This is a genomic window from Sideroxydans sp. (assembly GCF_054604835.1).
The window spans coordinates 57,467-169,057 of record NZ_JBTSFG010000005.1 but is presented as its reverse complement, the minus strand read 5'-3'; the positions used below and the strand labels follow the sequence as shown (position 1 = coordinate 169,057).

At 58.7% G+C, this 111,591-nt stretch carries 120 protein-coding genes (2 of these 120 only partly in view); 32 read left to right on the top strand and 88 right to left on the bottom strand.

Going from position 1 to position 111,591, the window contains the following annotated elements; genetic code table 11:
* On the bottom strand, positions 1–114 hold the beginning of the coding sequence (locus tag ACYCZ5_RS09850) for an HAD-IA family hydrolase (protein WP_461544634.1). The gene continues 543 nt to the left of window position 1, outside the view; only the first 114 of its 657 coding nucleotides appear in the window; it begins with the start codon at positions 112–114; its stop codon lies beyond the left edge, outside the window.
* A gap of 87 nt (positions 115–201) precedes the next feature.
* Here ACYCZ5_RS09850 and ACYCZ5_RS09845 point away from each other — a divergent pair, with 87 nt between their 5' ends.
* Positions 202–813: a trimeric intracellular cation channel family protein gene (locus tag ACYCZ5_RS09845; protein WP_461544633.1), complete on the top strand. Its 612-nt coding sequence runs from the start codon at positions 202–204 to the stop codon at positions 811–813.
* Complete coding sequence (gene rlmM, locus ACYCZ5_RS09840) at positions 810–1,838, top strand: 23S rRNA (cytidine(2498)-2'-O)-methyltransferase RlmM (RefSeq protein ID WP_461544632.1); 1,029 nt, start codon at positions 810–812, stop codon at positions 1,836–1,838. The genes ACYCZ5_RS09845 and rlmM overlap by 4 nt, the downstream gene beginning before the upstream one ends.
* Positions 1,839–1,888: 50 nt before the next feature.
* Here the strand turns inward: rlmM and ACYCZ5_RS09835 are convergent, their stop codons facing one another.
* The 3 genes from ACYCZ5_RS09835 to ACYCZ5_RS09825 all read right to left on the bottom strand — a co-directional run bounded on the left by ACYCZ5_RS09835 (position 1,889) and on the right by ACYCZ5_RS09825 (position 4,412).
* Entirely contained in the window at positions 1,889–2,188 is a 300-nt protein-coding gene (locus ACYCZ5_RS09835; RefSeq protein ID WP_461544631.1) for a hypothetical protein, read from the bottom strand.
* A gap of 62 nt (positions 2,189–2,250) precedes the next feature.
* Positions 2,251–3,480: an MFS transporter gene (locus ACYCZ5_RS09830; protein ID WP_461544630.1), complete on the bottom strand. Its 1,230-nt coding sequence runs from the start codon at positions 3,478–3,480 to the stop codon at positions 2,251–2,253.
* Positions 3,477–4,412: an RluA family pseudouridine synthase gene (locus ACYCZ5_RS09825; RefSeq protein WP_461544629.1), complete on the bottom strand. Its 936-nt coding sequence runs from the start codon at positions 4,410–4,412 to the stop codon at positions 3,477–3,479. The genes ACYCZ5_RS09830 and ACYCZ5_RS09825 overlap by 4 nt, the downstream gene beginning before the upstream one ends.
* A gap of 351 nt (positions 4,413–4,763) precedes the next feature.
* On the opposite strand from ACYCZ5_RS09825, the gene ACYCZ5_RS09820 reads away from it, so the two are divergent.
* Positions 4,764–7,280 carry an Rne/Rng family ribonuclease gene (locus ACYCZ5_RS09820; RefSeq protein WP_461544628.1) on the top strand — a complete coding sequence of 839 codons (2,517 nt, stop codon included), beginning with the start codon at positions 4,764–4,766 and terminating at the stop codon, positions 7,278–7,280.
* Between the two features lie 75 nt (positions 7,281–7,355).
* Here the strand turns inward: ACYCZ5_RS09820 and ACYCZ5_RS09815 are convergent, their stop codons facing one another.
* From ACYCZ5_RS09815 to rpsB, 19 genes are all read right to left on the bottom strand, one after another.
* On the bottom strand, positions 7,356–7,838 hold the full coding sequence (locus tag ACYCZ5_RS09815; RefSeq protein ID WP_461544627.1) for a low molecular weight protein-tyrosine-phosphatase: 483 nt from the start codon (positions 7,836–7,838) through the stop codon (positions 7,356–7,358).
* A gap of 8 nt (positions 7,839–7,846) precedes the next feature.
* Positions 7,847–9,871, bottom strand: coding sequence for an excinuclease ABC subunit UvrB (gene uvrB, locus ACYCZ5_RS09810; protein ID WP_461544626.1), 2,025 nt, complete (start codon positions 9,869–9,871; stop codon positions 7,847–7,849).
* A 32-nt stretch (positions 9,872–9,903) separates the two neighbouring features.
* Entirely contained in the window at positions 9,904–10,146 is a 243-nt protein-coding gene (locus ACYCZ5_RS09805) for a hypothetical protein (protein ID WP_461544625.1), read from the bottom strand.
* 10 nt (positions 10,147–10,156) lie between these two features.
* Positions 10,157–10,615 carry a CopD family protein gene (locus ACYCZ5_RS09800; protein ID WP_461544624.1) on the bottom strand — a complete coding sequence of 153 codons (459 nt, stop codon included), beginning with the start codon at positions 10,613–10,615 and terminating at the stop codon, positions 10,157–10,159.
* A complete protein-coding gene (gene rnhB / locus ACYCZ5_RS09795) occupies positions 10,609–11,205 on the bottom strand; it encodes a ribonuclease HII (RefSeq protein WP_461544623.1) in 597 nt (198 codons plus the stop codon). Before rnhB ends, ACYCZ5_RS09800 begins: the two co-directional genes overlap by 7 nt.
* Positions 11,195–12,358: a lipid-A-disaccharide synthase gene (lpxB, locus tag ACYCZ5_RS09790; RefSeq protein ID WP_461544622.1), complete on the bottom strand. Its 1,164-nt coding sequence runs from the start codon at positions 12,356–12,358 to the stop codon at positions 11,195–11,197. The genes rnhB and lpxB overlap by 11 nt, the downstream gene beginning before the upstream one ends.
* A 2-nt stretch (positions 12,359–12,360) precedes the next feature.
* On the bottom strand, positions 12,361–13,140 hold the full coding sequence (lpxA, locus tag ACYCZ5_RS09785) for an acyl-ACP--UDP-N-acetylglucosamine O-acyltransferase (protein ID WP_461544621.1): 780 nt from the start codon (positions 13,138–13,140) through the stop codon (positions 12,361–12,363).
* A complete protein-coding gene (gene fabZ / locus ACYCZ5_RS09780; RefSeq protein ID WP_459723022.1) occupies positions 13,140–13,586 on the bottom strand; it encodes a 3-hydroxyacyl-ACP dehydratase FabZ in 447 nt (148 codons plus the stop codon). The genes lpxA and fabZ overlap by 1 nt, the downstream gene beginning before the upstream one ends.
* Positions 13,583–14,623, bottom strand: a complete 1,041-nt coding sequence (gene lpxD, locus ACYCZ5_RS09775) for a UDP-3-O-(3-hydroxymyristoyl)glucosamine N-acyltransferase (protein ID WP_461544620.1) — start codon at positions 14,621–14,623, stop codon at positions 13,583–13,585. The genes fabZ and lpxD overlap by 4 nt, the downstream gene beginning before the upstream one ends.
* Positions 14,624–14,644: 21 nt before the next feature.
* Complete coding sequence (locus tag ACYCZ5_RS09770; RefSeq protein WP_461544619.1) at positions 14,645–15,160, bottom strand: OmpH/Skp family outer membrane protein; 516 nt, start codon at positions 15,158–15,160, stop codon at positions 14,645–14,647.
* A 43-nt stretch (positions 15,161–15,203) separates the two neighbouring features.
* The gene (gene bamA, locus ACYCZ5_RS09765; protein WP_461544618.1) at positions 15,204–17,486 is read right to left on the bottom strand and encodes an outer membrane protein assembly factor BamA; all 2,283 of its coding nucleotides are present in this window, start codon (positions 17,484–17,486) and stop codon (positions 15,204–15,206) included.
* Positions 17,487–17,492: 6 nt separating this feature from the next.
* Positions 17,493–18,848, bottom strand: a complete 1,356-nt coding sequence (gene rseP, locus ACYCZ5_RS09760) for an RIP metalloprotease RseP (protein ID WP_461544617.1) — start codon at positions 18,846–18,848, stop codon at positions 17,493–17,495.
* Positions 18,849–18,885: 37 nt separating this feature from the next.
* The gene (ispC, locus tag ACYCZ5_RS09755) at positions 18,886–20,067 is read right to left on the bottom strand and encodes a 1-deoxy-D-xylulose-5-phosphate reductoisomerase (RefSeq protein WP_461544616.1); all 1,182 of its coding nucleotides are present in this window, start codon (positions 20,065–20,067) and stop codon (positions 18,886–18,888) included.
* Entirely contained in the window at positions 20,067–20,897 is an 831-nt protein-coding gene (locus tag ACYCZ5_RS09750; protein WP_461544615.1) for a phosphatidate cytidylyltransferase, read from the bottom strand. The genes ispC and ACYCZ5_RS09750 overlap by 1 nt, the downstream gene beginning before the upstream one ends.
* Complete coding sequence (locus tag ACYCZ5_RS09745) at positions 20,890–21,651, bottom strand: isoprenyl transferase (protein ID WP_461544614.1); 762 nt, start codon at positions 21,649–21,651, stop codon at positions 20,890–20,892. Before ACYCZ5_RS09745 ends, ACYCZ5_RS09750 begins: the two co-directional genes overlap by 8 nt.
* A 90-nt stretch (positions 21,652–21,741) precedes the next feature.
* Positions 21,742–22,299 (bottom strand): ribosome recycling factor, encoded by a 558-nt coding sequence (frr, locus tag ACYCZ5_RS09740; protein ID WP_461544613.1) that lies wholly within the window; start codon positions 22,297–22,299, stop codon positions 21,742–21,744.
* 9 nt (positions 22,300–22,308) lie between these two features.
* Positions 22,309–23,028, bottom strand: a complete 720-nt coding sequence (gene pyrH, locus ACYCZ5_RS09735) for a UMP kinase (protein WP_461544612.1) — start codon at positions 23,026–23,028, stop codon at positions 22,309–22,311.
* Positions 23,029–23,031: 3 nt separating this feature from the next.
* Positions 23,032–23,931: a translation elongation factor Ts gene (tsf, locus tag ACYCZ5_RS09730; protein WP_461544611.1), complete on the bottom strand. Its 900-nt coding sequence runs from the start codon at positions 23,929–23,931 to the stop codon at positions 23,032–23,034.
* A 76-nt stretch (positions 23,932–24,007) separates the two neighbouring features.
* Positions 24,008–24,736, bottom strand: a complete 729-nt coding sequence (rpsB, locus tag ACYCZ5_RS09725; RefSeq protein ID WP_461544610.1) for a 30S ribosomal protein S2 — start codon at positions 24,734–24,736, stop codon at positions 24,008–24,010.
* A gap of 284 nt (positions 24,737–25,020) precedes the next feature.
* Here rpsB and ACYCZ5_RS09720 point away from each other — a divergent pair, with 284 nt between their 5' ends.
* Positions 25,021–26,505: an EAL domain-containing protein gene (locus ACYCZ5_RS09720; RefSeq protein ID WP_461544609.1), complete on the top strand. Its 1,485-nt coding sequence runs from the start codon at positions 25,021–25,023 to the stop codon at positions 26,503–26,505.
* 3 nt (positions 26,506–26,508) lie between these two features.
* Here the strand turns inward: ACYCZ5_RS09720 and ACYCZ5_RS09715 are convergent, their stop codons facing one another.
* The 5 genes from ACYCZ5_RS09715 to apbC are packed head-to-tail and all read right to left on the bottom strand — an operon-like array spanning position 26,509 to position 30,725.
* Positions 26,509–27,348: a radical SAM protein gene (locus ACYCZ5_RS09715; RefSeq protein WP_461544608.1), complete on the bottom strand. Its 840-nt coding sequence runs from the start codon at positions 27,346–27,348 to the stop codon at positions 26,509–26,511.
* The gene (locus ACYCZ5_RS09710) at positions 27,345–28,235 is read right to left on the bottom strand and encodes a peptidoglycan DD-metalloendopeptidase family protein (protein ID WP_461544607.1); all 891 of its coding nucleotides are present in this window, start codon (positions 28,233–28,235) and stop codon (positions 27,345–27,347) included. Before ACYCZ5_RS09710 ends, ACYCZ5_RS09715 begins: the two co-directional genes overlap by 4 nt.
* Entirely contained in the window at positions 28,232–28,888 is a 657-nt protein-coding gene (locus ACYCZ5_RS09705; RefSeq protein ID WP_461544606.1) for a protein-L-isoaspartate(D-aspartate) O-methyltransferase, read from the bottom strand. The genes ACYCZ5_RS09710 and ACYCZ5_RS09705 overlap by 4 nt, the downstream gene beginning before the upstream one ends.
* Positions 28,885–29,634, bottom strand: a complete 750-nt coding sequence (gene surE, locus ACYCZ5_RS09700) for a 5'/3'-nucleotidase SurE (protein WP_461544605.1) — start codon at positions 29,632–29,634, stop codon at positions 28,885–28,887. Before surE ends, ACYCZ5_RS09705 begins: the two co-directional genes overlap by 4 nt.
* On the bottom strand, positions 29,634–30,725 hold the full coding sequence (apbC, locus tag ACYCZ5_RS09695) for an iron-sulfur cluster carrier protein ApbC (RefSeq protein WP_461544604.1): 1,092 nt from the start codon (positions 30,723–30,725) through the stop codon (positions 29,634–29,636). Before apbC ends, surE begins: the two co-directional genes overlap by 1 nt.
* 218 nt (positions 30,726–30,943) lie before the next feature.
* Between apbC and ACYCZ5_RS09690 the strand changes: the two genes are divergently transcribed.
* Complete coding sequence (locus ACYCZ5_RS09690) at positions 30,944–31,312, top strand: C40 family peptidase (RefSeq protein ID WP_461544603.1); 369 nt, start codon at positions 30,944–30,946, stop codon at positions 31,310–31,312.
* Here ACYCZ5_RS09690 and mltB read toward each other — a convergent pair whose 3' ends face one another.
* Positions 31,313–32,266 carry a lytic murein transglycosylase B gene (gene mltB, locus ACYCZ5_RS09685; RefSeq protein WP_461544602.1) on the bottom strand — a complete coding sequence of 318 codons (954 nt, stop codon included), beginning with the start codon at positions 32,264–32,266 and terminating at the stop codon, positions 31,313–31,315.
* Between the two features lie 83 nt (positions 32,267–32,349).
* Between mltB and trxB the strand changes: the two genes are divergently transcribed.
* Both trxB and ACYCZ5_RS09675 read left to right on the top strand, forming a co-directional pair.
* Positions 32,350–33,306, top strand: a complete 957-nt coding sequence (gene trxB, locus ACYCZ5_RS09680; protein ID WP_461544601.1) for a thioredoxin-disulfide reductase — start codon at positions 32,350–32,352, stop codon at positions 33,304–33,306.
* On the top strand, positions 33,306–33,860 hold the full coding sequence (locus tag ACYCZ5_RS09675) for a Smr/MutS family protein (protein ID WP_461544600.1): 555 nt from the start codon (positions 33,306–33,308) through the stop codon (positions 33,858–33,860). Before trxB ends, ACYCZ5_RS09675 begins: the two co-directional genes overlap by 1 nt.
* Here the strand turns inward: ACYCZ5_RS09675 and ACYCZ5_RS09670 are convergent.
* The 3 genes from ACYCZ5_RS09670 to fur all read right to left on the bottom strand — a co-directional run bounded on the left by ACYCZ5_RS09670 (position 33,811) and on the right by fur (position 36,389).
* Complete coding sequence (locus ACYCZ5_RS09670; protein WP_461544599.1) at positions 33,811–35,511, bottom strand: diguanylate cyclase domain-containing protein; 1,701 nt, start codon at positions 35,509–35,511, stop codon at positions 33,811–33,813. The two genes, ACYCZ5_RS09675 and ACYCZ5_RS09670, sit on opposite strands and share 50 nt — an antisense overlap.
* A gap of 33 nt (positions 35,512–35,544) precedes the next feature.
* Positions 35,545–35,883 carry a P-II family nitrogen regulator gene (locus ACYCZ5_RS09665; protein WP_461544598.1) on the bottom strand — a complete coding sequence of 113 codons (339 nt, stop codon included), beginning with the start codon at positions 35,881–35,883 and terminating at the stop codon, positions 35,545–35,547.
* A gap of 80 nt (positions 35,884–35,963) precedes the next feature.
* Entirely contained in the window at positions 35,964–36,389 is a 426-nt protein-coding gene (gene fur / locus ACYCZ5_RS09660; protein ID WP_461544597.1) for a ferric iron uptake transcriptional regulator, read from the bottom strand.
* 152 nt (positions 36,390–36,541) lie between these two features.
* Here fur and ACYCZ5_RS09655 point away from each other — a divergent pair, with 152 nt between their 5' ends.
* From ACYCZ5_RS09655 to ACYCZ5_RS09645, 3 genes are read left to right on the top strand one after another with little or no spacing between them, the layout of a single operon-like run.
* Positions 36,542–37,672, top strand: a complete 1,131-nt coding sequence (locus ACYCZ5_RS09655) for a porin (protein WP_461544596.1) — start codon at positions 36,542–36,544, stop codon at positions 37,670–37,672.
* Position 37,673: 1 nt separating this feature from the next.
* Complete coding sequence (locus ACYCZ5_RS09650) at positions 37,674–38,183, top strand: FMN-binding protein (protein ID WP_461544595.1); 510 nt, start codon at positions 37,674–37,676, stop codon at positions 38,181–38,183.
* Complete coding sequence (locus ACYCZ5_RS09645; RefSeq protein ID WP_461544594.1) at positions 38,180–38,644, top strand: cytochrome b/b6 domain-containing protein; 465 nt, start codon at positions 38,180–38,182, stop codon at positions 38,642–38,644. Before ACYCZ5_RS09650 ends, ACYCZ5_RS09645 begins: the two co-directional genes overlap by 4 nt.
* On the opposite strand, the gene ACYCZ5_RS09640 is transcribed toward ACYCZ5_RS09645, so the two are convergent.
* From ACYCZ5_RS09640 to ACYCZ5_RS09560, 17 genes are all read right to left on the bottom strand, one after another.
* Complete coding sequence (locus tag ACYCZ5_RS09640) at positions 38,616–40,220, bottom strand: NAD+ synthase (protein ID WP_461544593.1); 1,605 nt, start codon at positions 40,218–40,220, stop codon at positions 38,616–38,618. The genes ACYCZ5_RS09645 and ACYCZ5_RS09640 overlap by 29 nt on opposite strands.
* A gap of 13 nt (positions 40,221–40,233) precedes the next feature.
* A complete protein-coding gene (locus ACYCZ5_RS09635; RefSeq protein ID WP_461544592.1) occupies positions 40,234–42,342 on the bottom strand; it encodes a hypothetical protein in 2,109 nt (702 codons plus the stop codon).
* A 124-nt stretch (positions 42,343–42,466) separates the two neighbouring features.
* Complete coding sequence (locus ACYCZ5_RS09630) at positions 42,467–43,501, bottom strand: OmpA family protein (RefSeq protein ID WP_461544591.1); 1,035 nt, start codon at positions 43,499–43,501, stop codon at positions 42,467–42,469.
* A 115-nt stretch (positions 43,502–43,616) separates the two neighbouring features.
* Complete coding sequence (locus ACYCZ5_RS09625; RefSeq protein WP_461544590.1) at positions 43,617–44,861, bottom strand: DNA recombination protein RmuC; 1,245 nt, start codon at positions 44,859–44,861, stop codon at positions 43,617–43,619.
* Positions 44,862–45,038: 177 nt separating this feature from the next.
* The gene (gene typA, locus ACYCZ5_RS09620) at positions 45,039–46,871 is read right to left on the bottom strand and encodes a translational GTPase TypA (RefSeq protein WP_461544589.1); all 1,833 of its coding nucleotides are present in this window, start codon (positions 46,869–46,871) and stop codon (positions 45,039–45,041) included.
* Between the two features lie 123 nt (positions 46,872–46,994).
* Positions 46,995–48,221: an OmpP1/FadL family transporter gene (locus ACYCZ5_RS09615; RefSeq protein ID WP_461544588.1), complete on the bottom strand. Its 1,227-nt coding sequence runs from the start codon at positions 48,219–48,221 to the stop codon at positions 46,995–46,997.
* Positions 48,222–48,303: 82 nt separating this feature from the next.
* Positions 48,304–48,771: a sulfur carrier protein DsrE2 gene (gene dsrE2, locus ACYCZ5_RS09610; protein ID WP_461544587.1), complete on the bottom strand. Its 468-nt coding sequence runs from the start codon at positions 48,769–48,771 to the stop codon at positions 48,304–48,306.
* Between the two features lie 34 nt (positions 48,772–48,805).
* A complete protein-coding gene (locus ACYCZ5_RS09605; protein WP_461544586.1) occupies positions 48,806–49,033 on the bottom strand; it encodes a sulfurtransferase TusA family protein in 228 nt (75 codons plus the stop codon).
* Between the two features lie 214 nt (positions 49,034–49,247).
* Positions 49,248–50,525 (bottom strand): FCSD flavin-binding domain-containing protein, encoded by a 1,278-nt coding sequence (locus ACYCZ5_RS09600; RefSeq protein WP_461544585.1) that lies wholly within the window; start codon positions 50,523–50,525, stop codon positions 49,248–49,250.
* A gap of 36 nt (positions 50,526–50,561) precedes the next feature.
* Positions 50,562–50,870: a c-type cytochrome gene (locus ACYCZ5_RS09595; RefSeq protein ID WP_461544584.1), complete on the bottom strand. Its 309-nt coding sequence runs from the start codon at positions 50,868–50,870 to the stop codon at positions 50,562–50,564.
* Positions 50,871–50,942: 72 nt separating this feature from the next.
* Positions 50,943–51,257 carry a thiosulfate oxidation carrier complex protein SoxZ gene (gene soxZ / locus ACYCZ5_RS09590; protein ID WP_461544583.1) on the bottom strand — a complete coding sequence of 105 codons (315 nt, stop codon included), beginning with the start codon at positions 51,255–51,257 and terminating at the stop codon, positions 50,943–50,945.
* Complete coding sequence (gene soxY, locus ACYCZ5_RS09585; protein WP_461544582.1) at positions 51,257–51,724, bottom strand: thiosulfate oxidation carrier protein SoxY; 468 nt, start codon at positions 51,722–51,724, stop codon at positions 51,257–51,259. Before soxY ends, soxZ begins: the two co-directional genes overlap by 1 nt.
* A 133-nt stretch (positions 51,725–51,857) precedes the next feature.
* Complete coding sequence (locus tag ACYCZ5_RS09580; RefSeq protein ID WP_461544581.1) at positions 51,858–53,801, bottom strand: SLC13 family permease; 1,944 nt, start codon at positions 53,799–53,801, stop codon at positions 51,858–51,860.
* Positions 53,802–53,825: 24 nt separating this feature from the next.
* Positions 53,826–55,622, bottom strand: coding sequence for a SulP family inorganic anion transporter (locus ACYCZ5_RS09575; protein WP_461544580.1), 1,797 nt, complete (start codon positions 55,620–55,622; stop codon positions 53,826–53,828).
* 10 nt (positions 55,623–55,632) lie between these two features.
* Complete coding sequence (locus ACYCZ5_RS09570) at positions 55,633–56,604, bottom strand: dimethyl sulfoxide reductase anchor subunit family protein (protein ID WP_461544579.1); 972 nt, start codon at positions 56,602–56,604, stop codon at positions 55,633–55,635.
* 20 nt (positions 56,605–56,624) lie between these two features.
* Positions 56,625–57,356, bottom strand: a complete 732-nt coding sequence (locus ACYCZ5_RS09565; RefSeq protein ID WP_461544578.1) for a 4Fe-4S dicluster domain-containing protein — start codon at positions 57,354–57,356, stop codon at positions 56,625–56,627.
* On the bottom strand, positions 57,353–60,268 hold the full coding sequence (locus ACYCZ5_RS09560; protein WP_461544577.1) for a molybdopterin oxidoreductase family protein: 2,916 nt from the start codon (positions 60,266–60,268) through the stop codon (positions 57,353–57,355). The genes ACYCZ5_RS09565 and ACYCZ5_RS09560 overlap by 4 nt, the downstream gene beginning before the upstream one ends.
* A 277-nt stretch (positions 60,269–60,545) precedes the next feature.
* On the opposite strand from ACYCZ5_RS09560, the gene sat reads away from it, so the two are divergent.
* The 7 genes from sat to ACYCZ5_RS09525 all read left to right on the top strand — a co-directional run bounded on the left by sat (position 60,546) and on the right by ACYCZ5_RS09525 (position 67,027).
* Positions 60,546–61,718, top strand: coding sequence for a sulfate adenylyltransferase (gene sat, locus ACYCZ5_RS09555; protein ID WP_461544576.1), 1,173 nt, complete (start codon positions 60,546–60,548; stop codon positions 61,716–61,718).
* Between the two features lie 46 nt (positions 61,719–61,764).
* On the top strand, positions 61,765–62,589 hold the full coding sequence (locus ACYCZ5_RS09550; protein ID WP_461544575.1) for an adenylyl-sulfate reductase: 825 nt from the start codon (positions 61,765–61,767) through the stop codon (positions 62,587–62,589).
* A 33-nt stretch (positions 62,590–62,622) separates the two neighbouring features.
* Positions 62,623–63,105 (top strand): adenylyl-sulfate reductase subunit beta, encoded by a 483-nt coding sequence (gene aprB / locus ACYCZ5_RS09545; RefSeq protein ID WP_461544574.1) that lies wholly within the window; start codon positions 62,623–62,625, stop codon positions 63,103–63,105.
* Complete coding sequence (gene aprA / locus ACYCZ5_RS09540) at positions 63,105–64,994, top strand: adenylyl-sulfate reductase subunit alpha (protein ID WP_461544573.1); 1,890 nt, start codon at positions 63,105–63,107, stop codon at positions 64,992–64,994. The genes aprB and aprA overlap by 1 nt, the downstream gene beginning before the upstream one ends.
* Positions 64,995–65,137: 143 nt before the next feature.
* The gene (locus ACYCZ5_RS09535; RefSeq protein WP_461544572.1) at positions 65,138–65,488 is read left to right on the top strand and encodes a hypothetical protein; all 351 of its coding nucleotides are present in this window, start codon (positions 65,138–65,140) and stop codon (positions 65,486–65,488) included.
* Positions 65,489–65,513: 25 nt separating this feature from the next.
* Positions 65,514–66,023, top strand: a complete 510-nt coding sequence (locus tag ACYCZ5_RS09530) for an FKBP-type peptidyl-prolyl cis-trans isomerase (protein ID WP_461544571.1) — start codon at positions 65,514–65,516, stop codon at positions 66,021–66,023.
* On the top strand, positions 66,020–67,027 hold the full coding sequence (locus tag ACYCZ5_RS09525) for a tetratricopeptide repeat protein (protein WP_461544570.1): 1,008 nt from the start codon (positions 66,020–66,022) through the stop codon (positions 67,025–67,027). The genes ACYCZ5_RS09530 and ACYCZ5_RS09525 overlap by 4 nt, the downstream gene beginning before the upstream one ends.
* A gap of 19 nt (positions 67,028–67,046) precedes the next feature.
* On the opposite strand, the gene ACYCZ5_RS09520 is transcribed toward ACYCZ5_RS09525, so the two are convergent.
* A complete protein-coding gene (locus tag ACYCZ5_RS09520; RefSeq protein WP_461544569.1) occupies positions 67,047–67,463 on the bottom strand; it encodes a DUF4279 domain-containing protein in 417 nt (138 codons plus the stop codon).
* A 61-nt stretch (positions 67,464–67,524) separates the two neighbouring features.
* On the opposite strand from ACYCZ5_RS09520, the gene ACYCZ5_RS09515 reads away from it, so the two are divergent.
* The 4 genes from ACYCZ5_RS09515 (at position 67,525) to ACYCZ5_RS09500 (ending at position 69,222) form a co-directional block, all read left to right on the top strand.
* On the top strand, positions 67,525–67,938 hold the full coding sequence (locus ACYCZ5_RS09515) for an HIT family protein (protein ID WP_461544568.1): 414 nt from the start codon (positions 67,525–67,527) through the stop codon (positions 67,936–67,938).
* A 99-nt stretch (positions 67,939–68,037) separates the two neighbouring features.
* Positions 68,038–68,208 carry a hypothetical protein gene (locus ACYCZ5_RS09510; RefSeq protein WP_461544567.1) on the top strand — a complete coding sequence of 57 codons (171 nt, stop codon included), beginning with the start codon at positions 68,038–68,040 and terminating at the stop codon, positions 68,206–68,208.
* Positions 68,209–68,341: 133 nt separating this feature from the next.
* Positions 68,342–68,725: a hypothetical protein gene (locus ACYCZ5_RS09505; protein WP_461544566.1), complete on the top strand. Its 384-nt coding sequence runs from the start codon at positions 68,342–68,344 to the stop codon at positions 68,723–68,725.
* 131 nt (positions 68,726–68,856) lie between these two features.
* On the top strand, positions 68,857–69,222 hold the full coding sequence (locus ACYCZ5_RS09500; RefSeq protein ID WP_461544565.1) for a TusE/DsrC/DsvC family sulfur relay protein: 366 nt from the start codon (positions 68,857–68,859) through the stop codon (positions 69,220–69,222).
* A 4-nt stretch (positions 69,223–69,226) separates the two neighbouring features.
* Here ACYCZ5_RS09500 and hypE read toward each other — a convergent pair whose 3' ends face one another.
* From hypE to ACYCZ5_RS09470, 6 genes are all read right to left on the bottom strand, one after another.
* Positions 69,227–70,231: a hydrogenase expression/formation protein HypE gene (hypE, locus tag ACYCZ5_RS09495; RefSeq protein WP_461544564.1), complete on the bottom strand. Its 1,005-nt coding sequence runs from the start codon at positions 70,229–70,231 to the stop codon at positions 69,227–69,229.
* A complete protein-coding gene (hypF, locus tag ACYCZ5_RS09490) occupies positions 70,224–72,452 on the bottom strand; it encodes a carbamoyltransferase HypF (RefSeq protein WP_461544563.1) in 2,229 nt (742 codons plus the stop codon). The genes hypE and hypF overlap by 8 nt, the downstream gene beginning before the upstream one ends.
* Positions 72,445–73,542: a hydrogenase formation protein HypD gene (gene hypD, locus ACYCZ5_RS09485; protein ID WP_461544562.1), complete on the bottom strand. Its 1,098-nt coding sequence runs from the start codon at positions 73,540–73,542 to the stop codon at positions 72,445–72,447. Before hypD ends, hypF begins: the two co-directional genes overlap by 8 nt.
* A 55-nt stretch (positions 73,543–73,597) precedes the next feature.
* Positions 73,598–73,897, bottom strand: coding sequence for a type II toxin-antitoxin system RelE/ParE family toxin (locus ACYCZ5_RS09480; protein WP_461544561.1), 300 nt, complete (start codon positions 73,895–73,897; stop codon positions 73,598–73,600).
* Positions 73,897–74,103 (bottom strand): addiction module protein, encoded by a 207-nt coding sequence (locus ACYCZ5_RS09475; RefSeq protein WP_461544560.1) that lies wholly within the window; start codon positions 74,101–74,103, stop codon positions 73,897–73,899. Before ACYCZ5_RS09475 ends, ACYCZ5_RS09480 begins: the two co-directional genes overlap by 1 nt.
* Before the next feature lie 72 nt (positions 74,104–74,175).
* Positions 74,176–74,430 carry a HypC/HybG/HupF family hydrogenase formation chaperone gene (locus tag ACYCZ5_RS09470; RefSeq protein WP_461544559.1) on the bottom strand — a complete coding sequence of 85 codons (255 nt, stop codon included), beginning with the start codon at positions 74,428–74,430 and terminating at the stop codon, positions 74,176–74,178.
* An 82-nt stretch (positions 74,431–74,512) separates the two neighbouring features.
* On the opposite strand from ACYCZ5_RS09470, the gene ACYCZ5_RS09465 reads away from it, so the two are divergent.
* The 7 genes from ACYCZ5_RS09465 to ACYCZ5_RS09435 are packed head-to-tail and all read left to right on the top strand — an operon-like array spanning position 74,513 to position 80,761.
* Positions 74,513–74,989 (top strand): HyaD/HybD family hydrogenase maturation endopeptidase, encoded by a 477-nt coding sequence (locus tag ACYCZ5_RS09465; protein ID WP_461544558.1) that lies wholly within the window; start codon positions 74,513–74,515, stop codon positions 74,987–74,989.
* Positions 74,986–75,393 carry a hydrogenase expression/formation C-terminal domain-containing protein gene (locus ACYCZ5_RS09460; RefSeq protein WP_461544557.1) on the top strand — a complete coding sequence of 136 codons (408 nt, stop codon included), beginning with the start codon at positions 74,986–74,988 and terminating at the stop codon, positions 75,391–75,393. The genes ACYCZ5_RS09465 and ACYCZ5_RS09460 overlap by 4 nt, the downstream gene beginning before the upstream one ends.
* 9 nt (positions 75,394–75,402) lie before the next feature.
* A complete protein-coding gene (locus ACYCZ5_RS09455; protein WP_461544556.1) occupies positions 75,403–76,494 on the top strand; it encodes a hydrogenase small subunit in 1,092 nt (363 codons plus the stop codon).
* Positions 76,495–76,496: 2 nt separating this feature from the next.
* A complete protein-coding gene (locus tag ACYCZ5_RS09450; RefSeq protein WP_461544555.1) occupies positions 76,497–77,153 on the top strand; it encodes a hypothetical protein in 657 nt (218 codons plus the stop codon).
* Positions 77,154–77,165: 12 nt separating this feature from the next.
* The gene (locus ACYCZ5_RS09445; protein ID WP_461544554.1) at positions 77,166–78,443 is read left to right on the top strand and encodes a (Fe-S)-binding protein; all 1,278 of its coding nucleotides are present in this window, start codon (positions 77,166–77,168) and stop codon (positions 78,441–78,443) included.
* Positions 78,440–80,176 carry a nickel-dependent hydrogenase large subunit gene (locus tag ACYCZ5_RS09440; protein ID WP_461544553.1) on the top strand — a complete coding sequence of 579 codons (1,737 nt, stop codon included), beginning with the start codon at positions 78,440–78,442 and terminating at the stop codon, positions 80,174–80,176. The genes ACYCZ5_RS09445 and ACYCZ5_RS09440 overlap by 4 nt, the downstream gene beginning before the upstream one ends.
* 15 nt (positions 80,177–80,191) lie before the next feature.
* The gene (locus ACYCZ5_RS09435) at positions 80,192–80,761 is read left to right on the top strand and encodes a HupE/UreJ family protein (protein WP_461544552.1); all 570 of its coding nucleotides are present in this window, start codon (positions 80,192–80,194) and stop codon (positions 80,759–80,761) included.
* 63 nt (positions 80,762–80,824) lie between these two features.
* Here ACYCZ5_RS09435 and ACYCZ5_RS09430 read toward each other — a convergent pair whose 3' ends face one another.
* Both ACYCZ5_RS09430 and ACYCZ5_RS09425 read right to left on the bottom strand, forming a co-directional pair.
* Positions 80,825–81,661 (bottom strand): MinD/ParA family protein, encoded by an 837-nt coding sequence (locus ACYCZ5_RS09430; protein WP_461544551.1) that lies wholly within the window; start codon positions 81,659–81,661, stop codon positions 80,825–80,827.
* Between the two features lies 1 nt (position 81,662).
* On the bottom strand, positions 81,663–82,433 hold the full coding sequence (locus ACYCZ5_RS09425) for a GGDEF domain-containing protein (RefSeq protein ID WP_461544550.1): 771 nt from the start codon (positions 82,431–82,433) through the stop codon (positions 81,663–81,665).
* Between the two features lie 207 nt (positions 82,434–82,640).
* Here ACYCZ5_RS09425 and ACYCZ5_RS09420 point away from each other — a divergent pair, with 207 nt between their 5' ends.
* The gene (locus ACYCZ5_RS09420; protein ID WP_461544549.1) at positions 82,641–83,480 is read left to right on the top strand and encodes a DMT family transporter; all 840 of its coding nucleotides are present in this window, start codon (positions 82,641–82,643) and stop codon (positions 83,478–83,480) included.
* A gap of 1 nt (position 83,481) precedes the next feature.
* Here ACYCZ5_RS09420 and ACYCZ5_RS09415 read toward each other — a convergent pair whose 3' ends face one another.
* The 4 genes from ACYCZ5_RS09415 to ACYCZ5_RS09400 all read right to left on the bottom strand — a co-directional run bounded on the left by ACYCZ5_RS09415 (position 83,482) and on the right by ACYCZ5_RS09400 (position 86,932).
* Positions 83,482–84,645 (bottom strand): MalY/PatB family protein, encoded by a 1,164-nt coding sequence (locus ACYCZ5_RS09415; protein ID WP_461544548.1) that lies wholly within the window; start codon positions 84,643–84,645, stop codon positions 83,482–83,484.
* Between the two features lie 36 nt (positions 84,646–84,681).
* Positions 84,682–85,848, bottom strand: coding sequence for a hypothetical protein (locus ACYCZ5_RS09410; RefSeq protein WP_461544547.1), 1,167 nt, complete (start codon positions 85,846–85,848; stop codon positions 84,682–84,684).
* A 41-nt stretch (positions 85,849–85,889) separates the two neighbouring features.
* Positions 85,890–86,276 (bottom strand): rhodanese-like domain-containing protein, encoded by a 387-nt coding sequence (locus tag ACYCZ5_RS09405; protein ID WP_461544546.1) that lies wholly within the window; start codon positions 86,274–86,276, stop codon positions 85,890–85,892.
* A gap of 125 nt (positions 86,277–86,401) precedes the next feature.
* Entirely contained in the window at positions 86,402–86,932 is a 531-nt protein-coding gene (locus ACYCZ5_RS09400) for a YfcE family phosphodiesterase (RefSeq protein ID WP_461544545.1), read from the bottom strand.
* Positions 86,933–87,163: 231 nt separating this feature from the next.
* Between ACYCZ5_RS09400 and ACYCZ5_RS09395 the strand changes: the two genes are divergently transcribed.
* From ACYCZ5_RS09395 to ACYCZ5_RS09385, 3 genes are all read left to right on the top strand, one after another.
* Positions 87,164–88,384: a GAF domain-containing sensor histidine kinase gene (locus ACYCZ5_RS09395; RefSeq protein ID WP_461544544.1), complete on the top strand. Its 1,221-nt coding sequence runs from the start codon at positions 87,164–87,166 to the stop codon at positions 88,382–88,384.
* Positions 88,377–89,039 (top strand): response regulator, encoded by a 663-nt coding sequence (locus ACYCZ5_RS09390; protein WP_461544543.1) that lies wholly within the window; start codon positions 88,377–88,379, stop codon positions 89,037–89,039. The genes ACYCZ5_RS09395 and ACYCZ5_RS09390 overlap by 8 nt, the downstream gene beginning before the upstream one ends.
* 152 nt (positions 89,040–89,191) lie before the next feature.
* Positions 89,192–90,463 carry an NAD(P)/FAD-dependent oxidoreductase gene (locus ACYCZ5_RS09385; protein WP_461544542.1) on the top strand — a complete coding sequence of 424 codons (1,272 nt, stop codon included), beginning with the start codon at positions 89,192–89,194 and terminating at the stop codon, positions 90,461–90,463.
* Positions 90,464–90,525: 62 nt separating this feature from the next.
* Here ACYCZ5_RS09385 and mog read toward each other — a convergent pair whose 3' ends face one another.
* From mog to ACYCZ5_RS09255, 26 genes are all read right to left on the bottom strand, one after another.
* Positions 90,526–91,071, bottom strand: coding sequence for a molybdopterin adenylyltransferase (mog, locus tag ACYCZ5_RS09380; RefSeq protein WP_461544541.1), 546 nt, complete (start codon positions 91,069–91,071; stop codon positions 90,526–90,528).
* A gap of 1 nt (position 91,072) precedes the next feature.
* Positions 91,073–92,305: a molybdopterin molybdotransferase MoeA gene (locus ACYCZ5_RS09375; protein WP_461544540.1), complete on the bottom strand. Its 1,233-nt coding sequence runs from the start codon at positions 92,303–92,305 to the stop codon at positions 91,073–91,075.
* Positions 92,302–92,883, bottom strand: a complete 582-nt coding sequence (mobA, locus tag ACYCZ5_RS09370) for a molybdenum cofactor guanylyltransferase (RefSeq protein WP_461544539.1) — start codon at positions 92,881–92,883, stop codon at positions 92,302–92,304. Before mobA ends, ACYCZ5_RS09375 begins: the two co-directional genes overlap by 4 nt.
* Positions 92,880–93,371, bottom strand: a complete 492-nt coding sequence (gene mobB, locus ACYCZ5_RS09365) for a molybdopterin-guanine dinucleotide biosynthesis protein B (RefSeq protein WP_461544538.1) — start codon at positions 93,369–93,371, stop codon at positions 92,880–92,882. The genes mobA and mobB overlap by 4 nt, the downstream gene beginning before the upstream one ends.
* A complete protein-coding gene (locus tag ACYCZ5_RS09360; protein WP_461544537.1) occupies positions 93,368–93,763 on the bottom strand; it encodes a GNAT family N-acetyltransferase in 396 nt (131 codons plus the stop codon). Before ACYCZ5_RS09360 ends, mobB begins: the two co-directional genes overlap by 4 nt.
* A 313-nt stretch (positions 93,764–94,076) precedes the next feature.
* Positions 94,077–95,243, bottom strand: coding sequence for a diguanylate cyclase (locus ACYCZ5_RS09355; RefSeq protein WP_461544536.1), 1,167 nt, complete (start codon positions 95,241–95,243; stop codon positions 94,077–94,079).
* A gap of 11 nt (positions 95,244–95,254) precedes the next feature.
* Positions 95,255–95,944, bottom strand: coding sequence for a hypothetical protein (locus ACYCZ5_RS09350; RefSeq protein WP_461544535.1), 690 nt, complete (start codon positions 95,942–95,944; stop codon positions 95,255–95,257).
* Between the two features lie 2 nt (positions 95,945–95,946).
* Positions 95,947–97,110: a TMAO reductase system protein TorT gene (locus ACYCZ5_RS09345; protein WP_461544534.1), complete on the bottom strand. Its 1,164-nt coding sequence runs from the start codon at positions 97,108–97,110 to the stop codon at positions 95,947–95,949.
* Between the two features lie 173 nt (positions 97,111–97,283).
* Positions 97,284–97,709, bottom strand: coding sequence for a molybdenum cofactor biosynthesis protein MoaE (locus ACYCZ5_RS09340; protein WP_461544533.1), 426 nt, complete (start codon positions 97,707–97,709; stop codon positions 97,284–97,286).
* 1 nt (position 97,710) lies between these two features.
* Entirely contained in the window at positions 97,711–97,950 is a 240-nt protein-coding gene (locus ACYCZ5_RS09335; RefSeq protein ID WP_461544532.1) for a MoaD/ThiS family protein, read from the bottom strand.
* A complete protein-coding gene (gene moaC, locus ACYCZ5_RS09330; protein ID WP_461544531.1) occupies positions 97,947–98,444 on the bottom strand; it encodes a cyclic pyranopterin monophosphate synthase MoaC in 498 nt (165 codons plus the stop codon). The genes ACYCZ5_RS09335 and moaC overlap by 4 nt, the downstream gene beginning before the upstream one ends.
* 1 nt (position 98,445) lies before the next feature.
* Positions 98,446–99,432 carry a GTP 3',8-cyclase MoaA gene (gene moaA / locus ACYCZ5_RS09325; RefSeq protein WP_461544530.1) on the bottom strand — a complete coding sequence of 329 codons (987 nt, stop codon included), beginning with the start codon at positions 99,430–99,432 and terminating at the stop codon, positions 98,446–98,448.
* Positions 99,433–99,539: 107 nt separating this feature from the next.
* Positions 99,540–99,974, bottom strand: a complete 435-nt coding sequence (locus tag ACYCZ5_RS09320; RefSeq protein ID WP_461544529.1) for a hypothetical protein — start codon at positions 99,972–99,974, stop codon at positions 99,540–99,542.
* Positions 99,975–99,978: 4 nt separating this feature from the next.
* Entirely contained in the window at positions 99,979–100,206 is a 228-nt protein-coding gene (locus ACYCZ5_RS09315; RefSeq protein WP_461544528.1) for a hypothetical protein, read from the bottom strand.
* A gap of 11 nt (positions 100,207–100,217) precedes the next feature.
* A complete protein-coding gene (locus ACYCZ5_RS09310) occupies positions 100,218–100,685 on the bottom strand; it encodes an ankyrin repeat domain-containing protein (protein ID WP_461544527.1) in 468 nt (155 codons plus the stop codon).
* A gap of 14 nt (positions 100,686–100,699) precedes the next feature.
* Positions 100,700–101,593, bottom strand: a complete 894-nt coding sequence (locus ACYCZ5_RS09305) for a hypothetical protein (RefSeq protein WP_461544526.1) — start codon at positions 101,591–101,593, stop codon at positions 100,700–100,702.
* Positions 101,594–101,633: 40 nt separating this feature from the next.
* Entirely contained in the window at positions 101,634–103,013 is a 1,380-nt protein-coding gene (cysG, locus tag ACYCZ5_RS09300; protein ID WP_461544525.1) for a siroheme synthase CysG, read from the bottom strand.
* Entirely contained in the window at positions 103,014–103,613 is a 600-nt protein-coding gene (locus ACYCZ5_RS09295; RefSeq protein ID WP_461544524.1) for a DUF4202 domain-containing protein, read from the bottom strand. It lies immediately after the preceding gene.
* On the bottom strand, positions 103,610–105,016 hold the full coding sequence (locus tag ACYCZ5_RS09290; protein WP_461544523.1) for a cobyrinate a,c-diamide synthase: 1,407 nt from the start codon (positions 105,014–105,016) through the stop codon (positions 103,610–103,612). Before ACYCZ5_RS09290 ends, ACYCZ5_RS09295 begins: the two co-directional genes overlap by 4 nt.
* Before the next feature lie 19 nt (positions 105,017–105,035).
* Positions 105,036–106,226 (bottom strand): NrfD/PsrC family molybdoenzyme membrane anchor subunit, encoded by a 1,191-nt coding sequence (gene nrfD / locus ACYCZ5_RS09285; RefSeq protein ID WP_461544522.1) that lies wholly within the window; start codon positions 106,224–106,226, stop codon positions 105,036–105,038.
* Positions 106,227–106,228: 2 nt separating this feature from the next.
* Positions 106,229–106,945, bottom strand: a complete 717-nt coding sequence (dsrO, locus tag ACYCZ5_RS09280; RefSeq protein WP_461544521.1) for a sulfate reduction electron transfer complex DsrMKJOP subunit DsrO — start codon at positions 106,943–106,945, stop codon at positions 106,229–106,231.
* The gene (locus ACYCZ5_RS09275; protein ID WP_461544520.1) at positions 106,942–107,313 is read right to left on the bottom strand and encodes a hypothetical protein; all 372 of its coding nucleotides are present in this window, start codon (positions 107,311–107,313) and stop codon (positions 106,942–106,944) included. The genes dsrO and ACYCZ5_RS09275 overlap by 4 nt, the downstream gene beginning before the upstream one ends.
* A complete protein-coding gene (locus tag ACYCZ5_RS09270) occupies positions 107,313–109,283 on the bottom strand; it encodes an NAD(P)-binding protein (protein WP_461544519.1) in 1,971 nt (656 codons plus the stop codon). Before ACYCZ5_RS09270 ends, ACYCZ5_RS09275 begins: the two co-directional genes overlap by 1 nt.
* Before the next feature lie 21 nt (positions 109,284–109,304).
* Positions 109,305–110,834 carry a sulfate reduction electron transfer complex DsrMKJOP subunit DsrK gene (gene dsrK, locus ACYCZ5_RS09265; protein WP_461544518.1) on the bottom strand — a complete coding sequence of 510 codons (1,530 nt, stop codon included), beginning with the start codon at positions 110,832–110,834 and terminating at the stop codon, positions 109,305–109,307.
* Position 110,835: 1 nt separating this feature from the next.
* The gene (locus ACYCZ5_RS09260) at positions 110,836–111,561 is read right to left on the bottom strand and encodes a respiratory nitrate reductase subunit gamma (RefSeq protein ID WP_461544517.1); all 726 of its coding nucleotides are present in this window, start codon (positions 111,559–111,561) and stop codon (positions 110,836–110,838) included.
* A gap of 26 nt (positions 111,562–111,587) precedes the next feature.
* Positions 111,588–111,591: the final stretch of a TusE/DsrC/DsvC family sulfur relay protein gene (locus ACYCZ5_RS09255; RefSeq protein ID WP_461544516.1), read on the bottom strand. The gene runs 332 nt beyond the window's last position; 4 of the gene's 336 nt are visible here — the last part of the coding sequence; the start codon falls outside the window, past its right edge — the gene reads right to left on this strand; it ends in the stop codon at positions 111,588–111,590.

Sequence of the window (111,591 nt, the reverse complement as noted above, 5' to 3'; positions counted from 1 at the left end):
CACCGGCAGATCCAGATCACGGCAAGCCGACTGGATAGATGTGGCGATCACCGCCGTGGAGTCCATCACCGTGCCGTCCCAATCGAAAACGATCAATTCATAACGCTTTGCCATTATGCACCACCAAAAAATGAGGCGCGGATTCTATCACTTAGCCATGCCGCACCTCGTATAATGCGCCCCCGCCTGCCCGTTAACATCATGAGCCTGATACACACCCTCGATCTGTGCGCTGTCGCCGTCTGCGCCATCACCGCCACGCTGGAAGCGCACCGACGCGACCTCGACCTGTTCGGTGTGGCGGTGATCGCCGTCATCGCAGGCATCGGCGGCGGCACGGTGCGCGATGTCCTGCTCGGCCGTCTGCCGGTGTACTGGGTGCATGACCCGATCTACGTGATGGTCGGCATCGCCGCTGCCGTGGCAACCTTCTTCTTCGGCCGAAAGTTTCCCATTCCGAAGAACTTCTTCCTGCTGCCGGACGCACTCGGCCTGGCGCTATTCACCGTCATCGGCACCACAGTCGCCCTGAACCTGCAGGTGCACTGGTTCATCGCGGCCCTGATGGGTGTCATCACCGGTGTGTTCGGCGGCGTCATCCGCGACATCCTGTGTAACGAAGTACCGCTAATCTTCCGCACCGACATCTACGCCACCGCCTCGCTGGTCGGCGCGCTGCTGTTGATCCTGCTTGATACGCTGGGACTGGAACGCCTGCCGTCCATCCTTTTCGCCATGCTGGTAACGGTATCGCTGCGACTCGCGGCGATCCGCTGGCACATCCACTTACCGCGCTTGCGCCCCCACTCATGATCGATCCTACCTTACCCGCCTGGCTGGTCTATTGCCGTCCCGGCTTCGAACGCGACTGCATCGAAGAGACGCAAGCAAAACCCGTTGAAGCACTGGAGAACAGCGGCTATCTGGTCCTGCAAGGCAAAGCGCGCCTCGCCTACAAACAGCTCACTTTCGCGCGGCAACTGCTGACCTTGCACGGCGAAGTGCGCGAACTGCCGGAGCGCGACCGCCTCACTCCCTTGTTGGAAGCCATCCCGCAATCGCCGGAACGATACGGCGCGCTGTATCTGGAAGTGCCCGATACCAACGACGGCAAGACCCTGTCCGGCTTCACCAAACGCTTCCAGCCTTTGATTGAGCAGGCACTGCGCGACAACGAACGTCTGGTGGATGACCCCCTCCTGCCGCGCCTGCACATCTTCTTCCCCTCGGAAGACCGTGCCCTGATCGCCAGCAGCGACCCGCGCAACAGCAACGATGCGCTCAACGGCATCCACCGCGTCAGCATGTCTGCCGACGCACCCAGCCGTTCCTATCTGAAGTTGGCCGAGGCATTCGAAGTGTTTCTGGATAAGCAGGAACAGGCACTATGGCTGAAGCCGAAGATGACTGCAGTCGACCTGGGTGCCGCCCCGGGCGGCTGGACCTGGCAGCTGGTGCAACGCGGCTTGAAAGTCACCGCCGTGGACAACGGCCCGCTCAAAGGCGCAGCAGCCGGCCATCCCGACATCAAGCACCTGCGCCAGGACGGATTCAAGTTCCGTCCGCAACGCCCGGTGGACTGGCTGGTATGCGACATGGTGGAACAACCGCAACGTGTCGCCGCACTGATAACCGAATGGATAGTCGGAGGCTTGAGTATGAATGCCATATTCAATCTGAAGCTGCCAATGAAGAAACGCGTGGAAGCGCTACGCATCGCGCTCGATTCCATCCGTAGCGCACTCAACAAGAAAGGTCTGCGCTACCGGCTGGAAGCCAAGCAGCTCTATCACGACCGCGAGGAAGTCACGGTGTTCCTGCACCGGGAACGGCGCTAAGCGCTCATCCCGACCAGCATGGCCGTCTGCGCCGGCGTGCAATCAAACCATCAGGCTTCTTCGTCGATATGGTCCGCCGTCCCGCCTTCCATCAAGTTATGGCGGCGGCGATCCAGTCCCGAACGCAACTCGATCAACACCTTCTGGTTATGGATGCGGCGGCAGGCTATGCGTCTATCCACGAGCGGTATGTTCGGATGCTCATCCTGCACTTCAGGATGAGGTTCGACAGACAGAGACTCGGGATCGCGCGCATGCACCGGCTTCACCGCATGGATATCGGTCAAACCTTTCACTGCACGCGTCGTCGGCGTCGCCGTCGTGGGGAGGATGGTGGGTGTGAAGCGCATCGCTGCTCCTTTCACAACTTGATTACCCAAGTTATCGGCAATCTACAGCAAAAGATTACAGTTTATTTGGGGACCACGTCCGGCAAATTCGGATGCGCGTCGTGCATGACGATGCGCGAGACGTACCACATGGCCAGCAGATTGGCAGCGAGGGCGACGTAACCGACGGTCTCATAACCGACGATACGCCCGCTCGCATCCTGAGTGATGATGAAGCCGCTGAGTGTGGCGGCGAGACCCATCGCCAGTGATTGCACGGTGGCATTGAGCGACATGAAGGTGCCGCGCAGCTTAGGTTGGGCTGCCGAGGTGATGATGGCCATGGCGGGAATGAATCGCCCGGAAACCAGCACGAAGAACAGAGTGGTGAACACCAGCCATAGAGCGAGCGACGCATGCGCGACCTGCGTCAGCAACAGGATGGGCAGCATCGCGCAGAACGCGACGATGCGGAAAACCTGCACCTTGCCTGCCGCATCCGCCCAGTGACCGATCGCGCGCGCGGTGAACAAGGTGGCCGCGCCGCCCGCCAGGTAGATGTAGGCGATGTCGTGCTGGCTGATGCCGATATTGTTCACCGCATACACCGTGATGTACGGAATCACGCTAAAACCGGCGAAGATGATCATCCCGGACAGCGCCATGGCGCGCCAATGGTTGCCGTCGCGCATCACAGCGAACAGATCGATGAAGGGATGGGCGCGTCTTTCCTGAGTCAGGTGATGGCGCAGTTCGGGCAATACGCGCTGGGCGATGAACAGGAAGATCACCACCAGCAGAACGATGAACACGAACGGCGCGCGCCAGTGGAACAAGCTGGCTAGCCACAGGGAAAGCGGCACCCCCGCCACGGTGGAGAGCGAGAATGCCGCCGCCACGGTGCCGCTGGCTTTGGCGCGACGGGCGAACGGAATGGTGTCGCCGACGATGGTCTGCACCAGCGCACCCAGCACGCCGCCGAACGCCCCGGCCAAGCCGCGCGCGATGAGCAAGGTGGCATAACCCGGCGCGATCGCGCAGGCCAATGTCGCCAGACCAAACAGCACGAAGATGACCAGCAGGAAGCGTTTCCGCTCAAACCGGTCGACGAAGGTGGCGGCGAACAGACCCGAGAACGCCGCGCTGAAACTGTAGGATGCGACCAGCAGACCGAACTCGTGCGTAGTGATGCCGAGCTCGACCATCAGCATCGGCCCCAGCGGCATCATGATCATGAAATCAAGGATGTGGCTGAACTGGATGGACGCCAGCGTAAACAGCAAAGCGCGTTCCGACCGGACAGGCTGGGTCATTGCGCCCTATCCAAGCGGTCGAGGAACTTCTGCAGTTCGGGGGCCAAAGGCGCCTGGATGGTCAGCGACTCTTCGGTCAGCGGGTGTTTGAAACTGATGCTGTGCGCGTGCAGGAACATGCGCTTGAGCCCCTGCTTCATCAATTCCTTGTTACGTGCGAAGTCACCGTACTTATCGTCGCCCGCGATGGGAAAGCCCAAATGGGACAGGTGCACACGGATCTGGTGGGTGCGCCCGGTCTTCAGTTCGGCTTCCAGCAGCGCATAGCCCGGCCAATTCTTTTGCAGGTTGAAGATGGTATGGGACTGCTGGCCGTCCTCGCGCACCATCACCCGCTTCTCGCCCTGCGGGGTGTCGAACTTGTGCAGCGGCAGCTTCACGTGCTGGCGCGCGTTGTGCCACTCGCCCAGTACCAGCGCGTAATAGCGCTTGTCGCTGTTGCCCTCGCGCATGATCTCGTGCATACCGACCAGCGCCGAGCGCTTCTTGGCGATCAGCAGCACGCCGGAGGTCTCTCGGTCCAGCCTGTGCACCAGTTCGAGGAACTTGGCCTGCGGCCGCGCACTGCGCATCTGCTCGATGACGCCGAAACTCACCCCGCTGCCACCGTGCACTGCCGTGCCGGCCGGTTTGTTGATGGCGATCAACGCTTCATCCTCATAAAGGATAGGGAATTCAGTGGCCGGGACGTACTCGGCCTCGGGCTTTTCCGCGACGCGGATGGGCGGGATGCGCAAAACATCGCCCATTTGCAGGCGATATGTCTGGTCGATACGCTTCTTGTTGACCCTGACCTCGCCGCGCAGGATGCGGTAGATATGGCTCTTGGGGACGCCTTTCAGGTGCTTGAACAGGAAATTGTCGATGCGCTGGCCTTCGCCACCCTCATCTATTTCGACCCAAGTTACGGATTCTTTGCCTAAACCGCTCATTATTGAATATACTCCGCGCCTCGCGTGTGCGCCTTCGTCGAAACGGGATGTTTATTTATTCCCCGTCCAACCCAAGGCAGGCAATCAAGCCGCCTACGAAGCAGCCCCGCCCGGTTAATCTCACTCACCGGAGACAAGCAGTGATGGTAATTGATTTGCGCGCTCTAAGCACGAAGCAGAATAGATTTTAGTGTGTTGCCCACCTGTTTGGCGACATACAAACAAAGACAAGCTAACAACGAGAACAAGCACTTGGACCATCGTCAGCAACACGATTCGAACATCCACCTTCTCGCGCGCCCTTAAGCGCGTAGCTTTGTCCTGCCCGTGTCAGAGCGCGGGAGAAAAATAATGAAACGCATGTTATTCAATGCGACGCAACCGGAAGAACTCCGCGTCGCCATCGTAGACGGTCAGAAACTGGTCGACCTCGATATCGAAACAGCCGGTAAGGAATCACGCAAGAGCAACATCTACAAAGCCGTCATCACCCGCCTCGAGCCCAGCCTTGAAGCCTGCTTCGTCGAATACGGTGGCACCCGCCACGGTTTCCTCCCCTTTAAAGAAGTTGCCCCGCAGTATTACCAGGCGGGCGCCGGTAGCCGTCCCAGCATCAAGGAAGCGCTGAGAGAAGGCCAGGAACTGCTGGTGCAAGTCGAAAAGGACGAGCGCGGCAACAAGGGCGCGGCCCTCACCACTTACATCAGTCTGGCCGGTCGCTATGTGGTGTTGATGCCGAACAACCCGAACGGCGGCGGCGTATCGCGCCGCATCGAAGGCGAAGACCGCAACGAACTGCGCGACACACTGGCGCAGATCGACGTGCCCAAGGGCATGAGCATCATCGCCCGCACCGCAGGCATCGGCCGCAACGCCGAGGAACTGCAGTGGGACCTGAACTACCTCAAACAATTGTGGGACGCCATCGAAGGCGCTTCGCAGTCCGAGAAAGCCCCTTCCCTGATCTATCTGGAAAGCAGCCTGGTCGTGCGCGCCATCCGCGACTACTTCAACCCGGACATCGGCGAGATACTGGTCGACACCGACGACATCTTCGAACAGGCACAGGCTTTCATGGGTACGGTGATGCCGGACCACGTGAACCGCATCAAGCGATATCACGATGACGTGCCGCTGTTCTCGCGCTTCCAGATCGAACACCAGATCGAATCGGCCCATGCGCGTCAGGTGAACCTGCCTTCCGGCGGCGCCATCGTGATCGACCACACCGAAGCGCTGACCGCCATCGACATCAACTCCGCGCGTTCCACGCGCGGCAGCGATATCGAGACCACCGCGCTCAACACCAATCTGGAAGCCGCCGACGAGATCGCCCGCCAATTGCGCCTGCGCGATTTGGGTGGCCTGATCGTGATCGACTTCATCGATATGGAATCGACCAAGAACCAGCGCGCGGTGGAAGACCGTCTGCGCGATGCCCTGCACTTCGACCGTGCCCGCATCCAGAGCGCGAAGATCTCGCGCTTCGGCCTGCTGGAACTGTCGCGCCAGCGTCTAGCCCCCAGCCTGGAAGAAGGCAATCACTCCACTTGCCCGCGCTGTAATGGTATCGGCCACATCCGCGGTACGGAATCTTCGGCTTTGAACATCCTGCGCATCATCCAGGAAGAAGCAATGAAAGACAGCAGCGCCGCCATCTACGCGCAAGTGCCGGTGGATGTCGCCACCTTCCTGCTGAACGAAAAACGTTCGGACATCAACCGCATCGAACAGCGTTTCAAAGTGCGCATCACACTGATCCCCAACCCGCACATGGAGACACCGCACTACTCGGTGGACCGTCTGCGTATGGACGACATCACGCCTGAGCACATGCAGCCCAGCTACAAACAGGTCGTGGCGCCGGAAGAAGCCAAGCCCGTCACTTCAACACCCGAAAGCAAGATCGCACAGCGCCCGCAAGCCGCCGTGCGCAGCATCACCCCGACACAACCTGCCCCGAAACACACCGAAAAGGTCGAAGAGAAAGAGAAGAAACCTTCACTGCTCGGCAGCCTGTTCGGCTGGATCAAATCACTGAGCGGTGAAAGCGAGCCCGAGAAACCAGCCGTCGAGGCACGCAAGAGCGCCAGTCGCAACAATGGCCGTCGCGAACGCGGCGACAAGCGCCGTGACCGTGGCGAGCGTGGTGAAAAGGGCGAGCGTACTGAAAAAGGCGAACGCAACGAAGCCGGCAAGAAGCCTCGCCGCGAACGTGACGAAGCGCCGCGCCAAGCCAACAACGACAAAGAACAACAGCCGAATCGCAAGGATCGCCAACCGCGCCCACCGCGTCAGGAAATTGACGCAAGCAAGCCTGTACTGGAATCCCTGCCGGTTGCAGCCCCCGAGCAGCAAGGCCAGGATGGCCTGCCACGTGAAGGCGGTCGCAAGCGCGGTCGTCGCGGTGGTCGCCGTGAACGCGAGCGTCGTGAGCAGCTGGATACACCGGAGCTGAATGACGCCGCGACTTCCTTGCAGGCGGCACAAGCACCGCTCGCGCAGCAAGCTGCTAGCCCGGCACGCGTCAAGCCTTCTGAGTATGTGGCGTATCCGGCTGGCATGACACGTCCTGTCAAACCAACAGAGATCGTGTGCCATCCGACCAACAAGCCAGCAGCAGCGGCTGTTGCGCCTGTCGTAGCAGCGCCGGCACCTGTCGTTGCCCACAAGGAAGCGATCGTGGCGGACCTGAGCAGCATCGGCCTAACGCTGATAGAGACCGACCCGAACAAGGCCGCCTCCGTCGTCGTACCGGCACCGGAGATGACGGCCCATGCACCGCGTCGTCGTCAGCGTCCGCGTGAGATCTACACCATGGAAAACAGCGAACCGCTGCAAATGGTGGAGACCCGATCACCGAAATAAGTATCAGATGGAAACAATGAAAAACGCACGGCATGCCGTGCGTTTTTTTATTCCCGTTCGCCTCATCCTCGCGGCCTAGTTCAACAAGTGGCGCCGTCGGATGTGTTCCAGCAATCCCTCTGCCGCATCTTCCACCATGTCCAGCACCCGCTCAAAACCGTCCCCGCCGCCGTAATACGGATCAGGCACTTCGCGCTCACTGTGATGTTCCGCGAACTCAAGGAAAAGTCCCAGTTGGCTTTGCGCATCACGCGGCCGCAATCTTTGCAGGTTCGACAGATTGGCTTCATCCATCGCCAGCACATAATCAAAACGCGCGAAGTCCCCCACCTCTACCTGCCGCCCCCGCAGACCGCTCATCTCATAGCCGCGCCGTTTCGCCGCCTGTTGCGTACGCGGGTCGGGTGCATCACCGATATGGTAATCGTGCGTGCCCACCGAATCGATGTGAATGACATCCGCCAGCCCGGCCTTCTCGACGCAGTGACTGAACACGGCTTCCGCCGTCGGTGAACGGCAGATGTTGCCCATGCAAACGAACAGGACGCCGACTTTCATGCCTCGACTCACAGTGGGTATATGAACACGCTCTCGCGCAATCTCTTCAGTTGATCGCGCAGTTGTCCGGCTTTTTCGAATTCCAGATTCTTGGCGGCCTGCAACATCTCTTTCTCCAGCCGTGCCAGTTCTTTCGCCACTTCCTTCTGGCTCATCGACAAATACTTTGCTTCTGTCTGCGCGGCCTTCAGCGATTTGCGTTCGGCGTCGACATCGTATTCGGTGTCGATGATGTCCTTGATGCGCTTGATCACAGACTGCGGGGTGATGCCGTGCGCTTCGTTGTGTGCGATCTGCTTGGTGCGGCGCCGGTCGGTCTCGTCGATGGCTTTGCGCATCGAATTGGTGATGCGGTCGGCATACAGGATGGCCGTGCCATGCAGGTGACGTGCCGCGCGGCCTATGGTCTGGATCAGCGAGCGTTCCGAACGCAGGAAGCCTTCTTTATCCGCATCTAGGATGCCAACCAGCGACACCTCCGGAATATCCAGTCCTTCGCGCAACAGGTTGATGCCGACCAGCACATCGAACATGCCCAGCCGCAAGTCGCGGATGATCTCCACCCGCTCCACGGTCTCGATGTCCGAGTGTAGATAACGCACTTTGATACCGTGTTCGCTGAAGTATTCGGTGAGGTCTTCGGCCATGCGTTTGGTCAGCGTGGTGACCAGCACGCGCTCGCCATTCTTGATGCGCGCCGTGGCTTCACTCATCAGATCGTCCACTTGATGAGTGGCGGGTCGCACTTCTATCATCGGGTCGATCAACCCGGTCGGGCGCACCACCTGCTCCACCACCTGCCCCTGATGTTCGGCTTCATAAGTGGAAGGTGTGGCAGAGACGAAGATGGTCTGGCGCATCACCTTCTCGAACTCGTCGAAACGCAAAGGACGGTTATCCATCGCTGAAGGCAGACGGAAACCGTAGTTGACCAGATTCTCTTTTCTGGCGCGATCGCCTTTGTACATAGCACCGATCTGCGGCACGGTGACGTGGCTCTCGTCGATGATCATCAGCGCGTTCGGCGGCAGGTAATCCATCAGCGTCGGCGGCGCTTCATCCGGGCCGCGCCCGGACAGGTGGCGGGAATAGTTCTCGATGCCCTTGGTGAAACCGATCTCGGTCAGCATCTCCAGATCGTGGCGGGTGCGCTGCTCGATGCGCTGCGCCTCCACCATCTTGTTCTCTTTCTGGTAGTACGCGATGCGCTCGGCCAGTTCGATCTTTATGGTCTCGATAGCGCGTAGCGTCGTCTCGCGCGGCGTCACGTAGTGACTGGATGGATAAACGGTGTAGCGCGGCACACGCGTCTGGATATGACCGGTGAGCGGATCGAACAGTGCCAGCGATTCCACCTCGTCGTCGAACAAGGTCACGCGCAACGCGTTCTCGCTGCTTTCCGCCGGGAAGATATCGATCACATCGCCGCGCACGCGGAAGTTGCCGCGCGCAAAGTCCACATCGTTGCGCTCGTACTGCATGGCGACCAGGCGCTGGATCACATCGCGCTGCGCCATCTTTTCGTGCTCGCGCAGGTGCAGGATCATGCCGTGGTAATCCACAGGGTCGCCGATACCGTAGATGGCGGACACGGTGGCGACGATGATGCAATCCTGCCGCTCCAGCATGGACTTGGTGGCCGACAGGCGCATCTGCTCGATCTGCTCGTTGATGGAAGAATCCTTCTCGATATACACGTCGCGCGACGGCACATAGGCTTCGGGCTGGTAGTAGTCGTAATAAGAAACGAAATACTCCACCGCGTTGTCGGGAAAGAAATCGCGCAACTCGGAATACAATTGCGCTGCCAGCGTCTTGTTCGGTGCCATCACGATGGCCGGTCGGCCGGTGCGCGCGATCACGTTGGCGATGGTGAAAGTCTTGCCGGAACCGGTCACGCCCAACAACGTCTGGTAGGCCAATCCATCCTCTATACCCTCCACCAGCTGCGCGATGGCAGTGGGCTGGTCGCCCGCCGGGTCGAACGGCAGGTGCAACTTGTAAGGGCTGTCGGGGAAGGTGATGGTCTTCATGTATCTCGGACGCTACTCAGCGCACCGCAGTTTCATTTCTTCAGTCTGGTCGACAACAGGAAACCCACTATCGCACCACCCGCGCCGCACAGCAGGATCTTGTTGCGCATCTCTGCCAAACCGGACACGGAGCTCCATGCGCTCTGCAAGGCGTTGCCGCCGAACGAGAGCAGGCTGTTCAAACTGACATAGTGACCTGCGATCTTGCCGAAGATACCGTAGCCGATGGCCATGCCGATCACTGCGCATATCAGAATGAATACGATCTTTCGCATACTTCTCTCCTTAACCGAATTGAACGCCTATGGTGGCGACCGCCAGCGTAAGCCCTCCCAATGACAGATTGATGGCGACCAGTTTGCGTATCTTGCCCAGCAAGGCACCCGCCTCCTTCCAGTGCTCCTTCTCGACATGCAGGCTGAAGGGCACGAAGCAGCCGAAGAACACATACACATAGACGGCGACCATCACCAGACCGAGCAGCAGCATGGTGTGCACATAGTGGCCTACATTGCCCATGCCACCATACAGGTAGATCAGATACAGGCCGCTGAGCAGGATGGCACCGATGGACAGCCATACCCAGTTGAAGAAGCGGCTGAACACACCGTTCCACAGACGCAGACGTTCCGGCGGTTGCAACACGTCGGCCGCGACCGGACGCAGCACCAGGTAAGCGAAGAACATCCCGCCGACCCAAACGACGACGCCAAACAGATGTAACAATTTCAAAAATGTCAGCATGATCTCTCCTGAGTAATAGGTGCGATCGCTTCTCGCACCGGTTTGAATGATAGTCGATGGATGTCCAGCACGCCGTGCGTGCGCAATGCAGCCAGATGAACAGCCGTAGGATAACCCTTGTGTGCATCGAAACCGTATTGCGGATAGCGTTCATGCATGCGCAGCATGATCTCGTCGCGCGCGGTCTTGGCCAGAATCGACGCAGCAGAGATCGCGGCTACTTTGCTGTCACCCTTGACGATGGCCTCGCTGGGGATGCCGGTATCCGGACAATACAGTCCATCCACCAGCACCTGCTGCGGACGGATGGACAAGCCTTCCACTGCGCGTTTCATCGCCAGCAAGGTCGCTTGCAGGATGTTGATCTCGTCGATCTCGCCAGGCTCGGCATAGGCGACGCACCAGGCCAATGCCTGCGCGCGGATGATGGGGGCCAGACGGTCGCGCTGTTTCTCGCTCAATTTCTTGGAATCGGCCAATCCGGCGATGGGGCGAGCCGGGTCGAGGATCACCGCTGCCGCACTAACAGGCCCGGCCAAGGGACCACGGCCAGCTTCATCCACGCCGCAGATGAGCAGACTAGCCGGCATCTTTCACCAGGAACGGCAGGATGGATGCCGCCGCTTTCTGCGCAGTATTCTGGCGCAAAGTGTGATGCATCGCGGTGAAGGTCTGCTGCAATTCAGCTACCGCAGCCTTGTTATTGATCAGATTCAGCAATGCCTGTGCCAGATTCTGCGGCGTCGCATCGTCCTGCAATATCTCGGGCACCACGAATCGCCCGGCCAGGATATTGGGCAGACCGACCCAGCGCTGATACATCTTGCGCTTGTGCATCCACCACGACAGCGCCGGCATCTTGTAGGTGATGACCATGGGACGTTTGAGCAATGCAGCTTCCAGCGTGGCGGTACCGGAGGCGACCAGCACACCGTCAGCGGCGATCATCGCGTCATGCGCGTGACCGAACAACAGCGTCATCGGCAGATCCTGCGCGTGCAGCTTCCACAGTACCTTCTCGAAGATGTTGCGCGTCTCGCGCGTAGCCAGCGGCACCAGGAATTGCGCTTCGGGACATTGTTGCCAGATCAGCTTGGCCGTCTCGATATAAGTCTCGGCAAGCTGGCGCACCTCGCTCTGGCGACTGCCCGGCAACAGGGCAAACACCTTAGCCGTCTTGGGCAGGATGCGCATCTGCTCGCGCATCGCGGCACGGTTGGGTTGCTCGGGCATGAAGTCAGCCAGAGGATGGCCGACATAGGTGACCGGCACACCGGCTTGCTCGTACAAAGGCGCCTCGAACGGGAACAGCGCCAGCATATGTGAGACGGCTTGCTTGATCTTGTTGATGCGCTCGCCGCGCCAGGCCCAGATGGAAGGACTGACGTAGTGCACGGTGGGGATGCCATGCGACTTCAATGCCATTTCGAGGTCGAGATTGAAATCGGGGGCATCCACGCCGATGAACAAGTCCGGTTTTTGCACGAGGAAGCGTTTGCGCAACTGGCTGCGGATGCCGACGATCTCGCGGTAGTGACGCAGCACTTCGACATAACCGCGCACCGCAAGCTTTTCCAAAGGGAACAGGATCTCCATTCCGACCGCCTGCATCTTGGGGCCGCCGATGCCGATGAAACGCACGGCAGGATAGGCTTGCTTGATGGCCTGCATCAGCATGCTGGCCAGCATGTCGCCCGATGCCTCACCCGCCACGATGGCGATGGTCTTGACAGGTTCAGTCATGATTATCGGACGATGCCGCGCTGGGTACGTCCGAGGAATTCGACCATGGCTTGCAGCTCGGGATGCTCGGCTGCCTGTATGGCAAGCGCCGCCTTCGCTTCTTCCAGTGTCATGCCGGATTTGTACAGGGTCTTGTATGCGCGTTTGATCGACATCACAGCCGCACTGGAGAATCCGCGCCGCTTCAGACCTTCCGAATTGGTACCGTGCGGCGCGGCAGGATTGCCGGAGACGGTGACATAAGTCGGGATATCCTGAAACAGGATACTGCCCATGCCGGTGATGACATGCGCACCGATCTGCACGAACTGGTGCACCACGGTGAATCCGCCCAATATGGCGTAGTCGTCCACGATCACATGCCCCGCCAACTGCGCATTGTTGGCGAAGATGGTGTTGTTGCCGACCTGGCAATCATGCGCCAGATGCACATAGGCCATGATCCAGTTGTTGTTGCCGACGCGCGTCACACCCTTGTCCTGTGCAGTGCCCAGGTTGAAGGTGCAGAACTCGCGGATCATGTTGTTATCGCCGATCTCCAGCCGTGTCGGCTCGTTCGCATACTTCTTGTCCTGAGGGATCTCGCCCAGCGAGGAGAACTGGAAGATGCGGTTGTTCTTGCCGATGGTAGTGTGGCCGTTGATCACCACATGCGGGCCGACTGTGGTGCCGGTACCGATCTCGACGTGTTCGCCGATGATGGTGTAAGGGCCGACGCTGACATCGTCGGCCAGCTTCGCGCTCGGATGGATGATCGCAGTCGGATGGCGCAATTCGCTCATTACTTTTCCTTGATCGCGCAGATCAATTCCGCCTCAGCGGCAATCTGTCCATCCACTTCGGCCGTGCCCTTGAACTTGAACATACCGCGACGGTTCATGGTCAGCTCCATACGGAAGATCAATTGGTCGCCGGGGCTGACGGGACGCTTGAAGCGCGCGTTGTCGATACCCACGAAGTAGTACACAGAGTTCTCGTCCGGCTTGGTGCCCATGCTCTTGAACGACAGCAGCGCTGAAGCCTGGGCCATCGCCTCGATGATCAGCACACCCGGCATCACCGGATGATGCGGGTAGTGGCCGGGAAAGAATGGCTCATTCATGGTCACGTTCTTGAGTGCCACGATGCGCTCGTTCGGCACTACGTCGAGTACGCGGTCAATCAACAGGAACGGATAACGGTGCGGCAGATGTTCCAATACTTCATGTATGTCCATGGTGATGCTCATGCTTCTCTCCCCTTCAATGTTGCAATGTCTTGTTCAAGTTGTTTGATGCGTTTCGCCATCTCGTCCAGGTGACGCAACTGCGCCGCGTTGCGCCGCCATGCATGGTTGTCGCTGAACGGATAGGTGCCGGTGTAGCTGCCCTTCGCTATGCTCTTGGTGATCACCGTTCCGGCAGATACCTCGACCTCGTCGGCGACCTGCAGATGACCAAGGATGATAGCGCCGCCGCCGATGCGGCAGTAGCGTCCGATACGCGCACTGCCCGCGATGCCGACACAACCGGCGATGGCGGTATGCGCACCGATGCGCACGTTGTGTGCGATCTGGATCTGGTTGTCCAGCTTCACACCCTCTTCGATCACGGTGTCGTCGAGCGCACCGCGGTCTATGGTGGTGTTGGCACCGATCTCGACGTGGTCGCCGATGATGACACGGCCGATCTGCGGGATCTTCAGCCAGCGCCCTTCTTCCATGGCGATGCCGAACCCGTCCGCACCGATCACTGCACCGGCGTGCACGATGACATGATCGCCCAGCATGCAACCGTGATACACACTGACGTTGGGATACAACCGCACCTGTTCACCCAAGGTCACATGCTCACCGACAGTACAACCGGCCATCACCACGCAGCGTGCACCGATGCGCGCCCCCTCACCCACCCATACATTGGCACCGATATGCGCGTCCGGTGAGACATGCGCACCCGGTGCTATCACCGCGCTGGCATGTATGCCGGATGCATATTCACGCAGGGGATTGAGGAAAGCAGACAGCTTGGCGAAGTAGGAATAGGGATTGGCGGCGACGATGCGCGGACGCTGGGTCAGTTCGGTATCGGCTGCGCCGAGTATCACGGCAGCAGCGTGACTGTCGTCCAGTTGCTTGCGGTATTTGGCGTTGGCCAGGAAAGCGATATGCCCCTGACCGGCTTTCTCCAGTGTGGCGATTTGCGTGATGGCAGTTTGCGCGTCCCCGAGCACCTGCCCGCCGAAACGGGCAACGATGTCAGCCAGACTGTAGTGCGGTCGCTCCATCTGCTCAACCCTGTCGAAACGTCACTTTGCCGATCCGGACAGCGGCTCGCCTTCCAGATATTTGAGTACCTTGTCGGTGATATCCACGCGCGGATTGCGGTAGACGGCTTCCTGCAGGATGACGTCGTATTGCTCGCTTTCGGCGATGGCGCGGATCGCCTTGTCTGCCTTGGCGAGGATCTGTGCCAGCTCTTCGTTCTGGCGCAGGCTCAAATCTTCGCGGAACTCGCGCTGACGGGTCTGCAATTGCAGATTGAGATTTGCGATCTCGCGCTCTTTGATGCGGCGCGAAGAATCGGACAGCTTGCCACGGTTCCTTTCCAGATCCTCTTGCACATCCTTGAGCTCGCCGGCCAGCTTCTTGATCTCCTGGTCGCGTATCGCGAACTCCTTGTCGATCTTCTTCTGCGCGGCAAGCGCCTGCGCAGATTCGCGCAGGATGCGCTCGGTATCGACGATACCGATACGGAAATCAGCAGCCTGGACATTGGCGGCGACCAGCGCCCCAAAAACGAATGCAACGAATATGTTCTTCATGATTGCTCCTTATCGGACATCAAGCCAGCGAAGATACTGACCGCTAGAACATGCCACCCATGGTGAACTGGAAGAATTGCAGCTTGTCCTGCGGCTGTGTATTCAATGCTTTGGCCCAACTGATCTGTATCGGACCGGCCGGCGAGAACCAGGTCAATCCCAAGCCGCCAGCATAGCGCATTCCCTCCGACGCGGGCGTCTGCGTAGCATCGCCGTAGACCGCGCCGCCGTCAAGGAACAAGCTCATGCGCAGCGACCTGCTCTTTTCCATACCCGGCATGGGGAACAATATCTCGGCATTACCCACCACACGCCGGTTACCACCCAGCGAATAGCCGTTGATATCACGCGGACCCAAAGAGTTGTAATCGTATCCGCGGACGCTTCCGGAACCGCCCGCATACAAACTCTTGAAGAACGGTAGCGTCATGCCGCTATAGCCATCCGCCAAGCCCAGATCGCCGTTCAGGTGCAGGATCAGATTCTCGGTCAGCGGCTGGTACCACTGCTGGGTGTAGGTGACCTTGTAAAAACGCTGGCCGGATACCGGCAGGGAAGCCTCGATGTTGGCGCGCTGGATCGCCCCTTCACTCGGGAACAGCGCGTTATCACGCGTATCGCGCGACCAACCTATGGTACCCAGCATGTTCTGGTTGGTCTCACCAAAGGTCGCTATGTAATCGATGAATCGTTGCGGACTGTTGCTGGTCAGGCCGATCGTGGTGTTCTCCAAGGCCAATCCATAGTGGAACATCTCTTCGTCGCTGATAGGCACGCCGTAGCGGACGCCGCCACCGTAGGTCTCTGAGGTGTACTGGCTGATGGTGGTCGATGTGACGTCCGAGCGGCGCTTGTAGAGGTCGAAGCCGCGGCTGATGCCGTCATCGGTGTAATACGGGTTGGTATAGGACACCGAGTACACCTGATTCACCTTGCTGGTGTTGACCTGGGTGGACAGGTAGTTGCCCGTGCCGAACAGGTTGGACTGGGTGATGCCGCCCATGAAGGTCAAACCCTCCCCGTTGCTGTAACCCATACCGATATTGAAGTTACCGGTCGATTTCTCGGTCACCGTCAGATCCAGATCGAGTTGGTCGGTGCTGCCCTGAACCTGATGCGTCTCGATGTTCACGCTCTCGAAGAAGCCCAGGCGGTCGATGCGCTGCTTGGATTTCTTGATCTTGGAGGTGGCGAACCAGCCGCCTTCCATCTGACGGAACTCGCGCCGGATCACTTCATCCTTGGTCTTGTCGTTGCCGGAGACATTGATGTTACGCACATAGGCGCGCTGCATGGGATCCACCACGAAGGTGAACGCGGCCTGGTGCGTCTCCTTGTCGATATCCGGCACGATGTTCACGTTGGCGAAGGCATAGCCCTCCTCGCCCAGATTCTCGCGGATCTTCTCCGAAGCAGCGGTCAGAGCTTCGCGCGAGAACACCTGCCCCGGCTGCACATCGACCATGGCGCGCAGCGCCTCGTTGCTGAACACGCCCTTGGCACCCGCCACCTTGATGTCCGAGATGGAATACTGCTCGCCCTCGGTCAGCGCGAGCGTGATGTAGATATCCTTCTTGTCGGCAGAGATCGTCACGTTGGTCGAGTCGATGGAGAAGTCCATGTAACCCGAGTTCAGGTAGAGGCTGCGGAGGTTCTCGATGTCGGCAGACAATTTCGGTTTCGAATACTGATCGTTGCTACTGAGCCAGGTGAACCAGCCCGGTGTGGTCAGTTTCATCTCATCCAGCAGGTCGTCATCACTAAAATGCTTGTTGCCGATGATATTGATCTGACGGATCTTGGAAGGTTTGCCTTCGACCACATCCAGGCTGACCGCGACGCGGTTACGCTCCAGCTCCGTCACTTTCGTCTTGACGGACACCCCATACTTGCCGCGGGCGATGTACTGACGCTTCAATTCGTTCTCGGATTTTTCCAGCGCCGATTTGTCAAAGATGCGGCCTTCGGCCAATCCGACCAGTTTCAGGTTCTCCAGCAACTGCGGCTTGGGGAAATCCTTGATGCCGTCCAGTTCGACGCTGGCGATGGTCGGACGCTCCTGCACGCGCACCACCAGCACCCCCTGCTCTTCCAGCAACTGCACATCTTTGAAGAAACCGGTGGAAAACAAGGCATGGAGGGCCGCAGTCGCACGGTCGTCTTCCAGCGTATCCCCCACCTTGACCGGCAGATAGCTGAACACGGTGCCCGCTTCGGTGCGCTGAATACCCTCGATGCGGATGTCTTTCACCACAAAAGGCTGACCCGCCCAGGCAGACGCGCCGTATACAAGCGCGATCACGCCCGCTAATTTTCTAAAATCCATTGTTTATCAACCCAAAATCAGGCGGCTAACGTCGTTGTACAACGCAAAAGCCATCATGGTCACCAAGAGTGCGATACCGACTTTCTGTCCTGCTTCCCACAGATCGTCAGAGACCGGACTGCCCTTGAAAAATTCGACCGAATAATACAGCAAATGACCGCCATCCAATAACGGGATCGGCAGCAGATTCAATATTCCCAGACTGATGCTGATCAGCGCCAGAAAACCCACATAGGCCCCCAAGCCCATCTGCGCTGACTGACCAGCGTAGTCGGCGATGGTGATCGGGCCGGACAGGTTCTTCAGCGACACTTCACCCATGACCATCTTGCCCATCATCTTCAGGCTGATGACGGCCGTCTCCCAAGTCTTGCTTAGCCCTTCAGACAGTGCTTGCAACGGCGGGTAACGTACTTCAGTCAGCAATGCCTCAAAAGCTTTTTGATCGATCTGTGCCCCCGCGCCGATGCGACCGATGCGTTCGCCTTTATCCATCACTGCTGCCGGTTTGATCGTCAGGTCGATACGCGCACCATCACGCTCGATCTGGAGTTGCAACATCTGTTCGGGATGCGCCCGGATCACCTCGACCCAGTCTGTCCATAACGCCACCGTCTCGCCATTCACGGATAACACACGGTCACCCGTCTTCATGCCGGCCTGTGCCGCCGCACCGTCTTCCGTCAACTGGCCGATGACCGGATACACCGGCGGCTGGTATGGCAGCAAGCCCAACTTGCGCATGAAGTCACCGTCCAGATCGGCCGCAGACAGGCCGGACATATCCAGTTTCCGCTCTACTATTGCGTCTGTTTGGTCGCGCAGTTGCAGCGTGGCGGAACGCTGCTGCAGGATCAGGTCGAGCAACGTCCAGCGTACTTCCTGCCAACTTTGCGTGGCTTGTCCGTTGATGCTGACGATGGTGCTTTGAGTGTGCAAGGCAGCGACGGCGGCCGGAGTGCCCGGTGCGATCTCGCCCAGCACCGGTTTGATCCCGAGCACACCGTACATGAACAACGCCCAGTACAACACCACGGCCAGCAACAGATTGGCCAGCGGCCCTGCCACGACGATGGCCATGCGCTGCAACACCGGTTTACGATTGAAAGCGCGGCGTAAATCATTCGGCGCGACGTCTCCCTCGCGCTCATCCAGCATCTTCACGTAACCGCCCAACGGGATGGCGGACAGCGCCCACTCGGTGCCGTCTTTGCCGAAGCGGCGCGAGTAGATGACGTTGCCGAAACCGACCGAGAAACGCAGCACCTTCACGCCGCACCAGCGCGCGACCAGATAGTGGCCGTATTCATGGAACACGACCAGCACGACGATGGCGACGACGAAGGCAAGCAGAGTGATCATGCGTTCTTCCTGGATCCAGTCAATGACAGGCGCAACATCACTTTGTGTTTTCCCCCACCCACGTCCGAGCGCTTTCACGCGCTGCAGCGTCGGCGTCCAGCACATCCTGCAACTGATGCACTTCGCTACGCGGCACGGCTGCCATCACGGACGCAATCAGGCGCGGGATATCGAGGAAGGCGATACGATGATTGAGGAACGCATCCACCGCCACTTCATTCGCAGCATTGAGCAGCGCCGGCACAGTACCGCCGGCACGCAGGGCTTGATACGCCAATGCCAGGCAGGGGAAGCGCTCAAGGTCGGGCGCTACGAAATCCAGCTTGGCGATAGCGAACAGATCCAGCGGCGCAACCCCGGAAGCGATACGCTCCGGCCAAGCCAAGGCGTAGGCGATGGGCGTGCGCATATCCGGATTACCGAGCTGCGCCAGCACCGAACCGTCGACGTACTGCACCATGGAATGGATCACACTTTGCGGATGCACGACCACCTGAATGTCATCGGCCGCAGCATTGAACAGCCAGTGCGCCTCGATCACCTCCAACCCCTTATTCATCATGCTGGCGGAATCGACCGAAATCTTGCGCCCCATGCTCCAGTTGGGATGGGCGCAAGCCTGATCCGGTGTGACATTCTGCAGGGCCGACAAAGGTGTGTTGCGGAACGGGCCGCCCGAGGCCGTCAGCAAGATCTTGCTGCCGCCACTCTGCTGCATATTCCCCGCGTAATCGTGCGGCAAGGACTGGAAGATGGCGTTGTGTTCGCTGTCGATAGGTAACAGCACCGCACCGCTGCGGCGCACTGCATCCATGAACAGGTGACCGGCCAGCACCAGCGTCTCTTTATTCGCCAGCAGTATCTTCTTGCCCGCTTCCGCCGCCGCCAGCGTGGGACGCATGCCCGCCGCACCGACGATGGCCGCCATCACCGCATGCACTTCCGGTAAGGTGGCGACTCGCACCAAAGATTCATTGCCGCATAACACTTCAACATCCAGTCCCGCAGCAACGATACGCTTGCGCAGACGTTCGGCCGCCGCCTCGTCCAGTAACACGGCAAAATGCGGACGGAACTGCTGACACTGTTCGAACAGCAATTCGTCTTGCTGACTCGCGGTCAATGCGATGATGCGGTAACGATCCGGATGTCGAGCAACAACATCCAGCGTGCTTTTTCCTATACTCCCTGTGGAGCCAAGAACGGTGAGGTTCTGCACTAGTTCAGCCCGTGAAAGAGCAGCGCCAGCATGGCCAGCGGCAAGGTGGAAGTCAGCGCGTCGATGCGATCCAGCAAACCGCCATGGCCGGGCAGCAGCGCCCCGCTATCCTTGACGCCCGCCTGGCGCTTGATGGCTGATTCGAACAGATCGCCCAGCACGGCCAGCACCACCCACCACCAGGCGGTGAGCATCAACGCCGGCAGAACCTGCAAGCGCGAGAATTCGGTACTGAACGTCCACACCAGTGCCACATAGATGGAAACGCCGAGGATCGCACCCGCCACACCTTCCCAGGTCTTGCCCGGACTGATACTGGGCGCCAGCTTGGTCTTGCCGTATTTGCGTCCGGCGAAATAGGCGGCGCTATCCGCCACCCACACGACCCCCATCACGAACAGCAACATCCACGGACTGGGCGCCCAGGCACGCAAGTCGATCATGGCCAATCCGGTCGGGATCAACACCACCCATCCGACCAGCATCATCAAGCCCTGATGTTTGACCTTTACGCCGCTCATCAGCCAGGCCGGCACCACGATCAGCCACAGCAAGGCGGAGAACAGATAAGCCGTCAGATGTGGATAGTTCATCGCACCCGGCTCAAGATTCATATCCATCCACAGCAGGCCCAGCATCAGCAGCAGCGTGACGCCCCAATACGACTTTGCAGCCGTCCCTTGCAGTCCGGACAGGCGCGCCCATTCGGATGTGCCCTGCATCACCATGGCGATCACCAGCAAGGACCAGCCCAGTGCCGGCAACAGGAATAGCGCCGCCAGCAGCAACACCAGCAAGATGAAGGCGGTGATCACGCGCGATCTAAGCATCGTCATTTCCCTTGAGTTGTTCGCTGGTACGGCCGAAACGGCGTTCGCGTTTTTGATAGGACTGGATCGCCTCCTCCAGCGCCTTGCGATCGAAAGCGGGCCACAGCGTGTCGGTGAAGAACAGTTCTGTATAGGCAAGTTGCCACAGCAGGAAATTGCTGATGCGTTTTTCACCCCCGGTGCGGATGAACAGATCCGGTTCCGGCGCGTAATGCATGGAAAGATAGGGCGCGAGCTCTTCTTCCTCGAAGGCGGTGGCGCGCTCGGGGTGTGCCAGGCTCAATGCATGCATGGCCTGCATGATGTCCCAGCGTCCGCCGTAGTTGGCGGCGATGGTAAGTGTGAGACCGGTGTTTGCGGCAGTAAGCCGCTCTGCTGCTTCGATGTGTTCCACCAACGGCGCGTCGAAACGACTACGGTCACCGATGATCTTCAGGCAGATGTTGTTCTCATGCAGTTTGGAGACTTCGCGCTCCAGCATCTTCAGGAACAGCTGCATCAGGAAAGAGACTTCGTCGGCGGGACGGCGCCAGTTCTCGCTGCTGAAAGCGAACAGCGTCAGATATTCCACACCCATCTGGCGACAGGCTTTGACCACTTCGCGTACCGTTTCCACACCGCGCTGATGGCCCATGACGCGCGGCATGAAACGCTGTTTTGCCCAACGTCCGTTGCCATCCATGATGATGGCGATATGGCGCGGGACGGCTGCTGTCTCGGGGATGGTGCGTGTGGAGCTTTTGAATAGAGCCATGTTTAGGATCTGGGATTTGGGATCTGGGATTCAGGATGGGCTGGAAGTCATAATCGATCCCGAATCCTAAATCCTATATCCCCAGTCCTATCAGACCGCCATCAGGTCGACTTCTTTGGACTGCAAGGCCTTGTCGATCTCGGCGACGTAGCGGTCGGTCAGTTTTTGCACGTCATCCTGCGCGCGGCGTTCGTCGTCCTCGCCGACTTCCTTGTCCTTGAGCAGTTTCTTCAACTGCTCGTTGGCTTCGCGACGGATGTTGCGCACGGCGATCTTGGCGTCCTCGCCTTCACTCTTCACCACTTTGATCAGGTCGCGGCGACGCTCTTCGGTCAACATCGGCATCGGCACACGGATAATCTCGCCGTTGGTGGCCGGATTCAGACCCAGATCGGAATCGCGGATTGCCTTTTCGACTGGCCCGATCATGTTCTTTTCATAAGGCTGCACACCGATGGTGCGCGCATCGGTCAGGGTGATGTTCGCCACCATGTTGATTGCGGTGGGGCTGCCGTAGTAATCCACCATCACATGATCGAGGATGCCGGTGTGCGCGCGGCCCGTACGAATCTTGCTCAGGTCGGTCTTCAGTGCATCCAGCGACTTTTGCATCTTTTGTTCGACGTTCTTCTTGATGTCAGAGATCATGTTTCGCTCCTAATCGACTCTTACCAAAGTACCTTCACCTTCGCCGAACACCACGCGCTTGAGCGCGCCCGGCTTGAAGATGCTAAACACAATGATGGGCAGCTTCTGGTCGCGACACAGGGTCAGCGCCGTCGCATCCATCACCTTCAGATTCTTGCTGATCGCCTCATCAAAGCTCAGGCTCTGATAGCGGATCGCATCGGGGTTCTTCTTCGGATCATCGGTATAGATACCGTCGACCTTGGTGGCTTTGATCACCACATCGGCAGTCATCTCAACGCCGCGCAGTGCAGCCGCAGTATCGGTAGTAAAGAACGGGCTACCGATACCCGCCGCAAAGATCACCACCTTGCCGTCTTCCAGATAGCGCAGGGCCTTGCCACGGATGAACGGCTCTGCAACTTGCTCCAGACTCAGCGCCGACTGCACACGACAGTCCAGTCCGGCACGCGTCATCGCATCCTGCAAGGCCATCGAATTCATCACCGTGGCCAGCATGCCCATGTAATCGGCCGTGGCCCTGTCCATCCCTGCCGCCGCCGGGGCGACACCGCGGAAGATATTGCCACCGCCGACCACCATCGCCACCTCCACACCGAGCTCGACCACCTCTTTGATCTCGGCCACGATGCGCTCGATGACTGCTCGGTTTATACCGTAGCTGTCATCGCCCATCAGGGCTTCGCCGGAGAGTTTGAGCAGGATGCGTTTGTAGGCGGGAGCGGTCATGGTTCAGCCTTTCAGTGCGGCAGCAGCGGCAGCGACTTCAGCCGCGTAGTCTTCGACCTTCTTCTCGATGCCTTCGCCGACCACGAACATCTGGAAAGCGGTCACCGAAGCACCCTTGCTCTTCAGCAGTTGCTCGATGGTCTGCTTGCCGTCTTCTGCCTTGACGAAAACCTGGCCCATCAGCGTCACTTCCTTGAGGAACTTCTGCACGGTGCCTTCGGCGATCTTTTCCAGCATGGCTTCCGGCTTGCCGGATTCCTTGGCCTTCTCGATAGCGATACGGCGTTCGGTCTCGATGTCTTCCGGATTCACACCGGAGGCATCCACCGACTTCGGCTTGGAAGCTGCGATGTGCATCGCCAGATCCTTGCCCAACGTCTCGTCACCACCTTCGTAGTTGACCATCACACCGATCTTGTTGCCGTGCAGGTAAGTCGCCAGTTGGCCGGTGGTCGTCTCGTAACGCTCTACACGGCGCACGGTCAGGTTCTCACCCAGCTTCATCACCAGCGCTTTGCGGTCTTCTTCCACAGTACCCGCACCGTTCGCCAACTTCATGCCCAGCAGCGCATCGATATCGGCAGGATCGTTCTTCGCCACGGTTTCGGCAACGTTCCTGGCGAATGCCATGAAGTCGTCGTTCTTGCCCACGAAGTCGGTTTCGCAGTTCACTTCAGCTACGGCACCAATCTTGCCATCAGCGGCCAGATAAGAGCCGATCACGCCTTCAGCTGTGACGCGCGATGCGGCCTTGCTGGCCTTGGCACCGCTCTTGATGCGCAGCAACTCTTCAGCCGCCTTGGCATCGCCGTTCGTCTCTACCAGTGCCTTCTTGCACTCCATCATGCCGAGACCGGTGGCCTCGCGCAGTTCTTTAACCATGCTTGCGGTGATTTCCGCCATGTCACACTCCTAATTTTTCAACAGAATTCAGCTTACAAAAAAGGGGGCTTGCGCCCCCTTGTTACGGAGAGGCCGCTTAAGCAGCTTCTTTTTCCGCGATCTGTTCGACCAGATCGGTGGTTGCTTGTTCGCGACCTTCCAGGATCGCATCGGCCACGCCGCGTGCGTACAGGCGGATCGCCTGGCTGGAGTCGTCGTTACCCGGGATCACGAAGTCCACGCCGAGCGGGCTATGGTTGGTATCGACCACGCCGATGACAGGAATACCCAGCTTGATCGCTTCTGTGACGGTACCCTTCTGGTATCCGACGTCGATCACGAAGATCGCGGAAGGCAGGCCCTGCATATCCTTGATACCGCCCAGGCTGCGCTCCAGCTTTTCCAGTTCGCGACGGAACATCAGACCTTCTTTCTTGGAGACCTTGTCGATGCTGCCGTCTTCGATCATGGCTTCCAGTTCTTTCAGGCGCTTGATCGACAGTTGCACGGTCTTGAAGTTGGTGAGCATGCCGCCCAACCAGCGATAGTCGACATAAGGAGAACCCGCGCGCTGCGCTTCTTCGCGGATGATCTCGCGCGCCTGACGCTTGGTCGCCACGAACAGGACGTTGCCCTTCTTCGATGCGATCTTGCGTACTTCATTCAGCGCGTCGTTGAACATCACGACGGTCTTTTCCAGGTTGACGATATGGATCTTGTTGCGATGACCGAAGATATAAGGGGCCATCTTGGGATTCCAGAAACGTGTCTGGTGACCGAAATGGACACCCGCTTCCAGCATTTGACGCATAGTGACTGCTGCCATGATTTACTCCAACGTTAAGGGTTAAGTTCTTCCACTCGCCAGCCTGATCCCGTAAGGACACCCCAACATGAACGAGTGTGTGAATTCCCATCCACCGGCGGTTGCCGGATAAACGGGGCGCGCATTGTAACCGAACTCCCCTGCCAACTCAAGCTGTTGGGACACTTCCATGCCTCATCAAAGATGCCGCCCTCAAGCTTCTCGACCCGAACGGGTGCGGCTTGGGCCGACTTGGTGCCATAATCGGCCACGACGAACATCAACGCATCACAAGGGAGCGCTTGATGCAGAAACGGACGCTGTTCCGAACCATACGAAACTATGTCGCCGCTCTGGCTGTGGTCGCCACCGCGTCCGCCCTTGTGTTCGCCATCTCCTTCACCGAATCCAACCTGCCATGGACAGCATTCCTGACCGGCGTACTGGTCGCCGCAATTCTGGCCGAAGCTGTACGTGCCTCACGCTCGGAATGGTTGCTGATGCGCCGCACAGCACAACTTGCCGCCCTCAAAAGCAAGCTGGAGCGCGAGACACTGCTGCGCAAGCACGCCGATCAAAAGAACGCCACCGACCGTCCCCGCCTGCAACTCATGAACGAATCCCTGTCGAGCATGGTCGCGCTGTTCGATACCAAAGGCCAATGCCATTACCATAATCGTGCTTTCCATGATTGGCTGGGCATGCGCCCCGAACAGATAGACGGCCACCATATTCGCGAGATACTCGGCCCCAAGGTCAGCGCAGAGATCGCCACTGCGGTGCGACAGTCACTGGATGGGCAGGAGGTCCGCTACGAGCGCACACAGGCAATGCAGAACGGCGCGCTCTATCACCTGTCGGTAACCCACGTTCCGCAATACGACGAGGCTGGAAAAATCAATGGTTTCTACTTTCTGGCGGATGACATCACCGGCCGCAGCGATCTGACCCCGGTTCAAGCGCCTCCCAACGAACAGCCCACCGCCGGGGATGAGTCTCAAGCGGGGCAGGAACTATACATAGACGCATTTTCGGAACAGATCACCGGCCAAAAGAATGCCGGTAAACGCATCATCACCGCCATCGAGCATGGCGAGTTTCGCCTTTACTGCCAGTTGATCGCCCCGCTCCCACTCAACAGCGGTGGAGCCGAACACTACGAGATCCTTATCCGCCTGCAGGAAGAAGAAGAAGGTCTGCTGCCGCCCGGCGCATTCTTTCCGCTGGCAGAACGGCACGGCCTGATGCCCTATCTGGATCGCTGGGTAATCCAGCATGTGCTGGCATGGTCGGCCAGCCACAGTCGTAAAGACTCGATGTTCTTCATCAACCTCGCCGCTGCCACGCTGGGTGATCCGGAATTCCCGGAGTTCCTGAGAACCCTGTTACAGGAATATGAAGCGGCAGCAGGCAGCCTGTGTTTTGAAGTGACTGATGCCGAACTGACACAGCGCGGAGAGAATGCGGCTGAATTCATCCGGCAGGTCAGAGCTTGCGGTTGCCGGGTCGCCTTGAGCGGTTTCGGGCGAGACAACGTCTCGTTCGACCGCATACGCGGCTTCCAAGTGGACTTCATCAAGATCGATGGCAGCCTCATCCTTGGTCTGCTGCGCGACCCGGTCAATCTTGCCAAGGTCAGCTCCATCGACCGTGTGGCAAAGAAGATCGGCGTGCGCACCGTGGCAGAACTGGTGGAAAGCGATGAACTTATCGCCAAACTGAATGAATTGGGTATCGACTACGCACAAGGCTTCGGCATCTCCCGCCCGCGCGCACTTGAAGAACAATAAGTTTCAGACCGACACTTTTACGGCCAGCCCCAGACTCCGGATACGCGCCGCAAAGGCTTCCATCTGCTGCGCGGACAATGCCGACAGACGCGGCGCTTCTGCTTGCAAGGAGGGACGTGCCAGACCGTATAGCAGCACACCCTGCAGGTGGATGCCCAGCCTCGCACAAGACGACAGCATATCCAGATAGTCATCCTCATCCTTCTTGTCGGGCGCCGCACCATCCAATGCGAACCAGCAAGTCTGCAACCAGGTATCGGGACAGCAACTGACGGCGGTTGCCAGATTCTTGAGCACCGCATCCATCTGTGACTTCGTATCGTTCACGCGTAGCATGCCCGGCTCGCTGGCACGATCCAGTTTGAACCAAACTTCGCCATTGAGTTGCGCCATACGGCGCAGTCCCTGCTGCGCGGTGTCACGCTGCATCAGACTGCCGTTGGTGATCAGCACCAGCTTGAGATCGGCGGGCTTCAGCCTGCCGATGAGTTCGATGACTTGGGGGAATTCAAGCGCGCTGGTCGGCTCGCCATTACCGGAGAGGGCAATGTCATTGATACGCCGCATCTCGGGCGGTACGCGCTGCATGAAATCGCCATGCTGCAACTCATGCAAGAATCCGCTCAACTCCTGCTCCAGCAATGCCAGATCGACAGTTGGTGCAGCGCCCAGCTTCAGGTCCGGAACCTGGCAATAGATACAACGCCAATTACATGCATTATTGGTATTGAGATTGATGCCGATGGAAACGCCGCCCGCGCGGCGAGACACGACCGGGTAGACATAGCGCAGACCGGCACTGGCCCGGTCATGGTCGTTCACGTTAAGGGCTTTTTCGCTCAAGACTTCATCAGCGGCAAATACTTGGCAGGATCGACCGGCTTGCCCATGCGACGGATCTCGAAATGCAGCTTGACCTGATCGGTATCAGTGCTGCCCATCTCGGCGATCTTCTGTCCCTTGCGCACGCTTTGGCCTTCTTTCACCAGCAGACGGTCGTTATGGGCATAGGCGCTGAGGAAGGTGGTGTTGTGCTTGATGATGACCAGCTTGCCATAGCCGCGCAGGCCGCTGCCGCTATACACGACCTTTCCTGAAGCGCTGGCGAGTATGGGTTGACCTTGCGCACCGGCGATGTCCACACCTTTGCGGTTGGCGCTCTTCGCATAACCGGCGATGACCTTGCCGCGTGTCGGCATCCCCCACTCCACCCCTTCCTCAACCACAGTCGGCGCTGGTGCCAAACTAGCGACAGATGTTGCGGAAGGATCGTCATCCTGCATGTGTTGCGCTTTGGCCAAAGCTTGCGCCGAATACAGCAAGCGTCCTACCTTGGGCTGATTTTTGACCTCGCCCGCACGCGGGATGCGCATAGCGACCGGAACAGACACTTCGGAGACCACTTCCTCGGCGGGAACGATCAAACGCAGTCTCTGCCCCACTTGGATGGCAGTAGGATCCTTGAGACCATTCTGTTGCGCCACTTCCATGTAATCCAGTCCGTTCAGGAAGGCGATGCTGTACAAAGTGTCGCCCGCCTGTACAACATAGATCGTGGTGGTCTCTGCCGGTTTTTCAGCAGCATAAGGAACAGGACCTGCGCCATATTCCACGATGGGCGCGCGTTTGCCACTGGCTGCCGGACCTGCACAGGCGCTCAGCAGTGACGCCGCCAGCAAGGCGATGAGGATCGGAGTCGTATGTCGTGTTTTAGAAATGAGGCCAGTCATGCTATCCCTGCCAGGAGCGGTACGAATTTCACCGCCTCCAGACGTGTCTCCTTGAAACCGCTTTCGGTACGCTCGACCAGATAAAGATATTGCTCCTGCGTACCGACCGGCAGCACCATTCTACCACCCACCGCCAGCTGCGCTTTCAACGACTCGGACAATGCCGGTGCGGCACAAGCCATGATGATGCCCTCGAACGGCGCACCTTCAGTCAATCCGCTCGTACCATCCGCATGACGCAACACGACATTCCTGATCTTCAATTCGCGCAGCAGTTTGCGCGCGCGTTCGTGCAGGGGCAGGATGCGTTCCACGCTGTAAACCTGTTGCGCGACCTGTGCCAGCACAGCCGCCTGATAACCGCAGCCGGTACCGACCTCCAACACTTTGCCCAGTTGCTTGCCGTTACGCAGCACCTCGGTCATGCGCGCAACGATGTAGGGCTGCGAGATGGTCTGTCCGTAGTTGATCGGCAACGAGACGTCGTCATAGGCACGGCCTGCCAGCGCCTCGTCCACGAACAGGTGGCGCGGCACATTGTTCATCGCCGCCAGCACGGTCTCGTCGCGGATGCCTTGGGCACGCAAACGCTCGATCATGCGCGCGCGCGTGCGCGGCGAGGTCATGCCGATACCCGCGTGCTGCAAGTTCATGCACCAGTCCCCATCCAGGTGCGCACCGCATCAAGTTGGCTGTACTGGGTCAGATCGATCTGCAAAGGTGTGATGGAAACACGGGCATTGTTTATCGCGTGGAAATCCGTGCCCTCGCCCGCGTCCTGCGCCTTGCCCGCAGGCCCGACCCAATAGATCGGCTGTCCGTGCGGATTGCTGGCTTTGACCACCGGCTCGGCTTTGTGGCGTTTGCCCAAACGAGTCACTTCCATGCCTTGCAATTGCGCGTAGGGGATATCCGGCACGTTCACATTGAGCAGCCACGGGTGCGGCTGGCTCTCACGCATGAAGCGCTGCACCAACTCGACCGCGACCCTGCCTGCCGTATCGAAATATTCAGGATCATGTTTTGCCATGGAAATGGCGATCGCCGGAATCCCCAACAGGAAGCCCTCCGTTGCCGCAGCCACCGTACCCGAATAGATGGTGTCGTCACCCATGTTCGCCCCGGCGTTGATGCCGGAAACGATGATGTCCGGTTGCACATCCAGCATGCCGGTCACAGCGAGGTGCACGCAGTCGGTCGGCGTACCGTCCACATAATGGAAACCATTGGCCGCACGACGCAGATTGAGCGGCCGATTGAGCGTGAGCGAATTACTGGCCCCGCTACGGTCGCGCTCGGGCGCCACCACGGTCACTTCTGCGATGGCGGAAAGGTGTTGCGCCAGACAAGCCAGCCCCGGCGCGAAATAGCCGTCGTCGTTACTGATCAGAATGCGCATCAGGTGTTCTGGACAACTATCTTCGGGAACGCCGCGCTATGGTCCTGCGCCATGTCGGCGATCTTCACCGCCACGCGACGTGCGATCTGTTTGTACACCTTGGCGATGCTGCCGTCCGGATCGGACACAACAGTGGGTTCGCCGGAATCGGTCTGTTCTCGGATGCGGATGTCCAGCGGCAGGCTGCCGAGGAATTCGGTGTTGTAGTCGGCGCACATCTTTTCGCCGCCGCCGGCACCGAAGATATGCTCCTCGTGGCCGCACTTCGAGCAGATATGCGTGCTCATGTTCTCCACGATGCCGATGATCTTGACATCGACCTTCTCGAACATCTTGAGCCCCTTGCGCGCGTCCATCAGCGCGATGTCCTGCGGCGTGGTGACGATCACCGCACCGGTGACAGGTACTTTCTGCGCCAGTGTGAGCTGGATGTCGCCGGTGCCGGGTGGCAGGTCGATCACCAGATAATCCAGATTGTCCCACTTGGTCTGGTGCAGCAACTGGTCCAACGCCTGCGTCACCATCGGACCGCGCCAGATCATCGGTGTATCAGCGTCTATCAGGAAGCCGATCGACATCACTTGCAGACCGTGATTGATGAGCGGCTTCATGGTCTTGCCGTCTTCGGAATCCGGGTTGCCGCTCAGCCCCAGCATGGTGGGTTGTGAAGGTCCGTAGATATCCGCATCCAGCATGCCGACGCGGGCGCCTTCGGCGGCCAGCGCCAGCGCCAGATTCACAGCAGTGGTGCTCTTGCCCACGCCGCCTTTGCCGGAAGCTACCGCGATGATGTTCTTCACACCGTCCACCAGCTTCACGCCACGCTGCACCGCGTGCGGCACAACTTTGCTGCTGACACTGGCTTCGATCTTGCCTGCACCGGCCAAGGCAGTCTTCAGATGAGTCTCGACCTGTGCCTTGATCTCGCTCCACACACTCTGCGCCGGATATCCGAGCAGGATGTCCAGCGTCACATCGCTACCGCTGACCTTGACGTTCTTGACGGATTTTCCGCTGACGAAATCCTTTTTGGTATTGGGATCGATCAGGCTCTTCAGTGCATTCTGTACATCGATTTCGGAAAAACTCATCGCGCGCTCCAGTTGATTGATGCCCAGATTCTACTTGAGAAGACGGTTCCACGGGCCCCGGTTTTGCAGCCCGTCAGCCGCTTGGGCCGCATGCCTATATAATCCCCCCAACTCTCGGGATGTCCGCCATGCAAAAATTGTCCTTACTACTTCTGCTTACCCTCGTGACCGCCTGCGCTTCTGCACCTGCGCAAATCGGCAGCGCGCGCAATGATCAAATGAACGACCTGGTGATGTATGCCATGAGTCTGGCCGAGACACCCTACCAATATGGCGGCAGCAGTGCGCGCAGCGGATTCGATTGCAGCGGCTATGTCGGCCATGTGTACCGGGAAGTACTGGATATCCAACTCCCCCGCACGACCAAAGCGATCAGCGGTGTCGGCGAGCCCTTGCGGCAAAGCGACTTGCGCCCCGGCGATCTGGTGTTCTTCGACACCATGCGCCGCCCCTACTCGCATGTAGGCATCTACGTCGGCGAAAGGAAGTTCGTGCATGCGCCCAAGACCGGCAGCCGCATCCGGGTGGAGAGCATGGAACTCAACTACTGGAGATCGCGCTACAACGGCGCCCGCCGCGTGTATTGATCAGGGCTGGGACGCGCGCAACGCCTCTGCCAGTTGGTGTACCGACATCGCGTAATAGCTGCTGATGTTGTAGCGCATGATGACGTCGAAGTTCTCGAAAACCAGCCAGTATTCCTTGCCGTTCTCCAGCGTCAGATCCAGCAGCCAGGCCGGTGGCAAGATGTCTTTCTCCCCACCTTCAAATGACACACCCGCATCGGTCGTCCATCCCTTGACCGGCCTCGCCACCAGCAGATCGCCCAGCTTGCTTGCTTCAGCGACACGCACCTGGGTGGCGACCGGTTCGCTGCTACGCCAGCCGTAGTGCTTGAAGTAGTTCGCCACACTGCCTATGGCATCAGCCGGTTCATGCAGAATATCCACTTGGCCGTTACCGTTGTAGTCCAGCGCATATTTGCGATAGTTGCTCGGCATGAACTGCGGAATGCCCAGCGCCCCGGCGTATGAAGAATTGATCGCCAGCAGATTGAAATCCTGCTCGCTAGACAACAGAAGGAACTCTTCCAGCTCAGCCCGGAAATACGGCGCACGACGCGGGAAATCGAACGCAAGTGTCGTCAGTGCATCCAGTGTGCGGAACCGACCGGTCTGTTTGCCGTACATGGTCTCCACGCCGATGATGGCGACGATGTATTCGGCTGGCACGCCGAACTGGCGCTGCGCGCGATTCAGATAAGTCTCGTTTTTCTTCCAGAACTTGAGACCGTCCTTGATGCGTTGCGAATTGACGAAATTGGCGCGGTATTCGGCCCAAGGCTTCAGGGTGGCAGGTTTCTCTATCGCCTCGATCACGTCCGGACGGCGCTCGGCCCGGCGGAACACGCGTTCCAGATCGGCGCGCTTGAAATGGTGGCGCTCCACCATTTCATCTATGAATTGGGGGATGCCGGGCAATTGGGCCGCGAAGGCAGGTTGACTCGACAACAACAGGAAAAACAGGCTGATCAATCTCATGGCCGAGCATTTTACTCGACAGCCCTCCCCCCTACTGTTAAATTTCCCCCGTTCTTCATTACTGACAAACCCACATAAAAATCATGGAAAAAACCACCCAACACCATCCGCTCCTCATCCTCGGCTCCGGCCCGGCCGGTTACACCGCCGCCGTGTATGCCGCACGCGCCAACCTGAACCCGGTGCTGATCACCGGCATGGCTCAGGGCGGACAACTGATGACGACCACTGAAGTGGACAACTGGCCGGCCGATCCGAACGGCGTGCAAGGCCCCGAATTGATGCAGCGTTTCCAGCAACATGCCGAGCGTTTCAACACGCAGATCATCTTCGACCATATCCACACCGCGCAACTGCAACAGAAGCCGTTCACGCTGAGCGGCGATGCGGGAACCTACACCTGCGACGCACTGATAATCTGCACCGGCGCCTCGGCGCAATATCTCGGCCTGCCTTCGGAAGAGGCATTCATGGGCAAGGGCGTGTCCGGTTGCGCCACCTGCGACGGTTTCTTCTACCGCAACAAACCGGTGGCTGTGGTCGGCGGCGGCAACACTGCCGTGGAAGAAGCGTTGTATCTGGCCAACATCGCCAGCCATGTCACGCTGATCCACCGCCGCGACAGCTTCCGCGCCGAACGCATCATGATCGACCACCTGATGGAAAAAGTGAAAGAAGGCAAGATCACACTGCAACTGCATCAGGTGCTGGACGAAGTGCTGGGTGACGACAATGGTGTCACCGGCGCACGCCTGAAGAACGTGCAGGACGGCAGCACACAGGACATCACCGTGGACGGCGTATTCATCGCCATCGGCCACAAGCCGAATACCGACCTATTCACCGGACAACTGGAGATGGACAACGGTTACATCGTCACCAAGGGCGGAAACAAAGGGAATGCAACAGGTACCAGCATAGCCGGCGTATTCGCTGCCGGCGATGTGCAGGACCAGATCTACCGTCAGGCATGCACCAGCGCAGCGACCGGCTGCATGGCCGCTCTGGATGCGGACAAATACCTGCAAGCTATGGGCTGATGAAAGATACGCCGGAACAGGATGAACACTTGTTCCGGCAACTGCTGGACGACGTGACGCCACTCAAACCCAGTGACCGTCGCATCCCCTCTCCCGCTCCCCGCAAACCGCGCCCGCAAAACCGCCTTCCCGAAACAGAAGTCGCCGACACGCTCTCCGATCATGGCGCGGGCGATGTTGCGCCCGTTGAATACCTGAGCAACGGACTGAACCGCATGACGCTGCGCAAACTGCGTCGCGGCGAATGGCCGGTGCAGGATGAGCTCGATCTGCATGGTTTGAACAGTGATGAAGCGAGAAGACTGCTGACAACGTTCCTGCATCAGGCGACTCAGCAAGGCTTGCGCTGCGTGAACGTGATCCACGGCAAAGGCTGGCATAGCAAACAAGGGGAAGGCTTGCTGAAACGCCTGGCCCGGCACTGGCTGATCCAGCACCCGCTGGTGCTGGCGTTCTGCGATGCGCCGATGAATGCCGGCGGCAGCGGCGCGGTGCGGGTGTTACTTAAATCAGCTGGCCGTGAAAGCGGTAATGGTTCTTCCCCGCCTGCTTGACCTCGTACATCGCCGCGTCGGCGAACTTCTTCAAGCTGTCGCTTTCGCCCGCATCGTCCGGGTAGATACTGATACCGATACTGGTACCGATGTTCACCGTATAGCCTTCGATCTCGAATGGTTCGCAGATCGAGGCAATGATCTTTTGGGCCACCTGCGCAGCATCTTCAGACTTGTTGATCGCAGACATCACGACGACGAATTCATCCCCTCCCAGTCGCGACACCATATCTGTCTCGCGGACACATCTCTTCAGGCGAATGGATACTTCCCGTAGAAGCATATCGCCCGCATGGTGGCCCAAGGTATCGTTCACGCCCTTGAATCCATCCAGATCGAGGAACAGCAAAGCCATCTTGTTGCGGTTGCGTTTGGCGGTCAGCATGGACTGTTCGATGTGCTGGTTCAGCAAAGTTCGATTGGGCAGATCGGTCAGGGCATCAAAATGCGCCAACTGCTGTATCCGCTCGAAGGAAGCCCTGCGCTCGGTGATGTCCGTGAACAATGCGATGTAATTTGTGATCTCGCCCTGCTCGTTCTTCACTACGGCGATCGACAACCACTTCGGGTAGACCTCGCCACTCTTGCGCCGATCCATCACCTCGCCTTGCCATGCACCGGTCGACAGCAGGGTATCCCACATCTCCTGGTAGAACTCCGGACCCTGCTCGCCCGATTTCAGGATGCGCGGATTCTTGCCTATCACCTCTTCGGCCGCATATCCCGTGATCTGGGTGAAGGCGCGGTTCACCTGCATGATGTTGTTGTGCACATCCGTGATCACGATGGCCTCTGCACTGCTCACGAACACTTCAGCCGCCAGCCTGAGTTGTTCCTGGCCCTGCTTCACCTGTTCCACGCTCTTCTCCAGACTGTCCGCCAGCGCATTGAAGGCATTCGCCATCTTGCCGATCTCATCACGCGATTTGATATCCACGCGACGTGACAGGTCTCCGTCCTCCTGTATGGCGGACATGACATGCTGCAACTTCTTCAGCGGATCGGTGAAGGAACGGATGAGCACATCGATCATGAAGAACAACACGAGCTGCAACAACAGCTGCCCTATCCACAGCCAAGCATCGATCGAACGGATAAGCTCGAATTCCTCGGTCAGATCCAGCACGATGCTTGCCGCACCATTCACCGTTCCATCCGGCACATGGTGACAGCTCAGACAATCCGTCCCTTTGAAGTTGTGACTGGCGATGAAGGGAAAAACTGCGCGCAATGACTGCTTCTCGGCATCGCGACGCTCAAAATAGGGTTTCCCAGTCTGCAACACGCGCCGGTCGATCTCGTCCCGCACCCGCTCCTCGGGCAGTCCGGGACCGAACTGACGGTCTACCAATTCGGAACGGATGATGCGCAATTCGCGTATGCCGCGCGACTGGCTCATCTTGTCGATGAACAGCATACGGTTCGCCGGATCGGATATCTGGCCGGTCAGCATCAGCATGTTCATGCCGTTGATGATGCCGTCGGCCGTCTCCTCGGCTCGCACCTGAGCAGACTGCAGGATCTTGGCTTCGAAGCTGGCCATCAGCCAGCGTTGGGTGAAAACGAGGATGATGAGCAGCCCTACCTGGATCAGCAGGGAGAGCTTGAGCCGCATGCTCAAGCCATACCACCAGTTTCTGATCATCGTCATCAGCTCACGTCCGCAAGGCCCCCGCCCGGACGATCAGATAGCCGACTCGTTTGTCTCGCCGGTACGGATACGGATGACTTGTTCGACTGAGGTCACGAAAATCTTGCCATCACCGATCTTGCCGGTGTGCGCCGCCTTGACGATGGCATCCACTGCTGTTTCCAGCATGGCTGCCGTGACCACGATCTCAACCTTGATCTTGGGCAGAAAATCAACCACATACTCGGCACCGCGATACAACTCGGTATGCCCTTTTTGACGTCCAAAGCCTTTCACTTCCGTCACGGTCAGACCGCTGACGCCAAGTTCATTAAGAGCTTCGCGCACTTCGTCGAGTTTGAATGGCTTGATGATGGCTTCGATCTTCTTCATTTCTGGCTCCCTTGGGCTGATTCAACGGTTATGTGATGACTTGTTCAAGTATAGCCCAACAGGCATGGCTCGAATACGCCTTAACCTTGGTGTCCCGGACAATCCGGGCTGTTGCACTCGCCGTACAGGGTCAGCGCATGATCGCTCAGTGTGAAACCCAGTGAGGCTGCAATCTCGCGTTGGCGTTCTTCGATGACCTTGTCATAGAACTCTTCCACCCGCCCGCAACGTATGCACACGATGTGGTCGTGATGGGGGCCGCGTTCCAGTTCGTACACCGTCTGGCCACTGTCGAAGTGATGACGCGTGATGAGTCCGGCCGCCTCGAACTGGGCCAGCGCCCGGTACACCGTTGCCAGTCCGATCACTTCGCCGCCTTCCGCCAGCAGACGGTAGACAGTCTCGGCCGTCATGTGCCGCTCTGCTGAATTCTCCAGCAAGGACAATATCTTGAGACGGGGTATCGTCACCTTCAAGCCTGCATTACGCAACTCTTCGCTATCCATATTCCCTCCTTGATAAGTCCGGATATCCCGATTCGGTCTTGCCCCAGTCTAGCAAATATCGCTTGCACATGATAATCATTATCATCTATATTGAGAATCATTATCGTTTGAGCATTGCAAAACAGATTCCTAACTACTCATCAGGAGCGTTTATGAACATCATGATCCAACGCCACATCACCGCCCTAGCATTGTTGCTCCCGCTAGGGGCAAGCGCAGCAGATACCGCACTTGAACAGCGGATCGAAAGACTGGAAGCGCAACTTGAGACAATGTATGGCAATACGCAAACTGCATCGAACCAAGAATATCAGCGCACCAACTTCGGCAGTTATGGCGAGCTACACCTGAACAAACTCAACAATCGCAACGGCAACGACAAGGACGAACTGGATATCCACCGTTTCGTGCTGTTCATGTCGCATGAATTCGATAACCAGACACGATTCATCTCCGAACTGGAGGTCGAACACAGCGATACGGGAAGCTCAGGGGTCGTGGTACTGGAGCAGGCTTACATCGAATACACGCTGAATGAAGCGACGAACCTCAAGGCAGGCATGATGCTCATGCCGGTCGGCATCATCAGTGAGACGCATGAGCCACCGACTTTCTACGGTGTGGAGCGAAATCCGGTAGAGACGAACATCATTCCCACCACCTGGAGTGAAGGCGGCGTCATGCTGTCCAAACGCACACAGAACGGATTCACCATCGAAGCGGCCCTCACCAGCGGTCTATCCACAAGCGCCTCCTCTAACTACGCGGTACGCGCCGGGCGTCAGAATGCGTCGAAAGCTTTGGCGGTCGATGCAGCCTATACAAGCCGTTTGAAATGGACCGGCATGCCCGGACTGGAACTGGCCGCCACGCTGCACCACCAATCGGATATCACGCAGAGCCTCGACGCCACAGCCGGTGCAGCGACCCTGTATGAGACCCACGCAGTGGTCACGCGCGGCGCATTCGGCTTGCGCCTGCTATACGCAGGTTGGAAGCTTGCAGGCAGCGGCCCGGCAGCGCTTGGTGCAGACAGACAGAACGGCTGGTACGCGGAACCATCATGGCGCCTTTCCGAACGCTGGGGCATCTTCGCGCGCTGCAGCAGTTGGGACAATCGCGCTGGCGATAGCAGCCACAGCCGTTTCCAACAAACCGATCTGGGTATGAACTTCTGGCCGCACCCTGATGTGGTCGTAAAAGTGGACTACCAGAATCAACGCGCCCCTTCCGGACAGAGTGAATACGATGGAATCAACCTCGGCCTGGGTTACCAGTTCTGATATGGCTTGGTTAAGCCTGTTCATCCTGCTCTTTTTCTCGCTTCCGGCTTACTCTGGTGAACCCGAGATCGAGACCTTCCTCAATAGTGCCTTCCAGGAATCGCCAGAAGCGCGAGACATCTGGCTCACCGGTGAGTTGCGCGCTAGCGTGCGTGACATCCTGCATCACGACTACCCACTGGCACGGGTGAGATACTGGCGCAGCGGCGACCGCACTGCCTGGGTACTGGATGAGATCGGCAAGGAAAGACCGATCACGGTCGGCATCGTGATAGCCCACGACAAGGTCGAAAAGGTGAGCGTGCTGATCTACCGCGAAAGTCGCGGCTGGGAGGTAAAGCACCCCGCCTTCACGGCGCAGTTCGCTGGCGCCCGGCTTGATGATGGAATGAAGCTGGATCGTCACATCGACGGCATATCCGGGGCTACCTTGTCCGTCCGTGCATTACAGAAGCTGACGCGACTCGCACTGCTGCTGCATCAGCAGGCCATGACGGGAGAACATCCATGAACACTTGGGGCGTACGTTTGAGTCCATTCGCGCGCAATACGGTATTGATTTGCAGCCTGATCGTGATTGCGAGTGGCTTTGCGTGGATGGTGTTGGGCTGGCTGGTGGATGTGCAGGACTATACCGATCCGCTGCACACGCTGCGTCACCGCATGCTGGTCCTGCACGGCATCACTGCTTACGTTCTCGTGTGGATGGCTGGCAGATTATCCAGCCTGCATCAACAAGGGAATTGGCGGGCGCATCGCAATCGCGGGAACGGCTTGCTACTCACTGCGGTGCTGGCGCTACTGGCTGTCAGCGGGCTGTGCCTGTATTACCCGCCACATGAAGATTGGCGCGAAACCATCAGCCAACTGCACCAAGGGCTGGGCATCGCGTTGGCACTGCTGCTTCCCTTGCACCTGCTTGCTGCCAGAGCACTGCGCCGGATCAGTAGTCGTCCTGATAACGCACGGTGATGGGATAGCGCCAATCCTTGCCGAAGCTGCGGTCGGTGATGCGTATTCCGACCGGTGCCTGACGTCGTTTGTATTCCGCGATGCGTATCAACTTGACCACACGGCGCACATCTTCCTCGGCATAACCTAGCGCCACGATCGCCGCGATGGACATGTTGCGTTCCACATAACAGGCCATGATGGCGTCCAGCACATCGTAGGGCGGCAGACTGTCCTGATCGGTCTGGTCGGGCCTCAACTCCGCACTCGGCGGACGCGTGATGATGCGCTCGGGGATGGTGCGACTTTGCGCATTCCGCCATTTTGACAAGCGATAAACCCAGGTCTTGCTCACATCCTTGAGCACCGCGAAGCCGCCCGCCATATCGCCATAAAGTGTGGCGTAGCCTACGGTCATCTCGGACTTGTTGCCGGTGGTCAACACAAGCGAGCCTGTCTTGTTGGACAGCGCCATCAGCAACGTGCCACGGATGCGTGCCTGCAGATTCTCTTCGGTGGTATCCACCGGCAGCCCCTTGAACAGCGGTGCCAAAGTGTCCTGCAAGGCATCGAAGGTCGGCACGATATCAAGCTCTTCATATGGCACACCGAGCAGTTGCACCATCTCGCGCGAATCATCGATGCTGATCTGCGCCGTGTAGGGCGACGGCATCATCACCGCGCGCACCTTGTCCGCACCCAGCGCATCCACCGCCACCGCCAGCGTCAGCGCGGAATCGATACCGCCGGACAGACCCAGCAACACGCCGGGGAAACGATTCTTGGTGATGTAGTCCCGTACGCCCAGACACAGCGCCTGATAGATGCTGGCTTCTTCGCGCAGCACCTCCACTTGCTCGCCCGGGACAGGTCGTCCATCCTGCAGTTCGACCAAACCCAGCCGCTCTTCGAATGAGGAGAACTGATGCGTGATACCACCTTCCCCGTCCATCGCGAACGAAGCGCCATCGAACACCAGCTCGTCCTGCCCGCCGACCAGATTGGCATAGATGACCGGCAGCCCGATATCGTTGATACGCTCACGCACCACGCCGTGGCGCGAATCGACTTTGGCGTAGTGATACGGCGAAGCATTCAGCACCAGCAACACTTGTGCGCCCGCATCCCTGGCACGTTTTGCTGCATGCGGCTCCCATACGTCAGCGCAGATATTGATGCCGAATTTGATGCCTTCCAGTTCGAACACGCAAGGCAAGGAACCCGGCGAGAAATAGCGTACCTCGTCGAATACGCTGTGATTGGGCAACTCGTGTTTGTGATAGGTCGCAACGATCTTGCCGCCTTGCAGCACCGAAGCAGCGTTGAAATATTCCCCGCCATGCTGGTGCGGATGCCCGACCACGACCGTGATACCGAACAGTTGTTGCGCCAGCTTGTCCAAGGCTTCCTGACAAGCATGGTAAAAACCGTCACGCAGCAGCAGGTCTTCCGGCGGGTAACCGCACAAGCTCATCTCCGGGGTGAGCAGGATCGCGGCGCCTTGTTCCCGGGCGCGTGCTGCGTACTCGGCGATCTTGGCGGCATTGCCGTCCAGATCACCCAGCAGACAATTGATCTGTGCGATGGCGATCTTCATTTACGGTGTTCCCTCATTCAAAATATCCGGCGTACCACGCCCAGACCAACCCAGCCATCAGCAGTGAGAGTACGAGCAGATATGGCCATACATGTTTCTTCTCTGCATAAGGGTCGAACAGTGCGCGCTGTGCGCCCTCGGGCAACTTGGGCAGGCCGGTGAGCGAAGTACCGAACGGGATGTTGATCAACGCACGCGCATTGATCGCCCAGCCGCATGCATCCAGGATTGGCCCAAGATTGCGTTTCTTCAGTTTGAACCAGGCCAGCGCCATCGAAGGCAGGGAGACTGCCAGCATCAGTCCGACAACCGCCAACGGTATCTGCCAGAACTCCAGACTCAGGATGCCGCCAACCACGGAAGCCAGGATGCCGCCGATGGCACCGATGGCCAGCCCGATCGCGGCAAAGATACCAGCGAACTTGGCCACATCAAAAGCCGGCTTGGGGGCGGATTCCGCCGCGCCACTCACCGCCTTGGCCATTCCACCCTCCACCTTGCTTGCCTTGGAAGCGGCGATCTTCTGCAACTGCTCGACGATCATCTTGGAGAGCTTCTTGTATGGCGACCAGAAAGCCTGGCGGATACTGATAGGGTGGTCATTGATGCGCACGATGGTGGCATTCCAGTCCTGCCCCTTGCGGTCATAGAAGATACCGTGCCGACCCACTGCCAGAAAATCGGAATCACCCGCCGTGAACGCCGCGGCGATGTTCATCTTCTCACTGCCACCTTTTCGCACCAGTTCGCAATAGATCAGACAAACACCGCTGCTGTTGGCGAACGTGGCATGGGCATTCACGTCATCCACCTTGACGCACAACTCGCAACTGCGCCCGTCCAAATACAGCGTGCCGACCTGAAACACAGCTTTGCCCTTGCCGGAATAGAACTCACGGAAAGACACGAAGTTGTTCACCAGCTTGAACAGGTCGCGCTGATAACGGATCAGGCGCTCCACCGAATGGATGGCCTCGATCTCGGGGGCCAGCGCTTTGTCCTGTGCGATCAGCGCATCGATCCGTGCCTGATGTCCTGCGGACAATATCTCCCGCACACGCGAGATACCCAGCTCGCCGACTTGCGGAGCGGGGTTCGCCTTCTGCCAATCCGCAAAGGCATCGAAGCGCGCACAAAGTGATTTCCACTCGTCCAATGTCAGGCTCTGCCGCTCTCCCTGCAAGGGCTGCAACACGCACTTGCACAAGGCATCTATCTTGTCCTGCCAAGCGGGATTGACACTGGCATGCAATGCCAGCGGTTTGCCTGCAGCGATGGTGGCCAGCGGAAAAGCGGCCACCTCCTCGTTCTGCGCAGACAGACACTTCGCGGCCAGTTGCTGGTAATCCTCTGCAGAACGGCTCAACGGCACAGCCGCGCGTTCATCGTATGCCGCCAACTGGCAACGGATGAAATAGTCGTCGATCTTGTCCCTGACTGCCTGCAAAGCCTGTGCCGCCGCATCGCTGCCCGTGCCCAGTGGCAATATTCCCGCATCTGCCTCGCCCCGGCCGAACCAGCCGGCATACGCCGTGGCATCGGCAAAGAACTTGTCGCCGATCTCCTGATTGATGCCGGTATCGCCACTCACATCCGCGACAGAACCAGCAGTCTTGACGATATCTCCCACCGTCGCGCGTACGGTGGGATCATCGACCTGCTGTGCGCAGACCACCCCGTCGCCGTTGAACTGCAGACCGGCCACAAATTTATTGATGTCGGTCATCTCTGCCAGCGAGATATGGCTGGCATCCCGCTTGCCGAGTGTATTCAGGATGAGTCGCGCGGACGCCAGTACCTGCCGCCCCTCCGCACTGCTATCGTCGATATCCGACAACAACAACTTGTCCGTCCCCTTGGTCAGCAGATCAGCATCCTTCAGCAGCGCCCCCGCCCAAGTGATCGCTGCCAACACTTCGTTGGCGCGAACCTGACCATCACCGTCCGTATCGACCATCTCCAGCGTACGGCCGTCGAACTCGATGCCATGCACTGGACAGCTCAACGCCACCCATAGTTTCTGGTTTAGCTCCTTCAGTGCCAGCAGGTCGGCACCGTTGTCCAGTTGCACCTGATCGAAGCCGCCTGCACGGAAGAATTTCCACGTATGTGAGTTTTTCATTTTGACCGTCTCCCGAATAATTTTCAGCGTCTAAAATCCGTGAATGCCTGAAGCATAATCTTTTCATTTGACAACAAAAAGGCGGGGAATGCCCGCCTTTTCTGCCTGCCCTATCCGCGCACGATTATTGCACCAAAACCTTCTGCGCTTCCTTTACGACCGAACTAATTTCAACACGGCGATTCTTCGCGCGTCCCTCAGAGGTTTGATTGTCCGCCACCGGATTTTCAGAACCCAAACCACGTGTGCTCAAACGGTCTGCCTCCACGCCCTTGCCCACCAGATATGCCTTGACCGCCTCTGCACGCGCAGCGGACAGAGCGACGTTATTTTGCGCATTGCCGCGATCATCCGTGTACCCGGTGATCAGGAAATTCGCCTCTTTCCTTACGGCTGCGAATTCGACCACTTTATCCAGTTGCGCACTTGCTGCGGGGTTCAACTTGGCGGAACCGCTGGCAAAACTGGTGCCTTCCAGCGTCACAGGTCTGTCAGTGAAAAGTGTTTTGTATTGAGGTTGAACAGCTTTATCTGCTGCTGCTTTATCTGCTGCTGCTTTATCTGCTGCTGCTTTGTCTGCCGCTGCTTTGTCTGCCGCTGCTTTGTCTGCCGCTGCCTTCTCAGCTGCGGAATGATCAACAGGTGCGGCGACCATTGCCACAGGCTCAGCTTTGGCAGACGTTGCACCAAAATACATGTTCAAACCGACAGCGATATTGTTGTTCTTTTTTGTTACACCGCTGTCGTCTTTGCTGTCTCTCGTCCATTCAGCATTGACCGACCATCTGTCCGTCAGCCTGTATTCCACCCCCACACCGCCATGCAAGCGGGCACCCGGTGTCGTCGCAGCCAGCCCCAGTTTCGCGTAAGGCATCCAACGATCCATAGGCAGTCCGAGGCGTGCATCCACACCAGCGTCCGAACTCGTGTAGGAATCCTGATGTGCATCCACGAAGCCTTCAGCCCCCACCACAAAATTGTTCCAGTCCCAGTTGTATCCGGCCTTCAGTCCGAGATAGGTGCTTTTCTTGTCGGACAGTGCGGTAGCAGCGGCCGTGTTGGAACCCAGATTCGCCCCGATATACCCCCCCTCGAATTCACTGGCATTGGAATTCACGGCAATGCTGACAAGCAAAATGCTCAGACTGATTCTCTTCATGTGTGGCTCCTGTTCTGTACGATTGATCGGTTATGTTGAATGAAACCATGTTCTTCCAGCATTCTAACGTACAGCATGAGTGAGCGATAAATGAGGTTGTTGTTTTAACCGCATATCACTCCTGCGAATATGGTATTTCGGCAATCCCGCTTGCATGATCAAGCTCCACCTGCTCGATGCTGATGAAGCGTTTCGATATCTTCTCGCTGGTAGTGCGCACCTGCTGGGCATCTTCATGTGCCTGGCGGATATGGTCGGCCAGTTTTTTCATGCGCTCGTCAAAACGACCAAACTCCTTGCCCAGCTTACCCAGCTCATCCTTGATGATGTGCACCTGCTTGCGCGTCTCCACATCCTTCATCACTGCACGTGCGGTATTGAGCACCGCCATCAAAGTGGTAGGCGAAACCACCCAGACCCGCTTCTGCATGGCGTATTCGATCAGGTCGGGATGGTGCGCATGGATCTCGGCGAACACCGCTTCGGCCGGGATAAACATCACCGCCCCGTCCGAGGTCACATCGGGGATGATGTATTTGCCGGCGATGTCGTCGACGTGCTTCTTCAGATCGGCCTTGAACTGTTTCTCCGCGCCTGTTTCGCCATCCAGCATGCGACGATAGTTCTCCAGCGGGAACTTGGAATCCACCGCCACCATGCCGGTCGGTTCCGGCAGTTTGAGCACGCAGTCGGCTCGTGTGCCGTTGGGCAGGGTGTACTGCATCTCATAGGCATTGGACGGCATGATGTTGCGCACCAGCCCTTCCAGCTGCACCTCGCCAAAGGCACCGCGCGAACGTTTATCGCCCAGCAGCTCCTGCAGACTGACGACGTTGGTGGTGAGCCCGTCGATCTTCTTCTGCGCTTCGTCTATGGTTGCCAGCCGCGCCATCACGCTGACAAAAGTCTCGTTGGTCTTCTTGAAGCCCTCGTCCAGCCGTTCGTTGACCTTGCCACCAATCTGTTCCAGACGCCCGTCCACCGTCTTGCTCAGGGTCTCAATGCTGTTGCGCAAGTGCTGCGAAGCGTTGTTGAACGAATCCTGAATCAGCTTCTGGTCGGCCCGCCCCTGCTCTGCCAGTTTTTCCAGCATCTGGGCCAACATCTCAGTGCGCAGCGCGGCTATGGCATCACGTGTGGCGCGCAACTCTTCGCCCACAGCCGTGCGCAGCCTTTCAGACTCAGCAGCCTGCGCAGCGATCAGGCGGTCACCCTGTTTGTTCAAACCGTCGTTAAGGTCGGTGAGCATGGCACGGTGCTGCTGCTCCAGCATCCGTGCGATGCGGGCAGGCTGTTTGAACTGCAGTGCCAGCACGGCGAGCAGTACGACAACAGCGATCACAGACAGTATTTCCAGCATGGTCAGGGAGGGGAAATTGAAGTCGGCAGTATAAACGATAGCTGTATCGGCGTGAGATCACGGCTGACAGCCGGATCACGCCCCGGCGAACATAGATTCGCACAGGCCGTTGAAAAAAAGGGACGCCGAAGCGTCCCTTGTTTTCTGCTGGCCGGGAATACCCCGGCCCTTGCGATGTTACGAAGATGCCTTGGTCGAACGCTTGCGCTCGTGCTCTTTCAGGTAACGCTTGCGGATGCGGATGGACTTGGGTGTCAGTTCGACCAGTTCGTCATCGTCGATGAATTCGACAGCCGATTCCAGCGTCATCTTCAAAGCCGTCGTCAAACGCACGGCTTCATCCGTACCGGATGCACGCACGTTGGTGAGCTGCTTGCCCTTGATCGGGTTCACGATCAGATCGTTGTCGCGGCTGTGGATACCGATGACCATGCCTTCATACAGCTTGTCGCCCGGCACAACGAACATACGGCCGCGGTCTTCCAGTTTCCACAGTGCATAGGCAACCGCTTCGCCGTCCTCGGCCGAGATCAGCACACCGTTGTGACGTCCCGGCAGGTCAGCCTTGACCGGACCGTAGTCGTCGAAGACATGGCTCATCAGGCCCGAGCCGCGCGTCATGGTCATGAAGTCGGATTGGAAACCGATCAGGCCGCGAGCTGGGATGTGGTATTCCAGACGGGTACGGCCTTGGCCGTCGGATTCCATGTTAGTCAGCTCACCACGACGGCGACCGATCTCTTCCATGATGCCGCCTTGGTGCGCATCTTCCAGGTCGATAGTCAGGTTCTCGTACGGCTCACACTTCTCACCGTTGATCTCCTTGTAGACCACGCGCGGCTTGGCCACTGCCATCTCAAAACCTTCGCGGCGCATGTTCTCCAGCAGAATGGTGAGATGCAATTCGCCGCGACCCGAGACGCGGAACACGTCTGCGTCTTCAGTGTCTTCCACGCGCAATGCGACGTTGGTCAACAACTCTTTGGTCAAGCGATCGCGGATCTGACGGGAAGTCACGAACTTGCCTTCCTGACCGGCCAATGGCGATGTGTTCACCATGAAGTCCATGTTCAGCGTCGGCTCATCCACGCCCATCACCGGCAGACCGACCGGATTTTCCTTGTCACAGACCGTGACGCCGATACCGATCTCGTCCAGACCGGAGATGATGATGATGTCACCAGCCTCGGCGCTATCCACCGGCACGCGATCCAGACCCTGGAAACCCAACACCTGATTGATACGGCCGCTGCCGACCTGCTCTTCGTGATTCATCACCACCACTTGCTGACCCGGCTTGATACGACCGTTCAGCACGCGACCAACGCCAAGGCGTCCGGTGAACGTAGAGTAGTCCAGCGCCGCGATCTGGAATTGCAAAGGCGCATCGGGGTTGCCCGGAGGCGTAGGCACGTGCTTGATCACGAGATCGAACAGCGCCTTCATGTCGGAAGCGGAACCACCCTTGGAAGGTGCATCGTTGATGTCCATGCACGCCCAACCGTTCAGGCCGGAAGCGTAGATCACGGGGAAGTCGAGTTGCTCTTCGGACGCACCCAGCTTGTCGAACAGATCGAAGGTCTGGTCCAGCACCCAATCAACGCGAGCCCCCGGACGGTCCACCTTGTTGATCACAACGATAGGCTTCAGACCCAGCGCCAGTGCTTTCTTGGTCACGAAGCGGGTCTGCGGCATCGGGCCTTCAACAGCATCCACCAGCAGCACAACGCCGTTCACCATGCCCAGCACGCGCTCCACCTCGCCGCCGAAGTCGGCGTGTCCCGGTGTGTCGACGATGTTGATGTGGTATTCGCCGTATTTGATGGCGGTGTTCTTGGCCAGGATGGTGATGCCGCGTTCCTTTTCCAGGTCGTTGCTGTCCATCACGCGTTCATCCACCTTCTGGTTGTCGCGGAACGTGCCGGACTGCTTCAGAAGTTGGTCGACGAGAGTGGTCTTACCGTGGTCAACGTGGGCGATGATGGCGATATTGCGGAGCGCGCGGGACATGATTTACTACCTGAATGGAATTCAAAGGGGGCGCATTCTAGCACATGCAACGAGCCTCTCTACTGCAATAAAAAACGGCACCCCGGATGGGGTGCCGTCACTTGATACAAAGCTACTAAGCAGTTAGAACTTGTAACGCAGAGACACCGAGTAGGAGCTCTGGGCATGAGAAGTAGCATTCGCCGGCAAAGCGGGGTTGATATTCGTCACATTCACCGAAGTATTAACCTTGGGCGTGATGACGGCCGAGGCTTCGATATCCATCTCCTTGGACAGCGTGTAACCGCCACCGAAGGTGTAGGAACTCTTCACGATACCCGGGAACATCATATTGTTAAAGAAATCCACCACGGCATTGCGGTACGAGGTATCACCCAGTGCGGCGATAGGATTGTCAGCGTGGTTATAGCCCGCCCCGATCCAGTAGCTACTGGTCGAATACTTAGCACCTACAGAAATGACTGCTTGGTTCTTCCAATTGAAATCCTTCCAGCCGCCAGCACTGCCGTACTGGATAGACTTATAGTCTGCTGTCAGCTTGACGGCATCACTCATAGCCATGGCCACACCGAACTTGATCTGTGCAGGCTGATTCAAGTCATCACCGAATGGCGCCCCAAAGCAATTGACACCGTCGACAGGGCTACACAGACGGAAACCCTGGCCCGCACCTGACAGTTGGTTACCGTATTTCGCTTTGATCTCAGAGCTATAAGAAGCCGCCAATGTGATTGCAGAGCTCACATCGTAGTAACCGCCCAACGCATAGCCCATGCTCGTTTTGGTATCGGCTTTCTCGGCCGCATTGTAGGCAGCACCATTGTTATAGCTAATCATCAGTGAACCATACTGCACCACCGGCGAGAAACCGATACCGTAGTTCGCTTGGTTATAAGCGATTGTCGGGATGATATGCAGGATGCTGAGGGCAGTCTTAGCCTTGATATGGGTTGCGGCATTGGCACCGGTGTAGTCAACACCCATACCGGCGATACCTGCCATCGCCACGCCGAACGTCAGAGTGTCGCTCATGCGATTGGAATAGGACACATCAGGGATATAGCTAGTGTTCGAAGAGCTGCTTGCAACTGAACCGCCCATGCCGTTGTTGGTGACATCCGGCTTGAACAGCACGATACCGCCGGTGACTTCCTTGCCCTGTGATTTTCCCAGCATCGCCGGGTTGGCGAAGGCACTATCGGCACCCGTGAAGTTTGCTACGCCGGTACCGCCCAGAGCTGTGTTCTGTGAACCAACGGCCATCATGGCTGCACCGTTGGTAGCAAATGCTTGTTGCGATGAAAGTGCTGCGAGTACCAGTACCGCGACTGCTGATCTACTGAATTTCATTTGTTCTCTCCCTGATTGGTGTGTTTACAAGTGCGACAAATGCTACGAACAGCAACAGCTTATATTTCCTACTGCAATCCCCTTAAACGAACAGACAGATGTCGGTCTCGCCGGCGAAACTCATGAATGTCGCAGCGCCGCCGTATTCGACGTTGTCAATGAATTCGCTCTTGTCGAATTCGAACAGGTCAACGGTCATCTGGCAGGCGATGAATTTCACGTCCGCTTCCAGACACAGGTCGCGCAACTCTTCCAGAGATGCGACACCATGCTTGGCCAGCTTCTGCTTCATCATCATGGTGGCCATGCTTTCCATGCCTGGCAGCATCTGCACCATCACCGGCATCGGGATCGGCATCGGCATGGCCGGATTCGCCAATGGGCTGATCTTCACGTCGGACAGATCCTTGCGCAGCAATTGCAGACCATAGAATGTGAAGAACACCTGCACGTCATAACCGAGCGCCGCAGCGGTAGATGCCAGAATGAACGGCGGATACGCCATATCCAGCGTGCCTTTGGTGGCGATGATCGCCATTTTTTTTGCCATTTTCGTACTCCCTAGTATTTAATTAAAAAGAGCCTTAGCCCTTTTTCATGTAGAAGACGAATTCGCCGCCAACTTCTTCCTGCGCCACCAGCGCATTGCCGGTCTGCTCAGCGAACGCCGCCATGTCTTTGACGGAACCGGTGTCGGTCGAAATGACTTTGAGGATCTGACCGGGAGTCATGTCAGCCAATGACTTTTTAGTCTTGACGATAGGCAAAGGACAGGACAGGCCACGTGCGTTCAGCTCTTTATCGAAATTCATTGTTTCTCTCCTACTTATTGTTTACGAAAAAAGTGCGTCACCGCACAAAACCTGACTTGTATTATAGGGATATTACTTGCATGGACGTCCATAGCCACGACGGGTGAAAAAGGTAACCCATAGGAGTTACGGTTGGGACACACCCTCGAGGTGCAAAAAGAAACGCCCCCGCCACGCGCGGCAAGCCGTCGCAGCGGGGGCGTAGCGGAACATCTCAGAGCAATACGTCGTTAAGAATGTTCTTCAGCCAGTAACCAGCGAACGCACCTTCCAGTTCGGAACGCTTGGCCGACACGCCACCACCCTCCGCCGACACCATCGCCATCTTCTCGGCATTGAAGTGATACACATTGGCCACATGCATCGCCTCGTTGCCGCTGACCATGCTGTAGCAGGTGTTAGCGATGACGGGCGCCTGATCGGGCTGCTTGCCGCTCATCATCTCGATCACTGCCGCCGCGCAGATCTTGGCCTGCGAGGTCGCCATATGGCCGGACTTGGGCAGCGCGGCAGACACCGCATCGCCGATGACGTGGATGTTCTTGTGCACCTTGGATTCGTAGCTCAGGAAATCCACACCGCACCAGCGCGCATCGATATTGGCCAGACCGGCCATATCCGCCACCACACCCGAACGCATCGGCGGGATGACGTTCAGTACGTCCGCCTTCACATCATCGAATTCGGTCTTAGCCGTCTTGCTGGCCACATCGACCCCCATCACCATCGAGTTCGGACGGTATTCCACCATGCCCGGGTACAACTCGTTCCAGGCTGCCATGAACAAGCCCTTCTTGGAGACGATGTCCGGATTGGCATCCAGCACCAGCACCTTGGACTTCGGCTTGTGCTCTTTAAGGTAGCTCGCCACCTGGCAGGCACGCTCGTAAGGTCCGGGCGGGCAACGATACGGCCCTTTCGGAATGGCGAGCGCGAATACGCCGCCGTCCGCCATCTGCTCCAATTGCTTGCGCAAGAGGACGGTCTGCGCACCGGCTTTCCAGGCATGCGGGATGCTCTCGTTCGCCACCTTGGCATCCAGTCCCTCTACCTTGTCGAACATGAAATCGACGCCGGGCGATACGATCAGGCGGTCGTAACTCAAATGCCCGTCTGCCAGCATGACCATCTTCTTGTCAGGATCGATAGCGGTGACCTCACCCTTGATCAGCTTGACACCATATTTCTTCTGCAGCGTGCCATAGCTCATGGTCAGGTCATCGATCGTACGGGTACCACCCAGCACGGTGTTACTCATCGGACAAGAGATAAAGTTCGTATTGCGCTCAATCAGCACCACCTCGATCTTGTTCTTGCTCCATTTGCGGAGGTACTTGGCTGCGGTCGCGCCGCCGAAGCCGCCTCCCACCACCACTACACGCTGGCCCTTCTTTTTAACCAGTTCGCTGGATGCGAATGCCAGGCCCGGGAACGATCCGATTGCGATACCGGCGACACCGGCCTTCAGAAAATCACGACGACTGAATGACATATTGTTCTCCCTCTGTTGTTCAGGTTGGCACGGGAATCACTTGCGCTTCTGCGCAGCGAAGAATTTCGCGAGCATCTCGATCTGCTCGTCGGAGTAACCCTTGGCATGCTGGTGCATGACAGTGGCCGGACGCGCGCCGGACTTGAAGTCCTTCATCGTGATGACGAACAGCTTTTTATCCATCCCCGCGATCACCGGCATGCCGCCCTCACTGTAGCCGTCGGTGCCGTGGCAGGCAGAACAGGATGCGGCCATGTTGCGCGCGTGTTTATCGACCCCTGCCGCCTGTGCGACAGAGCACAAGCCCAGTCCGATGAAGATCAATAGCATTCGAAACGAAATCATAATCAAACCTCCCCTGAGTTGAATTGAACGACGTTTGCTGCTTTTTCCGCCCGGCGGCGGCCCCTGCACTGGTCAATCGATGATTGCGTCATCCACGCGACTATCACCCCGATTGTCTTGCCATGAAAGGGACAGCACGTCCCCCTTGTTCGCGCCCCGGAAGCGGAACACCAGATACGGATTCTTGGACACTGAGGTACCGAACTGCCCTTCCAGCACGGTTCGCCCCTGATGCTGCACATTGAATTCAGTGATATGCCAGGCAGGCACGAGATTGCCGGCTTCGTCCTTGCGACGGCCGTTCTCCATATCGTGGTACATCAGCATCCTGACCTCGACGTAAGCGCCATCCTTGAGCGATGCGCGTATCTTGGAAGGTGTGGACATCAGCATCCCCCCGCCGTGACTTTGACTTGCTTGGATGCGCGATAGAAACGCCCGCCCGCCTTGACCAGCACGATCACATTCGACGTCTCGGCCATGCGGATACGGGTAGAGAGATAAGCATCAGTGCCCTTGGGCAAGGTGTATTGCGCGACCAGCATGGTGGGATTGCGGTCGGCCAGAATGGAGATCTGTTCGACATCGGCCAGCGCGCTTTCGACGGTCACCGGCACCAGCGCGCCGTTCTCGGCGACATCGGGTGCGGTCAGCGTGATGAGGGTGCTTTCTTCGGCGATCAAGGCGCCCAGCGCATCAAGCGCCTCATTCAGCGCCTTGGCTTCAAAAGCTTTGCGATCGATCCCTGCAAGCGCAGCAGCAGGCAACAAACCGAGCATGGCGAACAATCCCAGCACACCACCGGTCTTGAGCACCTGACGACGCCCGCCATCCACACCTTCACGACTATGCATCCAGCCCCCTGTTATCGTAAAAGGACTACTGATAGTAGGGGCCATTTGATACCAGCCCCCAAGTTGCGTCCATAACTAGCAAGTGTCGACACTCATAACCCTTTCGGGCTATTCGCTAACGAACAACCGGCACTCAGAAGATCAGGTTCAACATGACCATCAGCACGACGATAAAAAGTATCGTCATCACCCCGCCCGCACGCATATAGTCGACCACGCGATAACCGCCCGGCCCCATCAACAGCGCATTGACCTGATGGGTCGGCAGGAAGAAGGAATTGGAAGTCGCCAGCGCCACGGTCAGCGCGAACACCGCAGGGTCCGCCCCCGCGCCGATGGCGATGTTCACCGCCAGCGGCACCAGCAGCACCGTCGCGCCCACGTTCGACATCACCAGCGTGAAGAAAGTGGCCAGGATGACGATCGCCAACTGGATCACCCAGATCGGTGTACCACCCAGCACGGACAACGTCTGCTCGGCGATCCATCTGGCCGTGCCGCTGGTCTCCACCGCGAGGCCGAGCGGGATCAGACTGGCCAGCAGGAACACCGACTTCCAGCTCACCGCCCGATACGCTTCGTCGATACTGAGCACGCGCAGCAGGATCATACCGAGGGCGCCCGTCATCAGCGCGATGGAGAGCGTGATATTGGTGAACAGGATCAGCACCAGTGCCAGCAGGAAACTACCCAACGCTGCCTTCACCTTGTGCGGGCGCAGCTCCTCGCGCGGGAACTCGGTAGTGATGACCACGAAGTTCCTGTCCTTCAGCAGATGGGCCAGCGTCTCCCAGCCGGTATGTACCACCAGTGCGTCACCGGACTGGAACGGGATATCGCGCACCCCGTCTCCCTCGCGCAGCGTCTTGCCGCCGCGATGCAGTGCCATCAGCGATACGCCATATTTCTTGCGCAACCACAGATCGCGCGCGCTCTTGCCGATCAGTTCGGAACGGGGCGGGATGACCAGCTCTGCGATACCGGATTTCGCCGCCGACAATTGTTCGGCGAAGGTCTCCAGTTCCTCGCGCAGTTGCAGAGCATTGGCTGCAGCGAACTCGCGCAAGCGATCCGGTGACCCGAGGATACCGAGTACGCTTCCCGCCACGATCTCGATGTCGCGCGCCGGTCCGATGCGTAGATCATCCGTGCTGCGCATGATGGCGATCACGCGCAAGCGGTTAGGCTGCTCGATATCGTTGATGACGCGACCGACCAGCGGACTGCCCGCGGGCACCACCACCTCGAACGCCGCATAGTCCAAGCCGTACAGATTGCGGAAGTAATCCATCGCGTTGGCGCCGCTGGTCACGCCCGACTTGTCCCCACCCGGCAACACAAAGCGCCCCGCCAGCACAAAGTAGGCGATACCGGAAGCCAGCAACGCCAAGCCGACCGGCGTGACCGAGAACAACGACCAGGTCTGCATCTGTTCTTCGGGCGCCAAACCCTTGTTGGAGGCAAGTATCAGGTCATTGAGCAGGATCAGCGGACTGGAGCCGACCATGGTGATGGTGCCGCCGAGGATAGCGCAGAAACCCATGGGCATCAGTAGGCGCGACATGGGCAGGCCGGTGCGCGCCGAGACGCGGCCAACCACCGGCAGGAACAGGGCCGCAGCGCCGACGTTCTGCATAAAGCTGGAGATGAAACCCACGGTACTGGAGACTGCAGGAATGACACGTGCCTCGGTCTTGCCTGCCACGCGCAGGATGAATCCGGCGACCTTGTTCATCAAACCGGTCTTGTCCAACCCGGCGCCGACAATCATCACGGCGATGATGGAGATCACCGCATTGCCCGAGAACCCGCGAAACAGCTCACGTCCCGCCACCAGCGGCTGCGGCAGCCCGATCACATCGCTGAAATGGCTGATCAGACCGAGCAGCACCATGATGGTGATCGCCGCCACATCCACGCCGACCACCTCGAAGGCGAACAGAAACACCGTCAGCAGCAGCAGATTCAGAACGACGGCGATCTCGCGGCTGGGCGCGAACAGGAAGGATGCCACACCGACTGCAAGAAAGATGAAGGCCGCAACGATGGTTCTGGTATGGCTGGCTTTGCTGTTCATCTGCCCCCCCTCATAAACTACACCCTAGTTCGTCCTCGGCTCACCGTTCGGCAATCTGATATGACACTCGGAGAAGATGCGCGCTGTGCAATTGCGACAGATCTGCGGATCCAGATCTGGATAGATTTTCCCGACCCAGTTCGACATCACCGGGAAGAAGTTCTCTTCGCCAATGTCTTTCATCGCCCCGGATTTTCTCAGAAAATCCTTCGTCGCTTCTTTGCATGAATAGAAGTAAATCCTGCCGCCCAACTTCTTGCGGCGGCGCGCCTCTTGGGCCAGCATCTCGGCTCCGGCCACGTCCACGAAGGTCAGCCCGCGCACAGTGAGCAGCACCGATTTTTTCTGCGGATTCTCCTCGTCGATCTGGTGCAGGCGGTCGCGCACATTGTCGACCGCGCCGAAGAACAATGCGCCGTTGATACGCATGATGGACAGTTGCGGACATTGCGGATGATCCTCCGCACCGACGAAGTGGTAGGCCCCCTCTTCCTTCGCAGGAACAACAGCTCGCATACCGGGCTTTGAGACGCGATACAGATAGATCGCCAGCGAGAGCAGGATACCGAAGAAGATACCTTTCTCAAGATCGATCAAGGTACCGACCAGCGTCACCCACAGGATGACGGTCTCTCCCCGGCTGGTCTTCATGATGCTGGAGATATGGTGGAAATCGATCAATCCCCATGCCACCAAGAACAAGATACCCGCCATCGCCGCAGTGGGCAGATAGGCGGCCAGCGGCGCGACCAGCAACAAAATCAGCAGCAGGAAGATCGAGGCATAAACCGTCGCCAGCGGCGTGCGCGCACCGGCTGCGTAGTTCACGCCGCTACGGTTGAACGAACCACAGGAGGCGTAGCTGGAAAAGAAGCTGCCGACCAGATTGGACAGGCCTTGGCCGATGAATTCCTGATTGCCGTCAATGCGCTGCTCCGACTTCACCGCGATGGCGCGCGAGATGGAGACCGCCTCAGTCAGCGCCAGCATGGTCACCACCAGCGCCGGGAACAGCACCTTGCGTATCGTGTCGTAGGAGAAGTCGGGCAACGACAGCGGCGGCAGGTGCGAAGGCAGTGCCCCCACCGTGGTGATGTGGGTAGTCGCCACGCCGACTTCCAGATTGACCAGCCAGGCCACCACACTGCCAACCACCATGGCCACGATCATGTAAGGCATCTTGGGGATGAGCCGCTTCGCCAATATCCCGGCAGCGAGCGTCACCGCACCGACCAGCGTGACGTACAGATTGATGTCGCCGAGCTGCAGGACCAGTTGCTCGATCACCACATGGAAATGCGCTCCGCGCTCGATGGCGATACCGAAGAAATGTTTCACCTGGCTGGCCGCGATCAGCACCGCCGCACCGGCTGTGAAGCCGATCACCACGGTATGCGAGATGAAGTTGACCAGCACGCCCATGCGCGCCAAGCCGAGGATCAACTGGAACAAGCCGACCAGAAAGGTCAGCGTCAGCACCATGCTGATGAACTCGGGCGAACCCGGATCGGCCAGCGGGCTCATGGCCGCGAACACCGCGATGGAAATGGCCGTGGTCGGACCCGACACCAGATGCCAGCTCGAACCGAACAGGGCGGCGATGATGGCCGGCACCATGGCAGCATACAAACCGTACTCCGGCGGCATACCGGCGATGGTGGCGAACGCGACGCCTTGCGGCAAAACGATCATCGCCCCGGTCAGGCCGGCGATCAGATCGGCACGGGAGGATTGTTTGTCTACCAGATGCTTCCATTGAATGAACGGAAGCGTCCTGCACAGCCAGTCTTTACAGATACGAGTACGAGTTTGAGTTGCCATCAGAATTGCATCAGCCTACTGTCTGGTAATAGAGGTTTTGCGGATGGTTGGCCTGTGCGAAGAAGAACCAGCGCTCTGCCAGCAAACCGATGTATTGCAGTATAAACGCCAAACCCAGCAAAGCGGGTGTGGACATGCTGAGCGCCAGAAGCAGCAAGGGCAGCACAAAGGCCAGCAACAGGAACGTCGGCTTGATCGTGCGCAGGAAACTATCGCTCTTGCCGTGGAAGAACTCGCGTGTGTTGAACGAACCGCCCATCGCGCCCATGGAACGCTGGGTGATCTTCGGGTGCTTAACACCGATGGCGGTCTGCATGGTCGAGGTCGGCTTCAGGCGCGCGTTGCGTATCAAGGATGCCACACGTCCGATCAGTGCCAGCACGGTGATGATGATGGCCCAACCGGCGAAGAAATCAGCCTGATCCGGCGCGGCAGAAACCGCATAGAAAGCAGCCAGGATGAAGCCGGAAGAACCGCCCATCAGGATGTAATTGATGACTGTCAGCGGCGAGTTCCATTCCTTGAGGAAACGCAGGCAGGCGTAGATCATCGCTGTACACACGAACAGCGCGAACGCCAGCAATGTCCCCACCACACCCAACAACAGCGACAGATCGACCACATAACCGCCCGGCAAGGTCACGATCTCGGGGCGGATGCCGAACAGATGCGACACGCCGAACAGGAAGGCCACGCCCATGAACGCGGGCAGCACGATCACTTCGCGCGACAACCAGGAAGTACGCCATTGTGTGGCAGCACGCCAAGCGCGTTCGGGACGGCCAAGGTGGAAGAACGATGCGACCAGCCCTGCAGCCAGCAACACCATCACGATGAGCGTGCCGTAGCCGTAGAAGTCATCGGACTGCATCGGCAACAGGCCGAACAGCGCGTACGACTGATGGGTGAACAGGGCGAGGAACAGGCCCTGTGCCGCGCCGATCAAGGTCGTCAAAAAGATCACTGAGAATGCTGGTTTCATAATGTCTCGCTAAGTTCTGTTTACCAGGCCGACACGTCGTCCATCGTCGACTGATCCTTGTCCGGCTTGGGCAATTGCTGGTCGAGTTTGAGCGGATTGTCGGCGCGCTCCAGCTCGTCGGCATGGATCTTCATCTTGGTCTTGCGACGCGGCAGATAGTGGTTGGAAGGATGCGTACCCCATTCCGGCATCAGCGCATAGCCGCCATCCTCGCGAATCGCCACCGACACTGCCGATTCCGGATCATGGATGTCGCCGAACAGGCGTGCACTGGTCGGGCAAGCCTTCACGCAGGACGGCTTGCGGTCCTCTTCCGGCATGGTCATGTCGTAGATGCGGTCCACGCACAGGGTGCACTTCTTCATCACCTTCTGCTTCTCGTCGATCTCACGCGCGCCGTACGGGCACGCCCAAGAGCAGTATTTGCAGCCGATGCACTTGTCGTAGTCCACCAGCACGATGCCGTCTTCCTTGCGCTTGTAGGAAGCGCCGGTCGGGCACACCGGCACGCACGGGGGATCTTCGCAATGCAGGCAGGATTTCGGGAAGTGCATCGTCTCGCTGTTCGGGAACGTGCCCATCTCGTAGGTCTGCACACGATTGAAGAACGTACCGGTCGGGTTCTCGCCGTAGGGACGCTCATCCACCAGCGGGCCGGCCGAGCCGGAAGTGTTCCATTCCTTGCAGCTGGTCACGCAGGCGCTGCATCCCACGCACACGTTCAGGTCGATCACCAATGCGAGTTGTGTCATTTCGCACCGCCTTTCTTCTTGCTGCCAGCGAAATAAGCCAGCCAGTTCGGCGCTTGTTTCATACCGGGATACCTCTTCATGGGCGGGAACTGCGGCGAGGTCTGTTTCGGCTCGCCCTCTTCCGCCTTGTAGATACGCACGCGCACGTCATACCACGCAGCCTGTCCGGTGATCGGGTCGGAGTTGGAGAAGCGCGAACCGTCCGCCTGCTTCGGCAATTCTTCCGAGATCAGGTGATTGAGCAAGAAGCCCTGCTGCGACTCGTTCGCGTCCGGTGTCAGGTTCCACGCACCGGCGGCCTTGCCGATGGCGTTCCAGGTCCACACCGTGCCCGGCTCGACCGACTCGCTGTAGCGCGCCATGCAGCGCACCTTGCCCCATTGCGATTCGCACCAGATCCAGTCGCCGTCAGAGATGCCCGCGTTCTTCGCGGTCAGCGCATTCACATACAGATAGTTGTGCGCATGGATCTGGCGCAACCAGGCATTCTGCGAATCCCACGAGTGGTACATCGCCATCGGGCGTTGCGTCACAGCAGACAGCGGATACTTCTGCTTGTCGCTGGCCTGAGTCTCCAGCGGCTCGTAGTAAAACGGCAGCGGATCGAAATAGGTCTCGACACGCTTGGCCAGATGCTTGGGCGGCTGGCGTGTGATGCTCTTGCCCTGCGCGGCCAGGCGGAACTTCTGCATCACCTCGGAATACAAGTGGATCAGGATAGGCTCGGAATAGCGCGTGATGCCGTTGCGCTGCGACCATTCCAGATATCCCTTGTTCCAGTTGCGCATGAACTGGTAGGAACGCGGCAACACCTCATGGTGCATGCAGTCGTTCTTGGCATACATCTCCCACTGGTTCGGGTTCGGCTCGCCCTTCATGCTCTTCTCGCCGCCCTTGCCGCGCCAGCCGGACAGGAAGCCGATGCCGGAACCCGGCGCGGTCTCCCAGTTGACGATGAAGTCAGGATAGTCGCGATACTTGCGCGCGCCGTCAGCGGTGACGAACGCCGGCAGCTTCAGGCGCGTGCCGAGTTCGATCAACACTTCCTGGAACGGCAAGCACTCGCCGGTACGCGGCATCACCGGGATGCGCACCGAATCCACCGGGCCGTCGAACTCGGAGATCGGACGGTCCAGCATGGACATCACGTCGTGTCGTTCCAGATAAGTCGTATCCGGCAGGATCAAGTCGGCGAATGCGGTGGTCTCGGAATGGAACGCGTCGCACACCACGATGTTCGGGATCTTGTACTCGCCGTTCTCGTCCTTGTCGGTGAGCATCTTACGCACTTCGCTGGTGTTCATGCTGGAGTTCCACGCCATGTTGGCCATGAACAGCAGCAGCGTGTCGATCTTGTACGGATCACCGCGCCAGGCGTTGGTGATCACGTTGTGCATCAGGCCGTGCGCGGACAACGGATACTCCCAGGAGAAACCCTTGTCGATACGCACCGCTTCGCCTTCCTTGTCCACGAAGAGATCGTCCGGGTCGGCCGGCCAGCCCAGCGGCATCCCGTCCAGCGGCGTGTTCGGCTGCACCGCGCGCGGATCGTTGGGCGGACGCGCGCAGGGCGGGATCGGACGCGGGAACGGTGTCTTGTGACGGAAGCCGCCCGGACGGTCGATGGTACCCAGCAGCGTCATCAGGATGGACAACGCACGGATGGTATGGAAACCGTTGGAGTGCGCAGCCAATCCGCGCATGGCGTGGAAGGCCACCGGATTGCCGGTGACGGTGTCGTGCTCCTTGCCCCAGGAATCGGTCCATGCGATCGGCAGTTCGATCTTCTGGTCGCGTGCGGTGATGCCCATCTCATGCGCGAGACGACGGATGGTTTCGGCGGAAATGCCAGTCACGCCCTCTGCCCACTCCGGTGTGTATTCGGCGACGCGCTCTTTGAGCAACTGGAACGCGGGCTTGACCGGCGTGCCATCAGCTAGCTTGAACTCGCCGCGCAGGAATGGGTCGGCCCCCTCGGTATGTGTCACCACCGGTTTGTTGGTATTGCGATCCCACCACAGTTTGTTCTGCGGGTCGTAGCAGCCCTCTTCTTCCGGCACCTCGGTGCGCACGAACATGCCGAACTCGTCATGCGCCGCATCCAGGTTCACCAGTTGGCCAGAGTTGGTGTAACGCACCAGGAACTCGCGGTCGTATAGACCTAGCTCGATCAGCACATGGATGATGGCGAGGAACAGCGCACCGTCAGTACCGGGACGGATGGGCACCCACTCGTCGGCGATGGCGGAATAGCCGGTGCGCACAGGATTGATGGAGATGAAGCGACCGCCCTCGCGCTTGAACTTGGACAGCGCGACCTTGAGCGGGTTGGAGTGATGGTCCTCGGCTGTGCCGATCATGATGAACAGCTTGGAACGCTCCAGGTCCGGACCGCCGAACTCCCAGAACGAACCGCCGATGGTGTAGATCATGCCGGCCGCCATGTTGACCGAGCAGAAGCCGCCGTGCGCCGCATAGTTGGGCGTGCCGAACTGGCGCGCGAACATGCCGGTCAGCGCCTGCATCTGGTCGCGCCCGGTGAACAAGGCGAACTTCTTCGGATCGGTCGCACGCAGTTCGCCGAGACGATCGGCGAGCAATGTGAATGTCTCTTCCCAGCTGATCTCCTCGAACTCGCCCGCGCCACGCTCGGTGCCCGGTTTGCGGCGCAGCGGCTTGGTCAGACGTGCCGGCGAATACTGCTTCATGATGCCGGAAGATCCCTTGGCACAGATCACGCCCGCGTTCAGCGGGTGATCGGGATTACCGTCGATGTAGCGCACCTCGCCGTTGCGGATATGCACGCGGATGCCGCATCGGCAAGCGCACATATAACAGGTAGTCTTCTTGATCTCGGTGGTGGCGCCAGCGACCGGCGGCGCCAAGGGGTCGTGCAATGGTGTCGATGACATGGGCAAAATCTTGTGTGGGTTGATCGTTATCGGGGCGCAACACTTTGTTTTTCGTGTGCCGCTGCCCTACGAAATTACTCAATCTTTCAGGTTCGCCAGTATGCGTATCCCGCGCCACTGCTGCCATAGCCGTGATGAGGGGGAAAGACATAACCCCTATGGGGGGTGTGCCCCTCAACCCATGAGGGGTATCGCTACACACGTGATGTTCCTCTACTGTGCGCACCTGAAATTTCGATGATTCTCCATCCGTAGCTGGACCCAACAGGGAGGCTTTATGGCATTGGTAAACCCGCATGGCGGGAGCGATCTGAAACCACTGTTGTTAGTGGGCGAAGATCTGATCGCAGAGTTGAATCAGGCACGCAGTTACCCCAAAGTAACAGTGAGCTCTCGCGAAAAAGGCGACCTCATCATGCTCGGCATCGGCGGCTTCACACCGCTGGACGGTTTCATGAGCCATGCCGACTGGCAAGGCGTATGCGACGGCATGACGCTCACCAACGGTCTGTTCTGGCCCATCCCCATCACCCTCTCCACCGACAAGTCCGCAGCGGACGCCATCCCCACCGGCAGCACCATCGCACTGGTCGACCCCGACGACGACAGTATCCTCGCCACCATGCAGGTGACCGAGAAATACACCATCGACAAGGCACACGAATGCGCCACCGTGTTCGGCACCACCGACCTCGAACACCCCGGCGTGAAGATGGTGATGGAACAAGGCGAGGTGAACCTGGCCGGTCCGGTAAAGGTGTTGTCGCAAGGCGGTTTCCCGCAGAAATACGGCGCGATGTACATGACGCCGAAAGAGACGCGCGCGCTGTTCACCGAGATGGGCTGGAGCAAGGTCGCCGCATTCCAGACGCGCAACCCCATGCACCGCTCGCACGAGTATCTGGCCAAGATCGCCATCGAAGTATGCGACGGCGTGATGATCCATTCCCTGCTCGGCAATCTCAAACCGGGCGACATCCCGGCCGAAGTGCGCACCCATGCCATCATCGCGCTGACCAAGAACTACTTCGTCGGCAAGACCGTCGTGCAGTCTGGCTATCCGCTGGACATGCGCTATGCCGGCCCGCGCGAAGCACTGCTGCATGCGCTGTTCCGCCAAAACTATGGTTGCTCGCACCTGATCGTCGGCCGCGACCATGCCGGCGTGGGTAAGTACTACGGCCCCTTCGATGCGCACCACATCTTCGACAAGATCCCCAAGAACGCACTGGAGACCCAAGCACTCAAGATCGACGTCTCGTTCTGGTGCTACAAGTGCGGCGGCATGGCCTCGGCCCGCACCTGCCCGCATTCCGATGCCGACCGACTGCAAGTGTCCGGCACCCAGTTGCGCAAGATGCTTTCCGACGGAGAGGAAGTTCCCGCCGAGTTCAGTCGCCCGGAAGTGCTGGAGATATTGCGCAAGTACTATGCAGGATTGAATGGCTGATGATCGACCGATTTCCAGAGACTGTTATATTAATGAGGAGAACCTGATGTTCACGAGCAACCCCTTTGCCACACTGCCAGACCTCATCACCCCCGCCATGATGCAAGGCTACATCGTGCTCATGGTGCTGCTGGTCATGGGCGGCACGATACTAGACATGCTGCACAAGAAGAGTGCGAAGTACTTCTTCGAGAACGCGAAGAAGGCACAGAAGAGCGCGAAACGCGAAGTGGGCGGCGGCGAGAAGGTCGCTATGGCCGTAGGCGTGCTGACCAACGAAGTGATGACCGCCGGCGAATTCAGCAACCCGCAACGCCGGATCTCCCACCTGCTGATGATGTACGGCTTCATGATGTTCGCGGTGACCACCGCGATCATGATCTTCTCACCGGACACCACCTCCACCCTGGTGCCTCAGCTGTGGCATATCGGCGCGCTGATGCTGGCCGTCGGCGGCTACTGGTTCTGGTTCGCGATCCGCGTCGACGTGGCCGCGGAAGGCCTGTCCCGCTTCCGCTTCGAGCGTTCCGACCTGTTCATCGTCTCGCTGCTGGCCACCTCGACCTTCGCTCTGCTCTGGTCGTACAGCGGCGGCGGCCTGAACCTGCTGTTCGCGCTGTTCATCCTGTCCAGCACCGCGCTATTTGGCGGTGTGTACTGGTCCAAGTTCGCACACATGTTCTTCAAGCCGGCGGCAGCTTTCCAGAAGCGCGTCATCATGGCTGACGGCGGACGCGAGAACCTGCCGCCCGACTATGATCTGACTGATCCCGCAGTGCATGCCAAGTTCCCGGATGTACCGATGTACATGGGCAAGAACCCGCCCAACATGGGACTGTGCATCAAGGCCGAACGCGCAAAGCACTACTGATACCGACCCAACATCATCCATAAGGAATAGATCATGCCAACCTTTGTATATATGACGCGTTGCGACGGCTGTGGTGAATGCGTCGACATCTGCCCATCCGACATCATGCACATCGACAAGAAATTGCGACGTGCATACAACATCGAACCCAACATGTGCTGGGAATGCTATTCCTGCGTGAAAGCATGTCCGCATCAGGCGATCGATGTGCGCGGTTACGCGGACTTTGCCCCGCTCGGTCACTCGGTACGAGTGATCCGCGACGAGGAGAAAGGCACCATCGCATGGCGCATCAAGTTCCGCAACGGCAAAAAAGACATGGAACTGCTGGCGCCGATCACGACCAAGCCGTGGGGCTCGGCCACACCCAAACTCGCAGACGTGCCTGCTCCGAGCAAGGAGATGCGCGACAGCCAACTGTTGTTCAACGAGCCGAAATATATCCGCATGGATCAAGGTGGCCTGCATACACTGGAATCCAATGGTCTGGAAATCAAAGAGGGAGTGCAATACTAATGAGCTACCAGACAATCATCGAAGACAATATCGACATCCTGGTTGCAGGCGCGGGCCTGGGCGGTACGGGTGCGGCATTCGAAGCCAGATATTGGGGACAAAACAAGAAGATCGTCATCGCCGAAAAGGCGAACATAATGCGTTCCGGTGCAGTCGCACAGGGCCTGTATGCGATCAACTGCTACATGGGCACGCGTTTCGGCGAGAACAATCCGGAAGACCATGTGCGCTATGCACGTATCGACCTGATGGGCATGGTGCGCGAGGATCTGGCTTTCGATATGGCACGCCACGTCGACTCCACCGTGCACAACTTCGAAGAGTGGGGCCTGCCCATCATGCGCGACGAGAAGAAAGGCTCCTTCCTGCGCGAAGGACGCTGGCAGATCATGATCCACGGCGAATCCTACAAGCCTATCGTTGCTGAAGCGGCCAAGAAGTCGGCGGACAAGGTTTTCAACCGTGTCTGTTTGACCCACCTGCTGATGGACGAATCCAAAGAGAACCGTGTTGCCGGTGCCGTGGGCTTCAATGTGCGCACGGGTAACTACCACGTGTTCAAGTCCAAGACCGTTGTCTGCGGTGCCGGTGGCGCATCCAACATCTTCAAGCCGCGCTCCGTCGGCGAAGGTGCGGGCCGCGTCTGGTACGCACCGTGGTCTTCAGGTTCCGCCTATGGTCTGATGATCGAAGCCGGCGCCAAGATGACGCAAATGGAAAACCGTATCGTGCTGGCCCGATTCAAGGATGGTTACGGCCCGGTCGGCGCCTACTTCCTGCACCTCAAGACCTATACCCAGAACGCCTATGGTGAAGAGTACGAGTCCAAGTGGTTCCCCGCACTGCAGCAGATGGTCGGCAAGGAATACTTGGATCCGGAAGTCTCGCACCGTACGCACCGCCCTATTCCGACCTGCCTGCGCAACCATGCGATCATCAACGAGGTGAATGCCGGTCGCGGCCCGATCCACATGGTCACCATGGAAGCCTTCCAGGATCCGCATCTGGAAGAGATCGGCTGGCACAACTTCCTCGGCATGACCGTTGGTCAGGCGGTACTTTGGGCAGCCACAGACGTCGATCCCAAGTACGAGAACCCTGAGCTGACAACCTCTGAGCCTTATGTCATGGGTTCGCACGCAACAGGTTGCGGTGCATGGTGCTCGGGTCCGGAGGACGTATCGCCGCCGGAATACTACTGGGGCTACAACCGTATGACGACCATCGAAGGTCTGTTCGGTGCCGGTGATGCGGTGGGCGGTACACCTCACGCCTTCTCTTCGGGTTCGTTCACCGAAGGTCGTCTGGCTGCCAAGGCTGCCTGTAAATATATCGACGATGGCAAAGCAGAGGGCATCCGTGTTTCCGACGCGCAGATCAATCGTCGCAAGGAGCAGATTTACAAGCCGCTGGAAACGTATCGTGTCTACAGCAACGAAGTGGTTGCCGGTAGCGTCAATCCCAACTTCATCAATCCGAGACAGGGTCTGGATCGTTTGCAGAAGCTGATGGACGAGTATTGCGGCGGTTTCGGTGTCAACTACATGACCAACGACAAACTCCTGAACATCGGTCTGAAGAAGATGTCCATCTTGGGCGAAGATCTGGAAAAGGTCGCCGCGTCGGATATCCATGAACTGCTGCGCGCATGGGAGCTGAAGCACCGCTTCCTGACTTCCGAGAGTGTGTTCCATCACACGCTGTTCCGTAAGGAAACGCGTTGGCCGGGATACTACTACCGCGGCGACGCAATGAAGCTGGATGACCAGAACTGGCACGTGCTGACTGTGTCCCGCCGCGATCCCAAGACGGGCGAGTACACGATGGAAAAAGCACCGCTCTACCACCTGGTAGGCGACGCAGAGAAGGCGCCGCCAGAAGGACATTAAGCAAACGCAGGCTTGATTTACCGGTTTTGTAAAATCAGGCTTACGCAAAAATATTTGCGATGACTTGGTAGTACATTAAAGAGGACCGGCATAATCCATGTTGGTCCTCTTTTTGTCTCTTGCGCAGGAATGGAGTTTGGTTGATGAATATCATTGATAAGTCGGATGAAGAGATACTGGAGCTCGCACACCCGATGTGGGCGGATCTGGTCAAATACTCGAACGAAGGCAACTACGGCGCTTTCACGCGTCAATTTTCGAGCACGCTAATCGCGGGTGCGAATGAGGTCGAGATGGGAAAGCAGTTCGCCCGCAGCGAACTGGCAAAGAACCTGTCACCGGACTATGAGTATCTGGGCATCATCCGTCGCGGTGAATACGTCACCGTGCTATACAAGCAGCGCAGCACGACGAAACCGGGCGAATGGCTGGGAAGGCTGGTGCTGGGTTACGAAAAAGATAAGGTAAGGATCTTCGGCGCCACTATTTTTTAAGACTGGGTTTTCATAAAGAATCGATATGTCAGATACCATTGAAGACGAAAAATTCGTTGAGCTGAATTACAAGGTCATCGACAACAAAACCGGTGACATCCTGGTCACCGTGGACTATCCGCTGGGCTATGTGCATGGCGTGAATGACGTGATGTCCGAGGACGTGACCAAGGCCCTGTACGGCAAGAAAGTCGGCGACATCATCGAAGTGCCGATCGACACCAAGCTGCTATACGGCGAGCGGGACGAGTCACTGGTATTCACCGACCGCATAGAGAATGTCCCTGAGGAATACCGCGAGATCGGTATGACCATCACCATGGAAAACGAAAAGGGTGAGCCGAGGAACTTCATCGTCACCCGCTTCGACGACAAGACATTGACCGTGGACGGCAACAATCCCCTTTGCGGCCGAGAAGTCACTTTCATGCTGGAAGTATTGACGATACGCGAAGCGACCGAGGAAGAGATCGATCTTGGCGGCGCGGTCGGTGCCGATCCGGAATTGAACGAGATACTCGAACGGGCACAATGAAGCGCTCAACCCTGTACCTCCTCTACCCCGCGAACAAGGCACTGGAACGTGCCATTGCTGATTCCCTCTGTTTGCTGAGTGAACAAGAAGCAGCAGCGGCCATGCCGGATACGCAAGTCGCCGTCGCGGACAACTTTCGTTTCACGCGCGGCAATTACGAGCAGCACCGCTACAGCACCCGCATCTTCGAGCGCCTGCGCGAAGCGCTGGAGGCATCGCTGGCTGCCTCTCCGTGCGCGGAGACACTGAACAAGCTCGGCAACATCCTCGCCGCACTGGGCCAGCAGCGCAGAGACGCCGCATTGTTCGAGCAGGCCGTCCAGTGTTTCGAACAGGCACTGGAAGGCTACACTCAGGAAGATACACCGCAGGAATGGGCATCCACGCAATACAACCTCGGCACGGCCAATCAGGCGCTGGGCCGCCTGCTTGAGACCACCAACCCGCTGAAGCTCGCGGTGGATGCGTACACCAACGCCCTGCTGGTCTGGACACGGGAAGCGCATCCGGAAGCGTGGATGCAGACCATGCACCAGCTCGGCGCGGCCTTGTATACCCACGGCATCCAGCTCAAAGGCAACCGTCAACTGCAAAAGTCCGTGGTCGCCTGGAAGAATGCACTGGCCGCACTCAACGCGGACGATCATGCCCTGGAACTGACAGCCACCCATAACAACCGGGGCATCACCTTGCATCATCTGGGCGAATCGGAAGCGAACCCCGACCGCGTGAAAGAAGCGATCAATTCCTATGAAAAAGCGTTGACGGTCGGCATGGAACAGCAACTACCCATCCATGTGTCAGTCATCTGCCGCGTGAACAAGGCGACCGCGCAGAACGTACTGGCTCAATTGACCAACGATGCCGCGCTCGCGGAAGAGATCGCGGATGAGTTCGAAGTGATCATTGAATGTTTCCGCCACGCGCTGCAGCCGCTCTGTTTAAAGCATTGCGAGGAGCAGATGAAAATGGCGCGGACGCAGCTAACCGTGCTTAACAGCTAGGAGCCGGGAGAAAAATGAATCAGACCCGTTCGGAAAGTTTGTATTCCACGTCGATGAATGAACCGGTATCCGCAAGGAAACGGATTGTTCTGGCGCCGAAGCCGACTTCCGGTCTGGATTCATCCTTGTCGATGGATAAAGTCAGCACCACGCCCAGACGGGGAGACAGATTGTGGCTTTTGCAGACACCGACGATCTTTTCTTTGATGGGATCGAGCTGCTTGACGATGATGTCTGCCAAGGCGAAAACATCCACCGCTCCGACAGCAGTCTCCGTTGATAACTCCCAGGAACTGATCACGGGTTTATCAAGCTCACTGTATGCGCCCGCAGCGTTGACTGTGGTGGGTTCTATCCCAAGCAGGCGCGTGATGTCGTCGGGGTTGAAATGGTAGCCAAGCAATGCAAAGTAAGCCCGTCCTTTGTTCGATGCCACGGTGATGTCCTCGTAGATGATTTTCTTCGTTCGAGTATAACTTACAGAATGAGGTGCGCTGTTGTCGACTGAAGCCACACAAGCAAAGAAACGCGACCCCAATGATCCGTGCCTGTTTTGTACCGATCCGCGCGGGGTATCGATACAGCATGAACTTGCTTTCAGTGCGCGCGACACTTACCCCACGAGTCCGGGTCACACGCTGGTCATCCCGCGTCGGCATGTCGCCAGTTTTTTCGAGCTGACAGCGGAAGAAGTCGCTACCTGCATGCACCTGATTCAAGAAGAAAAGAAACTCATCGACGACGAATTTAAACCGGATGGTTACAACATCGGCGTCAATGTGGGGCAGGCGGCCGGGCAAAGCATCTTCCATGTCCATATTCACCTCATCCCACGCTACAAAGGGGATGTTGAGAACCCCCAGGGGGGCGTACGACATGTGATCCCGAAGAAGGCACATTACACGCGCTAAGCAATGATTTTTACCGAAAGACCGGGAGGTTCAGAGAAACTTGTATCTATTCCTCCCTTTTTGAACCACCCGTTTTCTACAACCAAAGGAGATAGGATCATGAGTGAAGTAAAGAAACCTTTTTGCCGTCCCAAGATTCCAGACGGTCATGCATTCCGCGTAACCACCCGCCAGAAAGAGATCGTACCGGGGCAGTTCTTCGTCGGCTACGAAACTACATGGGAACCGGCACAGAAAGAAGTACCCTACACCACGCCCAAGCATCCCTGAAGTAAACAGCAAAGAAAGAACAGCCGCGCGATCCTGAACGGTCGTGCGGCTGGCATCGACTCATCCTCAAAAAGTAAACCTCCGGCCGATACTCGGCTAAGATAAGCCCCGTTGAAAAGCACGGAAAACCACGATGGCTGTCAGAAAAGCACCTGAAGGATCGAGAGAAGTCACCTTGCGCCGCTGGAGCGTGATGGAGATCACCACCCGACAAGGTGCACGTAGCCATCATGTGCATGGCCACGACGTCACCAACAATTTCGCCCGCACCTCCAGCGCCATCGGCGAGTTCGATGCGCACAACATGACCGTCTTTACCCGCAGCGGCAGGCTCTACAAACTCGTCGGCCTGCCCGGCAATTACCCGGCCGGCAAATCCGCCTGGGACACCTGGTGCAGCAGCAACGGCATCTCCACCCAGACCGATGTCACCGACCAATACCTCAGCATCGACACCTGTTCCACTCTCGGCTTCGACCGGCTCACTCGCGCCGCGTTGCGCGAAGAGAATTCCTGAGCGAAAGCACGGCCCGACCGCCTTTTTTCCCCGCTCTCCAGCATGGGAAATAGTTGACAATCCTACTCAAGAGTTTGAAGATGATCCCACGGCAGGCGTCCTGCCCGCCCCCGTCAGCAGGAGGAAACATCATGCTCGACATCAACAAATCCATCCGCGACCCGCTACGTTACGAAAACGACCCGGAAGGCCACATGACCGAGCTTGCACCATGGTCACCGCAACACGCCAATCGCGAAGCTGAGCTCGAAGGGATCGATCTGAACGAGGAACACTGGGAAGTACTCTTCTACCTGCGCGAACGTTACAGACAGCGCGGCAACGAAGACAGCGCACGGGATGTTTTGCGCGATCTGGAAGAACGCTTCTGTGAAGCACTCGGGCGCGGCCATCTGTATGAACTGTTCCCGCGCGGCCCGGTCGGTCAAGCCAGCCGACTCGCCGGTCTGCCGTTACCGCCGCATACTCAGGACCTCTCCTTCGGCAGCATGATGTAGCGAGTCAGCAGATGCGCGGCAGCGGGTCGTCTTCCAGTTCTTCCAGGATGCGCTGACCACCGAATTCAGTCTCCAGCACCACCTGCGTGCGGCCTGCTTGCACCTTGCCGATGATGGCAGCGCCCTGCCCTTGCGGCAGTGCTTGCAGCGCAACCAGCGCTGCATCCGCTTGGGCAGCATCCACCACCGCCACCAAGCGTCCCTCGCAGGCCAGATACATCGCGTCGTAACCAAGCATCTCGCACACCGAGTTAACCTGTTCGCGCACCGGGATAGCGGGTTGCTGCAGCAACACCTGCATATCCGTGGCACGGCAGATCTCATGCATCACGGTGGCCAGTCCGCCGCGCGTGGGGTCGCGCATGAAACGCAAACCATCGAGCGGCAACAGCGCCTGCGCCAGCGGGAACACGCTGGCCGCATCGGACTGCAGTTCACCGCTCAAGCCAAACTGTTCGCGCGCCAGCAGCACCGCGATGCCGTGGTCGCCCACCGGCCCGCTGACCAGGATGGCATCGCCAGCGCGGATACGATCCAGCCCCAGCTTCACTTCGGCAGGTCGCACACCGATGCCGGTGGTGGCGAGATACAGACCGCCGCCCTCGCCGCGCCGCAACACCTTGGTATCACCCGCAACCACCGCCACGTTCGCCTCGCGCGCGGCGCGCGCCAGATCGGCGACGATGCGTTCCAGTTGCGCGATCTCCATGCCCTCTTCGATGAATGCATTCAGCGTGAGATAGCGCGGCGTGGCACCGGACACCGCAAGATCGTTCACCGTGCCGTGCACCGCCAGCGAACCGATGCTGCCGCCGGGGAATTCCAGCGGCTGCACGGTGAAACCGTCGGTGGTCATCATCAGCACACCGTCCATGTGCGGCAGTGATGCGGCATCCACCTGCACGTTCAGCAGCGGATTGTGCAGATGGTGCGCGAACAGTTCGTCGATCAGTTCGCGCATGTAGCGCCCGCCGTTGCCGTGGGCCAGACTGATATGTGTCTCATCCATGTTTGAATCCTGCTTCCATCAATTGTCCCAAGGCGATGCCGCCATCATTGCACGGTATCTGCTGCGGCAGATAGGCATCGAACCCGGCCTGTTGAAATCCTTCTAGCGCCAGCTCCGCCAGCAGTTTGTTCTGGAACACGCCACCGCTCAGTCCCACCGCATCGAAGGGTCGCTGCGCGTGCAGTCGTTGCGCTTGCATCACGATGCTGTGTGCCAGACTGCGATGGAAAGTCATCGCGCGCGTGGCGACCGGAACATCCTTGCGCAGCATCGCGGCGAGCAACGGTTGCCAATCAACGACCAGCACACCGTGTGCATCTTCATTCAATGGCAACACAATAGCTTCCGCCTCGCCACTCGCTACCTGCTCCAGCAACATGCCGCCCTGCCCTTCGTAACTCGCACGATTGATCAGCCCGAGCAGATGTGCTGCGCCGTCGAACAGACGACCCGCCGCGCTGGTCTGCGGCGCGTTGATGCCGCGTTGCCAAGCCGTGTGCAGCAAGGTTATGTCATCGACCGGGAAGGCACTGTCCATGCCCGTCTCCCAGCACAGTCCCGCTGCCGAACGCCATGGTTCGCTCGCGGCCTTGTCGCCGCCGGGTAATCTGAATGGTCGCAGGTGCGCCACACGTCGCCAGTCGCCGATGCGCCCGTGCAAAGTCTCGCCGCCCCACAACGTGCCATCCTCACCAAGCCCGACGCCATCCCAGGTGAAAGTGAGCCAAGTCTTGTCCGCGCCATGTTCCAGCGCCAGCGCGGCAGCATGCGCGTGATGATGCCAGACCGTTTGCACGGGCAGCCCCTGCTTCGCCGCCCAGCGGCTGCTGGCGTAATGCGGATGCGCATCGCACACGATAGCTTCTGCGTTCACACCATACAGCCGTTGCAGATCGGCGATGACCTGCTCGAACACTTGCAAACTGCGCGGCGCATCCAGATTGCCGATGTGCGGCGACAGCACGGCGCGACTGCCCCAGCCCAGCGCGATAGTGTTCTTCATGTGCCCACCGACGGCCAGCGTCGGCCTGGCGAGTTCGAACGGCAGATCAATTTCGATGGGCGCGATGCCGCGTCCGGCGCGGATCAGCCTCGGCTGTCCTGCGATGATGCGCAACACCGCATCGTCCGCCGGGCGCGCGATGAGCCGGTCGTGATGCAGAAAGGCATCCGCGACCTTACCCAGACGTGCTTCGACCTCACTCGCTTCAGTCAGCACCGGTTCGCCGCTGAGATTGGCCGAGGTGGCGACCAGCGGTGCACCCAGCGCCCCGAGTAGCAAATAATGCAAGGGACTGTAAGGCAACATCGCGCCGACCTCATGCAGTCCCGGCGCGATGCTCTCGGGCAATTTGGCATCTGCACGACTACTCACCAACACTATGGGACGCGAGGCATCGCCTAACACCGCCTCCACCTGCATATCGACTTCCAGATCTGCACGCACCGCCGCCATGTCGCCGAACATCACCGCCAGCGCTTTGTGCGGCCTATGCTTGCGCTCGCGCAGTCGCGCGATGGCCGCTGCGTTCGTCGCATCGCACATCAGGTGATAACCGCCTATGCCTTTCACCGCCGCGATGTCGCCGCGACGCAAGGCTGCGATGCAGGCTTCCAGTGCGGCCTCGCGTTGCAGCCGCACATCGCCCGACACGAATTCGAGCTGAGGCCCGCACTGCGGACAGGCGACCGGCTCGGCGTGGAAGCGTCGATTCGCAGGATCTTCATATTCGGCACGACACGCCGCACACAATTCGAACTTCGCCATCGTCGTGTTGGCGCGGTCGTAGGGCATGCGCTCGATCAGCGTATAGCGCGGGCCGCATTGCGTGCAGTTGATGAATGGATAGCGGTAGCGCCGGTCCTGCGGGGTGTTCATCTCGCGCTGGCAGTCTGCGCACAGATAAAGATCGGGCGGGACGTGAATGTGCGTCTCGCTGCCGCTGGCGCTTTCCAGTATCTCGAACGAAGTGTAGCCATGCAGCGGGAGGGTTGCGACATCGGCGATGTGCGGGCGCGACAGCGGTGGTGCATCAGCAATCAACGCCGCAGAGAAATCATCCAGCACGGACGCCTCGCCTTCTGCTTCCACCATCACCTGCCCGACCTGATTCTGCACCACGCCCTTCAGATCGAATCGCTGCGCCAACAGAAACACGAAAGGCCGGAAACCGACGCCTTGCACACGGCCGGTCAGTATCCAGCGCCGTGCCTCAGGCATGCGCCGCTGCCCGGATGCCAGTCGACCACCAGATGCGGCACGCCCCCTCGTCCGAAACCATGCACGGCCCCACCGGATACTTCGGCGTGCAGGCCGTGCCATAGAGTTTGCACTGGTCAGGATTGATACGGCCCAGCACCACACGCGCGCAATCGCAACCCGGCGGCATCTGCCCGGCGCGTTTGCGTTCGGCATCGTTGAAGTCTGAAAAACGCAGACGTGCATCGTGCGCGGCATAGGCCGGCGCGAGCGCGTAGCCCGATGCGGGGATGACGCCGATGCCGCGCCAGTTGGCATCGGTCACCTCGAACGCCTGCGCCAGATGTCTGCGCGCGACCGGATTGCCCTCCGGCTTCACCAGTTCGGAATAACAGTTATCGAGGAAGCGCTTGTCTTCGATCAGTTGGCGCAACACGGAATACATCGCCGCCAGCAGCGACACCGGCGTGAAGCCCGCCACGGCGGCAGGCATGTGATGCTGTTCGACCACAAAGCCCCACTCCTCCGGCCCCATCACCGTCGCCACATGGCCGGGCGCGACCAAGGCATGGAAACCCGCCTCGCCGGAGTCGAGCAACATGGCGACTGCCGGCCAGGTGAGGCGACCAGACAGCAGTAAAGAAAGATTATCCGGAACGCCTTCTATCAACATCGCCGCGACCGGTGCCATGGTGGTCTCGAAACCGGCAGCAAAGAACACCACCTGCCGCTCGGGATTCTGCTGCGCGATCTGCACCGCCTCGCGCGGACTGGCGATGGGCCGCACATCCGCCCCCGCCGCTTTCGCCTGTTCCAGCGAACGCAGCTCACCCTTCGCCACATTCACCGGCACGCGCAGCATGTCGCCGAACGCGACCAGGATCACACCCGCATGCGCCGCCAACTGGATCGCCTGATACACATCCTCTTCCGGACACACACACACCGGACAACCGGGTCCCGCGATCAGTTGGACTTGCTTGGGTAAGGCCGTGCGCAAACCGGCCATGGAGATGGAACGCTCGTGCCCGCCGCACACGTTCATGATGCGCAGGGGACGCTCGATGTTCAGAGCATGGATTCTGGCAAGCCAGTCTTGGGCGGTCAGCATGGGCTAAGTATCCAGTTCTGAAGCAGGTAACGACTTCTTGGCGGCATCCCGCCGGTCATTGGTCTTTGACGCGTTCGACCCAGTAGTCCGGGTGGCGATGTTGATGGGAAACTGCAAGGATCCAGACTTCCTCACTCCGCAACGTATATCGCAAGGTATAGGGGAATCGAGGCATCACGAAACGCCGAACATCCTCCACTTCAACGGGAAACAAAAACGGCGACTTGGCAATAAAGAGCGCGGCATCCCTCACATCACTTTTGAAACGATCACCCAGCCCGGATTGTTGCCGCTCATACCAACCGCAGGCGTCATTCAATTCGTCTTTGGCTGCTTCGGCAAATAGAATCCGCATCACTTCCCGCCGAAGACCTCTTCAAACGGAACTGTTTTCATACGCCCAGCATCGCACGCACGCGCCCTGTGCAACGCTTCCTCCGCCCAGACCTTGTCGATCTCAGGATCGGACTTATCCAAACTCTGCATGAGCTTCTCCACGACCTCATAGCGCTCTGCCGCTTGCAATTGCAGTGCCATATCAATGATCTCTGTTTTGCCCATATTCGCCTCCCGTATTGATTTGCATTGCATCAGATATTCACATTCGGCGCAATTACGATTGCGCGGGTACCCTTAACTCGATATTAGCGATTGCCCATCATCCGCCTCTGCCGCCAGCATCTCGTCCAGCAACTCCCAGGTCGAACGCGCTTCCTGCTCAGTCATCATCTGGATAGCGTAGCCCACGTGCACCATCACGTGGTCGCCGATATTGATGTCTTCTCCCTGCAACAAGAACAGGCTCACTTCACGTGACACGCCCTTGGCTTCGCAACGGGCATTGAAGCCGTCGATGCTGACGATCTGCATGGGGATACCGAGACACATGGGATAACACCAAATGATTGATTGAAGTCGCCACATTCTAATGCTAGATTGCATCCGTCGCCTGCTCACCATTTCGAATGTCATGTGTGATTCCAGCAAGACTCTGATCCTCGGTATCGGCAACAGCCTGTTGCGGGATGAAGGCGCGGGTATCCATGCGATGAATTTCCTGCGCGAGGCACTGGCAGATCGCGACGACATCACCTTCCTCGACGGCGGCACCCTCAGCTTCACACTGGCATCCGCCATCGAAGACACTTCCCGGCTCATCGTCATCGACGCCGCTCAACTCAACGCTTCACCTGGACACTCGCAAGTATTCGAAGGTGAAGCGATGGATGAATTCCTCGGCAGCAACCGCAAGCGCAGCGTGCATGAAGTGAGCCTGCTCGACCTGATGGCCATCGCCCATCTCGCCGACCACCTGCCGCACCAACGCGCGTTGATCGGCATCCAGCCCGGCGTGATCGACTGGGGCGAACACCCCTCCGCCGCCGTCGCTGCCGCCATGCCGCAAGTCTGCGCACAAACCAAACAGATACTGGAGGGCTGGCAATGAGTCTCGACGATATCTCCATCAAAGTCGCCACTGATCTGAATTCGATAGGCAGCATCGATGCCCTGCTCAACGAGATCGCCACCCGTCTGGCACGCTTCGTCGCCACCGGCGAGAACGCGATGATCGATCTGAAGAGCCTGCCGTTCTCCCCCTCTGAATACGAAGCACTGCGCACCACGCTCGGTCGCGGAGAAGTCACGGCGCGGCTGGAGACCATCGGCGATTCAGAACTGTATGAGACGCACTATCCCGGCGTGTGGTGGGTGACGCACTACAACGTCGAAGGCGATGTCGTCGCCGAGCTGATCGAGATCGCCGCCGTGCCCGCCATCCTGCACAGCCAGCCGGAGGATGTGCGGGATGGGCTGGAGAGATTGCAACAACAGTTATCAAAAAAATATTGAGGTGACACGATGAAAGAACACGAAACGCTGGCACAACGGCTGCAGGAACAAGGCATCAGCCGCCGCAGCTTTCTGAAGTTCTGTGCCGCGATGGCGACCATGATGGCGCTGCCGCCCGGCAGTGCCAGTGCCATCGCCGCCACGCTGGCGAAAGTGAAACGTCCTTCGGTGATCTGGCTGTCGTTCCAGGAATGCACCGGCTGCACCGAATCGCTGACGCGCTCGCATTCGCCCACGCTGGAAAGCATGATCTTCGACATGGTGTCGCTCGACTATCACCACACGCTGCAGGCCGCTTCCGGTTTCGCTGCCGAGCAGGCGCGCGAAGATGCGATGAAAGAATTTCACGGCAAGTATCTGTTGCTGGTGGATGGCTCCATCCCGATCAAGGACGGCGGCGTGTATTCCACCATCGCGGGTCGTACCAATCTCGACATGCTGCTCGAAGCCGCACAAGGCGCGGCGGCCATCGTCGCGATCGGCAGTTGCGCCGCGTTCGGCGGGCTGCCCAACGCGCAACCCAACCCGACCGGCGCAGTCGCAGTGTCCGACCTCATCAAGGACAAACCCATCATCAACATCTCCGGTTGCCCGCCCATCCCGGCCGTCATCACCGGCGTGCTGGCGCACTACCTCACCTTCGGTGCGCTGCCCGCATTGGATGATCAGGGCCGGCCCAAGGCGTTTTACGGCGAGACCATCCACGACCGTTGTTACCGCCGCCCGTTCTACGACCAGGGTAAGTTTGCCAAGACTTTCGACGACGAAGGCGCACGCAACGGCTGGTGTCTGTATGAGCTGGGCTGCAAGGGGCCGACCACGCACAACGCCTGCGCCAACACCAAGTGGAACGGCGGCACCAGCTTCCCCATCGAGTCCGGCCACGGCTGCATCGGCTGCTCGGAGCCGAAATTCTGGGATGCGGGCAGCTTCTACGCGCCGCTGCCCGCGCCGACCGCCGACGTCAGCAGTGCGGCGAAAGCAGCCGCTGTCATCGGCGCGGTCGCGGCGGTCGCCGTGGGCGCGATCGACCGTGGCAAGAAGACACAGGCCCAACAATCGCGAGAGAAACTGACGGTCGATGACCTGAAAGGGGAATGATCATGGAACAGGAACTATTGCTCTGGGTACGCGGTACAGGTTTGCAGATCGCCGCCGCCGTATTCGTGTTCGGCATGGTCTACCGCATGCTGCATCTGCTGATGCTGGGCCGCAAAATGTCGCTGGCCGCGCCGCGTGGCTCGGAATGGTCAGGCGGCTTACGCACCATGTGGAAGCGCAGTTTCGTTTCCACCAAACTTAGCGCGCGCGGTAATTTCACGGTCATTGCCGGTTTCATCTTCCACATCGGCTTCTTCATCACCCTCTTCTTCCTCAGCCAGCACATCGAACTGTTCCGTGCCGTGCTCAGCCTGCACTGGCCCGCCATGCCGCGCGGCGTGATAGACATCTCCGCCGTGCTCGCCATCGGCGCGATGGTCGCGCTGCTGGTGCATCGCTTCGTCGATCCGGTGAAAAGACTGCTGTCCGATTATCAGGACTACCTGACCTGGGCGCTGTCCTTCCTGCCGCTGCTCACCGGATTCATGCTGCTGCGCGAGATCGGTTTCGAATACATCACATTGCTGACACTGCACATCGCCAGCGTGGAACTGCTGCTGGTGGTCGCGCCGTTCACCAAACTGGCGCACATGTTCTCGACCTTCATCTCGCGCTGGTACAACGGCGCGGTGAACGGGTTCAAGGGCATCAACATTTAAGCCGAGGACGATATGAGTACATCACTCCAGAACGGCATCAACACCCTGATCGGCCAGATCGACGCGCCGACCGCCAGCTTCTTCACCTCCTGCGTGCATTGCGGTCTGTGCGCCGATGCCTGCCTGTTCTACACCGAGACCGGCGACCCGAAATACACCCCCATCCACAAGCTCGAACCGATGCGCCGCCTGTGGCAGCAGGAATACACTTTCTGGGGCAAGCTGATGAAGAAAGTCGGCTTGAGCAAACCGGTTACCGACGCGGAACTGACCGAGTGGGAACCGCTGGTGTACGACAGTTGCACCCTGTGCGGCCGCTGTTCGCTGGTGTGCCCGGTAGGTAACGACATCGTGTACATGGTGCGCAAGATGCGCGAAGGCATGGTCGCTTCCGGCCATGCACCGGAAGGGCTGAAAGGCGCAACGCAGCGTGCCATCGAGCTGGGCAGCCCGATGGGCGTGAACCTCAACACGCTGAAGGCGCAGATCAAACACGCGGAGAAAGAGACCGGCCTGACCGTGCCGTTGGATGTGGAAGGTGCGGACTACATGATGGTGCTGTCTTCCGCCGAGGTCGCCGAATACAACGACATCATCGGCGCGGTGACGCGCATCTTCAAACAGGCGAACGTGTCGTGGACGCTGGCCTCGGACGGCTTCGAGGGCACCAACAGCGGCATCCAGATCGGCTCCTCCGATCTCGCGGCGGAACTGGTCGGACGCATCGTGCGCGCGGCAGAGCGACTGAAAGTGAAATACGTCATCAGCCCGGAGTGCGGCCACGCTTTCACCGCGCTGCGCTGGGATGGGCCCAACCTGATCGGCCGCCCCTTCCCGTTCAAGGTGATCCACATCATCGAACTGCTGGATGAACTGCGCAGCTCGGGCCGACTGCAGACCGAGGGCGTGGACGAGACGCGTATGACCTTCCACGACCCGTGCCAGATGGTGCGGCGCGGCGGTGTGATCGAACAGCCGCGCAATCTGATGCACATGGTCGCGCCCAACTTCGTCGAGATGCCCGAGCCCGGCGTGCAGAACTGGTGCTGCGGCGGGGGCGGCGGCGTCAGCGCCAACCACCGTGCCGAACCGCTGCGCAACCAGGTGTTCAGCCGCAAGAAGGCGCAGCTCGACGCGATCAACGTAAAGACCATCGTCACCTCCTGCTCCAACTGCCGCACCATGTTGCTGGACGGACTGGAGAACAACCACATGGACATCGAAGTCATCGGCCTGACCGAACTCGTCGCCGAGCATCTGTCGGATAACGCAGAAGGGAAAGCATCATGAGCAGAAGAGTCGTCGTCGACCCGATCACCCGCATCGAGGGCCACCTGCGCATCGAGGCCGAGACCGATGCCGAAGGGCGCATCACACAAGCCTCCAGCGCTGGCACCATGGTGCGCGGCATCGAGATCATCTTGCGCGGTCGCGACCCGCGCGATGCTTGGGCCTTTGCACAGCGCATCTGCGGCGTGTGCACGCTGGTGCACGGCATCGCCTCGGTGCGCGCGGTGGAGGACGCGCTGAAATACGAGATCCCCGCCAACGCGCAACTGATCCGCAACCTGATGATCGGTGCGCAATACATCCACGACCATGTGATGCACTTCTACCATCTGCACGCGCTGGACTGGGTGGATGTGGTGTCCGCACTGAAGGCCGACCCGAAAGCCACCTCGCAACTGGCGCAGACGGTCAGCCCGTCCTATCCGCGTTCCTCGCCCGGCTATTTCGCCGATGTGCAGAAGAAGGTGAAACAGTTCGTCGAAGGCGGCCAGCTCGGCATCTTCGCCAACGGCTACTGGGGCCATCCCGCCTACAAGCTGCCGCCGGAAGCCAACCTGATGGCCGTCGCGCACTATCTCGACGCACTCGCCTGGCAACGCGACGTGGCCAAGCTGCACACCATCTTCGGCGGCAAGAATCCACACCCCAACTTCGTGGTCGGTGGCGTGCCCTGCGCCATCAGCGTGAATTCTGAACACGAAGGGGCCACCTCGCTCAACATGGTGGGGCTGTCCAAGGTGCAGAACATCATCAACCAGATGCGCGAATTCGTGGATCAGGTGTATGTGCCGGACACGCTCGCCATCGCCGGTTTCTACAAGGACTGGGCAACGCAGGGCGAAGGTGTGGGCAACTTCCTCACCTACGGCGACTTCCCCGCCAAAGGTATCAACGATCCGGCCAGCAATCTCATCCCTGCCGGCGTCATCCTCAACCGCGACCTGTCCACCATCCATCCCGTTGACCTGCATGCCGAGAACGAGATCGAGGAATACGTCTCGCATTCCTGGTACGACTACAGCGTGGGCAAGGAAAAAGGTCTGCACCCTTACAAGGGCGAAACCGCGTTGCATTACACCGGCCCCAAACCGCCCTACGAGAATCTGGAAACCGAGAAAGAATATTCATGGCTCAAGTCGCCGCGCTGGAAAGGCAAGGCGATGGAAGTCGGCCCGCTGGCGCGTGTGCTGATGCTGTATGCCAGCGGCCACGAGCAGACCAAGGAGCTGGTCGGCATGACTTTGAAGAAACTGGACGTGCCGGTCACGGCGCTCTACTCCACGCTGGGCCGCACCGCCGCGCGCACGCTGGAGACCAAGATCCTCGCCGACGCCATGCAGGGCTGGTACGACCAGCTCATCGCCAACATCAAGGCAGGTGATGTGCGCACCTTCAACGAAACCAAGTGGGACCCGTCCTCGTGGCCCAGCCTCGCCAAGGGTGCAGGTTTCATGGAAGCGCCGCGCGGCGCGCTGGCGCACTGGATCGTCATCAAGGACGGCAAGATCGACAACTATCAGGCCGTGGTGCCCAGCACCTGGAACGCCGGCCCGCGCGATGCGAACGGACAGGAAGGCCCTTACGAAGCTGCGCTCAGAGGTCACAAACTGCACGACCCCAAGCAACCAATCGAGATCCTGCGCACCATCCACAGTTTCGATCCCTGCATCGCCTGTGCGGTGCATGTGACCGATCCAGACGGCGAAGAACTGGTTAAAGTGAAGATCAAATAAAAAGGAAGACAAAACATGAAACGCACCCTCATCACCCTCGCCCTGTTGTTCATCAACACTGCCGCCAGCGCACACACGGGACACGATTCATCCGGCTTCACCACCGGCCTTGTGCACCCGTTCAGCGGCATGGACCACCTGCTCGCCATGCTGGCCGTCGGCCTGTGGGCCGGACAACTGGGCGGTCAACGCATCTGGCAACTGCCTGCCACTTTCATGGCCATGCTGGTGGGCGGCGCATTCGTCCCCATGTGGGTTCCATCGCTGACGCTGATCGAACCGGGCATCGCGGCGTCAGTGTTGATACTCGGCCTGCTCATCGCCAGCCCGACCAAGCTGGCAATACCGATCAGCTTCGCACTTACCGCCGCCTTCGGCCTCTTCCACGGCTACGCCCACGGTAGCGAGATGCCTAGCGCCACCGCCCCGCTCGCCTATGCCGCAGGCTTCCTGCTCGCCACCGCATCGCTGCATGTGAGCGGCATCGTCATTGGCAGTGCACTGCGCGAACGATTCACGCGTCTGGTTCAGGTAGTGGGCATGAGCATCGCCGCCATGGGTGCGTGGATGCTGGTGACGATCTAGTAAGAGAGTGACTTCTGACCCCATGCGTCCGCATGGGGATGTACTTCTAGCAAATACCCGGTATCACGCGCCGTGTTTGATGACTGCGCTTTCCACTTTGCTTGCCAGTTGCGTGATGGACAATGCCGCCGGACAGCCCGGATCGGATTGCGCCAGCAATTGGCGTTTCATGATGGCTTGACGTACTGCGGGGTCTGAGGGGATGTCGCCCATGTGGATCAGTTTCAGCGGGTGTTCGGAATCCTTGTTCACGAAGCGATCCAGCACCTGCTGCAACTGTGTAGTGATTGCAGTGCCGTCACCGGTGCGCGCAACCTGATTGATGACGATACGTATGCGCTGGCGCTTTTGCTGCGCGCCCAGCACCTTGATGGTGGCGTAGGCATCGGTCAGCGCGGTCGGTTCCGGTGTCGCGACCAGCAGAACTTCGGAAGCCATGGACACTGCGAACAGCACCACGTCGGAGATACCCGCGCCGGTGTCCAGCAACACGATGTCGTAGTTCGGCACCAGACTTTCCATGATGCGCAGGAAATCGTCGCGCACTTCGGGGGCAAGACGCGAATATTCCACCATGCCGGAACCGGCCAGCAGCACCGAGAAACCGCCCGGTGCCTTGTAGATCGCGTCTTCCAGTTTGGACTTGCCGGTGAACACGTCGTGCAGGGTGATCTTGGGATAGAGATTGAGCACCACATCCAGATTGGCCAGGCCCAGATCGGCATCCAGCACCAGCACGCGCAATCCGCGCTTGGCCAGCGCCGAGGCAAGGTTCGCCGAGACGAAGGTCTTGCCGACGCCGCCCTTGCCGCTGGTGACGGCGATCACCTTGCTGCGCGACTTGAGCGCCAACGTCGGCTCAACTACTGCGTCTTGTGGTGGATTGGATACTTCGCTCATTTCAGTTTGCCCTGTTCATTTCACTGTCTGCCACTGCACTGCCCGCTGCGTCGCCAGCGACGCCTTCGGCCGCGGGATCACCGAACAGGTGATGCCCGAACAACATGCCTTTCTCATCTGCACTAACGGCAACGCCGCGCTGTTCTTCAATGAAAACGCGATTTCGTCCCGCAGATTTCGCACGGTAGAGCTGTTCATCCGCGCGCTCGGTCCACAGCTTTATGGTCGAACGCACCCATTCCGGCGCATAGGCACCGCCGATGCTGATGGTGACTTGTATCGTTTCCGACGGTGACACGGTGATGGCCAGCGCAGCCACCGCCTCGCGGATACGTTCCGCCACGACAGGGCCGAACGAACTCGGACAATTGGGCAGGATCGCGGCGAACTCTTCGCCGCCGAAGCGCGACACGGTATCCATCGGGCGCACACAGGCTTCCAGACACTTGGAGACCGCCTGCAACACCAGATCGCCCGCATGGTGACCGTAGGTATCGTTGACCTTCTTGAAGTGGTCGATGTCCATGATCAGCAGCAGGACCGATTCGCCGGAACGCGCGACCGATTCGATCTCGCGATTGAGTAGGTGATTGAAATGACGCCGGTTGGACAGCCCAGTGAGCGGATCTCGCAAGGAAAGCTCGCACAGACCATCCAGGATGGTCTGCATGTAAACGGCGGGAGAGGCTTCCGGCGAAGGGAGTTCGCTCGACGGATCATGTTCGAGCAAGGCACGCGCGTCGTCCAGGCGCAGGTCGCTCAATCGAATCACGGAAGAATCAGTCGCAGAAGCCACAGAGTACGAGATGAGTTGAAAAAATCGCGGAGGGAACATCCCACCGCACGGCCCGAAGTATCCTTTCCCATGCCCGCACAGTCAATGTCAATCTGCTGAAATCAGAGCACGCATCCCCTATACCCTGCCCATACCTCGGCTTTCGGGTAGCATCCAGAATATGCGCCTCTCTATACTTTCAGCATGAACAAACTCACCCTCTCGTCCTACACCACGCTGACCATGATCGCCTTCGCGGGCAATTCATTGTTCTGTCGCATGGCGCTGAAAGAGACCACCATCGACCCGGCCACCTTCACCAGCGTGCGCCTGTTGTCCGGTGCGGCGATGTTGTGGCTGCTGATGAGTTTGCAAAGACAGGCGCCGCTCGCGCACGGCAATTGGCGCAGCGCGACGGCTTTATTCATCTATGCCGTCGCTCTCTCCTTCGCCTACCGCAGCATAGACACCGGCGCGGGCGCACTGATGCTGTTCGGTGCGGTGCAGGCGACCATGCTCATCGCCGGATTCCTCGCGGGCGAACGCATGACGGCCATGCAGAGCGCCGGCTTCGTGGCGGCGATGGTCGGCTTGGTGATATTGGTGTCGCCCGGCGTGGAAGCCCCCTCGGTGCTGGATTCGATATTGATGCTGGCAAGCGGTGTTGCCTGGGGCGTGTATTCGATGTTGGGCCGGGGACAGGCGAATCCGGCTGCTGCCACCGCCGGTAACTTCCTGCGTGCCGCGCCGCTGACAGTTGCGCTCTCATTGATCGCCCTGCCCTGGTTACAGTTGGATGCGCAAGGCGTGTTGTATGCCGTGCTATCCGGTGCGGTGACCTCGGCTTTGGGTTATGTGCTGTGGTATCGCGTGCTGCAACACATGCGTGCGATGACAGCCTCGACAGTGCAACTCTCTGCGCCGGTGATCGCCGCCGTCGCTGGCATTTTGCTACTGGGCGAAACGGTCACCCACGATCTGGTGATCGCTTCGGTGTTGATACTAGGCGGAATATTGCTGGTACTGCGCTTCGGCAAGCGCTGATTCAAATTCGCGACGCGGCTGAGATATTCTCCAGCGCCTGCTTGATCACACTGCGCGGTGCGCCGATGTTCATGCGCATGTGGCTGCTGCCCTCGGTTCCGAACATCGCGCCCGGACTCAAACCGACACCTGCTTTCTGCACGAAGAAGTCTTTAAGTTGTTTGTCGCTCAAGCCCATCTCTCGACAATCCAGCCACAGCAGATAGGTCCCTTCAGGCTCGATCATTTTGATCTGCGGCAGATGCTGTTGCAGAAAGTCGCGCACCATGTCGCGCGTACCGGCCAGATAGCCCATCAAGTCATCCAACCAAGGCGCGCCCTCGCGATACGCGGCTTCGAACGCAGCGATGCTGAACGGGTTGCTGGCGCTGACGTGCAGCGTGTCGAAGGCCTGCGTGATGGCTTTGCGATCCGACGCTTCCGGCACGACGAGCGCGGACAGGCCGAGGCCGGGGATGTTGAAAGTCTTGCTGGGTGCGACGGCGGTGACGATGTTCACCTTGTCGTTCAGCGTGGCCAGCGGTACATGCCGGCAACCGGGATAGATCAGGTCGGCGTGTATCTCGTCCGACACCACGGTGATGTCATGCTTTTCGCATACGGCCAACAGCGCCTGTAATTCTTCATGTTGCCACACTCGCCCGACCGGGTTGTGCGGCGAGCACAGGATCAACATGCGTCCGCCTTCACGCGCACAACGTTCAAGATCATCAAGATTGAAAGTGTATCGGCCTGCTTCCAGCTTGAGTGGATTGAGCAGCGACTTGCGTCCGCATATCCCGGCAGCGGAGAGGAACGGCGCATACACCGGCGGCTGCACGATCACCCCGTCACCGGGCTGCGTCAGCGCCATGATGCAGGCATGCAACGAGGGCACCACACCGGGACAGAAAAGGATGGATTCAGTTTCGATGCGCCAATGGTGGCGCGTGGCCAGCCAGTGGATCAGTGCGTCGTTGAGCGATGAGGGGAAGATGGTGTAACCGAACACCGGATGTGCTGCGCGCTGCGTCAGCGCGCGCTGCACCGCATCCGGCACCGCGAAATCCATGTCGGCCACCCACAGCGGGATGACATCGTCGCGGCCAAACACGGCCTGTCGTGCATCGTATTTCAGGCTGGCAGTGTGTTGTCGATCTGGGGCTGAATCAAAGCGTGTGTCCATGACCGCAATATAGCCGAAAAGCGCGGCCGCGGATGGTTACGCGCCCGGCCAATGGGCCGTCGCTACGCCCTCGCCCAGATCCGCCTCGATCAGGCGGCGACGCACTTCCAGCAGGCGCGCAATCAACGCGGGTTCGTGTGAGGCGTAGGCCTCGGCATCCGGGATGCGCTTCACCACCACGCCGAGCAACTCGGTGATGGCGTTGCCAATGGAGTTCTGGCTGATGGTGACGATCAGTTTGCCTGCGTCGTTGCGATAGATGAGTTGCTTGAAGGCGGGCTGCCAGCGGATGGCGTTGGCATATTTCGCGTCGACGATGCAGTGGTCGCGCACCTTCTTGGCCGTCTTCATGAAGTCGTTGTTGAACAGCAGCACGCTCTCCACCTGCTCGGGGAAATACACGTCCGGCAGCATGGGCGCGTTGTGCGTGGAGACCTGCGAGAAGAAGCTGCGGTAGAAATCGATGAAGCCTTTCAGCACCTCGTCGTACTCTCTCCAGAAATGCACATCCTTGAGCGCCGCCGCGCCGCCCTGCACTTCCCAGCTCGGCAGCCCTTGCGGGTAGCCCGTCAAGGCGATGCGCGCGTCGGCTTCGCTGGCGGGTTTGAGTATCTGCAGATGCAGCGCCTTATCGAAGAAGTCGCGGTACACATCACGCATATAGGCCTGGAACAGGCTGTGCTGGCCGCCGTCGGTCAGATTGGGATCGTCCGGGTCGGCCGCTTTCGCATCGCGCAACACCTGCTTCGGGAAGACCACGAAATGGTTGTGCAACATGCGTATGCTCGGCACGCCAGGCGAGGTCAGCGGCCAGGTCGCGTCAAGACTCGCTTCGCCCGCCAGGATTAGCGCCTCGTCCGGGTCAGGATATTGCTCCAGCATGTAGTCGATGATGATCTGGTTCATGCGGTTCCAGATCTGCTTCACGTTCTCCGCCACCTGCGTGCGCCGCACCGGGCGACCCAGCGGGTTGAGGATGCTCTTGGACGTGTTGTAGATGATGGAACAATCGAACTCGGTGCTGTGCCCCAATGCCTTGCGATACAGCAGCAGGTTCTCGGGGTTGATCAGCAGGCCGTTGTTGTTCGCCAGATCGTTGAGGTTCTCCGTGCTGTTGAAGAACTCGTTGTGTTTCAGGCCCTCGGGGACATCGAGCGGGATGGGACGGAACGGTGTGACGATCTCGCGCGGGCCGGATCGCATGGATCAGTCCTTCCCGGCTCCGGCGAGATCAGGCACACACATCAAGTTTGCGCCCAGGGCAGACCGTCGAAGCGCCAGCCGTTGTGCGAATTGCGATGGTGCGTATCGTCCAGATCGCCTTCAAAACCATGCTCGACGTTGTAGATGTCTTTCAGTCCCGCGTTTTCCAGCGCCAGACCCGCATCGGCGGAGCGGCGGCCGGAACGGCAGATCAGCACCACGGGACGGTTCACGCTGGCGGCCTTGCGCACATGCGCGACGAACATGGGATTGATGTCCCAGTCGGGACCGTCCACCCAGGGGATATGGATGGAACCGCGCGGATGGCCGACGAACATGTATTCCATCTCGCTGCGCACATCGATGAACACTGCTTCCGGATTGGATTGCAGAAAATCGTAGGCTTCTTTCGGGTTCAGATGTTGCATGATCTTCGCTCCTGATCTGTAATGGGTAGGCAGATTATAGCCCTATCATTTCCCGGTGATATCCTGCAATTTTATGATGCTGAACTTGGCCTCTTGACCAAGCTTGGTAGCAATGGGGGCGTTCATCAACCCTCCGGCAGTCTGCGTATCTCGAAACTCATATTGGACAAGTCGCCCAGTATCCAGGTGGGGATGGCGTCGATACCGGGCGCATCGATACCGGCGACCGAGCCGGGATTGACCAGCCAGCATTCGCCGTCCTTGATATGTCTTTGCAGGCCAGCATGGGCGGTATGGCTGTGGCCGTGGCAGACCAGATCGTAATCGCCGGTGCAGGCGAAGGCGTGGCCGTGGTTGGGCATGTGGGTGATGAATATCTTGCGCCCGCCCAGCTCAAGCTCGGCCTCTGCACCGTGGTAGGTGAAGATACCGGGGTTCCTCATCATCATGCGGTACAGCGCGGAGATGTCGCCCAGATTGTTGCCGTGCACGGCGTGGATGGGCAGTCCGAGCTTGAGTGAAGCGCGCAGGGTATTGGCACCGATCAGATCACCGCAGTGGAGCACTGCCTGCGCGCCTTCGTCCTTGGCTGCGGTGATGGCATGCACCAGCGCATCGGAACGATCGTGACTATCTGAAACGATGCAGATCTTCATAACCTTGTTGTGTGTCGGAATTAGGCCGGATTAAGCCGAAAATCCTTTAGCGGGTCTATAGCCATATCGGGTGGGGGTAGCCTCGCCCCTATGGGTACGGGCATATCTGGCACAATTTCCTAACGGTTGATATTTATTGCAAAGCGACATAACCTTGAAACAACAGGAGCATTTCAGAAACCCCTGATTTCTTCGATAGCCGGACCAAGCGACCAATCCTTACAGAGTCTCATGAATCGACTATCCATACCCGCAGAGCTTTCGGATGAAACCGAATTCTTCTGGACTAGCGAGCCAGAGTTCATTCCGCCCGATCTGGACGGCGGCGTGGACGCGTGCGTCGAACAGAGTTTCATATCCCAGCGCGCCAGCGATCTGGAGACCCTGCTCAACCATTGTCTGGAATCCGCGCTGGGCATGATAAATGCCCGTGCCGGGGTGATCCGTATCCTGTTGCCGGACGAGCAGACACTGCCCATCATCAGCACCGTCGGCCTCTCGAACGAGGAACTGGATTCCGAACGCGTAAGCGAACTGGCCTGCGAAGATTGCAGTCGTGATGCTTTCCGCCACGGCATGTGTGCCACCACCATCGAGAAATGCGAGACCCGGCAATGCGGCTCCGCCAGTCAACGCATGCAATCGGTGATCTCCATCCCGCTGGAGGGCCGGGCAGCAGCCGACACCTTGTTGGGCGTATTCACCCTGTTCTTCGACACCCCGCAGACCACCTTCAGCCCGACCGCACAGATGGCCGTCAACTTCGCCGACATGCTGGCCGCACTGATCGAACACACCCAGGCCGGACGCGAAGCGCGCCGCGCCGAACTATTGATGGAGCGCCAGTCCATCGCCAACGAGATCCACGACTCGCTGGCGCAGACCCTGAACTACGCGCGCATGAACACCACCCTGCTGCGCGATGCGATCCGCAATAACAAGAACACGGCCGCAAAATACGTCGGCGATATAGAAGATGCGCTGGAGATCGGCCAGAAGGCGGTACGCGCGCTGATCACCGATTTCCGCAGCGAGATGAACCCTTCGGGCCTGCTATATGCCTTGCAGGACCTGTGCGGCGAGTTCAACCGGCGCAACCATATCGTGCTCGACTGCAAAGTGCGCATCGCCGATCTGGACCTGCCGCTGGAACACGAGATACAGACCTACAACATCGTGCGCGAAGCGCTCTCCAATATCGAGAAGCATTCCAACGCATCGCATGCCAGAGTGATAGTCGATTATGTCTGCGGTTACTATGTATTCATGGTAGAAGACAATGGAGTCGGTACCTTCACCCCTGCCGAGGGGCATTATGGTCTGGTCATCATGCGTGAGCGCGCGCAAAGGATAGGCGGCGAGATACGCGTCGAGAGCACAAAAGGGCTGGGAACCTGCGTACAATTTTACTTCCCCGAGCCGGAAGCCAACTGGAGAACGCTGAATGAGTGAGATGTTGAAGATAGCCCTGGTCGACGACCAGAACCTCTGTCGCATGGGACTGTGTGAACTGTTGAGCAACGGCTACGGCTTCAACGTGCTCGGCGCTGTCGGCAGTCTGGAAGCGCTGCAAAAACTGATAGAACTGGAACCCGACGTCATCGTGATGGACCTGCGCATGAAGCCCATGGACGGTATCGCCATGCTGCAACAGATCCGCGACGACGGCTGCGTCATCCCCACCGTCATCCTCACCATGAGCGATTCCGAGACCGACCTCTCCAATGCGATCAAGGCCGGTGCGCGCGGTTTCCTGCTGAAAGACATGGCACCGGAAGACGTGGTGGATGCCATCCGCCGCGTCGCCGCCGGCGAGATGGTGGTCGCCCCGTCCATGACGGTGAAGATGATCGACATGCTCAAAGGCAAACAGCCCGGCAGCGAACCCAGACAATCCCTCAACCTGCTCACCGAGCGCGAGAAAGAGATCCTGCAACTGCTATCGCGCGGCGAAAGCAACAAGGCCATCGCGCAGACACTGTCCATCAGTTACGACACCGTCAAACAGCATGTGCGCCACATCCTGAACAAACTCAATCTGTCCTCCCGCGTCAAAGCTGCCGTCCTGTTTGCCAAAGAGCAGCACAAGTCAGACAACGACCAGTAAAGCCTCACGCCCCATACGGGTTACCCACACTACCCAATGGGGTTATAGACACTACCCTGCTGAATTGCGCTAATTGGGGGGCGGGAGAGAGGGCAACATCCGGAATCAAATCGGAGCAATCCCATCCACAACAACCTAACAGGGGAACACATATGGCACATGTAGTCATCATGGGTGCAGGCGTCGGCGGTATGCCGGCAGCATACGAAATGCGCGCAGAACTGGATAGCAAGCACAAGATCACCGTCGTCAACAACGGCGAGAACTTCCACTTCACTCCTTCGAACCCATGGGTCGGTGTCAAATGGCGTGACCGCAAACACATCGAGTTCCCGGTACGCACCTACCTGCAGCGCAAGGGCATCGAGTTCAACCCTTCCGGCGTGAAGCGTGTCCACCCCGACCAGAACCAGCTCGAACTTAACGACGGCACCATGATGCCGTACGACTATCTGGTCATCGCTACCGGCCCCAAGCTGGCGTTCGATGAAGTAGAAGGCCTCGGCCCGCACGGCGGCCACACCCATTCCGTCTGCCACGTCGACCACGCGATGAAGTCGCACGACATCTGGGACGACTTCTGCAAGGATCCCGGCCCCATCGTGGTCGGTGCCGTACAAGGCGCATCCTGCTTCGGCCCGGCTTACGAATACGCGTTCATCATGGAAACGGACCTGCGCAAGCGCAAGATCCGCACCAAGGTACCGATGACCTTCGTCACTTCCGAGCCCTACATCGGCCACCTCGGTCTGGGCGGCGTCGGCGACTCCAAAGGCATCCTCGAATCCGGCATGCGCGACAAGCACATCAAGTGGATCTGCAACGCCAAGGTCACCAAGGTCGAAGACGGCAAGATGTACGTCACCGAGCATGACGACATGGGCCAGGAAAAGAAACAGCACGAACTGCCCTTCAAGTACAGCATGATGCTGCCCGCCTTCAAGGGCGTGGACGCCGTGTTCGGTCTGGAAGGTCTGACCAATCCGCGCGGCTTCATCACCGTGGACAAGCACCAGCGCAATGCAAAGTACAAGAACATCTTCGCCGTCGGCGTGTGCGTCGCCATTCCGCCGGTCGAACCCACTCCAATCCCGGTCGGCACACCCAAGACCGGCTACATGATCGAGTCCATGGTCACCGCCACCGTGCACAACATCAAGGCCGACCTGACCGGCCAGCCCGCCGACCAGGAAGCCACCTGGAACGCCGTCTGCCTGGCCGACTTCGGCGAGAGCGGTGTCGCCTTCGTCGCCATCCCACAGATCCCGCCGCGCAACGTGAACTGGTTCTCCGAAGGCAAGTGGGTGCATCTGGCCAAGGTCGCGTTCGAGAAATACTTCATCCGCAAGATGAAGAAAGGCACTTCCGAGCCGTTCTATGAAGGCAGCATCATGAAGATGCTGGGTATCGAGAAGCTTAAGTAATAAGCGGTACCCAATGCAAAAGGCCTCCGGTTGCAGAACCGGAGGCCTTTTTGTTTAGCGGGTCAGGCGCTTTGCTTCTTGGCGTGTGCCGGTCTGAACACTTTGCATTGCGCGGGATCGGCTTCCAGCCATGCGCCTTCGATGAGATCGATGCAATAGGGGATGGCCGGAAACACCGCATTCAGGCAATCGTCGATCGCCGAAGGTTTACCGGGCAGGTTCACGATCAGGCTCTTGCCGCGTATGCCCGCCGTCTGGCGCGACAGGATGGCGGTGGGTACGACCTTGAGTGACTCGGCGCGCATCAGCTCACCGAAGCCGGGCATCATCTTCTCGCATACGGCTTCGGTGGCTTCCGGCGTGACATCGCGCAGCGCGGGACCGGTACCGCCGGTGGTGACGATCAGGCTGCAACCTTCCCTGTCCGCCAGCTCGATCAGCGTCTGTTCGATCAGCGGCTGCTCATCGGCGATGACACGCGCCACCGCTTCCCATTCATTCGTCAGCACACGCGTGAACCACGCCTGCATCGCCGGGCCGCCCTTGTCTTCATATTCGCCGCGACTGGCGCGGTCCGATACTGTCACAAAACCAATACGTGCTTTCATCTCACTCCCCTGCTTCATCCTGATAGGCCGTGCCGTCCAGCAACTGCACCGTCACCTGCTCGCCCGAGCCAATCCCCTTGCTCTCGGCAGGCACGATCATCAACCCCTCGGCCATCGCCATCGAGCGCAGGATGCCGCTGCCCTGATCGCCGGTCGGAGTGGCCGTAAAACCTTCACCATCTCTGCCCAGCATCACACGCACGAACTCGGTGCGGCTGTGCTTGTGCTTCACATCGCGCGCCAGTTTCGCAGTCACCGTGCGACGAAATACTTTGGCGTGTCCCATGCTGAAGCGCAGCGCGGGGCCGACGAATTGTTCGAAGCAGACCATGCTGGACACCGGATTGCCCGGCAGGCCGAACACCCAGGTCAGCGGTGCCACGCCGAAGGCCATCGGGTGGCCCGGCTTCATCTGCACGCGCCAGAACTTCATCTGCACTCCCAGCGCTTCCAGCGTAGGCCGCACATAGTCGTGCACGCCGACCGATGTGCCGCCGGAGACCAGCAGCACGTCGAACTGCAAGCCGCGTTGCAGCATCTCTTTCAGATGCTCCGGCTCGTCGCGCGCGATGCCGAGCAGCACCGGCTGTATACCCAGCGCCTGCACCTGCGCCATCAAGGCATAACTGTTCGCATCGGGGATCTTGTTCGCATCGAACGGTTCTTCCAGCCCTTCCAGTTCGTCGCCGGTGGACAGGATAGCCACGCGCGGCTGACGCCAGACCTCGACGCTGGATGCCTTCACCATCGCCAGCATGCCAACCACGCCCGGCGAGACCTCGGTTCCGGCACTCAGCACGACCTCGCCATCACGCATGCTCTCGCCACGGTCGCGGATGTCGTTGCGCGGTTTCACCGCGACATTGATGCGCACCTGCGTATCCGATACCGCTTCGGTGTCTTCCACGCGGATCACCGCATCCGCCCCCAGCGGCACCGGCGCGCCGGTCATGATGCGGGCGCACTGTCCGGCCTCCACCGTCTTGCCCGGCATATCGCCGGCCTTGATGTCCTCGATGATCTCCAGCAGCGCCGGCGCGTTCGCCACATCCGCACTACGGATGGCGAAACCGTCCATCGCCGACACGTCATACGGCGGCTGGTCACGGTTGGCCTTGATGTCGGTCGCCAGCACACGGCCCAGTGCCTGCTGCAAAGGCACGGACTCCGTGCCCAGTCTCTTCATCGCTTCGATGACGCATCGCTGCGCCGCTGCTACGGTCAGATCACTCACTTCAACTCCTGTGCCGCCTTCAGATCCTGCGGCGTATCCAGATCAAAAAAACTGCGGAACTGCGGATCGTAATCGCGCAACGCCGCCTCATTCACATAACGTACATCCAGTTGCTGCAACACGGCGCGCACGCGCTTCTCCCCTGCGGCCTGCATCTCACGCAAGGTATCCAGCGCGGCCTTGGAATAGAACGCAAACAAGGGCTGCGGATGGCCGCCTATCAGCGGCACCACGGCTTGATGTTCACCGCGCAACTCAGCCATACGTTCGATGACGGCAGGCTGGATGAACGGCATGTCGCATGCCACAGCGAACATCCACGGTGTCTCCACCTGCGCCAATCCCGCCACCAATCCGGCCAGCGGCCCACCGTCTGCTTCTGCATCGCACACCTGTGGCAACAGCACCTCCGCGCGCGGCTGCCGCACGCTCACGATGACCTTGGGGAATATCTGCTGCATGGTGACCGTCGCACGTTGCAGCAAGGTCGTACCTTCCAGCAGTAGTCCGGCCTTGTCCTGTCCCATGCGGCTGGAATCGCCGCCGGCGAGGATCAGTGCGGTGCAGTCTTCGATCATCTCCCCGCCTGTTGCAGGATGAACGCGATGATGCCGTCCACATCGTCCAGCGCGAAATGCGGCAACTGCGCATGCGCTTCGTCCACATCCGTCACCAGCGCGACCACGCCTTCTTCCGGCGAGCAACGCGGCGTAGCGGAACACGCGCGGCGCAACACTTCGATCTTCGCCCCCGGTGCATGCGAGAACCCTTCCGCCAGCACCAGATCGGCCTCACCCATGAAACGCTCCGCCAGTTGCTGCGGTTCACGCTGTTCGGTCCGCGCATCGACCAACTGCACGCCGCCCTGCGTCACCAGCAGGCTCATCGCCGCACCCGCCTGCGTGTAGCGCCAGCTATCCTTGCCCGGCGTATCCAGTTCCACCTTGTGATGCGCATGTTTGATGGTCGCCACGCGCAAGCCGCGCTGCGTCAGTTCGCGCACCAGCTTTTCGATCAGAGTGGTCTTGCCGGAACCGGAGTGGCCGACGATGGAGATGATGTTCATGGTTTATTCAATGACTGATGCTGTTTTTCCATACGGATGTGCGGTATCCCGACCTCAACGAATGGCACTCCCGAATACACATAGCCAAGCTTCTCATAAAAACCGCCAGCGCTGATGCGGGCATGCAATGAAAGTTGCGTGGCACCCCGTGCGACCAACAGTTCTTCGAGGGAAAGCAGCAGCCTGCGCCCGATACCCTGCCCCTCATAGCCTGTCCTAACTGCCATCTGTCGAAGCTTGGCCTTGCCGGATCCCTGAAGCACTGCGATGACGCATGCGATCAGCTCGGTATCGTGATCGAACAGCCCGAAGTGCAATTGCTCTTTTTCCTGCTGCAGGTCTTCTCTATACAGGTTCAGCCCCAGCGGAAGGCGCAAGACTTCGTTACGCAACTCGCATGTCTGCTTGTAATCGTCCGAGCCGAATGCTATCGAACGGAAATCTAGCGTATCAGCCTGCATAGAGAATCAACCATCTTTGTTCGATCAGAGTGGTCTTGCTGAAAGCGGAGTGGCTAACGATGGAAATGATGTTCATTGTAAGAATGTATCGAATATTGATGGCACATTTTCGATGTCTGACTGCAATTAACCCGTTGCGGTCATTGAGAAACTAGAGGTAGTCCCCGATTACGAACCAAACAGTCACTCTAAATGCTGAGTGCCAATCCCAAGTAGCTTGATGAACTGCTGAAAAGACTCCCTATTAATCATGCTGTTCAAAGAACCGCACCTGATTCCGCCCTGCTTCTTTTGCTTGATACATCGCAGCATCCGCCCTCCTCAGCAACTCTTCACTACTGGCTTCGTGGTTGATAAACATCACCACTCCAATGCTTGCAGTGCAGTGATGGACAACATTTTTTTCTCCCGTGCCAGATGTCAGAACAATTTCATAGGGCTCACAAAGTGTTGTCAGCAATTTCTCGGCGAGGGTGGCTGCATGCGCAGTGGCGTCAGACTTTTCTTCCTCCAACTTACTTAACATCACCACAAACTCATCGCCGCCAAACCGTGCCACGGTGTCCGTTTCACGCACGCTGCCAGTTAACCTTCGTGCAACCTCTATCAGCAGAAGATCACCAGCGCCATGTCCATATTGATCATTCAAGGGCTTGAAGTTGTCCAAATCAATAAAAATGATTGCACCATACTGGTTGGTGCGCTTGCTCTGTGCTGATGCGTAATCAAATCTGTCATTGAACATACGACGGTTAGGTAGTTGCGTCAGTGCGTCGCGCATAGACAGTTTGGTTAGCTCATCGTTAGCAAGTTGCAATTCATTGGTACGTAGCTGGACTGTTGCTTCCAATGATGAGTTGATCTCATTTATTTGCGCTATTTTCTGATTGATGACTTCATGCATACCAATGAAGCTTTGGGTCAACTCAATAAGTTCGTCGCTCTGTCTGTAATTCAATCCGCTCAGCTCATTGGCTGCGAATTCCTTACCGCTGGCGATATCTCGAAAGATCCTGCTAAGTCTCGTGATTGGCTGTGAAATAGAATTTGCCAGATACCACCCAAACGGCAAAATCAAAAACAAGCAGGAAGTCGCAATCAGAGCCAATATGCCTATCATTTCAAGTGTATTTTTTTGGACTATTCTTTCTGAATTCAGCACCGCGATAGTGCCAATAAGCTTCTCATTAGTGTGGAGCGGTATCAGATATTGGTGGAATTTTTCACCAGAAACCACGACTTCATTTGACGCAATGGCTTGGATATTAGGCTGCGGCACACCGGCCAAATCTGGCATCCGATAATCGAGCAAATTACCAACGCTAAATCCTTGGGAAGTAAACATGTTGGTTTTGACATTCGCTAGATTCGAAATCTGATCGACAAAAGTCTGATCGAGCTGCCGTGCCATGACAACCAGACCTAGCTGTTTGATTTCTGCTTCCTTGTCACCAGATCCAATTGTTTCCCCGTAATGGGCACGTATGATTCAATTCCCAGCATGCCATCCATCGCTGCATAGTGAACGTCATCCTTGCTCGGTAGCGGCCCATTAAATTCCAGGTCAACACCAGGAACTGAGCTTACCTCCCTCAGGTTCTGCCTGCTTAACTCACCGCCGATATGCAATTGGGCAACCTTGAAATATGGCGTAGGTGATCGCTCGACAAAACCTGCCAATTCCTGATTCTTTGCGAAGGATGCAAAAGTAATCAGATGGCCAGATATGTCATAGATAGAAATCCTGGATATATTTGAGACATGCCCTAATTCATGAATATTTTTTACCAGGTTTTGGTAAGTAACAAAAAGCATCTCGGCATTAGCGTCATCCTTTGCATACTGACCCAAATACCATATGGTTGAACCAAGGTTCTTTTGCGATGCCAGTTGGTGCGATGCATTCAACTGAATGATTTTTCGCTCATTCAGGTTTTCCTCGACGATCCTTGACGCATTTTCCAGCAGCGCTTTGGACTGATTGAGATATTGTTCACTAATAACCCATGAAACGGCCAACATGGTTGCGAGCGCCATTACAACGCCAATCAATATGGCGCCGAGCAATAGTCGTGTTTTAAGTCGCGTTACACCCACGCCGGGAAATTTCATAGTTACTTACCGCTATCGTTATTCGGCATATAGGTGAGCACGGTTGTATAACCGTCAGGAGCCGTTGTTACGCTGTAATCATAGTTAGCATAATTCTTGCGGTCGACCATCCCGAGTTTTATCAAAATGGTATGGGGCAGATGTTTTATTCTCCCTTCCAGAAAATTCACTGCAGAGTTAATGACGACTCTCGCTTGGCTAACGCCCATGACATCAGTCGCCGCATAGATTTCTCCTTTGCGAATATGGTTGATCATTTCTCGTGTAAGTCCATAAGCCACTATTCTGATCCTGTCGTGCATGCCAGCCGCCTTGACTGGCAATATGGCCCCCGGCGCGCAATCCGTACAGCCGAGGATATAGTCGATATTGTTTCCATGCTCAATGAGTAATTCTTCAGCCAAACGTGATTGACCGATCAGATCACTATCCCCATATTTGATAGAGAGTATGTTGACTTTGATCGGCGCTTTTCGTGCTGCTTCGCGAGTACCCGCAACCTCTCCCATGACCCAGCCCGCATCAGACGGGCCGGGCAATAGTGCGATATTGATGGATTTTAGCCCACGTTTCTGAGCATCTCTGATAACCCATTGAGTGGTATCAATCCCCATCCCTTTTAGAGAAGAGGTGACCTTGATGGTCAAGTCATCACTGGTGCTGTCATTGGCCATTTGAAAGACAGGAATGCCTAGCGAACGAGCTTTGGCGATGGCGGGATTATTGGCTGTCTGGCTGATCGGGGAAATGACGATGGCATCATATTTCGCAGCGATCACCTCATCCATCATCCGCAACTGACTGATCAGGTCGTCATAACCATCGGCCGGAAAGATATCGACTGCCACGCCAAGCCGTTTGGCTTCGCTAATCAATCCGTACGTACAATCGACCCAGTATGGATCTTTTACATGAGGAAAAAGGAAAGCGATCCGCCAAGGTTTGCTTGCCGGAGAAGCCATGGGAATGAACTCATTAACTACGCGGCCCGAGGCTAATGCCTCATCCGCGGAGCTGCCCTTCTTGAGAGGTGGGTAAATAGAAAAGACAGGGATAGGTTCAAATCGAGCAACATCCGCTGACATTGTCTCGGCTGATAAAACAGTCGCACATGCACCCAATAAGAAAGCGCAAAGTGAAGACTTTATATGGGTAGCTTGCAGCATCTCATCCTCCCATATTTATCAAGTGTCGGTCCTATGCGAACCTATATCTCCCTGAATGATCCTGTGGCCTTTGGCACAGAAAAATCCTCGCAATCGCATCGCACGCTCAAAGACCTAACCAGATCAAAAGGTCGCTTTTGGACCGATTGCAGCCATTCTAGCTTGCTCAACACTCACGGATGCTGCGTCACCCACGACTCCCCCTCCGGCGTGACCTCTTTCTTCCAGATCGGCACACGCTGCTTGAGTTCGTCGATCATCCAGCGGCAGGCGTCGAAGGCAGTGGCGCGGTGGGCGGCACCGGCGGCGATGAAGACGATGTTGTCACCGGCTTGCACGGTGGTGACGCGGTGCACGATGCGGGCGTCTAGCAGGTCGAACTTGGCGATGGCTTCTTCGCGCAGTTTGCGCATCTCGGCCAGCGCCATACTGCCGTAGGCTTCGAAGCTGATCTCGCTGACGTCACGGCCTTCAGAGAAGTCGCGTGCGCACCCCAAGAAAGTGGCAATACCACCCATGCGCTTGGATGACGCTTTGAGTGCGGCGATCTCGGCGTCTTGCGAGAAGTCTTCTTGCTGGATGCGGACGGGGTCGGTCATCTCAACCTCCAGAGAACTTCGCCATGAATGCGATCTCGTCGTTGTCTTTCAGAACCGTCTGCTTGTCGTGCACCTGCTCCTGATTGACGGCGATGAAGCTGACGATACTGAGTGCACCGGGATGCTGCATACCGACTTTGTGGGTGACATCGTGCAGGGTCATGCCGTCGGTGTATTCGATATCCATCTCGCGCGTCTGCACGCGGTCGGCGACCGGACCGAAGAACAGGACCTTGATCATTTGCTCTCCCCGCGTTTCCACACACCGCTCTTCCCGCCTCGCTTCTCTTCCAGTTGCACGTTCTCGATACGCATGCCGCGGTCTATGGCTTTGCACATGTCATATATGGTGAGCAGCGCGACGTTGACGGCGGTCAGCGCTTCCATCTCGACGCCGGTCTGGCCGACGCAGCTGGCGGTGACCTCGGCACGCATACCGACGCAGCCTTGCGCGTCCGCTTCCGTCACTTCGGCAAATTCCACCTGCACGCCGGAGAGCGCGATGGCGTGGCACATGGGGATGATGTCCGGTGTGCGTTTGGCGGCCATCACCGCGCCGACATCGGCCACGGCCAGCACGTTGCCCTTGCCGATCTTGCCGTCGCGGATGCGCTGCAGGGTCTGCGGGTGCATGCGTATGGTGCCGCTGGCAATGGCGACGCGGATGGTTGATTCCTTGCCCGAGACATCCACCATGCGGGCGCGCCCGGTTTCGCTGAAATGGGTCAGACTCATCTCATCCTCCTGTCATCGACATGATGCGAATGATCTTGCCGGGTTGTTCGTTGAACTCGTGGCGCTCGGGCTTGAGTTCGATGGCGCTGCGGATGGCAGCGTCCAGTTCGTCGTCGCTGCATCCCGCGCGCAACAGCGGACGCAACGGCAAAGCATGCTCCTGCCCCAGGCACAGGTAGAGCGTGCCATCCACCGACAGGCGCACGCGATTGCAGGTCTCGCAGAAGTGTTGCGACATGGGGGTTATGAAACCGATGCTGGACTTGCCGTCCGGCGTGACCAGATAGCGCGCCGGGCCGCCGCCGCCGATGATGCCGTCCACCAGACCGAAGCGATCTTGCAGACGCTGGCGGATCGGCTGCAGATCGACGTAAGCCGCGTTGCGACCGGTCTCGCCCATGGGCATGGTCTCGATCAGGCGCAGCACGAAACCGTGGCGGAAGCAGAATGCGGCCATGTCCTCGACCTCGTCCTCGTTCACACCGGCCATCACCACCATGTTGATCTTGATCGGCGCGAAGCCGCTGGACTTGGCCACCAGCAGCCCTTCCAGTATCTCGTCCAGCGCGTCGCGGCGCGTGATCTGTTGCAGGCGTTCGGCGCACAGGGAATCGAGACTGACGTTCAGGCGGGTGACGCCTGCCGCTTTGAGTGCGACGGCGTGCTGGGCCAGATGGGTGGCGTTGGTGCTGAGGGAAAGGTCGTCCACGCCCGGCAACACCGACAGACGTGCCGCCAATCCGCTCAGGTCGCGACGCAACAATGGTTCGCCGCCGGTGATGCGGAAACGCGAGGTGCCCATGCGTGCGAACGCCGCGACCACACGCTCGATCTCGTCGAAGGTCAGCCAGTCCGCCGGCTGCTCGTAGTCGCTGAAACCCTGCGGCATGCAGTAGCTGCAACGCAGGTCGCAACGGTCCGTCACCGACAATCTGAGATAGTCGATGCGGCGACTGTAGCGGTCTTGCAGTGTGGCGTTCCTGTCCATGTGTTTGCAGCGTTCGTGTGTCGCTTCCAGTGAGTGGTTTGCGGCCGGATTATTGCATGCAGCTGCCGCAATTTCCCCATTTAGCTAAAGGGGGATGTGTTGCCGGATCAGCCGTGCCTTCCCTTGTAATGCAGACGCGCGGCATGCACCACTGCCGAGAACGGGATATCGCCGTCTTCGGGCCAGCTTTGCAATGCCGCACGCATCAGTTCGTCCACATCCGCCACCTCGGCATCACCGCGCAACACGTCCTGCAACCCGCGCAAGCCGCCGCACTGGATACGCATCTCCTGACCATGCGGTATGGGTGCTTCGTCGTGCAGGATATGGATGGCGAAACCGAAGTTGTGACGCAAGGCGTCGTGCATGCGGGCACAGCGCTGTTGCAAGACTGCTTCACGACAGACGATCAATTCGCGTTCCGCCAGATTCATGCGCCCGGCCTGCGTACACGCGACACAGCCCGAGAACAAGGCCTTGCTGAACGGACACAACAGGGGATGCGTCGCTTCCAGAGTCTGCCGGAAGGCCGCCTCGTCCATGGCGTCAGTCGTCGCCGAGTTGCGGTGCTGGTTCGCGCACCTCGTTCAACAGGTCTTCGGCTTGCAGTTCGTTCTCGGCGTGGATCATCTTGATGCTGCCATTCTCGCCCCACACTTCCGCCTTGCGCAGTTCCTTGGCGCGCGCGGAAGCTTCCTTGTAGACCTCGTGCTGTTCCAGCTTCTCCAGAATGCGGATGGGGCGCTCGGTGATGCGGTAGATGTAATAGGGCATGGCGTCCTCGCTTATTCTGGGCGTTTCATAAAGGTGACGACATTGCTGCCGGGGGCGTTCTTGCTGGCACAACTGTTCTCGCCCAGACCAGCCAACTGCTCGGCCTCGTGCAACAAATTGATGACGTCCACGTAGAACTTCTGCTTCACCATCATCAGTGCGGTGAAACCGCCCTCGTTCTTGGCCAGCACGTCGGCTCCGGCCTTGAGCAATGCGTCGACCACAGCGGTCTCGCCATAGCCGGCCGCCAGCATCAGCGGCCGCACACCGTAACCGATGGGTGCCTCGATGTTCGCCCCGGCATCGATCAGCGCCTGCACCACGTCGGCGAAACCACGCTTCTGCTCGGCGTTGTAACAGGCCTTCATCAGCGCGGTCCAGCCCGCTTCGTCGGTCGCATTCACGTCCGCACCCGCCGCCAGCAGTTGCTTCACTTGCTCCAGGTCACCCGCATAGGCTGCAGTCATCAGTTCAGTCATGGTTCATCTCCTGCTTATTTCTTTACAGCCCCTTCCAGCGCAGCACGGATCGCCTCGGGCGACTGCATGATGTTCATGAAGCTGTTCTTGCCCATCATGGACAAGTCGGGGAAATTGATGGCGATGCGGAAGCGTGCATACAGCGCATAGACGTTCTTGCCGGAGACCAGCACTTCATAGGGCAGATGTGCAGTCGATTTCACATCGTGGAAATCGATCTCGGACATGATGAAGGTGTCGTCCTTGTACTTGTCGTCGCTCTTCAGCGCCACGCCGAACACCGTCTCCTGTTTGCCCGGCACGTCCACGCGGTAGACCTTGCTCACGCCGTTCTTGTTGGCGGACAGCTTAGCATCCACCGCCTGCACGGCTTCTTCGTAGCTGCCGTAGGACTCCAGTTTGCTCGGTTCGTCGAAATATTCCATGCCGAACATGTAGTGATATTTGCGCGCCTGTTTCTCGGTCAGTCCCTTGGCGCCGTATTCCTCCACACGGCCCAGTGCCTTCTCCAGCGCAGCGGACACATCGGCCAGATCGCCCTTCATGCGGTACACATAGGACATGTACACAGGATTGGTATAGCTGACCTGCACTTGGTCGCCTGCGGCAGTGAGCGACACGCGCTGCACCGCGCCGTAGCCGCCATGCTCGGATGCGGCGGCGTTCTGCTTCAGTGCGTCGTTGGTGACGATGATGATGTTGGCAGTCGGGAACGGTGCGTATTCGCCGACCACGGTGAAACCTGCGGCGGTCAGCGCGCTCTTCACTTGCACGGATCTCTCGGCGACCGTTCCGGCACTGGTGGAAGCCAGCACGAACGGTTTGAGGATCGCATCTTTAGCCTGTGCGCCGACTGCGATACACAGCAACGCCATTGACATCAATACCCTGCTCATCACTTGCTTCATCTTCAATCTCCCTGTTTTTATATTGGACTGCGAAGCGAATCTAGTTCTGTTGCGGATGGAACCATGCCAGTTTCTCGCGCAGGGTGACCACCCCGCCGACGATGATGAGGGTTGGCGCTTGGGGCTTCTCGCGCTCGGCTATGCCGGGCAGCGTCGCCAGCGTGCCGGTGAAAACGCGCTGCGTGGGCTGCGTGCCGTGCTGCACGATGGCGATGGGTGTCATGTCCGGCATTCCATGTTCGATCAGCTTGCTGCATAGCTCGACCAAACCGTGCAAGCCCATGTACACCACCACGGTCTGGCGCGGACGGGCCAGTTGCTCCCAGTCCAGGTTCATCGAACCGTCCTTCAGGTGGCCAGTGACGAACAGGCAGGATTGGGCATGGTCTCTATGGGTCAGCGGGATGCCCGCGTAGGACGCGACGCCTGCCGCCGCCGTGATGCCGGGCACGACCTGGAACGGGATACCTTCCGCCGCCAGCGTCTCGATCTCCTCGCCGCCGCGACCGAAGATGAACGGGTCGCCGCCCTTGAGGCGCAGCACGCGCTTGCCTTCCTTGGCCAGGCGCACCAGCAGCAGGTTGATCTCTTCCTGCGGCAAAGCATGGTCGGCACGGCGTTTGCCAACATAGATTCGATCAGCATCGCGGCGCGTCATGTCCACGATGGGCTTGGACACCAGCGCGTCGTACACCACCACATCGGCCTTCTGCATCAGACGCAGTGCGCGGAATGTGAGCAGATCGGGATCGCCGGGGCCCGCACCGACCAGATACACCTCGCCGCGCACGATGTTGTCCTCGTCGGCCAGCATCTGCTGCAGCATGGCCTCGGCGCTCGCCTCGTCGCCGGTCAGCACCTTCTCCGCGACCACGCCGTCGAACACGTTCTCCCAGAAGATGCGTCGCTTGGCCGGGTTGGTCACGCGCTGTTTCACTTCTTCACGGAAGCGTTCGGCGAAACCGGCCAGATTGCTGTAGTTCTGCGGGATGACGGTCTCCAGTTTGCCGCGCATCATGCGCGTCAGCACCGGCGATGCACCGCCGCTGGAGAACGCCACCATCAGCGGCGAACGGTCCATTATGGCCGGCATGATGAAGCTGCACAGCTCGGGATCGTCCACCACGTTGACCGGGATGTTGCGCGCTTGCGCCAGCTCGGACACCTGCTTGTTCACGACACGGTCATTGGTGGCGGCGATGATCAACGCGACACCATCCAAGTGCTGTGGCTCAAAACGGGCGAGAATCGCCTCGACATTTGCTTGCGCCTTCAACTCTTCATCGATCTCGGGCGCCACCACGCGCACCTTGGCACCGGCTTCGAGCAGCACACCCGCCTTGCGTGCGCCGACCACACCACCGCCGACCACCAGACACAGGCGACCATCGATCTTCTGGAATACGGGCAGGTAATCCATTTACTGGATCGCCTTCAGGATCAGCGGCACCAGAGCCTCGGGAAGTTTGATCTTGCCGGCCAGAGCGAACTCATGCGCGCTGTCGGACATCTTGTCCCAGGTCTTCTTGATGATGAGTATCCACTTGGCTTCGTCGTAGTCCGGCTTCATCTCGGCGAAGTGCAGCATGTAGTGTTCGATGAAGCACAGGTCGACCACGTCTTCCATCAACTGCGTCTCGGGATTGCTCTTCAGGTCCTTCTTGCCGACGATGGTCTTCACGCGCGCGATCATCTCGTCGTCGTAGCCGACTTCCTTCATCAGACTACCTGCGGTCTCGGCGTGGAACTTGTACAGGTTGGTGCGCCACAGCATGTAACCCTTCTTGTCCATCGGGTAGTCGCTGCGCGGGCTCTTCCAGCGCTGGATGTGCTGCGCGCGGCAGGCCAGTTTCACGGCTTCCGATGTATCGGGCGCGAAACGTTCCTGCATATCGGTCATACGCTGCGCATACAACAGTTCCTTGGGATAAGTCTTGCCCTCGAACACTTCCAGATTGGGGTCCTCGGAATTGGCTTTGTCGAATGCCGCGATAGCGGCCTGATACAGGCTTGCGTTCATAGTGCGTTCTCTTTCATTGATGTTGATTCGAGCGCCTGCCCCTTGCAGCGCCGGATGAAACCGACGAAGCGGGTGGCCCAGTAGCAGCTGCCGATGGTGCGCAGATGCGTGTAGGAGGCCAGCAGGTTGTTGACGATGATGCCGTCGCGCTCCCCGTTGATGCCGTAACCTCGCGCCACATGGTAAGCGAAGCGACTGTCGGGCGGAAGGTTCTCCAGACTCGAATAGTGAAACTCGTGTGCCTTGATCTGTTTGGCCGGTGCATCAGGGCGCGGCCAGGGATGTTCCGCGTCTTCCTGCAGATGCACATAGCCGCGACCGATGGGCTTGGCATGCATCTTCACGTCACCGGGGATGGCGCCGACCATGTCGAAACTGCGGCCTTCGTAGGCGATGCTGCGCGACAGGTACATCAGCCCGCCGCACTCGGCATAAGCCGGCATACCGCCGGCGATGGCCTGCCGGATCTCGCCGCGCAGAGCCGTGTTCGCTTCCAGTTCGGCGGCGCAGGTCTCGGGGAATCCGCCGCCGATATACAAGCCGTCCACCTCGGGCAGATGTGCGTCGCGCAATGCATCGAACGGCACCAACTCGGCACCCGCCGCAGCCAGCGCATCGAGGTCGTCGGCGTAGTAGAAACCGAAGGCGCGGTCGCGCGCGATGGCTATGCGCACCTTGTCGCCGCAGGGCAAGGCACTCACCAGCGCCTTGTGCGGAACGGGTAACGGCTCTTTTTTGGTCAACGCCAGCAACTTGTCCAGATCGACCTGCTCGGCGATGGCTTCGCCGATCTGTTTGATCTTGGCATTGGCCACATGCGATTCGTTGCTGGGCATCAGGCCCAGATGACGCTCGACGATGGACAGGCGTTCATCATGCTGGATGGCACCGATCACAGGCACGTCGGTGTAATGCTCGATGACCTCGCGCAGCTTGGATTCGTGACGCTTGCCGCCCAGATTGTTGAGGATGACACCGGCGATGTTGATGTCCTTGTCGAACGCCTGATAACCGAGGATCAGCGGTGCGATACCGCGCGTCATGCCGCGCGCGTCAATCACCAGTATCACCGGTAGATCAAGCAACTTGGCCAGCGCGGCATTGCTGTTGCTGCCGTCCAGCGCCAGACCGTCGTAAAGACCCTTGTTGCCTTCGACCAGATTCACCTCGGACGCATGGCGCGCGAAGGTGGCGACCACATCGTCGTTCTCCATCAGGTACAGATCGAGGTTGCGGCAAGAATGACCGGCGGCCTGGCCCAGCCACATCGGGTCGATATAGTCCGGCCCTTTCTTGAACGGCTGCACGGCATGGCCGCGCGCGGCGAGCGCCGCGCACAGGCCAATACTGACCATAGTCTTGCCGGAGGATTTGTGTGCTGCCGAGATCAGCATACGGTTCATGGCAGCCTTTCCTGCAGGATCAGTCCGCGATGTACGGCTTGTCCTGCGGCATGAAGTTCAGCACACGTACGCTGACGGTGGTGATGAGGAAGGCGATAGCCAAACCACCGAGACCGAGCAGCATCTCGTAGATGGAGGGACTGTAGGCGGCGATCTGTCCGTCGGCGAAGGTGCTGGTCACTTCATAACCGGGGAACAGGTTGAGCGGCCAGGCTTGTCCTCCGATGATGAACACGTACAGCAGCGCGAACCCGCCAAGGATGATCAGCAAGGCCGCCAGCGCCGCCCAGCGGTCACGCCGGATACCCGGTGTGTACAGCAAGGCCAGTGGCACGATGTTGCCGAGCAACACGTAACCCCACCAGAACAGCGACGGATAGATACCGCCGTCCATCAGGATGAAGCGCTCGAATCCCTGTTGTTGCGAGAAATAGGCGTTGGTCAGGTGGTAGGTGGCGACCATGTACAGCGAACCGAGCACGAACACACCGAGCAGATGTTTCTTGCGCTGCAGGATGGCGGAATCGATGACCTTCTCATTCCACATGTAGATGCTGGTCTGCACCAGATGGAACACCGCCATGCCCCATGCGAACGACAACACGATGAACATCGGTGGCAGCAGCGCAGAACCATAGGCCTGGCGCGCGGTCAGGAAGGCGAAGATCAGGCCGGTGCCGGTGGTCAGCACAAAGCGCCACACGAACACACCGATACCCGCAGCCTTGTTGTACGGATTCATGCGGCGTTCCATCATGGTCCACAGATAGACCACCACCAGACCCACCATGCCGGAATACAGCAGCACGTTCCAAGCGAACACAGAGGTCAGGTTGTAATTGGTTGCGGCGACGATGATGCGGTCGGGACGACCGAGGTCCAGCATCAGCACGGTCAGGCCACCCACCAGCATGGCGATGGACAGCAGGCTGGCCAGTGGCGCGCGCGCTTTATAGATGGCTTTACCGAACACGGAGCCGATGGATGCGACGTTCAGCACGCCGGAAGCGGCCACAATCAGGAAGATGGCGAACACATGCGGCATGCCCCATACGATCTGGTTGTTCATGCCGGTGATGATGTGGCCGTGATGCTCCATCAGATGCACGGCATACATGCCAGCCGCGACGACCAGACCGCCGATGGCGAGCAACAGCCAGTACAGGCGGTTCTTGAAGTGCAGGGATTCTAGGGTGGGTGTAGAAGACATGGTCAAATTCCCTGGTAACGGACGCCGGGGTTCAGACGCAGATCGGCACGCACCTGCACCGATGCCACGCTGCGCACCTTTTGGGCGATCTCACTGTTCTCATCGTTCAGATCGCCGAACACGATCGCCTTGTTCGGGCAGGCTTCCGAGCAGGCCGGCTTGCCACCCACATCGATACGGTGCACACATAGCGTGCAACTCTCGACGGTGCCCTTGCCGCGCGGCACATCCGGATTCTGGTCGGTCAACGCTTCGTGCACGAAGGAACGCGCCTTGTACGGACAGGCCATCATGCAATAACGGCAGCCGATGCAGCGGTGTTTGTCCACAAGCACGATGCCGTCGGCGCGCTTCATGGAAGCGTTGGTCGGGCACACGTCCACACAGGGTGGATTCTCGCAGTGCTGGCACATCATCGGCAGCGAGATCTCGCGTCCCGTGCTGATGTCCTTGATGTCGATCTTGCGTATCCATTGCGAGTCGGTGGACTTGGTCTCGCCGGACAACCCGTTCTCGCGGTTGCAAGCGGTGACGCAATCGTTGCAGCCGGGTTTGCACTGATTGGTGTCGATCAGCATGCCCCAGCGGACCTTGCTGCTGGCACCCTCGCTCTTGGCCTGCGCGACCGAGTACAACAGCATGCCCGGCGCGATCGCGACAGCCGCCGCGCCGACCGAGGTCTTGAGGAAGTTACGACGATCCATATCCATGTCGCTCATTTGGCGTTCCTCTGTTGCAACCACGCACTCTTGCGTGTGCCGGAATGACACTCGAAGCAATCCAGCTTGACCGCTTCATACTTGTGACAACCGACGCAGAAGCTGTCGGCACGCGCGGTCACGCTGTCATCCTTGGTGCTGGCATGACACTCGATGCAGGTCTTCAGACTGTGCTTCTCGTCACGGATGCCAAGACGCAAAGCATCGTCGCGCCCGTGCTTGAGCAGGTGCATGTGGTTCTTGCGCATCCACTGCGTATCTTCCACGCACTGTCCACCCTTGCCGATATCCAGCTTGGGCGATGCCGCCTCACCGGCCCAGGCCAGTGAGACACACAAAGTCAGCAACAGGGATACAAGCAGCTTCATCACTCACCCAAGCCCATCTGGATGTAACCGGTCGGACACACGTCGGCACAGATGTGACAGCCGATGCACTTGTCGTAGTCGGTCGCGACGTAGCGGCCCAGCGTCGATTCGCTCTTCTTGACGCGGTAGACCGCGGTCTGCGGGCAATACACCACACAGTTGTCGCACTCGAAGCACATACCGCAACTCATGCAGCGCTTGGCTTCAGCCACGGCATCTGTTTCAGCCAGCGGGTTCAGACGCTCTTCGAAGTTACCCAGCGCTGTCTGCTCGTCCAGCGTGATGATGTGGCGCTGCTTGCGCGGTGTGAAACCGAAGTGACCGAGGAACAGTTTGTCATGCGGAATGATGTAACGGTCCGAACGGTTGTCGAAGTTGTGCACGGCGACGTTGGTGTCGCAGGTGCCACGCAGTGGCTCGGTCGCTTCCTTGATCTCAAGCCCCTTCTCCGCCATCTTGCGCATCAGGTCGAACTGGTGCGCGTCGATCTTGGGACGCTTCTCCAGATCGATGCCCAGCAGGAAGTTGTGGATGCCGTCGGCAGCGATGGAGCCGTGGCCGATGGCCGTGGTCAACAGGTGCGGACGGATCACGTCACCGCCTGCGAACACGCCAGGCTTGCCGTTGACCACATAGTTACGGTCGGTGGAGACCGCGCCCTTGCCGTTGTTGAATTCTTCCAGACCGGTGAAGTCCACCGCCTGTCCGATGGCGGACACGATCAGGTCGGCTTCGAGGTCCTGCTCGCTGCCTTCAACATTTTTGATCTCCAGCTTGCCGCCGACGAACTTGGCCTCGCACTGCATCACGCGCAGCGCGGTGGCACGACCGTTCGCATCGCGCACGACACCGATAGGCACCAGACCGCCCTTGATGGCGATGCCTTCAGCCAGCGCCTGCTCGATCTCGTGTTTGTTGGCCTGCATCTTGTCGATGGGGAACACGGAGGTCAGCGTGACCATCGCGCCTTCCTTGGCGGAGATCTCGGCGACGTCGTGTGCCAGCTGACCGGTGATGGCCAGCTCGGTGTCGGTCGGGTTAGCCTGGCTGATGTGACCCAGACGACGGGCGACGGTCGCCACGTCGATGGAGGTGTCACCACCGCCGACCACCACCACGCGCTTGCCGACGTGCTGCAGACGGCCGTCGTTGAACGCCTTCAGGAAGGCGGTCGCCGTGACCACGTTCGGTGCATCGGAATCTGCGATAGGCAAAGCACGACCGGCTTGTGCGCCCATCCCCAGGAACACTGCATCGAACTCCTTGCGGATCTGCTCCAGTGTGATGTCCTTGCCGACGTGGCATTTCATGCGGGTCTTCACACCCAGGTCGATGATGCGCTGGATCTCTGCGTCCAGCACGTCGCGCGGGGTACGGAAACCTGGGATGCCGTAACGCATCATGCCGCCGAGGAACTCGTGGTCGTCGAAGATGGTGACTGCATGGCCCTTCAGCGTGAGCTGATAGGCGACCGACAGACCAGCAGGGCCGCCGCCCAATACGGCGACTTTCTTGCCGCTGGAAGCGACGTCCGGCTTGTTGAACTTCAGCTTGTTCGCGATGGCGTATTCGCCGAGGAAGTGCTCCACCGAGTTGATGCCGACGTGGTCTTCCACTTCGTTGCGGTTGCAACCGGATTCGCAAGGTGCCGGGCAGACACGCCCCATCACCGACGGGAACGGGTTGGCCTCAGTCAGGCGACGCCATGCATATTCCTGCCAAGGCATGACGGGCTTGCCGTCGGCGCCGTTCGGCACTTTCTCGGTGCCGCGCACGATGCCCAGGTAACCACGGATGTCCTCACCTGCCGGGCAGCTGCCCTGACACGGCGGCGTAGATTGGATATAGGTCGGGCACTTGTAGGAATGGCTGGCCTGAAAGATCTGCTGGTTCCAACGCTTCACTTTGTTGTCGCCGTCTTTGTAACGACGGAAGTTCAGAACTTGTGGGGTATCAATTGTTGCCGACATCGCTATGCCTCCAGATTGAAGTTACTTATCGCCCAAGATGATCGCGTTACTGACCAACTGGTGTACACCGCCCACCATCCTGCGGTCGAAACCGTAGACGGGCATGATCTTTGAAAATTGTGTCTTGCAGATGGCACAGATGGCCGCCATGTAATTCACACCGTGTTCTTCCACTGCCTGATTCAACACTTCCATGCGCGGCAAGGCCCCCTTCACGCGCAGTTCCATCAGGTCGTCGGTCAGCAGACCGCCACCGCCACCGCAGCAGAAGGTACGTTCATGGGTGGTGTTCGGATCCATCTCCACGAAGTTGTTGGCCACCGCTTTGATGATGTTGCGCGGGATCTCGAACTGTCCGCCCGGCAGGTCGCCCATGCGCGAACCGCGTGCCACGTTGCACGAGTCGTGCATGGTGATGACGAATTGGTCGTTCTTGGACTTGTCGAACTTCAGCGCGTCGCGCTGGATCAGATCCCAGGTGAACTCGCAGATATGGGTAGGCTGCTTGTAACGGTGATCGAGCTGTTTCTGCAGCATCTGTGCGAAGCGGTCGGTCTCGTCCGCACCGTCGCCCACGCCGCTCAGCGTATTCCAGAAACTGTACGCGACGCGCCAGGCATGGCCGCACTCGCCCACCACGATACGTTTCACGCCCAGTTCCAGCGCGGCCTCGCGGATGCGCAGCGCGATCTTGCGCAACTGCTCGTAGTTACCGATGAACATGCCGAAGTTGGCGCCCTCGGAAGCCATCGAGGACAGTGTCCAGCTGGTGCCTGATGCATGGAACACCTTGGCGTAGCCGATCAGGCCGTCGATGTGCGGCTCGGCGAAGAAGTCGGCGGACGGCGTGATCAGCAGCACTTCCGCGCCCTTCACGTCCACCGGGAATTTGATATCCAGACCGGTATCTTCCTTGACGTCCTCTTCCAGACCTTCCAGCGTGTCGACCAAAGCAGGCTCAGGCAGACCGAGGTTGTTACCGATCTTGTGTACTTTGGCGATGATCTCGTTGGAATACTTCTGACCCAAGCCAACCGAAGCAAGGACCTCGCGTGCGGCCATGGTGATCTCGGCAGTGTCGATACCGTATGGGCAGAACACCGAGCAGCGGCGGCATTCGGAACACTGGTGATAGTAGTTGTACCACTCATCAAGCACTTCACGGGTCAGGTCACGTGCACCAACCAGCCACGGAAAATACTTTCCGGCAAAAGTGAAGTAACGACGGTAGATGCTGCGCATCAGGTCCTGACGCGCGACCGGCATGTTCTTCGGGTCCTGCGTGCCGATGAAGTAATGGCACTTGTCGGAACATGCGCCGCAATGCACACAGGCGTCCATGTACACGCGCAGCGAGCGGAACTTGCCCAGCAGATCACCCATCTTGGCGATGGCCTTGTCGTGCCAGTCGTCCACCAGTTGACCGGGGAATCCCAGCGCTTCCTGGTGCTTGTCGTTGGCGATGAATGGACCCTTGCCTTCCATCGCGCCCGGCTTCAGCGCGGGAATGATGGGTATGGTGCGATAGGCTGGTGCGGTGATGTCAGCCATCTTATTTCTCCGATTCCAACTTGCCGGCCCAGGCACTCAGATGACGATGCTCGCGCGGATTGTCGGTCTGATTGCGGGTGGGCGAAAAAAAGACTCCTGGTGCATGTAACAGCTTGCTTAGAGGGAAGAGCGCCAGGAGTGCGAAAACGAGGAACAGATGCAACAGCAGCAGACCGTCCGCCGGCAGGGTGCCGATATCGAAACTCAGCAGCCCGAGGAAATAGGTCTTCACGCCGACCACGTCGGTGTGCGAGACGAATTGCATCAGCAGGCCGGAGACCGCGATGACGATCAGCAACACCAGCCACAGATGGTCGGACGGCGTGGAGATATAACGGATGCGCTCGACGAACAGACGGCGTACCCACAGCCCGCACAGGCCCAGCAGCATGGTGATGCCTGCATAGATGCCGAACGGCTGGATGAATGCGACCCAACCCCAGACGGGATCGGTGAAATAGCGCAGATGGCGCAAGGTGACCAGCAACAGGCTGGCGTGGAACAACCATCCCATGGCCCAAGTCCACAGATTGGCTTTGAACAGACTTTCGAAAAACACCACTTCGCGCGTCAAGCGGAATACCACACCGGTCTTGGTGGTCGGCGCAGGAGTGGTTGGTATCTTCAGCGGCGCGGGCGTGCGCGCATAGAGACTGATACGGGAGAGCAACCCCACGACGAACAGCAACGTCGCGAGATAGAACAGGATTGCGAAGAGAACGCTCATCGTGTGGTCACCCTGCCGGATTCAGATCAA

What these genes read in the sequence shown, in the direction of transcription:
- apbC (WP_461544604.1), bottom strand. Translation starts at nt 30,725, where the DNA reads ATGAGTTTTTCCGAAATCGATGTACAGAATGCACTGAAGAGCCTGATC.
- ACYCZ5_RS09570 (WP_461544579.1), bottom strand. Translation starts at nt 56,604, where the DNA reads ATGAAACCAGCATTCTCAGTGATCTTTTTGACGACCTTGATCGGCGCG.
- trxB (WP_461544601.1), top strand. Translation starts at nt 32,350, where the DNA reads ATGGAAAAAACCACCCAACACCATCCGCTCCTCATCCTCGGCTCCGGC.
- ACYCZ5_RS09640 (WP_461544593.1), bottom strand. Translation starts at nt 40,220, where the DNA reads ATGAAGATCGCCATCGCACAGATCAATTGTCTGCTGGGTGATCTGGAC.
- ACYCZ5_RS09630 (WP_461544591.1), bottom strand. Translation starts at nt 43,501, where the DNA reads ATGAAGAGAATCAGTCTGAGCATTTTGCTTGTCAGCATTGCCGTGAAT.
- mobB (WP_461544538.1), bottom strand. Translation starts at nt 93,371, where the DNA reads ATGAACATCATCTCCATCGTCGGCCACTCCGGTTCCGGCAAGACCACT.
- ACYCZ5_RS09465 (WP_461544558.1), top strand. Translation starts at nt 74,513, where the DNA reads ATGTGTGATTCCAGCAAGACTCTGATCCTCGGTATCGGCAACAGCCTG.
- ACYCZ5_RS09650 (WP_461544595.1), top strand. Translation starts at nt 37,674, where the DNA reads ATGGCTTGGTTAAGCCTGTTCATCCTGCTCTTTTTCTCGCTTCCGGCT.
- fur (WP_461544597.1), bottom strand. Translation starts at nt 36,389, where the DNA reads ATGGATAGCGAAGAGTTGCGTAATGCAGGCTTGAAGGTGACGATACCC.
- sat (WP_461544576.1), top strand. Translation starts at nt 60,546, where the DNA reads ATGGCATTGGTAAACCCGCATGGCGGGAGCGATCTGAAACCACTGTTG.
- dsrK (WP_461544518.1), bottom strand. Translation starts at nt 110,834, where the DNA reads ATGGCTGACATCACCGCACCAGCCTATCGCACCATACCCATCATTCCC.
- ACYCZ5_RS09340 (WP_461544533.1), bottom strand. Translation starts at nt 97,709, where the DNA reads ATGACCGACCCCGTCCGCATCCAGCAAGAAGACTTCTCGCAAGACGCC.
- rseP (WP_461544617.1), bottom strand. Translation starts at nt 18,848, where the DNA reads ATGATCACTCTGCTTGCCTTCGTCGTCGCCATCGTCGTGCTGGTCGTG.
- ACYCZ5_RS09565 (WP_461544578.1), bottom strand. Translation starts at nt 57,356, where the DNA reads ATGACACAACTCGCATTGGTGATCGACCTGAACGTGTGCGTGGGATGC.
- ACYCZ5_RS09805 (WP_461544625.1), bottom strand. Translation starts at nt 10,146, where the DNA reads ATGCGAAAGATCGTATTCATTCTGATATGCGCAGTGATCGGCATGGCC.
- ACYCZ5_RS09440 (WP_461544553.1), top strand. Translation starts at nt 78,440, where the DNA reads ATGAGCAGAAGAGTCGTCGTCGACCCGATCACCCGCATCGAGGGCCAC.
- lpxD (WP_461544620.1), bottom strand. Translation starts at nt 14,623, where the DNA reads ATGGAGCGACCGCACTACAGTCTGGCTGACATCGTTGCCCGTTTCGGC.
- hypE (WP_461544564.1), bottom strand. Translation starts at nt 70,231, where the DNA reads ATGGATGAGACACATATCAGTCTGGCCCACGGCAACGGCGGGCGCTAC.
- ACYCZ5_RS09635 (WP_461544592.1), bottom strand. Translation starts at nt 42,342, where the DNA reads ATGAAAAACTCACATACGTGGAAATTCTTCCGTGCAGGCGGCTTCGAT.
- ACYCZ5_RS09525 (WP_461544570.1), top strand. Translation starts at nt 66,020, where the DNA reads ATGAAGCGCTCAACCCTGTACCTCCTCTACCCCGCGAACAAGGCACTG.
- aprA (WP_461544573.1), top strand. Translation starts at nt 63,105, where the DNA reads ATGAGCTACCAGACAATCATCGAAGACAATATCGACATCCTGGTTGCA.
- ACYCZ5_RS09405 (WP_461544546.1), bottom strand. Translation starts at nt 86,276, where the DNA reads ATGCAACATCTGAACCCGAAAGAAGCCTACGATTTTCTGCAATCCAAT.
- ACYCZ5_RS09460 (WP_461544557.1), top strand. Translation starts at nt 74,986, where the DNA reads ATGAGTCTCGACGATATCTCCATCAAAGTCGCCACTGATCTGAATTCG.
- ACYCZ5_RS09600 (WP_461544585.1), bottom strand. Translation starts at nt 50,525, where the DNA reads ATGTCATTCAGTCGTCGTGATTTTCTGAAGGCCGGTGTCGCCGGTATC.
- ACYCZ5_RS09295 (WP_461544524.1), bottom strand. Translation starts at nt 103,613, where the DNA reads ATGAACGCAAGCCTGTATCAGGCCGCTATCGCGGCATTCGACAAAGCC.
- ACYCZ5_RS09815 (WP_461544627.1), bottom strand. Translation starts at nt 7,838, where the DNA reads ATGAAAGTCGGCGTCCTGTTCGTTTGCATGGGCAACATCTGCCGTTCA.
- ACYCZ5_RS09835 (WP_461544631.1), bottom strand. Translation starts at nt 2,188, where the DNA reads ATGCGCTTCACACCCACCATCCTCCCCACGACGGCGACGCCGACGACG.
- ACYCZ5_RS09470 (WP_461544559.1), bottom strand. Translation starts at nt 74,430, where the DNA reads ATGTGTCTCGGTATCCCCATGCAGATCGTCAGCATCGACGGCTTCAAT.
- ACYCZ5_RS09395 (WP_461544544.1), top strand. Translation starts at nt 87,164, where the DNA reads ATGAATCGACTATCCATACCCGCAGAGCTTTCGGATGAAACCGAATTC.
- ACYCZ5_RS09385 (WP_461544542.1), top strand. Translation starts at nt 89,192, where the DNA reads ATGGCACATGTAGTCATCATGGGTGCAGGCGTCGGCGGTATGCCGGCA.
- ACYCZ5_RS09820 (WP_461544628.1), top strand. Translation starts at nt 4,764, where the DNA reads ATGAAACGCATGTTATTCAATGCGACGCAACCGGAAGAACTCCGCGTC.
- ACYCZ5_RS09745 (WP_461544614.1), bottom strand. Translation starts at nt 21,651, where the DNA reads ATGGCTCTATTCAAAAGCTCCACACGCACCATCCCCGAGACAGCAGCC.
- ACYCZ5_RS09430 (WP_461544551.1), bottom strand. Translation starts at nt 81,661, where the DNA reads ATGAGCGAAGTATCCAATCCACCACAAGACGCAGTAGTTGAGCCGACG.
- lpxA (WP_461544621.1), bottom strand. Translation starts at nt 13,140, where the DNA reads ATGAGCGAATTGCGCCATCCGACTGCGATCATCCATCCGAGCGCGAAG.
- ACYCZ5_RS09720 (WP_461544609.1), top strand. Translation starts at nt 25,021, where the DNA reads ATGCAGAAACGGACGCTGTTCCGAACCATACGAAACTATGTCGCCGCT.
- ACYCZ5_RS09550 (WP_461544575.1), top strand. Translation starts at nt 61,765, where the DNA reads ATGTTCACGAGCAACCCCTTTGCCACACTGCCAGACCTCATCACCCCC.
- nrfD (WP_461544522.1), bottom strand. Translation starts at nt 106,226, where the DNA reads ATGTCTTCTACACCCACCCTAGAATCCCTGCACTTCAAGAACCGCCTG.
- dsrE2 (WP_461544587.1), bottom strand. Translation starts at nt 48,771, where the DNA reads ATGGCAAAAAAAATGGCGATCATCGCCACCAAAGGCACGCTGGATATG.
- ACYCZ5_RS09390 (WP_461544543.1), top strand. Translation starts at nt 88,377, where the DNA reads ATGAGTGAGATGTTGAAGATAGCCCTGGTCGACGACCAGAACCTCTGT.
- ACYCZ5_RS09625 (WP_461544590.1), bottom strand. Translation starts at nt 44,861, where the DNA reads ATGCTGGAAATACTGTCTGTGATCGCTGTTGTCGTACTGCTCGCCGTG.
- mog (WP_461544541.1), bottom strand. Translation starts at nt 91,071, where the DNA reads ATGAAAGCACGTATTGGTTTTGTGACAGTATCGGACCGCGCCAGTCGC.
- ACYCZ5_RS09595 (WP_461544584.1), bottom strand. Translation starts at nt 50,870, where the DNA reads ATGATTTCGTTTCGAATGCTATTGATCTTCATCGGACTGGGCTTGTGC.
- hypF (WP_461544563.1), bottom strand. Translation starts at nt 72,452, where the DNA reads ATGCCTGAGGCACGGCGCTGGATACTGACCGGCCGTGTGCAAGGCGTC.
- ACYCZ5_RS09350 (WP_461544535.1), bottom strand. Translation starts at nt 95,944, where the DNA reads ATGAAATTTCCCGGCGTGGGTGTAACGCGACTTAAAACACGACTATTG.
- ACYCZ5_RS09830 (WP_461544630.1), bottom strand. Translation starts at nt 3,480, where the DNA reads ATGACCCAGCCTGTCCGGTCGGAACGCGCTTTGCTGTTTACGCTGGCG.
- ACYCZ5_RS09655 (WP_461544596.1), top strand. Translation starts at nt 36,542, where the DNA reads ATGAACATCATGATCCAACGCCACATCACCGCCCTAGCATTGTTGCTC.
- fabZ (WP_459723022.1), bottom strand. Translation starts at nt 13,586, where the DNA reads ATGAGCATCACCATGGACATACATGAAGTATTGGAACATCTGCCGCAC.
- ACYCZ5_RS09275 (WP_461544520.1), bottom strand. Translation starts at nt 107,313, where the DNA reads ATGAAGCTGCTTGTATCCCTGTTGCTGACTTTGTGTGTCTCACTGGCC.
- mltB (WP_461544602.1), bottom strand. Translation starts at nt 32,266, where the DNA reads ATGAGATTGATCAGCCTGTTTTTCCTGTTGTTGTCGAGTCAACCTGCC.
- bamA (WP_461544618.1), bottom strand. Translation starts at nt 17,486, where the DNA reads ATGGATTTTAGAAAATTAGCGGGCGTGATCGCGCTTGTATACGGCGCG.
- ACYCZ5_RS09845 (WP_461544633.1), top strand. Translation starts at nt 202, where the DNA reads ATGAGCCTGATACACACCCTCGATCTGTGCGCTGTCGCCGTCTGCGCC.
- ACYCZ5_RS09770 (WP_461544619.1), bottom strand. Translation starts at nt 15,160, where the DNA reads ATGAAGAACATATTCGTTGCATTCGTTTTTGGGGCGCTGGTCGCCGCC.
- ACYCZ5_RS09355 (WP_461544536.1), bottom strand. Translation starts at nt 95,243, where the DNA reads ATGGCACGGCAGCTCGATCAGACTTTTGTCGATCAGATTTCGAATCTA.
- pyrH (WP_461544612.1), bottom strand. Translation starts at nt 23,028, where the DNA reads ATGACCGCTCCCGCCTACAAACGCATCCTGCTCAAACTCTCCGGCGAA.
- ACYCZ5_RS09800 (WP_461544624.1), bottom strand. Translation starts at nt 10,615, where the DNA reads ATGCTGACATTTTTGAAATTGTTACATCTGTTTGGCGTCGTCGTTTGG.
- ACYCZ5_RS09705 (WP_461544606.1), bottom strand. Translation starts at nt 28,888, where the DNA reads ATGAACTTGCAGCACGCGGGTATCGGCATGACCTCGCCGCGCACGCGC.
- ACYCZ5_RS09270 (WP_461544519.1), bottom strand. Translation starts at nt 109,283, where the DNA reads ATGTCGGCAACAATTGATACCCCACAAGTTCTGAACTTCCGTCGTTAC.
- ACYCZ5_RS09310 (WP_461544527.1), bottom strand. Translation starts at nt 100,685, where the DNA reads ATGACTGAACTGATGACTGCAGCCTATGCGGGTGACCTGGAGCAAGTG.
- ACYCZ5_RS09500 (WP_461544565.1), top strand. Translation starts at nt 68,857, where the DNA reads ATGCTCGACATCAACAAATCCATCCGCGACCCGCTACGTTACGAAAAC.
- ACYCZ5_RS09605 (WP_461544586.1), bottom strand. Translation starts at nt 49,033, where the DNA reads ATGAATTTCGATAAAGAGCTGAACGCACGTGGCCTGTCCTGTCCTTTG.
- soxY (WP_461544582.1), bottom strand. Translation starts at nt 51,724, where the DNA reads ATGCATAGTCGTGAAGGTGTGGATGGCGGGCGTCGTCAGGTGCTCAAG.
- ACYCZ5_RS09710 (WP_461544607.1), bottom strand. Translation starts at nt 28,235, where the DNA reads ATGACTGGCCTCATTTCTAAAACACGACATACGACTCCGATCCTCATC.
- ACYCZ5_RS09345 (WP_461544534.1), bottom strand. Translation starts at nt 97,110, where the DNA reads ATGCTGCAAGCTACCCATATAAAGTCTTCACTTTGCGCTTTCTTATTG.
- soxZ (WP_461544583.1), bottom strand. Translation starts at nt 51,257, where the DNA reads ATGTCCACACCTTCCAAGATACGCGCATCGCTCAAGGATGGCGCTTAC.
- ACYCZ5_RS09580 (WP_461544581.1), bottom strand. Translation starts at nt 53,801, where the DNA reads ATGAACAGCAAAGCCAGCCATACCAGAACCATCGTTGCGGCCTTCATC.
- ACYCZ5_RS09480 (WP_461544561.1), bottom strand. Translation starts at nt 73,897, where the DNA reads ATGCGGATTCTATTTGCCGAAGCAGCCAAAGACGAATTGAATGACGCC.
- surE (WP_461544605.1), bottom strand. Translation starts at nt 29,634, where the DNA reads ATGCGCATTCTGATCAGTAACGACGACGGCTATTTCGCGCCGGGGCTG.
- moaC (WP_461544531.1), bottom strand. Translation starts at nt 98,444, where the DNA reads ATGAGTCTGACCCATTTCAGCGAAACCGGGCGCGCCCGCATGGTGGAT.
- ACYCZ5_RS09415 (WP_461544548.1), bottom strand. Translation starts at nt 84,645, where the DNA reads ATGGACACACGCTTTGATTCAGCCCCAGATCGACAACACACTGCCAGC.
- rpsB (WP_461544610.1), bottom strand. Translation starts at nt 24,736, where the DNA reads ATGGCAGCAGTCACTATGCGTCAAATGCTGGAAGCGGGTGTCCATTTC.
- ACYCZ5_RS09290 (WP_461544523.1), bottom strand. Translation starts at nt 105,016, where the DNA reads ATGAACCGTATGCTGATCTCGGCAGCACACAAATCCTCCGGCAAGACT.
- ACYCZ5_RS09750 (WP_461544615.1), bottom strand. Translation starts at nt 20,897, where the DNA reads ATGCTTAGATCGCGCGTGATCACCGCCTTCATCTTGCTGGTGTTGCTG.
- ACYCZ5_RS09450 (WP_461544555.1), top strand. Translation starts at nt 76,497, where the DNA reads ATGGAACAGGAACTATTGCTCTGGGTACGCGGTACAGGTTTGCAGATC.
- ACYCZ5_RS09400 (WP_461544545.1), bottom strand. Translation starts at nt 86,932, where the DNA reads ATGAAGATCTGCATCGTTTCAGATAGTCACGATCGTTCCGATGCGCTG.
- lpxB (WP_461544622.1), bottom strand. Translation starts at nt 12,358, where the DNA reads ATGACTGAACCTGTCAAGACCATCGCCATCGTGGCGGGTGAGGCATCG.
- ACYCZ5_RS09320 (WP_461544529.1), bottom strand. Translation starts at nt 99,974, where the DNA reads ATGGACGAGGCGGCCTTCCGGCAGACTCTGGAAGCGACGCATCCCCTG.
- ACYCZ5_RS09575 (WP_461544580.1), bottom strand. Translation starts at nt 55,622, where the DNA reads ATGGCAACTCAAACTCGTACTCGTATCTGTAAAGACTGGCTGTGCAGG.
- frr (WP_461544613.1), bottom strand. Translation starts at nt 22,299, where the DNA reads ATGATCTCTGACATCAAGAAGAACGTCGAACAAAAGATGCAAAAGTCG.
- ACYCZ5_RS09535 (WP_461544572.1), top strand. Translation starts at nt 65,138, where the DNA reads ATGAATATCATTGATAAGTCGGATGAAGAGATACTGGAGCTCGCACAC.
- ACYCZ5_RS09335 (WP_461544532.1), bottom strand. Translation starts at nt 97,950, where the DNA reads ATGATCAAGGTCCTGTTCTTCGGTCCGGTCGCCGACCGCGTGCAGACG.
- ACYCZ5_RS09560 (WP_461544577.1), bottom strand. Translation starts at nt 60,268, where the DNA reads ATGTCATCGACACCATTGCACGACCCCTTGGCGCCGCCGGTCGCTGGC.
- aprB (WP_461544574.1), top strand. Translation starts at nt 62,623, where the DNA reads ATGCCAACCTTTGTATATATGACGCGTTGCGACGGCTGTGGTGAATGC.
- rnhB (WP_461544623.1), bottom strand. Translation starts at nt 11,205, where the DNA reads ATGCCGGCTAGTCTGCTCATCTGCGGCGTGGATGAAGCTGGCCGTGGT.
- rlmM (WP_461544632.1), top strand. Translation starts at nt 810, where the DNA reads ATGATCGATCCTACCTTACCCGCCTGGCTGGTCTATTGCCGTCCCGGC.
- ACYCZ5_RS09305 (WP_461544526.1), bottom strand. Translation starts at nt 101,593, where the DNA reads ATGAAGCAAGTGATGAGCAGGGTATTGATGTCAATGGCGTTGCTGTGT.
- ACYCZ5_RS09675 (WP_461544600.1), top strand. Translation starts at nt 33,306, where the DNA reads ATGAAAGATACGCCGGAACAGGATGAACACTTGTTCCGGCAACTGCTG.
- ACYCZ5_RS09455 (WP_461544556.1), top strand. Translation starts at nt 75,403, where the DNA reads ATGAAAGAACACGAAACGCTGGCACAACGGCTGCAGGAACAAGGCATC.
- ACYCZ5_RS09530 (WP_461544571.1), top strand. Translation starts at nt 65,514, where the DNA reads ATGTCAGATACCATTGAAGACGAAAAATTCGTTGAGCTGAATTACAAG.
- moaA (WP_461544530.1), bottom strand. Translation starts at nt 99,432, where the DNA reads ATGGACAGGAACGCCACACTGCAAGACCGCTACAGTCGCCGCATCGAC.
- ACYCZ5_RS09410 (WP_461544547.1), bottom strand. Translation starts at nt 85,848, where the DNA reads ATGCGATCCGGCCCGCGCGAGATCGTCACACCGTTCCGTCCCATCCCG.
- ACYCZ5_RS09645 (WP_461544594.1), top strand. Translation starts at nt 38,180, where the DNA reads ATGAACACTTGGGGCGTACGTTTGAGTCCATTCGCGCGCAATACGGTA.
- ACYCZ5_RS09510 (WP_461544567.1), top strand. Translation starts at nt 68,038, where the DNA reads ATGAGTGAAGTAAAGAAACCTTTTTGCCGTCCCAAGATTCCAGACGGT.
- ACYCZ5_RS09615 (WP_461544588.1), bottom strand. Translation starts at nt 48,221, where the DNA reads ATGAAATTCAGTAGATCAGCAGTCGCGGTACTGGTACTCGCAGCACTT.
- ACYCZ5_RS09825 (WP_461544629.1), bottom strand. Translation starts at nt 4,412, where the DNA reads ATGAGCGGTTTAGGCAAAGAATCCGTAACTTGGGTCGAAATAGATGAG.
- ACYCZ5_RS09315 (WP_461544528.1), bottom strand. Translation starts at nt 100,206, where the DNA reads ATGCCCTATTACATCTACCGCATCACCGAGCGCCCCATCCGCATTCTG.
- ACYCZ5_RS09670 (WP_461544599.1), bottom strand. Translation starts at nt 35,511, where the DNA reads ATGACGATGATCAGAAACTGGTGGTATGGCTTGAGCATGCGGCTCAAG.
- typA (WP_461544589.1), bottom strand. Translation starts at nt 46,871, where the DNA reads ATGTCCCGCGCGCTCCGCAATATCGCCATCATCGCCCACGTTGACCAC.
- ACYCZ5_RS09475 (WP_461544560.1), bottom strand. Translation starts at nt 74,103, where the DNA reads ATGGGCAAAACAGAGATCATTGATATGGCACTGCAATTGCAAGCGGCA.
- ACYCZ5_RS09435 (WP_461544552.1), top strand. Translation starts at nt 80,192, where the DNA reads ATGAAACGCACCCTCATCACCCTCGCCCTGTTGTTCATCAACACTGCC.
- mobA (WP_461544539.1), bottom strand. Translation starts at nt 92,883, where the DNA reads ATGATCGAAGACTGCACCGCACTGATCCTCGCCGGCGGCGATTCCAGC.
- uvrB (WP_461544626.1), bottom strand. Translation starts at nt 9,871, where the DNA reads ATGAAGACCATCACCTTCCCCGACAGCCCTTACAAGTTGCACCTGCCG.
- ACYCZ5_RS09260 (WP_461544517.1), bottom strand. Translation starts at nt 111,561, where the DNA reads ATGAGCGTTCTCTTCGCAATCCTGTTCTATCTCGCGACGTTGCTGTTC.
- dsrO (WP_461544521.1), bottom strand. Translation starts at nt 106,945, where the DNA reads ATGAGCGACATGGATATGGATCGTCGTAACTTCCTCAAGACCTCGGTC.
- tsf (WP_461544611.1), bottom strand. Translation starts at nt 23,931, where the DNA reads ATGGCGGAAATCACCGCAAGCATGGTTAAAGAACTGCGCGAGGCCACC.
- hypD (WP_461544562.1), bottom strand. Translation starts at nt 73,542, where the DNA reads ATGCTGACCGCCCAAGACTGGCTTGCCAGAATCCATGCTCTGAACATC.
- ACYCZ5_RS09420 (WP_461544549.1), top strand. Translation starts at nt 82,641, where the DNA reads ATGAACAAACTCACCCTCTCGTCCTACACCACGCTGACCATGATCGCC.
- ACYCZ5_RS09665 (WP_461544598.1), bottom strand. Translation starts at nt 35,883, where the DNA reads ATGAAGAAGATCGAAGCCATCATCAAGCCATTCAAACTCGACGAAGTG.
- ACYCZ5_RS09505 (WP_461544566.1), top strand. Translation starts at nt 68,342, where the DNA reads ATGGCTGTCAGAAAAGCACCTGAAGGATCGAGAGAAGTCACCTTGCGC.
- ACYCZ5_RS09445 (WP_461544554.1), top strand. Translation starts at nt 77,166, where the DNA reads ATGAGTACATCACTCCAGAACGGCATCAACACCCTGATCGGCCAGATC.
- ACYCZ5_RS09690 (WP_461544603.1), top strand. Translation starts at nt 30,944, where the DNA reads ATGAACGACCTGGTGATGTATGCCATGAGTCTGGCCGAGACACCCTAC.
- cysG (WP_461544525.1), bottom strand. Translation starts at nt 103,013, where the DNA reads ATGGATTACCTGCCCGTATTCCAGAAGATCGATGGTCGCCTGTGTCTG.